This is a genomic window from Helicobacter pylori (assembly GCF_014498195.1).
Lineage (GTDB): Bacteria > Campylobacterota > Campylobacteria > Campylobacterales > Helicobacteraceae > Helicobacter > Helicobacter pylori_DO.
The window spans coordinates 57,672-153,336 of record NZ_JACTGH010000002.1 but is presented as its reverse complement, the minus strand read 5'-3'; the positions used below and the strand labels follow the sequence as shown (position 1 = coordinate 153,336).

95 protein-coding genes and 7 pseudogenes (1 of these 102 running past the window's edge) are annotated in these 95,665 nt (G+C 39.6%); 46 read left to right on the top strand and 56 right to left on the bottom strand.

Going from position 1 to position 95,665, the window contains the following annotated elements:
* Positions 1–355: 355 nt before the first annotated feature.
* Together H7N67_RS01890 and H7N67_RS01885 are read left to right on the top strand one after the other, a co-directional pair.
* A pseudogene (locus H7N67_RS01890) lies at positions 356–1,498 on the top strand (AAA family ATPase); the annotation flags it as partial.
* 77 nt (positions 1,499–1,575) lie between these two features.
* A complete protein-coding gene (locus tag H7N67_RS01885; RefSeq protein WP_187938859.1) occupies positions 1,576–1,959 on the top strand; it encodes a hypothetical protein in 384 nt (127 codons plus the stop codon).
* Between the two features lie 521 nt (positions 1,960–2,480).
* Here the strand turns inward: H7N67_RS01885 and H7N67_RS01880 are convergent.
* The 10 genes from H7N67_RS01880 to H7N67_RS01835 form a co-directional block, all read right to left on the bottom strand.
* Positions 2,481–2,783 carry a hypothetical protein gene (locus H7N67_RS01880; RefSeq protein ID WP_187895849.1) on the bottom strand — a complete coding sequence of 101 codons (303 nt, stop codon included), beginning with the start codon at positions 2,781–2,783 and terminating at the stop codon, positions 2,481–2,483.
* A gap of 23 nt (positions 2,784–2,806) precedes the next feature.
* The gene (gene fabH, locus H7N67_RS01875; protein ID WP_187938858.1) at positions 2,807–3,802 is read right to left on the bottom strand and encodes a ketoacyl-ACP synthase III; all 996 of its coding nucleotides are present in this window, start codon (positions 3,800–3,802) and stop codon (positions 2,807–2,809) included.
* A 24-nt stretch (positions 3,803–3,826) separates the two neighbouring features.
* A complete protein-coding gene (gene plsX, locus H7N67_RS01870; RefSeq protein ID WP_001865043.1) occupies positions 3,827–4,846 on the bottom strand; it encodes a phosphate acyltransferase PlsX in 1,020 nt (339 codons plus the stop codon).
* A gap of 66 nt (positions 4,847–4,912) precedes the next feature.
* Complete coding sequence (rpmF, locus tag H7N67_RS01865; protein ID WP_000290431.1) at positions 4,913–5,059, bottom strand: 50S ribosomal protein L32; 147 nt, start codon at positions 5,057–5,059, stop codon at positions 4,913–4,915.
* A gap of 15 nt (positions 5,060–5,074) precedes the next feature.
* Positions 5,075–5,431, bottom strand: coding sequence for a DUF177 domain-containing protein (locus H7N67_RS01860; RefSeq protein ID WP_187938857.1), 357 nt, complete (start codon positions 5,429–5,431; stop codon positions 5,075–5,077).
* A 24-nt stretch (positions 5,432–5,455) separates the two neighbouring features.
* Positions 5,456–5,869 carry a nucleoside-diphosphate kinase gene (ndk, locus tag H7N67_RS01855; RefSeq protein ID WP_000813730.1) on the bottom strand — a complete coding sequence of 138 codons (414 nt, stop codon included), beginning with the start codon at positions 5,867–5,869 and terminating at the stop codon, positions 5,456–5,458.
* 65 nt (positions 5,870–5,934) lie between these two features.
* Positions 5,935–7,092, bottom strand: a complete 1,158-nt coding sequence (gene metK / locus H7N67_RS01850; RefSeq protein ID WP_000655158.1) for a methionine adenosyltransferase — start codon at positions 7,090–7,092, stop codon at positions 5,935–5,937.
* 64 nt (positions 7,093–7,156) lie between these two features.
* Entirely contained in the window at positions 7,157–8,167 is a 1,011-nt protein-coding gene (gene lpxD / locus H7N67_RS01845) for a UDP-3-O-(3-hydroxymyristoyl)glucosamine N-acyltransferase (protein WP_127993760.1), read from the bottom strand.
* Between the two features lie 9 nt (positions 8,168–8,176).
* Positions 8,177–9,004, bottom strand: a complete 828-nt coding sequence (gene fabI, locus H7N67_RS01840; RefSeq protein ID WP_079341006.1) for an enoyl-ACP reductase FabI — start codon at positions 9,002–9,004, stop codon at positions 8,177–8,179.
* Between the two features lie 9 nt (positions 9,005–9,013).
* The gene (locus H7N67_RS01835; protein WP_187938856.1) at positions 9,014–9,718 is read right to left on the bottom strand and encodes a triose-phosphate isomerase; all 705 of its coding nucleotides are present in this window, start codon (positions 9,716–9,718) and stop codon (positions 9,014–9,016) included.
* A gap of 214 nt (positions 9,719–9,932) precedes the next feature.
* On the opposite strand from H7N67_RS01835, the gene H7N67_RS01830 reads away from it, so the two are divergent.
* The 4 genes from H7N67_RS01830 to clsC are packed head-to-tail and all read left to right on the top strand — an operon-like array spanning position 9,933 to position 15,114.
* Positions 9,933–10,700 carry a fumarate reductase cytochrome b subunit gene (locus H7N67_RS01830; RefSeq protein ID WP_001183639.1) on the top strand — a complete coding sequence of 256 codons (768 nt, stop codon included), beginning with the start codon at positions 9,933–9,935 and terminating at the stop codon, positions 10,698–10,700.
* Between the two features lie 9 nt (positions 10,701–10,709).
* Positions 10,710–12,854 (top strand): fumarate reductase flavoprotein subunit, encoded by a 2,145-nt coding sequence (locus H7N67_RS01825; protein WP_000705958.1) that lies wholly within the window; start codon positions 10,710–10,712, stop codon positions 12,852–12,854.
* The gene (locus H7N67_RS01820) at positions 12,847–13,584 is read left to right on the top strand and encodes a fumarate reductase iron-sulfur subunit (protein WP_001282405.1); all 738 of its coding nucleotides are present in this window, start codon (positions 12,847–12,849) and stop codon (positions 13,582–13,584) included. Before H7N67_RS01825 ends, H7N67_RS01820 begins: the two co-directional genes overlap by 8 nt.
* A 21-nt stretch (positions 13,585–13,605) precedes the next feature.
* A complete protein-coding gene (gene clsC, locus H7N67_RS01815) occupies positions 13,606–15,114 on the top strand; it encodes a cardiolipin synthase ClsC (protein WP_108529129.1) in 1,509 nt (502 codons plus the stop codon).
* 5 nt (positions 15,115–15,119) lie between these two features.
* On the opposite strand, the gene H7N67_RS01810 is transcribed toward clsC, so the two are convergent.
* The 6 genes from H7N67_RS01810 to H7N67_RS01785 form a co-directional block, all read right to left on the bottom strand.
* The gene (locus tag H7N67_RS01810; RefSeq protein WP_000890445.1) at positions 15,120–15,653 is read right to left on the bottom strand and encodes a TIGR00645 family protein; all 534 of its coding nucleotides are present in this window, start codon (positions 15,651–15,653) and stop codon (positions 15,120–15,122) included.
* A gap of 510 nt (positions 15,654–16,163) precedes the next feature.
* Complete coding sequence (locus H7N67_RS01805) at positions 16,164–16,967, bottom strand: SPOR domain-containing protein (protein WP_187938855.1); 804 nt, start codon at positions 16,965–16,967, stop codon at positions 16,164–16,166.
* Between the two features lie 21 nt (positions 16,968–16,988).
* Positions 16,989–17,531 (bottom strand): DUF1882 domain-containing protein, encoded by a 543-nt coding sequence (locus H7N67_RS01800; RefSeq protein WP_000138102.1) that lies wholly within the window; start codon positions 17,529–17,531, stop codon positions 16,989–16,991.
* 10 nt (positions 17,532–17,541) lie between these two features.
* Positions 17,542–18,792 (bottom strand): serine hydroxymethyltransferase, encoded by a 1,251-nt coding sequence (locus tag H7N67_RS01795; RefSeq protein WP_187938854.1) that lies wholly within the window; start codon positions 18,790–18,792, stop codon positions 17,542–17,544.
* Entirely contained in the window at positions 18,792–20,297 is a 1,506-nt protein-coding gene (lysS, locus tag H7N67_RS01790; RefSeq protein WP_187938853.1) for a lysine--tRNA ligase, read from the bottom strand. Before lysS ends, H7N67_RS01795 begins: the two co-directional genes overlap by 1 nt.
* A gap of 10 nt (positions 20,298–20,307) precedes the next feature.
* Positions 20,308–21,009, bottom strand: a complete 702-nt coding sequence (locus H7N67_RS01785; protein WP_187938852.1) for a CvpA family protein — start codon at positions 21,007–21,009, stop codon at positions 20,308–20,310.
* 235 nt (positions 21,010–21,244) lie between these two features.
* On the opposite strand from H7N67_RS01785, the gene H7N67_RS01780 reads away from it, so the two are divergent.
* From H7N67_RS01780 to pseI, 3 genes are read left to right on the top strand one after another with little or no spacing between them, the layout of a single operon-like run.
* Entirely contained in the window at positions 21,245–22,519 is a 1,275-nt protein-coding gene (locus tag H7N67_RS01780; protein WP_187938851.1) for an apolipoprotein N-acyltransferase, read from the top strand.
* A complete protein-coding gene (locus tag H7N67_RS01775) occupies positions 22,519–23,160 on the top strand; it encodes an ABC transporter ATP-binding protein (protein ID WP_187938850.1) in 642 nt (213 codons plus the stop codon). The genes H7N67_RS01780 and H7N67_RS01775 overlap by 1 nt, the downstream gene beginning before the upstream one ends.
* A 3-nt stretch (positions 23,161–23,163) precedes the next feature.
* Positions 23,164–24,186 (top strand): pseudaminic acid synthase, encoded by a 1,023-nt coding sequence (gene pseI, locus H7N67_RS01770; protein WP_187938849.1) that lies wholly within the window; start codon positions 23,164–23,166, stop codon positions 24,184–24,186.
* Between the two features lie 76 nt (positions 24,187–24,262).
* Here pseI and H7N67_RS01765 read toward each other — a convergent pair.
* The 4 genes and pseudogenes from H7N67_RS01765 to H7N67_RS01750 form a co-directional block, all read right to left on the bottom strand.
* Positions 24,263–24,403 (bottom strand): annotated as a pseudogene (locus H7N67_RS01765) (LlaJI family restriction endonuclease); the annotation flags it as partial.
* Positions 24,385–24,480 (bottom strand): annotated as a pseudogene (locus tag H7N67_RS08120) (DNA cytosine methyltransferase); the annotation flags it as partial. The pseudogenes H7N67_RS01765 and H7N67_RS08120, both read right to left, overlap by 19 nt.
* Before the next feature lie 56 nt (positions 24,481–24,536).
* Positions 24,537–24,806, bottom strand: coding sequence for a type II toxin-antitoxin system YafQ family toxin (locus H7N67_RS01755; RefSeq protein WP_042635990.1), 270 nt, complete (start codon positions 24,804–24,806; stop codon positions 24,537–24,539).
* A gap of 8 nt (positions 24,807–24,814) precedes the next feature.
* Positions 24,815–25,096 (bottom strand): jhp0828 family protein, encoded by a 282-nt coding sequence (locus tag H7N67_RS01750; protein WP_000917071.1) that lies wholly within the window; start codon positions 25,094–25,096, stop codon positions 24,815–24,817.
* Between the two features lie 143 nt (positions 25,097–25,239).
* Here H7N67_RS01750 and H7N67_RS07945 point away from each other — a divergent pair.
* Positions 25,240–25,407 (top strand): annotated as a pseudogene (locus tag H7N67_RS07945) (plasmid mobilization protein); the annotation flags it as partial.
* On the opposite strand, the pseudogene H7N67_RS01745 reads toward H7N67_RS07945, so the two are convergent.
* The 4 genes and pseudogenes from H7N67_RS01745 to cbf2 all read right to left on the bottom strand — a co-directional run.
* Positions 25,390–25,650 (bottom strand): annotated as a pseudogene (locus H7N67_RS01745) (DNA cytosine methyltransferase); the annotation flags it as partial. The pseudogenes H7N67_RS07945 and H7N67_RS01745 sit on opposite strands and share 18 nt — an antisense overlap.
* A 516-nt stretch (positions 25,651–26,166) precedes the next feature.
* The gene (gene efp / locus H7N67_RS01740) at positions 26,167–26,730 is read right to left on the bottom strand and encodes an elongation factor P (protein WP_000974265.1); all 564 of its coding nucleotides are present in this window, start codon (positions 26,728–26,730) and stop codon (positions 26,167–26,169) included.
* 21 nt (positions 26,731–26,751) lie between these two features.
* Entirely contained in the window at positions 26,752–27,675 is a 924-nt protein-coding gene (locus H7N67_RS01735; protein ID WP_000960444.1) for a class II fructose-bisphosphate aldolase, read from the bottom strand.
* A 13-nt stretch (positions 27,676–27,688) separates the two neighbouring features.
* Positions 27,689–28,588 (bottom strand): peptidylprolyl isomerase CBF2, encoded by a 900-nt coding sequence (gene cbf2, locus H7N67_RS01730; protein WP_000739411.1) that lies wholly within the window; start codon positions 28,586–28,588, stop codon positions 27,689–27,691.
* Between the two features lie 148 nt (positions 28,589–28,736).
* Between cbf2 and H7N67_RS07935 the strand changes: the two genes are divergently transcribed.
* The 13 genes from H7N67_RS07935 to H7N67_RS01670 all read left to right on the top strand — a co-directional run bounded on the left by H7N67_RS07935 (position 28,737) and on the right by H7N67_RS01670 (position 39,909).
* Positions 28,737–28,955 carry a hypothetical protein gene (locus H7N67_RS07935; protein ID WP_232262990.1) on the top strand — a complete coding sequence of 73 codons (219 nt, stop codon included), beginning with the start codon at positions 28,737–28,739 and terminating at the stop codon, positions 28,953–28,955.
* A gap of 105 nt (positions 28,956–29,060) precedes the next feature.
* On the top strand, positions 29,061–29,789 hold the full coding sequence (locus H7N67_RS01725; RefSeq protein WP_187938847.1) for an EI24 domain-containing protein: 729 nt from the start codon (positions 29,061–29,063) through the stop codon (positions 29,787–29,789).
* Entirely contained in the window at positions 29,783–30,550 is a 768-nt protein-coding gene (gene fliR / locus H7N67_RS01720) for a flagellar biosynthetic protein FliR (RefSeq protein ID WP_187938846.1), read from the top strand. The genes H7N67_RS01725 and fliR overlap by 7 nt, the downstream gene beginning before the upstream one ends.
* 9 nt (positions 30,551–30,559) lie before the next feature.
* On the top strand, positions 30,560–31,735 hold the full coding sequence (locus H7N67_RS01715) for a molybdopterin molybdotransferase MoeA (protein WP_187938845.1): 1,176 nt from the start codon (positions 30,560–30,562) through the stop codon (positions 31,733–31,735).
* A gap of 60 nt (positions 31,736–31,795) precedes the next feature.
* Positions 31,796–32,887 carry a peptide chain release factor 2 gene (gene prfB / locus H7N67_RS01710; protein ID WP_000371122.1) on the top strand — a complete coding sequence of 364 codons (1,092 nt, stop codon included), beginning with the start codon at positions 31,796–31,798 and terminating at the stop codon, positions 32,885–32,887.
* Between the two features lie 69 nt (positions 32,888–32,956).
* Positions 32,957–33,688, top strand: coding sequence for a protein phosphatase CheZ (gene cheZ / locus H7N67_RS01705; RefSeq protein WP_128011190.1), 732 nt, complete (start codon positions 32,957–32,959; stop codon positions 33,686–33,688).
* Positions 33,689–33,690: 2 nt separating this feature from the next.
* Positions 33,691–34,971: a peptidase U32 family protein gene (locus tag H7N67_RS01700; protein WP_187938844.1), complete on the top strand. Its 1,281-nt coding sequence runs from the start codon at positions 33,691–33,693 to the stop codon at positions 34,969–34,971.
* Positions 34,972–35,004: 33 nt separating this feature from the next.
* On the top strand, positions 35,005–35,268 hold the full coding sequence (locus tag H7N67_RS01695; RefSeq protein WP_187938843.1) for a hypothetical protein: 264 nt from the start codon (positions 35,005–35,007) through the stop codon (positions 35,266–35,268).
* A complete protein-coding gene (locus H7N67_RS01690) occupies positions 35,259–35,753 on the top strand; it encodes a CiaD-like domain-containing protein (RefSeq protein ID WP_187938866.1) in 495 nt (164 codons plus the stop codon). The genes H7N67_RS01695 and H7N67_RS01690 overlap by 10 nt, the downstream gene beginning before the upstream one ends.
* A gap of 406 nt (positions 35,754–36,159) precedes the next feature.
* Entirely contained in the window at positions 36,160–36,837 is a 678-nt protein-coding gene (arsR, locus tag H7N67_RS01685) for an acid response regulator transcription factor ArsR (protein WP_000573699.1), read from the top strand.
* A 23-nt stretch (positions 36,838–36,860) separates the two neighbouring features.
* Complete coding sequence (arsS, locus tag H7N67_RS01680; RefSeq protein ID WP_187938842.1) at positions 36,861–38,192, top strand: acid-sensing histidine kinase ArsS; 1,332 nt, start codon at positions 36,861–36,863, stop codon at positions 38,190–38,192.
* Positions 38,193–38,214: 22 nt separating this feature from the next.
* Complete coding sequence (hemB, locus tag H7N67_RS01675; RefSeq protein ID WP_187938841.1) at positions 38,215–39,186, top strand: porphobilinogen synthase; 972 nt, start codon at positions 38,215–38,217, stop codon at positions 39,184–39,186.
* Entirely contained in the window at positions 39,187–39,909 is a 723-nt protein-coding gene (locus H7N67_RS01670; protein WP_000532111.1) for a YebC/PmpR family DNA-binding transcriptional regulator, read from the top strand.
* Positions 39,910–40,688: 779 nt separating this feature from the next.
* Here the strand turns inward: H7N67_RS01670 and hcpD are convergent.
* Complete coding sequence (hcpD, locus tag H7N67_RS01665; RefSeq protein WP_187938840.1) at positions 40,689–41,585, bottom strand: Sel1-like repeat protein HcpD; 897 nt, start codon at positions 41,583–41,585, stop codon at positions 40,689–40,691.
* 153 nt (positions 41,586–41,738) lie between these two features.
* On the opposite strand from hcpD, the gene rfaJ reads away from it, so the two are divergent.
* Complete coding sequence (gene rfaJ / locus H7N67_RS01660; RefSeq protein ID WP_187938839.1) at positions 41,739–42,842, top strand: HP0159 family lipopolysaccharide 1,6-glucosyltransferase; 1,104 nt, start codon at positions 41,739–41,741, stop codon at positions 42,840–42,842.
* Here rfaJ and H7N67_RS01655 read toward each other — a convergent pair.
* Genes H7N67_RS01655 through recA form a run of 6 tightly spaced genes read right to left on the bottom strand, consistent with a single transcriptional unit; the run spans position 42,839 to position 47,527 of the window.
* Positions 42,839–43,795 (bottom strand): PDC sensor domain-containing protein, encoded by a 957-nt coding sequence (locus H7N67_RS01655; RefSeq protein ID WP_000952270.1) that lies wholly within the window; start codon positions 43,793–43,795, stop codon positions 42,839–42,841. The two genes, rfaJ and H7N67_RS01655, sit on opposite strands and share 4 nt — an antisense overlap.
* A 21-nt stretch (positions 43,796–43,816) precedes the next feature.
* Positions 43,817–44,305, bottom strand: a complete 489-nt coding sequence (locus H7N67_RS01650) for a shikimate kinase (protein WP_187938838.1) — start codon at positions 44,303–44,305, stop codon at positions 43,817–43,819.
* Positions 44,306–44,309: 4 nt separating this feature from the next.
* A complete protein-coding gene (locus tag H7N67_RS01645) occupies positions 44,310–44,906 on the bottom strand; it encodes an AMIN domain-containing protein (RefSeq protein ID WP_187938865.1) in 597 nt (198 codons plus the stop codon).
* Between the two features lie 16 nt (positions 44,907–44,922).
* Positions 44,923–45,198 carry a hypothetical protein gene (locus H7N67_RS01640; protein ID WP_187938864.1) on the bottom strand — a complete coding sequence of 92 codons (276 nt, stop codon included), beginning with the start codon at positions 45,196–45,198 and terminating at the stop codon, positions 44,923–44,925.
* Entirely contained in the window at positions 45,191–46,471 is a 1,281-nt protein-coding gene (gene eno / locus H7N67_RS01635; RefSeq protein ID WP_187938837.1) for a phosphopyruvate hydratase, read from the bottom strand. The genes H7N67_RS01640 and eno overlap by 8 nt, the downstream gene beginning before the upstream one ends.
* A 12-nt stretch (positions 46,472–46,483) precedes the next feature.
* Positions 46,484–47,527, bottom strand: a complete 1,044-nt coding sequence (recA, locus tag H7N67_RS01630; protein WP_000952111.1) for a recombinase RecA — start codon at positions 47,525–47,527, stop codon at positions 46,484–46,486.
* Positions 47,528–47,625: 98 nt separating this feature from the next.
* Here recA and H7N67_RS01625 point away from each other — a divergent pair, with 98 nt between their 5' ends.
* Positions 47,626–48,489 carry a menaquinone biosynthesis family protein gene (locus H7N67_RS01625; protein WP_187938836.1) on the top strand — a complete coding sequence of 288 codons (864 nt, stop codon included), beginning with the start codon at positions 47,626–47,628 and terminating at the stop codon, positions 48,487–48,489.
* Here H7N67_RS01625 and H7N67_RS01620 read toward each other — a convergent pair.
* From H7N67_RS01620 to ccoN, 8 genes are all read right to left on the bottom strand, one after another.
* Positions 48,486–49,253, bottom strand: coding sequence for a hypothetical protein (locus H7N67_RS01620; RefSeq protein WP_187938835.1), 768 nt, complete (start codon positions 49,251–49,253; stop codon positions 48,486–48,488). The genes H7N67_RS01625 and H7N67_RS01620 overlap by 4 nt on opposite strands.
* An 89-nt stretch (positions 49,254–49,342) precedes the next feature.
* The gene (locus tag H7N67_RS01615; RefSeq protein ID WP_097683457.1) at positions 49,343–49,924 is read right to left on the bottom strand and encodes a hypothetical protein; all 582 of its coding nucleotides are present in this window, start codon (positions 49,922–49,924) and stop codon (positions 49,343–49,345) included.
* 12 nt (positions 49,925–49,936) lie between these two features.
* The gene (locus H7N67_RS01610) at positions 49,937–50,524 is read right to left on the bottom strand and encodes a hypothetical protein (protein WP_187938834.1); all 588 of its coding nucleotides are present in this window, start codon (positions 50,522–50,524) and stop codon (positions 49,937–49,939) included.
* Positions 50,525–50,624: 100 nt separating this feature from the next.
* Positions 50,625–50,831, bottom strand: a complete 207-nt coding sequence (locus H7N67_RS01605) for a DUF4006 family protein (protein ID WP_079353113.1) — start codon at positions 50,829–50,831, stop codon at positions 50,625–50,627.
* A 10-nt stretch (positions 50,832–50,841) separates the two neighbouring features.
* Complete coding sequence (gene ccoP / locus H7N67_RS01600; protein ID WP_000346888.1) at positions 50,842–51,720, bottom strand: cytochrome-c oxidase, cbb3-type subunit III; 879 nt, start codon at positions 51,718–51,720, stop codon at positions 50,842–50,844.
* A gap of 1 nt (position 51,721) precedes the next feature.
* Positions 51,722–51,940, bottom strand: a complete 219-nt coding sequence (locus H7N67_RS01595) for a cytochrome c oxidase, cbb3-type, CcoQ subunit (RefSeq protein ID WP_001879413.1) — start codon at positions 51,938–51,940, stop codon at positions 51,722–51,724.
* A 10-nt stretch (positions 51,941–51,950) separates the two neighbouring features.
* A complete protein-coding gene (gene ccoO / locus H7N67_RS01590) occupies positions 51,951–52,649 on the bottom strand; it encodes a cytochrome-c oxidase, cbb3-type subunit II (protein WP_108347590.1) in 699 nt (232 codons plus the stop codon).
* Positions 52,650–52,661: 12 nt separating this feature from the next.
* Positions 52,662–54,128, bottom strand: a complete 1,467-nt coding sequence (ccoN, locus tag H7N67_RS01585) for a cytochrome-c oxidase, cbb3-type subunit I (protein ID WP_108507233.1) — start codon at positions 54,126–54,128, stop codon at positions 52,662–52,664.
* A gap of 169 nt (positions 54,129–54,297) precedes the next feature.
* On the opposite strand from ccoN, the gene H7N67_RS01580 reads away from it, so the two are divergent.
* Together H7N67_RS01580 and H7N67_RS01575 are read left to right on the top strand one after the other, a co-directional pair.
* Entirely contained in the window at positions 54,298–55,746 is a 1,449-nt protein-coding gene (locus tag H7N67_RS01580; RefSeq protein WP_187938833.1) for a DASS family sodium-coupled anion symporter, read from the top strand.
* The gene (locus H7N67_RS01575) at positions 55,747–56,733 is read left to right on the top strand and encodes an adenine-specific DNA glycosylase (protein WP_187938863.1); all 987 of its coding nucleotides are present in this window, start codon (positions 55,747–55,749) and stop codon (positions 56,731–56,733) included.
* A 23-nt stretch (positions 56,734–56,756) separates the two neighbouring features.
* Here H7N67_RS01575 and H7N67_RS01570 read toward each other — a convergent pair whose 3' ends face one another.
* Positions 56,757–58,412 carry an L-lactate permease gene (locus H7N67_RS01570; RefSeq protein ID WP_187938832.1) on the bottom strand — a complete coding sequence of 552 codons (1,656 nt, stop codon included), beginning with the start codon at positions 58,410–58,412 and terminating at the stop codon, positions 56,757–56,759.
* Positions 58,413–58,469: 57 nt separating this feature from the next.
* Positions 58,470–60,119: an L-lactate permease gene (locus H7N67_RS01565; protein ID WP_187938831.1), complete on the bottom strand. Its 1,650-nt coding sequence runs from the start codon at positions 60,117–60,119 to the stop codon at positions 58,470–58,472.
* 230 nt (positions 60,120–60,349) lie between these two features.
* On the opposite strand from H7N67_RS01565, the gene H7N67_RS01560 reads away from it, so the two are divergent.
* The 4 genes from H7N67_RS01560 to H7N67_RS01545 are packed head-to-tail and all read left to right on the top strand — an operon-like array spanning position 60,350 to position 63,648.
* A complete protein-coding gene (locus H7N67_RS01560; protein WP_000867258.1) occupies positions 60,350–61,078 on the top strand; it encodes a (Fe-S)-binding protein in 729 nt (242 codons plus the stop codon).
* Positions 61,079–61,106: 28 nt separating this feature from the next.
* Entirely contained in the window at positions 61,107–62,552 is a 1,446-nt protein-coding gene (locus H7N67_RS01555; protein ID WP_187938830.1) for a LutB/LldF family L-lactate oxidation iron-sulfur protein, read from the top strand.
* Positions 62,545–63,180, top strand: a complete 636-nt coding sequence (locus H7N67_RS01550; protein WP_187938829.1) for a LutC/YkgG family protein — start codon at positions 62,545–62,547, stop codon at positions 63,178–63,180. Before H7N67_RS01555 ends, H7N67_RS01550 begins: the two co-directional genes overlap by 8 nt.
* 9 nt (positions 63,181–63,189) lie before the next feature.
* Entirely contained in the window at positions 63,190–63,648 is a 459-nt protein-coding gene (locus H7N67_RS01545; protein WP_000412952.1) for a peroxiredoxin, read from the top strand.
* A 233-nt stretch (positions 63,649–63,881) separates the two neighbouring features.
* Here the strand turns inward: H7N67_RS01545 and H7N67_RS08075 are convergent, their stop codons facing one another.
* Together H7N67_RS08075 and H7N67_RS01540 are read right to left on the bottom strand one after the other, a co-directional pair.
* Complete coding sequence (locus H7N67_RS08075; RefSeq protein ID WP_001222899.1) at positions 63,882–64,016, bottom strand: HP0135 family lipoprotein; 135 nt, start codon at positions 64,014–64,016, stop codon at positions 63,882–63,884.
* A 289-nt stretch (positions 64,017–64,305) separates the two neighbouring features.
* A complete protein-coding gene (locus H7N67_RS01540; RefSeq protein WP_187938828.1) occupies positions 64,306–65,655 on the bottom strand; it encodes a class II 3-deoxy-7-phosphoheptulonate synthase in 1,350 nt (449 codons plus the stop codon).
* Between the two features lie 181 nt (positions 65,656–65,836).
* On the opposite strand from H7N67_RS01540, the gene H7N67_RS01535 reads away from it, so the two are divergent.
* The 3 genes from H7N67_RS01535 to H7N67_RS01525 all read left to right on the top strand — a co-directional run bounded on the left by H7N67_RS01535 (position 65,837) and on the right by H7N67_RS01525 (position 68,990).
* On the top strand, positions 65,837–67,078 hold the full coding sequence (locus tag H7N67_RS01535; RefSeq protein ID WP_187938827.1) for a serine/threonine transporter: 1,242 nt from the start codon (positions 65,837–65,839) through the stop codon (positions 67,076–67,078).
* On the top strand, positions 67,078–68,445 hold the full coding sequence (locus H7N67_RS01530) for an L-serine ammonia-lyase (protein ID WP_187938826.1): 1,368 nt from the start codon (positions 67,078–67,080) through the stop codon (positions 68,443–68,445). Before H7N67_RS01535 ends, H7N67_RS01530 begins: the two co-directional genes overlap by 1 nt.
* A 245-nt stretch (positions 68,446–68,690) precedes the next feature.
* Positions 68,691–68,990 (top strand): hypothetical protein, encoded by a 300-nt coding sequence (locus H7N67_RS01525; protein ID WP_187938867.1) that lies wholly within the window; start codon positions 68,691–68,693, stop codon positions 68,988–68,990.
* Positions 68,991–69,065: 75 nt separating this feature from the next.
* On the opposite strand, the gene H7N67_RS01520 is transcribed toward H7N67_RS01525, so the two are convergent.
* Positions 69,066–69,917, bottom strand: coding sequence for a hypothetical protein (locus H7N67_RS01520; RefSeq protein WP_187938825.1), 852 nt, complete (start codon positions 69,915–69,917; stop codon positions 69,066–69,068).
* Here H7N67_RS01520 and H7N67_RS08115 point away from each other — a divergent pair.
* Positions 69,841–70,031, top strand: a pseudogene (locus H7N67_RS08115) (hypothetical protein). The gene H7N67_RS01520 and the pseudogene H7N67_RS08115 overlap by 77 nt on opposite strands.
* 293 nt (positions 70,032–70,324) lie before the next feature.
* Here the strand turns inward: H7N67_RS08115 and H7N67_RS01515 are convergent.
* The 7 genes from H7N67_RS01515 to thrS form a co-directional block, all read right to left on the bottom strand.
* Positions 70,325–70,756, bottom strand: coding sequence for a DUF1104 domain-containing protein (locus H7N67_RS01515; protein ID WP_000731668.1), 432 nt, complete (start codon positions 70,754–70,756; stop codon positions 70,325–70,327).
* 101 nt (positions 70,757–70,857) lie between these two features.
* The gene (locus H7N67_RS01510) at positions 70,858–71,085 is read right to left on the bottom strand and encodes a hypothetical protein (protein ID WP_232262988.1); all 228 of its coding nucleotides are present in this window, start codon (positions 71,083–71,085) and stop codon (positions 70,858–70,860) included.
* A 19-nt stretch (positions 71,086–71,104) separates the two neighbouring features.
* Complete coding sequence (locus tag H7N67_RS01505) at positions 71,105–71,965, bottom strand: outer membrane protein (protein WP_187938824.1); 861 nt, start codon at positions 71,963–71,965, stop codon at positions 71,105–71,107.
* A 199-nt stretch (positions 71,966–72,164) separates the two neighbouring features.
* Positions 72,165–72,515, bottom strand: a complete 351-nt coding sequence (gene rplT / locus H7N67_RS01500) for a 50S ribosomal protein L20 (protein WP_001264161.1) — start codon at positions 72,513–72,515, stop codon at positions 72,165–72,167.
* A gap of 94 nt (positions 72,516–72,609) precedes the next feature.
* Positions 72,610–72,804, bottom strand: a complete 195-nt coding sequence (gene rpmI, locus H7N67_RS01495; protein WP_001125542.1) for a 50S ribosomal protein L35 — start codon at positions 72,802–72,804, stop codon at positions 72,610–72,612.
* The gene (gene infC / locus H7N67_RS01490; protein WP_187883383.1) at positions 72,785–73,396 is read right to left on the bottom strand and encodes a translation initiation factor IF-3; all 612 of its coding nucleotides are present in this window, start codon (positions 73,394–73,396) and stop codon (positions 72,785–72,787) included. The genes rpmI and infC overlap by 20 nt, the downstream gene beginning before the upstream one ends.
* Entirely contained in the window at positions 73,393–75,231 is a 1,839-nt protein-coding gene (gene thrS, locus H7N67_RS01485; protein WP_187938823.1) for a threonine--tRNA ligase, read from the bottom strand. The genes infC and thrS overlap by 4 nt, the downstream gene beginning before the upstream one ends.
* Before the next feature lie 356 nt (positions 75,232–75,587).
* Between thrS and ppsA the strand changes: the two genes are divergently transcribed.
* Positions 75,588–78,026, top strand: a complete 2,439-nt coding sequence (ppsA, locus tag H7N67_RS01480; protein ID WP_001269084.1) for a pyruvate, water dikinase — start codon at positions 75,588–75,590, stop codon at positions 78,024–78,026.
* 96 nt (positions 78,027–78,122) lie between these two features.
* Positions 78,123–79,331: a DUF874 family protein gene (locus tag H7N67_RS01475; RefSeq protein WP_187938822.1), complete on the top strand. Its 1,209-nt coding sequence runs from the start codon at positions 78,123–78,125 to the stop codon at positions 79,329–79,331.
* Between the two features lie 147 nt (positions 79,332–79,478).
* Here the strand turns inward: H7N67_RS01475 and H7N67_RS01470 are convergent, their stop codons facing one another.
* Complete coding sequence (locus tag H7N67_RS01470) at positions 79,479–80,405, bottom strand: radical SAM protein (protein ID WP_187938821.1); 927 nt, start codon at positions 80,403–80,405, stop codon at positions 79,479–79,481.
* Positions 80,398–82,608 carry a type I DNA topoisomerase gene (gene topA / locus H7N67_RS01465; protein WP_187938820.1) on the bottom strand — a complete coding sequence of 737 codons (2,211 nt, stop codon included), beginning with the start codon at positions 82,606–82,608 and terminating at the stop codon, positions 80,398–80,400. The genes H7N67_RS01470 and topA overlap by 8 nt, the downstream gene beginning before the upstream one ends.
* A gap of 166 nt (positions 82,609–82,774) precedes the next feature.
* Here topA and H7N67_RS01460 point away from each other — a divergent pair, with 166 nt between their 5' ends.
* Complete coding sequence (locus tag H7N67_RS01460) at positions 82,775–84,319, top strand: flagellin B (RefSeq protein ID WP_000010021.1); 1,545 nt, start codon at positions 82,775–82,777, stop codon at positions 84,317–84,319.
* 62 nt (positions 84,320–84,381) lie between these two features.
* Positions 84,382–86,265 carry a motility associated factor glycosyltransferase family protein gene (locus H7N67_RS01455; protein WP_187938819.1) on the top strand — a complete coding sequence of 628 codons (1,884 nt, stop codon included), beginning with the start codon at positions 84,382–84,384 and terminating at the stop codon, positions 86,263–86,265.
* Positions 86,266–86,274: 9 nt separating this feature from the next.
* Here H7N67_RS01455 and H7N67_RS01450 read toward each other — a convergent pair whose 3' ends face one another.
* Positions 86,275–86,571: a hypothetical protein gene (locus tag H7N67_RS01450; RefSeq protein WP_187938818.1), complete on the bottom strand. Its 297-nt coding sequence runs from the start codon at positions 86,569–86,571 to the stop codon at positions 86,275–86,277.
* A 20-nt stretch (positions 86,572–86,591) separates the two neighbouring features.
* Positions 86,592–87,230 carry a class II aldolase and adducin N-terminal domain-containing protein gene (locus H7N67_RS01445; RefSeq protein ID WP_025446198.1) on the bottom strand — a complete coding sequence of 213 codons (639 nt, stop codon included), beginning with the start codon at positions 87,228–87,230 and terminating at the stop codon, positions 86,592–86,594.
* A gap of 210 nt (positions 87,231–87,440) precedes the next feature.
* On the opposite strand from H7N67_RS01445, the gene H7N67_RS01440 reads away from it, so the two are divergent.
* The 3 genes from H7N67_RS01440 to dnaK are packed head-to-tail and all read left to right on the top strand — an operon-like array spanning position 87,441 to position 90,736.
* Entirely contained in the window at positions 87,441–88,271 is an 831-nt protein-coding gene (locus tag H7N67_RS01440) for an HrcA family transcriptional regulator (RefSeq protein ID WP_187938817.1), read from the top strand.
* Positions 88,271–88,843, top strand: coding sequence for a nucleotide exchange factor GrpE (gene grpE / locus H7N67_RS01435; RefSeq protein WP_187938816.1), 573 nt, complete (start codon positions 88,271–88,273; stop codon positions 88,841–88,843). The genes H7N67_RS01440 and grpE overlap by 1 nt, the downstream gene beginning before the upstream one ends.
* Positions 88,844–88,873: 30 nt before the next feature.
* On the top strand, positions 88,874–90,736 hold the full coding sequence (dnaK, locus tag H7N67_RS01430; RefSeq protein ID WP_187938815.1) for a molecular chaperone DnaK: 1,863 nt from the start codon (positions 88,874–88,876) through the stop codon (positions 90,734–90,736).
* Between the two features lie 239 nt (positions 90,737–90,975).
* Here dnaK and H7N67_RS01425 read toward each other — a convergent pair.
* A pseudogene (locus H7N67_RS01425) lies at positions 90,976–91,557 on the bottom strand (hypothetical protein).
* 113 nt (positions 91,558–91,670) lie between these two features.
* Between H7N67_RS01425 and H7N67_RS01420 the strand changes: the two are divergent.
* The 4 genes from H7N67_RS01420 to H7N67_RS01405 form a co-directional block, all read left to right on the top strand.
* Positions 91,671–92,588: an O-acetylserine-dependent cystathionine beta-synthase gene (locus H7N67_RS01420; protein ID WP_187938814.1), complete on the top strand. Its 918-nt coding sequence runs from the start codon at positions 91,671–91,673 to the stop codon at positions 92,586–92,588.
* A 20-nt stretch (positions 92,589–92,608) separates the two neighbouring features.
* Positions 92,609–93,751: a cystathionine gamma-synthase gene (locus H7N67_RS01415; RefSeq protein ID WP_187938813.1), complete on the top strand. Its 1,143-nt coding sequence runs from the start codon at positions 92,609–92,611 to the stop codon at positions 93,749–93,751.
* A 37-nt stretch (positions 93,752–93,788) separates the two neighbouring features.
* Positions 93,789–94,247, top strand: a complete 459-nt coding sequence (locus tag H7N67_RS01410) for an S-ribosylhomocysteine lyase (protein WP_187938812.1) — start codon at positions 93,789–93,791, stop codon at positions 94,245–94,247.
* Between the two features lie 152 nt (positions 94,248–94,399).
* Positions 94,400–95,665, top strand: partial view of a bifunctional metallophosphatase/5'-nucleotidase gene (locus H7N67_RS01405; protein ID WP_187938811.1) — the 5' portion only. Its footprint extends 480 nt past the window's final position; 1,266 of the gene's 1,746 nt are visible here — the first part of the coding sequence; the start codon lies at positions 94,400–94,402; its stop codon lies beyond the right edge, outside the window.

The window sequence follows — 95,665 nt, the reverse complement described above, 5'->3', positions numbered from 1 at the left end:
AACTTTGATTTTTAATAGAATGCACTAAAAAGCGAATGGATCTAGGTGAAACGATATTCAAATACCTAACAGATATGCACTTACATCTCCGCCCTAAAGGACGGAGTTTTTCGTGCTAGTGGGATAAAAACTAACATTCTAGTAAGAATTGAACTTAAAATTGATGAGAATAAAAAAATATTATTAATAATTATTGATAAGATAAATTGTCTAGAGATAGATTTGCAAGAAACTTCTAGCAATGAGTTTATTGCTTCAGAAAATGATAAATATATTAAATATAACAACCCATATGCATCTAAATAAACCAAAAGTCACAATGTTTCTAAATGAAAAATATGATGTTGTTTTCAATTTCTATAGTCATTCTGAAAAATTTCTCTTCTGTAAAAAAACGAATCTTCTTGAAGAATTGGAAAAAGAATTAAAGAAAATGGGTGAAAAAATCAACAAAAAGTTTAACGAAAGTTTTTGTATTAACCCAGATGATGAACACAGATATGTTTTTGAATTCTGTTTGCAAGAACAGCATTTTTTGCACATAAAAATCAAAAGAGACAATGAGTATTTAGAGCTCGCAAAACAAAGCACTGGATTCCAATGGTTTTTTAACTTGTTTTTTAATTTTTTATATAAATACCATCATAATTACGAAGGAGTTCCTGCTAATTATGGTGAGTGCATTGTGGTTATGGACGAGCCAGCCACTCATTTGAGCGTGCCAGCCAGAAAGGAATTCAGGAGATTTTTAAAAGAATACGCTCATAAAAATCATGTTACTTTTGTTGTAGCCACCCATGACCCCTTTTTGGTGGATACGGATCATTTAGATGAAATAAGGATTGTAGAAAAAGAAACAGAAGGTTCTGCGATTAAGAATAGCTTTAACTACCCCCTAAATAATGCGAGCAAAGACTCCGATGCCTTGTATCAAATCAAGCGTTCTTTAGGGGTGGGTCAGCATGTTTTTCACAACCCCCAAAAACACCGAATCATCTTTGTGGAAGGCATCACCGATTATTGCTATTTGAGTGCTTTCAAATTGTATTTCAATAAGCGAGAATTCAAAGACAACCCCATTGTTTTCACTTTCTTACCCATTTCAGGGCTTAAAAACAATCCAAACGACATGGAAGAAACCATTCAAAAACTCTGCGAGTTAGACAACAACCCCATTGTTTTGACAGATGATGACAGAAAATGCGTTTTTAACCAACAAGCAACGAGCGAACGATTTAAAAGGGCTAATGAAGAAATGCATGATCCCATCACCATCTTACAACTCTCAGACTGCGATAGGCATTTCAAACAAATTGAAGATTGTTTCAGCGCAAACGATAGAAAAAAATACGCTAAAAATAAGCAAATGGAATTGGCCATGGCGTTCAAAACAAGGCTTTTGTATGGCGGAGAAGATGCGGTAGAAAAACAAACAAAAAGAAATTTTTTAAAATTATTCAAATGGGTTGCATGGGCTACAAACTTGATCAAAAACTAAACGCAACAAACGATTAAAAAAGAATATATCAAATTTGATTATAATACCCCACAAATACTATTATTGAAAGGATTTTGATGTTTAAAAAAATGTGTTTGAGCTTGCTGATGATAAGCGGTGTTTATGTGGGGGCAAAGGATTTGGATTTCAAGCTGGATTATCGCGCAACTGGGGGGAAACTCATGGGGAAAATGACGGACTCTAGTCTTTTAAGCATCACTTCTATGAACGATGAACCGGTGGTGATTAAAAATCTTATTGTCAATAGGGGAAATTCATGCGAAGCGACTAAAAAAGTGGAACCCAAATTGGGCGATAAGTTTAAAAAAGAAAAACTCTTTGATCATGAATTAAAATACTCGCAACAGATATTTTACCGCCTGAATTGCAAGCCTAACCAATTGTTAGAAGTTAAAATCATCACGGACAAGGGCGAGTATTACCACAAGTTTTCTCGATAAAAAGGGTTTTTAATCTCTGTTCTATAATGGGGTGTTGGTCATAAAATTCAAAAATGCTAAAGGCTTTTTTAATATCAAAAAGCTTCTTTAGCAAGCGGTAACTTCTTAAAAAACAGACTAAAAAAATATTAATTTATCTATACTTGGTTCTTGATGGGTTGTTGGTTGAGTTTTTAGTTGAGAAGCTACTGATCATTACTGAATAAAACAATTAAGAGTAAGACTATACCGGCTATGTAAGGGAAAAATATGAGTATAAAAAACACGCAATAGAAAAAATATTCTATAAATTTATCCCATATTCTACTAAAAAACCATCATTAACATCATTGTCATCATCTCTACCTTTAAATATTTATACACCACTTCTGACAAGCCACTAATACAAACCCAATAGCCATAATAGGTAGTAAAATAACTACTATATCTCTTACTAATATAAACACGATTTTGTCTTTTGCTTTAAAAATAATTTCTGCTATAAGTCTGCTATAAGAAATAAAATCCCTAAAGAAACCCTTTTATGGAGTTCCTTTTTGAGCTTGCTCTAAAGCCATTTGCGCATGCTTGCAATCCTTTTTAAAAGACTTCGTAATAAAATTAACCTTAAGCGTCGAGTCAAAGGCTTCATGGCATTTTTTAAGCTTGTGATCGCGCTCTTGCGGATCTTGCAAATAATATTTCACTGAATGCACAAAACTGAAATGAAACCCCATAGGAGGGATACGGCTATCTGGCGTGCCTTCACAATGATCACTACAATAATCACTTTGCGCTTCTAAACCCCCTAGCATGACTAACAATAAAAAAACAACCTTTTTCATCAAAATATTCCTTCAATCTTTTCTTAACTTCCTCCAAAATACACCAACGCTGAACCCCAAGTCAATCCCCCACCAAAAGCGTCTAAAAGCATTAAATCGCCCTTTTTCAAACGCCCCTCTTCATAAGCTTCACACATGGCCATAGGGATACTGGCTGCTGAAGTGTTGCCGTATTTATGCACGGTTAAAACCACTTGCTCATCTTTAAAATCCAAATGCTCTCGCACCGCTTGAATGATCCTAAAATTAGCTTGATGCGGGATAAACAGACGCACATCTTCAGGTTTGAGAGCGTTTTTTTCTAAGATCATTTCCACATCTTTTAAAAGCGTTTTCACCGCTAGTTTAAACACTTCATTGCCTTTCATGCGCAAAAAAGGCTCTAAAGCTTCTTCTTTAGCGTTAAAGGGCGTGGGTTTTAGAGTCCTTGGCGTATAGAGATAATTAGAAAAATTCCCGTTCGCTGAAATTTGCACATCTAAAATGCTTTCTTTTAAACGCTTGGTTCTGCCTATCACGCACGCTCCAGCCCCATCGCCAAATAAAATACAAGTCCCCCTATCCTTAAAATCCAACACGCTACTCGTTTTTTCTGCCCCCACAATCAGCACATTTTCATACATCCCGCTCTCAACATAAGCTTTAGCCACCGATAAGAGGTAAATAAAACCCGTGCAAGCGGCTGAAATATCAAAAGCCGGCTTGTTTTCAATGCCTAATTTCGCACTCAGCACGCAAGCGGTTGAAGGCATGGCTAAAAAATCAGGGCTTAAAGTGGCCACAACCACTAAATCAATGTCTTTTGGAGTCAAACGCGCTCTCTCTATGGCCTGTTTAGCCGCTATTACCCCTAAATCGCTGCTTTTTTCTTCATTGCTAGCGAAACGGCGTTCTTTGATACCGGTCCTTTTTTCTATCCATTCATCGCTGGTATCCAAAAATTGCTGGAACTCTGCATTTTTCACACGCTCGCTTGGAACATGCATCGCAATGGATTTAAGAGAGGCGTAAAATTCCATTCAATCCCCTTAACATAGTCATCTTTAAGCGTCTTGCTGATCACTTTGAGGCACAGAAACGCTAGGCTTCAAGCTCTCAAACGCTTGAGTAATCCTCAAACAAACCTGACTTTCAACAGCGCTAATAGCCTGATAAATCGCGCATTCAACCGCTCTAGCGTTGCTCTTGCCATGGCTAATGATCACGCTTTTATTCACGCCCAAAAGCGGTGCTCCCCCATATTCAGCGTAATCGGTTTTTTGTTTTAAAATACCAAACGCATTCTTAAGCATCAAAGCCCCCATTTTAGATTTAAAAGAGCTTTTAATTTCATCTTTAAAAATAGAGCCTATCGCGCTAGCGACCCCTTCTGTTGTCTTTAAGACCACATTCCCCATAAAGCCATCGCAAACCACCACATCCACAACCCCTTTGAAAATATCGCTCCCCTCCACATTGCCATAAAAGAAGTCATAAGCTTTCAGCATTTTATGCGTTTCTTTAACGAGCATGTTCCCTTTAATATCTTCTTCGCCATTACTCAAAAGACCCACCTTAGGGCTATCATAATGCAACACGCTTTTAGCGTATTCATACCCCATAAGAGCAAAATCAATCAAATATTCAGGCTTGCAATCCGTGTTCGCTCCTGCGTCTAATAGCACGCTAGGGCGTTTACCAACGCTAGGCATCAAAGTGCAAATAGCGGGCCTTTCAACCCCCTTGATACGCCCTAAACGCAAGGTCGCTAAACCCATAGTCGCTCCGCTATGCCCCGCTGAAATCAAAGCGTCAGCCCCATTTTTCAAAATATCCATACCCAAGTAAATGGAAGATTCCTTACGCTTAATCGCCTCAGTGGCGGCTTCTTCCATTTTAATATAATCTTGCGTGTGGATCATTTCCACTTTGCTGGCTAACTCTTTAGAAATAAAAGGGGTCGCTTTGTCTTTATCCCCCACTAAAACCGCACTAAAACTCTTATTCTCTAAAGCCCTTGAGACTCCCTCAATAATGGGTAAAACCCCATGGTCAGCCCCCATTAAGTCTATTACAATTTTCATCATGCGTCCTTAAAAGGCTTGTTGCAATCCTTTAAATACTTTCTATCACTAAAGATAGCTTTTATATTAGTATTCTTTAGTAAATTTGTTAATATGGTGGGGAAGCTTCCAAGTGCCATCTTTGGCTTTCACAGGTTTAGCCAACTTAACGCTATAATGCGTGCGCCTTTTTGCCGCTCTTGTCTTACTCACTCTTCTATCAGGTACTGCCATAAATTCTCCTTCATTTCAATCTGCATAATGGTAGTCTAATTTAATAGACTCCACTTCAGAGCGTAAAATTTCGCTCAAATCAATAAAACCATTGAAAGATTCAATAACATCTAAATTATCAAAATCCAAACTTTGGCTTTGCGTATCCCACAACCCGTCTGAAATATGCAAAACCAACGACTCATCAAGGCTTTTTTTAAACTCTTTACCGCTTGTATCGCAAATAAGCATCAATTCACCCTTAAGGCGCGCTTTCAAGCGAAACAATTTCGCCCCCACTCGCACGATTTCACCCTCTAAAACCACTCCCTCATGCTCTAAAGAAAAGACTTTAGGCACATTAAAAGCGATTTTACGCATTTCAAATTGCATGCTTATTTAAAACGCCCTTAAATCTTAAAGATCTCTAGCGGCAAAAAAGAAAGCGATTTCATTGTGCGCGTTTTCCAAGCTATCGCTCCCATGCACCGCATTAGCGTCAATGCTTTCAGCAAAATCCGCTCTGATAGTGCCTTTTTGAGCGAGTTTGGGATCAGTCGCTCCCATAAGATCTCTGTTTTTAGCCACGGCATCCTTGCCCTCTAAAACCATAACCACCACCGGACCACTGACCATAAATTCTATTAAATCTTTAAAAAAGGGTCTCTCTCTGTGGATCGCATAAAAGTTTTCAGCGTCTTTAACGCTCAAATGCAAGCGTTTCATAGCAATCACTTCCAAGCCGTTACTCTCAAAGCGATCAATGATCTTACCTACCACTTTTTTCTTAAGTGCATCAGGCTTAATAATAGACAGCGTTCTTTGTTTCAATTTAAACTCCTTGTGAATTGTTGATTATACAAAAATTTTTTAAAATATTACCCTTAAAATATTTTTTAACGCTTAAAGAACGCTTTAATCTCCTCAGCTTTGTTGGTTTTTTCCCAAGTGAATTCCTCTAATTCGCGCCCAAAATGCCCATAAGCTGAAGTGAGCGAATAAATGGGTCTTAACAAATCCAAGCTTTCAATAATGCCTTTTGGGGTGAGTTTGAAAACCGATTTCACGCATTTTTCCAACTCCGCGCTTGAATACTTGCTCGTGTTATGCGTGTTCACATAAATAGACACAGGCTCTATCACCCCAATCGCGTAAGCAAGCTGCACGGTCGCTTTATCGCAAACCCCGCTCGCTACCAAATTTTTAGCCACATAGCGGGCCGCATAAGCCGCGCTCCTATCCACCTTGCTAGGGTCTTTCCCGCTAAACGCTCCCCCGCCATGCGGGCAACTCCCCCCATAAGTATCCACGATGATTTTTCTGCCCGTCAAACCCGCATCGCCTTGCGGCCCACCGATAACGAATTTTCCTGTAGGATTGACAAAAAACTTGATATTGTCATGCAAATATTCTTTGGGTAAAACCTTATAGACAATCTCTTCAATCACGGCCTCTTTTAAATGTTTTTGTGAAACTTCTGGGGAATGTTGGGTGGAAATAACGATCGTATCAATGCTTACAGGCTTGTTGTTTTCATAACGCACGCTCACTTGAGACTTGCCATCAGGCCTTAAAAAAGGCAGAGTGTTGTCTTTTCTTTTTTGAGCCAGAGCGAAAGTGAGCTGGTGCGCTAAATGAATGGGTAAGGGCATGAGCGTTTCAGTCTCCTTGCACGCATAACCAAACATAAGCCCTTGATCCCCTGCCCCAATCTCGCCATCTTCTCTATCCACGCCTTGATTAATATCAGGGCTTTGCTCGCCAACGCCATTCAAAACCGCCGCGCTCCTGTAATCAAAGCCATAAAGAGCGTCTGTATAGCCAATCTTTTTAACCACTTCTCTTGCAATCTCTTGCATAGGGGCATAAACAGAAGTTTTTAACTCGCCAGTGATCATGCAAAAACCATTAGAAACTAAAGTCTCGCATGCGACTTTGGCTTTTTGATCGCGCTCAATAATGTAATCTAAAACCGCATCGCTGATTTGATCAGCCATTTTGTCAGGATGCCCCTCGGTTACTGATTCAGAAGTGAAAAGAAAACTATCTTTCATTGATTGTCCTTATTAAAATAATCATTCGTATTCAAAATGGGCTTATTATAGCTTATTTCATTCTTTAAGACTTGAAAAACCCTTTAGCTTTTTGCAACAAACTCGTTTTTTGCTGTTTCCTGAAATTCGTTCGTAAATGAGCCAGGAAATGGTGCCATTCATGGATTTCCATAGCAGGGATCGCTCCGGCAAAATTAGTGTTAGGGGGCAAGTCTTTACCCACCGCGCTTTTACCCCCAATTTGAGTGAATTCACCCACATGCAAATGCCCCCCAATACCCACTTGCCCGCCAAAAACCACATTACGGCCAGTGGTTGTAGAGCCGCTCAAGCCCACTTGAGAGACGACGATGCTGTGTTCACCTAAAACGCAATTATGCCCGATTTGAACCAGGTTATCAATCTTAACGCCCTCTTTAATCAAAGTCTCGCCAAACACCGCCCTATCAATCGCCGTGTTAGCGCCAATTTCTACATTTTTTTGAATCCTAACAATCCCCACATGCTCAATTTTGACATGCTCTCCTAAAGCGGTGTGCGCATAACCAAAGCCATCGCCTCCGATCACACTGCCTGCATGGATAGTAACATTGTCTTCTAAAATCGTGTTTTGATACAAAATAACACGAGGATACAAAACGCAATTTTTACCGATTTTGACCCCATCAGCGATCACCACACCCGGATAAATCAAAGAGTTTTCGCCAATTTCTACGCCCTCTCCAATCACAACATTAGGCATGATCGTTACTTTTTCAAAATGTTTAGGCTCAATCACGCTTTCTGGGTTTTTAAAAAAAGGGATTTTAAAGGCATGCGAAGCTTTAGCAAAGGCTAGATGCGGGTTATCCACGATTAAAGCTTGCATGTGTTTTGGCACTTTAGAAGATTCTTTTTTACGGATAAATACCGCCCCGGCTTTTGAATCTTTTAAAAGTTTAAGGTAACGCACTTGGTCAATATAGCTAATATCATTAGGCGTAGCCTTATCCAATTCCGCTAAGGCATGCACTTCAAAATCGTTTGAAAATTCCGTTTCAATAGAATAGGCGCTTAACAATTCGCTTAATTTCATCAATACCCCTTATGGTTCTTTATGCAAATCCCACAATAGCGTAGCTTTATTATCTTTTTCTTCCACAGCCCCCATGCCCATCACATGGTAGCCAGCATCCACAAAATGTACTTCCCCACTCACCCCATTAGACAAGCTAGAGAGCAAATACATCCCGGCATTGCCCACTTCCTCTAAACTCACATTTTTTCTTAAAGGGGCGTTGATTTCATTCCATTTTAAAATCATCCTAAAATCAGCGATCCCGCTAGAAGCGAGCGTTCTGATAGGCCCGGCCGATAGGGCATTCACTCTAATATTATGTTTGCCTAAATCCACCGCTAAATAACGCACTGCGCTCTCTAGGGCCGCTTTAGCCAACCCCATCACGTTGTAATGCGCCATGTATTTGGTGCTGCCCAAATAGCTTAAAGTCAAAACAGACGCCCCGTTATTCAATAAAGGTTTTAGAGTGTTTGTCAGCTCTATTAAAGAATAAACAGAAATTTCCATAGCGGTATTAAACGCGCTTTTAGAAGTTTCTAACAAGCTCCCTTCTAAAGCCTCTTTAGGGGCAAAGGCCACGCTATGAACGATAAAATCCAATGAGCCTAAATCCTTTTTAACGCTATTGTATAGCGACTTGAAATGCTCTTCTTTGCTCACATCCAATTCATACACATAGGGGCTATTCAATTCCTGCGCGATAGGCCTCACGCGCTTTTCTAAGCTATCATTCAAATAAGTGAAAGCCAAAGTAGCTCCTTGATTGAAGCAAGATTGAGCGATCCCATAAGCGATGGATTTATTGTTTGCCACCCCTACAATAAGCCCTTTTTTACCTTTTAAAAATCCCATGATTTTCCTTTATAAAAATGAAATGATTGTTTTAAAATTTTCTAATTCCAAAGACGCGCTCCCGATCAACAAGCCATCCACGCTATCAATCCCTAAAATTTCTTTAGCGTTTTGCACATTCACGCTCCCCCCATACAATAAGGGCGTTTTTTGATTTAAGATTTGCTTTAAAAAACCATGCGTGAGGTAAATATCTTCTAAAGACGCGCTTTTTTTGGTGCCAATCGCCCAAATAGGCTCATACGCCACAATTAAATTGGAATAATTAAGATCAATATTTTCTAATTGCTCATTTAAAAATTCCTTTACAGCCTTAAAGCCCTTTTCTCTGGTCGTTAAATCTTCGCCAATACAATAGACAATTTTAAAATTTTTATCTTTAAAAAAATCAAACTTTTCTTTCAAAAAGCTAGGGCTTTCCTTTAAAAGCGCTCGCCTCTCGCTATGCCCTATTAAAAGCGTGTGGATTTTTAATTCTTCTAAATGCTTGGAAGTGATTTCACCGGTAAAAGCCCCACAATCTCTAGGGTAAGCGTTTTGCGCTCCTAAAGTGAAATGCAAAAACGCATTAGGCAATAACCCCAAAAAATCAGGGAATACAAACACCCTATCAAAATGCTGCGGTTTTAAAGTTTTTTCTAATTCTTTTAAATACGCATGGCTTTTAAAAATAGGCATAGCGGATTTAAAATTAGCCATGGCAATTTTTGTCATTGAACGATCCTTATTTTATAGGTGGTAACTATCCCTTATTATATCTAATAGCGTTTAAAAAATGTAAATTTTAAACAATAGACCCCTTGAATTGAATTTTTTCTCAATTTAGGTTTTGTTTATAAGAAAAATTATTTCAAATGTAGTAAAATTAAGGCAGTGTTTTTGCGTCAAGCGATTTTAGGTTAATTTTGAGTTTTTAGGAGCAGTTTTTATGCAACAAGAAGAGATTATAGAGGGTTATTATGGTGCTAGCAAAGGGCTTAAAAAGAGCGGTATTTACGCTAAGCTAGATTTTTTACAGAGTGCTACGGGCTTGATTTTAGCGCTCTTTATGATAGCGCACATGTTTTTAGTCTCAAGTATCTTGATTAGCGATGAAGCCATGTATAAAGTGGCGAAATTTTTTGAAGGGAGCCTGTTTTTGAAAGCAGGCGAGCCGGCTATTGTGAGCGTGGTTGCAGCAGGGGTTATTCTTATTTTGGTCGCGCATGCTTTCTTGGCGTTAAGGAAATTCCCTATCAATTACAGGCAATACAAGGTTTTTAAAACCCATAAGCATTTGATGAAGCATGGCGATACGAGTTTATGGTTTATCCAAGCCTTAACCGGGTTTGCGATGTTTTTCTTAGCGAGTATCCACTTATTTGTCATGCTCACAGAGCCTGAAAGCATCGGGCCTCATGGCTCAAGCTATCGTTTTGTCACGCAAAACTTTTGGCTTTTGTATATTTTCTTATTGTTTGCCGTAGAATTGCATGGCTCTATCGGGTTGTATCGCTTAGCGATCAAATGGGGGTGGTTTAAGAATGCGAGCATTCAAGGCTTGAGAAAAGTCAAATGGGCGATGAGCGTGTTTTTTATTGTTTTAGGGCTTTGCACCTATGGGGCTTACATTAAAAAAGGTTTAGAAAATAAGGACAATGGCATTAAAACCATGCAAGAAGCCATAGAAGCTGATGGGAAATTCCACAAAGAATAAGGGTAGAAAATGAAAATAACATATTGTGATGCGCTAATTATTGGAGGCGGACTGGCCGGGTTAAGGGCCAGTATCGCATGCAAACAAAAGGGGTTAAACACCATCGTTTTAAGCCTAGTGCCTGTTAGGCGTTCGCACTCTGCAGCCGCTCAAGGGGGCATGCAAGCGAGTCTTGCGAACGCTAAAAAAAGCGAGGGCGATAATGAAGATTTGCACTTTTTAGACACGGTTAAGGGGAGTGATTGGGGGTGCGATCAGCAAGTGGCTAGGATGTTTGTAACCACTGCTCCTAAAGCCATTAGGGAATTGGCCAGTTGGGGGGTGCCTTGGACTAGGATTAAAAAGGGCGATAGGCCTGCGGTCGTCAATGGTGAGCATGTTATCATTACCGAAAGAGACGACAGGCATGGTTATATCTTAAGCCGTGATTTTGGCGGCACTAAAAAATGGCGCACATGCTTTACGGCTGATGCCACAGGGCATACCATGCTTTATGCGGTCGCTAACGAAGCCTTACACCACAAGGTGGATATTCAAGACAGAAAGGACATGCTCGCTTTCATTCATCATGACAATAAATGCTACGGGGCGGTGGTAAGGGATTTAATCACAGGCGAAATTTCAGCGTATGTTTCTAAAGGCACGCTTTTAGCTACTGGAGGTTATGGGCGCGTGTATAAACACACCACTAACGCCGTGATTTGCGACGGAGCTGGGGCCGCAAGCGCTTTAGAAACCGGCGTGGCTAAATTAGGCAACATGGAAGCGGTGCAATTCCACCCTACCGCTTTAGTGCCAAGCGGGATTTTAATGACTGAAGGTTGTAGGGGCGATGGCGGCGTTTTAAGAGACAAGTTTGGCAGACGCTTCATGCCCGCTTATGAGCCGGAGAAAAAAGAGCTTGCGAGTAGGGATGTGGTCTCAAGGCGGATTTTAGAGCATATCCAAAAAGGCTATGGAGCCAAATCGCCTTATGGGGATCATGTGTGGCTGGATATTGCTATTTTAGGGCGTAACCATGTGGAAAAAAACTTGAGGGATGTGCGCGATATTGCCATGACTTTTGCGGGCATTGATCCGGCCGATAGCGAAGAGCAAACCAAAGACAACATGCAAGGAATGCCCACAAATGAGCCTGAATACGGGCAAGCGATGGCTAAGCAAAAAGGCTGGATCCCCATAAAGCCCATGCAACACTATTCTATGGGTGGGGTTAGGACAAACCCTAAAGGCGAAACCCATTTAAAAGGCTTGTTTTGCGCGGGCGAAGCGGCGTGCTGGGATTTGCATGGGTTTAACCGCTTGGGGGGAAATTCTGTGAGTGAAGCGGTGGTCGCTGGCATGATCATAGGGGATTATTTCGCGTCGCATTGTTTGGAAGCGCAAATTGAAATCAACACGCAAAAGGTTGAAGCCTTCATTAAAGAAAGCCAGGATTATATGCATTTTTTATTGCATAATGAAGGCAAAGAAGACGTGTATGAAATTAGAGAACGCATGAAAGAAGTCATGGATGAAAAAGTGGGCGTTTTTAGGGAAGGCAAAAAATTAGAAGAAGCCCTTAAAGAATTGCAAGAGCTTTATGCACGCTCCAAAAACATTTGCGTGAAAAACAAGGTTTTACACAATAACCCTGAATTAGAAGACGCTTACCGCACCAAAAAAATGCTCAAACTCGCGCTTTGCATCACCCAAGGGGCGTTACTGCGCACTGAAAGCAGAGGGGCTCACACAAGGATTGACTACCCTAAAAGAGACGATGAAAAATGGCTTAATCGGACTCTAGCGAGCTGGCCTAGCGCTGAGCAAGACATGCCCACGATTGAATACGAAGAATTAGATGTGATGAAAATGGAAATCAGCCCTGATTTTAGGGGCTATGGCAAAAAGGGCAATTTCATTCCCCACCCCAAAAAAGAAGAGCGCGACGCTGAGATTTTGAAAACGATTTTGGAATTAGAAAAGCTCGGGAAAGACAGGGTAGAAGTCCAACACGCACTCATGCCTTTTGAATTGCAAGAAAAATACAAAGCCAGGAACATGCGTTTAGAAGATGAAGAAGTCAGGGCTAGGGGGGAACATTTGTATTCTTTCAATGTCCATGATTTATTAGACCAACACAACGCTAATTTAAAAGGAGAACACCATGAGTGATAATGAACGAACGATTGTAATTAGAGTGCTAAAATTTGACCCTCAAAGCGCGGTGAGTAAGCCGCATTTTAAAGAGTATCAATTGAAAGAAACGCCATCCATGACGCTCTTTATCGCTTTAAATCTCATTAGAGAGCATCAAGATCCGGATTTGAGCTTTGATTTTGTGTGCCGCGCTGGGATTTGCGGCTCTTGCGCGATGATGGTTAATGGGAGACCGAGATTGGCTTGCAAAACCCTAACTTCTAGCTTTGAAAGCGGGGTGATTACGCTCATGCCCATGCCCAGTTTTACGCTCATTAAAGATTTGAGCGTGAATACCGGCGATTGGTTTTTGGATATGACTAAAAGGGTGGAGAGTTGGGCGCATTCTAAAGAAGAGGTGGATATTACTAAGCCGGAAAAAAGGGTTGAGCCTGATGAAGCTCAAGAAGTCTTTGAACTAGACAGGTGTATTGAATGCGGGTGCTGTATCGCTTCTTGTGGGACTAAACTCATGCGCCCTAATTTCATTGGGGCTGCTGGCATGAACAGAGCCATGCGCTTTATGATTGACAGCCACGATGAAAGAAGCGATGATGATTTTTATGAGTTAGTGGGCGATGATGATGGTGTTTTTGGGTGCATGAGCTTGATTGCTTGCCATGACACTTGCCCTAAAGAATTACCCTTGCAAAGCAGTATCGCCACTTTGCGCAACCGAATGTTGAAAGTGGGTAAAAGCCGCTAATTTCTTTTTAGTAGGTCGTTTTTGAAAATCTTTTTAGTCCTTTTAAGCGTCTTTTTTTTTAATGGGTGTTTTGGGTTAGTCTATAAGACTCCCATTTCAAGCCCCCCTATCTCTTATGATCCCTACACTACCACCATTGGGAGCTTATACGCTAAAAATTTGAAAGAAAACCCTAACCATAGTGCGGCCATTCTTTTAGAAGACGGCTTTGACGCTTTATTGCACAGAGTGGGTCTTATTAGAATGAGCCAAAAAAGCATTGACATGCAAACTTATATTTATAAGAACGATCTTTCCTCTCAAGTGATCGCTAAAGAACTTTTAAATGCGGCCAATCGTGGGGTAAAAGTGCGCATCCTTTTAGATGATAACGGGGTGTATTCGGATTTTTCAGATATTATGCTCTTAAATTTCCATAAAAACATTGAAGTGAAAATTTTTAACCCCTACTATATCCGCAATAAAGGCTTGCGCTATTTTGAAATGCTTGCGGATTATGAGCGCATTAAAAAACGCATGCACAACAAGCTTTTCATCGTGGATAATTTCGCTGTCATTATAGGAGGGCGCAATATTGGGGACAATTATTTTGATAACGATTTAGACACGAATTTTTTAGATTTAGACGCTTTGTTTTTTGGGGGGGTTGCTTCAAAGGCCAAAGAAAGCTTTGAACGCTATTGGAGGTTCCACCGCTCTATCCCTGTTTCATTATTAAGAACCCATAAAAGACTCAAAAACAACGCTAAAGAAATCGCTAAGCTCCATGAAAAAATCCCTATCAGCGCTGAAGACAAAAACCAGTTTGAAAAAAAAGTCAATGATTTTATAGAACGCTTCCAAAAATACCAATACCCCATTTATTATGGGAATGCCATTTTTTTAGCCGATTCACCCAAAAAAATTGACACGCCCTTGTATTCACCTATCAAAATCGCTTTTGAGAAAGCCCTTAAAAACGCTAAAGACTCCGTTTTTATCGCTTCATCGTATTTTATTCCAGGCAAAAAGATGATGAAAATCTTTAAAAATCAAATTTCTAAGGGGATTGAATTGAACATCCTTACCAATTCCCTTTCATCTACTGATGCGATAGTGGTCTATGGGGCGTGGGAAAGGTATCGCAACCAATTAGTGCGAATGGGCGCGAATGTCTATGAAATACGAAACGATTTTTTTAACCGCCAGATTAAAGGGCGCTTTAGCACCAAACATTCCTTGCACGGCAAGACGATTGTTTTTGATGACAATTTAACGCTTCTAGGGAGTTTCAATATTGATCCGCGCTCTGCATACATCAACACTGAAAGCGCGGTTTTGTTTGACAACCCGTCTTTTGCTAAAAGGGTGCGTTTGTCGCTTAAAGATCATGCCCAACAATCATGGCATTTGGTGGTGTATCGGCATAGAGTGATTTGGGAAGCGGTGGAAGAAGGCATTTTAATCCATGAAAAAACTTCGCCTGACACTTCCTTCTTTTTGCGCTTGATTAAAGAATGGTCTAAAGTCCTTCCTGAAAGAGAGCTTTAAAACTTTTAATGCCCTTTATTTTGCGAAAAAGCGATGTTATTGGTAACAGCGGCTAACAGCGCTGAACACACAAACACCAAATGGATCACCACTTGCCAAAAAATAGGGTTATGTGATAGGGGCGTGTCCTTAGGGATACTGGATAGAACGTCTTCTAAACTCATGTAGCGTTTGAGCAAGAAAATCGCCGAAATCGCTACAATGGAGAGTGAAACCTTTAACTTTAAAGCGTTAAAATCCGTGTGCTTTAGCCAGGTGATTTCACTGGCATCCACCTTGTCTAATTTGGAAACAAAGCTTTCATAACTGGCGAGCAGCACCATTAAAACAAGCCCGGCCATAAACAACAAATCCACTAATCCTAAGGCTGATAAAACCAAATCCGTTTCACTAATGGTGTCTAAATGGCTGAGCATGTGCCACAATTCTTTCATGAACACATAGCCTAAAACCACCAACACTAACGACATGGCAATGCACAAAGGGGCTAGCAACCAACGAGTGGCAAACAACACTCTTTCAATCAGTTTTTCCAACATCTCAACTCTTTTAATCATGGCTTTTTGAAGCCTTGATTATAGCTAATTTTAAAAAACCTATTAAAATGACTGATGCTTTCTTTTTGGTAAAATCATATGGATTGATAGTCTTAAAAGCTGTTTTAATCTTTTTTATATTACAATTCTTTCATGCGGTCTGGGTTTGTTACTTCTCCTTGACTGCTAGTAGTGGGTATGAATGTTTTATCTAAAACGCATGTTTTTCCATTTTTTACCTCTTACCCCTACTTTACTAAATGCTATTACTTTGTTTTAGCTGTCTTATATTTTGCTCGCTATTAAAAAGCCGTCATATTCTTTGCTATCCATTAAATTCATAACGCTCTTTATTTTTTAAATGGGATTACTTTATTTTAGTTTTATACAAAACTCTTAAGAAAATAGGGGTATTTTGCAAACTCTCCCCCATAAATCCCTCTAACCCCTAAGAGTGCATCACAAGAAATTATCGCTTGACTAACGCTAAACTCTTTTAAGTTTGTAAAATCTTTAACGAATCTCTATGACAACCGGTTTAGTCATCTTTTTGCTGACTTCATCAGCATGCATTAAGGCTTCTTGCTTGCTCTTATAAGGGCCTATGAGGTAGCGTTTAGTAGCCCCCCTATCTTCAATCTTATGGGGGAATTGGTTAAACGCTTGTAAAAAGGCTTTATTGGGCGTGTGTGCAAAAACCCCCACTTGCAAATAATGCCCTTTAATAAGAGTGGTTTTAGAATTGGCTTTTTTAGGAACTTCTTTATGAGCTTCTTTTTTGACTTTTAGCTCTTTAACCGCATGCTTATCTTTATCTTTATGAGCTTCCTTATCTTTAGGGGTTGCTTTAGGCTTTTTATGGAAGGTTTCTTTTTTAGCCACAGCTTGAGATTCTTTTTGAGTGCTAGTGTGCTCAACAGCTTTTAATTCTTTTTTAGCTTCTTGCGTTTCTTCTGTTGTTTTCATCTCCGTTTGAGTTTGATCGGTTTGAGTGGGCATGTTAAACGCATCATTTTCTTGTTTTTTAACATTATCCGCCACTTTGTCTAGCTTGTCTTCTTGTTTGGAAGGATCCAAATTCAAGCTTTCAAACTCATCGTCTTTTTTCTCATCTTTAGTGTTGCCTATTTTTTGCATCCCGCTATCGGTTTGCAAAAAAGTCTCTTTAGGAGCGACTCTCGTGCTTTTCCAAAACACCATTAAAAGCACCGCTAAAATGATAATGGCTATAGCCACGATCAAAAACACCTTTTTAGTGCCGCCCCCATTATTCTCTTCTTCTAAGATCACTTCATTCAGTCTTTCTTTTTCTGACATCAAAAATCCTTTCAAAAATGGTTATAAATGCTTCGCCCAAGAGCTCCCTCGCTCTTTTGCAAACACTTCATAAGGTAAAGCTAAAATATTAAATTCCTTAGGCCATTCATTGCTAGGGAAGACCTTCCATTCTTTAGGCAACCCTTGCGCTAATTTCATGGACAAAGTTTTAACCAACCTTTCACCCTCGCCTAACTCCGTATGCCCCTTATGCACATACAAATGCAAATGCCCTGGCGTTTTGGTGTTATAAGCGGTAAAATTCATAAAACCTTCCTCACGAAGCAATAACTGCGCCTTATGGTAAAAACGCTCCGGGTTCCTCCCATTATAATCAAACACAATGTTTTCCACCTTATCGTTACGCAAGATGAGGTTGTGCGCGATTTCTATCTCCCTTTTCAAATGCTTTTGAATGAGCGAGCTTGTGAGCATGGCATTCACTCTTTGGAATTTATTATAGTAGCAACGCCCCGCATAATCCACCCTCTCCCCCAAGCCTGGTTTTTTTTCAAAATAATGGCTTGTGTCTATCTTAATGAGCTTTAATTCCATTTCTGTCATCTTGACTCCCTTAAAAAATAGGTTGCTGGTACACAGGGAATTGATTAGCCATGGCCTTCAATTCTTCTTTCACATGCAATTGCAAACTAACATTGTTAATATCATTCAAAATATCTGATATTTTATTCCCTATGATTTCAAATTCCTTAGCTCCCATACCCCTTGCGCTCAATGCCGCTGAGCCAATCCTTATCCCACTCGTTACAAAAGGGCTGCGTGTTTCGCCAGGAATGGTGTTTTTATTCACGGTGATTCCGGCATTCCCTAATGCAATATCAGCGTCTTTCCCACTATAAGGCTTATCTAAGAAATCCATTAAAAGCAAATGGTTAGAAGTGCCACCACTCACTAACTTATGGTTTTTTTCTTTTAACGTTTTAGCGAGAACTTGCATGTTAGATTTCACTAATTTTGCATAAGCTTTAAATTCTGGTTTTAGATTCTCTTTAAACCCCACCGCTTTAGCAGCAATCGCATGCATCAAAGGCCCGCCTTGAGTCCCTGGAAAAATCGCTTTGTCAATCTTAGCCGCTATCTCTTCATCATTAGTTAAAATAAGTCCCCCTCTAGGCCCTCTTAAGGTCTTATGAGTGGTACTTGAAACCACATGGCAATGCGGGAAAGGATGGGCATGCTCATTAGTTACCACAAGCCCTGCCACATGGGCTATATCGCCTAATAGTAACGCCCCCACTTCATCAGCGATTTCTCTAAATTTCTTAAAATCAATCTCCCTTGGATAGGCTGAAAACCCGCACACAATGATTTCTGGCTTAACGCTTTGAGCGATCTTTAGCACTTCTTCATAATCAATATAGCCATCCAAATTCACGCCATAAGAAAAACTCTGATAGTGCTTGCCGGTTAAACTCACTTTAGCGCCATGCGTTAAATGCCCTCCACAGCTTAAATCCATGCCTAAAATCTTGTCATAAGGCTTTAAAAGAGCGTGATAGACAGCGTTATTGGCTTGTGAGCCTGAATGCGCTTGCACGTTAGCGAACTGGCAATTAAAAAGCTTTTTAGCCCTTTCTATGGCCAAGCTTTCTATTTTATCCACCACTTCACAGCCTCCATAATAGCGCTTGTTAGGATAGCCTTCAGCGTATTTGTTGGTTAAAATGCTTCCCATAGCTTCCATAACACTAGGAAAAGTGTAATTTTCGCTCGCTATCATTTCTAAATGCTCATTTTGCCGCTTATATTCTTCAAAGATCAATTCAAAAATTTCACTATCCGTTTGTTCTAAAAAATACGCCATTATTCTCCACTCTCAATATTAAAATCGTTTTTAACAGGACGCATCGCTGGGAATAAAATCACATCTTTAATGCTTTTAGCTCCAGTGAGTAACATCACTAACCTGTCAATGCCTATGCCTTGCCCTGCAGTGGGGGGCATTCCATGGGCTAATGCCCACACGTAATCTTCATCCATGTATTGGGCTTCTTCATCGCCTTTTTCTTTCTCAGCCACTTGATTTTTAAAGCGCTCTAGTTGATCTAAAGGATCGTTCAACTCGCTAAAGCCGTTAGCGATTTCTTTTCCTGCAATGAACAATTCAAACCTGTCAGCAATATTAGGGTTACTATCGTTGCGTCTGGCTAAGGGGCTAATCTCAATAGGGTATTGGGTTACAAAAGTGGGGTTAATGAGTTGGTATTCTACAAAATGATCAAACGCTTCAGCGAGCAATTTACCATAAGTGAGGTTTGGTTCTACTTTGATGCCTTGCTCTAACAAATAAGCCAAAAGCCTGTCTTTTTTTTCTAAAATATCCCTACTAATGCCCCCTATTGTTTCTAAAGCGTCCAAATAGGAAATCACGCTCGTTTGGTTGAAATCCACTTCCATATCGTTATAGATAATTTTTGAATCCAAATTTAAAGTCTTTAGCAAGTAGTCAAATAGTCTCTTACTGAGTTCAATCAAATCTTCATAAGTGTGATACGCCCAATAAAATTCAATCATCGTAAATTCGGGGTTATGGCTGTGATCCATGCCCTCATTCCTGAAATTACGATTGATTTCAAACACCGCTTCAAACCCCCCCACAATCAAGCGTTTGAGGTATAATTCTGGGGCGATTCTTAAATACCTCTCCACCTCCAAAGCGTTATGATAAGTGATAAAAGGCCTTGCGTTCGCCCCGCCAGGAATGGGGTGCATCATAGGGGTTTCCACTTCTAAAAACCCTTCCATTTCAAAAAATTTCCGCACGCTAGAGACAATCAAACTGCGTTTTTTAAACACATCTTTAACGCTAGGATTGACGATCAAATCCAAATAGCGCTGGCGGTAACGCAATTCTATATCGCTTAGTCCGTGAAACTTTTCAGGTAAAGGCACAATGGTTTTGCTTAAAATATGAAATTCTAGGGCATGAACGCTTAATTCACCGGTTTTGGTAGCAAAAGGGAAACCTTTCACCAACACAATATCGCCCACTTCCAAATGCTTTTTCAAGCTTTTAAATTCATCGTTCAATTCATTTTGCGAAACATAAGCTTGCAAAATCGCGCTTTCATCTTCAACTTTAATAAAACATGCCTTACCCATTAAACGCAAAAGCTTGACCCTCCCTACAATACTTTCGCATTTTTCTTTGTCTTTAGGCTCTTCTAAATCCTTAACATAAGCGTATTTTTCTAAAAAAGCGGCGTTTGTAAGGCTTCGTTTCAAGCCATTTTGATAAGGGTTTTTCCCTTCTTCTCTCAAGCTATTGGCTTTATGGATGCGTTGTTGGATGTATTGGTTAGAAAACATGTGATGCCTTTTATAGGGGTTCTTTATTAGATGGGGTGGGGTTTGGTGGAGTTTGATTAGCTTTTGGATCTAACATGTTTTTAGGCAAGTCTTTAGCCTTTTCTTTTAAAGATTCCACGCCCTTATCCATCGCTTTATCAAAAGATTGTTTATTTTTATTAAAAGATTCTTTATTTTTGACTTCATCGCTCATTTCTTCAAGGTTGTCTTTAAGGTTTTGCTCCACATGTTTGACGCCATCAAGGCGCATGATCTTACTAGCAACGCTTTTCATGGTAGAAAAAAAAGCACTTTTTTCTTGCAAGTAGGCGTTAGCGTCTTTCATCACTTCCATTTTAGAGAGCGCATAAAGGATGAAAGAAAGCACTAAAAAAGTCTTCAAGCATGAAAAAATAAACCCTAACGCTTTGTCTATAATGCCTAGACCGCTAAAGACTAACATCTTGCCTAGCAACACTCCAAGAGCTAAAAAAAACACCCAAATGGACGCTAACACCAGTAAAAAACCAATGAGATTGGTCATGGTCTCATTTCTTAAATCATACAAATGCTCTGAAAATAAATTCCCAACAGCCACAGAATAGCGAGACGCCAAATACACGCCAAGCACAATCCCTAAAGTCCCCGCCACTTCACTCACGAAGCCATGATAAAACCCCCTAATCCCAAAGGCTACCACCACCACAAGTAACGCCAAATCAATATAGTTCAAACCCTAAACCCAAACCTTTCTCTCATTATCTCTATCTCATATAAGGATAGTCGTAGCGTTTTAAAACAAACACCCATCATTCTTAAATCATGCCAATTCACGCTCTTTAGGCTTGAAATTTGAAAATAATAACACAACTTAAAAAAAACTACCCTTAAAAAAATCAATCTAAAATTCTTAAATTAAAATATAGCTATAATACACTAAAACAATCTCAAGGTTTCAAAATCTAGCCATGCGTCTTATTCTGTTCAATCAAAACGCTTTTTTATTGGCATGCATGTTTGTTTCAAGCGTGTATGCGAACGCTGTTTTAGACGCTTATGCGATTGAAAACCCCTATATCACTATCACACTCACAAGCCTATTAGCCCCTTTAAGCATGCTAGCGTTTTTAAAAACCCCCAGAAATAGTGCTTTTGCTTTGGGGTTTTTCGTGGGGGCGTTATTGTTTTATTGGTGCGCTTTAAGCTTTCGCTACTCGGATTTCACTTATTTATTGCCCTTAATCATTGTTTTAATAGCGTTAGTTTATGGGTTTTTATTTTATTTGTTGCTCTATTTTGAAAACCCCTATTTCAGGCTTTTGAGTTTTTTAGGCTCTAGTTTTATCCACCCTTTTGGATTTGATTGGTTAGTCCCGGATAGCTTTTTTTCTTATAGCGTGTTTAGGGTGGATAAATTATCGCTAGGGCTTGTTTTTTTGGCTTGCATTTTTTTGAGCGCTAAACCATTGAAAAAATACAGGATCATAGCGGTTTTATTGTTACTGGGCGCGTTGGATTTTAATGGTTTTAAAGCGAGCGATTTAAAAAAGGTTGGAAATATTGAATTGGTTTCTACAAAAACGCCCCAAGATTTGAAATTTGACTCAAACTACCTTAATAATATTGAAAACAACATCCTTAAAGAAATCAAGCTCGCTCAAAACAAGCAAAAAACCTTGATTGTTTTTCCAGAAACCGCCTACCCCATCGCTTTAGAAAACTCCCCTTTTAAAGCTAAGCTAGAAGATTTGAGCGATAATATTGCTATTTTAATAGGGACATTACGCACCCAAGGCTATAGCCTTTATAACAGCTCGTTTTTATTTTCTAAAGAGGGCGTTCAGATCGCTGATAAAGTGATCCTAGCCCCCTTTGGCGAGACCATGCCTTTACCCAAGTTTCTTCAAAAACCCCTTGAAAAGCTCTTTTTTGGCGAGAGCGCTTATTTATACCGCAACGCTCCTCATTTCAGCGATTTTACATTAGACGATTTTACTTTTCGCCCCCTGATTTGTTATGAAGGCACTTCCAAAGCCGCTTATTCAAACAGCCCTTCAAAAATTTTTATCGTAATGAGCAATAACGCATGGTTTAGCCCAAGCATTGAACCCACCTTGCAAAGAACGCTTTTAAAATACTATGCAAGGCGTTATGATAAAATCATCTTGCACAGCGCGAATTTTTCAACTTCTTACATTCTAAACCCTAGTTTATTAGGCGATATTCTTTTTAGGAAACGATAATGATTGAAGCGATTAATATTTCTCATGCTTTTGAAAAGCCTCTTTATAATGGCGTGAATTTGCACATTAAACCCAAAGAAAGCCTAGCGATTTTAGGCGTGAGCGGGAGCGGTAAAAGCACGCTTTTAAGCCATCTAGCCACCATGCTAAAACCGGATAGCGGAATAGTCAGTTTGTTAGAACACCAAAATATTTATGCCTTAAACTCCAAAAAACTTTTGGAATTACGGCGCTTAAAAGTGGGCATCGTTTTTCAATCGCATTACCTTTTTAAGGGTTTTAGCGCTTTAGAAAACTTGCAAGTCGCTTCAATCCTAGCCAAGCAAGAAATAAATCATTCCCTTTTAGAACAATTAGGCATAGCCCACACCCTAAAACAAGGCGTGGGTGAATTGAGCGGCGGCCAGCAACAACGCTTAAGCATCGCCAGAGTGCTTTCTAAAAAACCTAAAATCATTATCGCTGATGAACCCACCGGGAATTTAGACACCACTAGCGCTAATCAAGTCATCAGCATGCTGCAAAATTACATTACAGAAAAAGAAGGGGCGTTAGTTTTAGCCACGCATGATGAGCATTTGGCTTTCACTTGCTCTCAAGTCTATCGCTTAGAAAAAGAAGTTTTGATTAAGGAAAAATAAGAAATGTTACAACGCCCTAAAATTGTCGCTGAATTGAGCGCTAATCATAACCAGGATTTAAACCTAGCTAAAGAAAGCCTTCATGCCATTAAGGAAAGTGGCGCGGATTTTGTCAAGCTCCAAACCTACACGCCAAGCTGCATGACTTTAAACTCTAAAGAAGATCCTTTCATCATTCAAGGCACTTTATGGGATAAAGAAAATTTGTATGAATTGTATCAAAAGGCTTCTACCCCCCTAGAGTGGCATGCGGAATTGTTTGAATTGGCTAGAAAGCTTGATTTAGGCATTTTTAGCTCGCCTTTTAGCTCAAAAGCTTTAGAGCTTTTAGAGAGCCTAAATTGCCCCATGTATAAAATCGCTAGTTTTGAAATCGTTGATTTAGACTTGATTGAAAAAGCCGCTCGCACACAAAAGCCCATTATCCTTTCTAGCGGTATCGCTACAAGCATTGAATTGCAAGACGCTATTTCTTTGTGCAAAGGCGTGAATAATTTTGACATCACCCTTTTAAAATGCGTGAGCGCTTATCCCAGTAAAATAGAAGACGCTAACTTATTGAGCATGGTTAAATTAGGCGAAACCTTTGGCGTTAAATTTGGCTTAAGCGATCACACGATTGGCTCTCTTTGCCCCATTTTAGCCACCACTTTAGGAGCGAGCATGATAGAAAAGCATTTCATTTTAAACAAATCCTTACAAACCCCAGACAGCGCTTTTAGCATGGATTTTAACGAATTTAAAAGCATGGTTGAAGCGATCAAACAAAGCGTTTTAGCCTTAGGCGAAGAAGAGCCTAAAATCAATCCAAAGACTTTAGAGGAGCGAAGATTTTTTGCGCGTTCTTTATTTGTCATTAAGGATATTCAAAAAGGCGAAGCATTGACTGAAAACAATATCAAAGCCTTACGCCCCAACCTTGGCTTACACCCTAAATTTTATAAAGAAATTTTAGGCCAAAAGGCATCAAAATTCTTAAAAGCCAACACCCCTTTAAACGCTGATGATATAGAACACTCATTGTAGGTTCGTTTTGATTAAAAAATGGGGTTTTTAATTTTGTTTTGTGGTTTTAGATTTGATTTTTGATTAAAATTTAAAATCATATTTTAGTTTCTTCCACATTTTTTGCTAGTAATTTTAAAAGATCATTGGATTTCTTGTTATAATTTTGCATTAAAAATTTAGTGTCCATTAAAATTCCTTGTATATTTTCATATTGCTTTAGATTGCCTCTCCACTCATTTTAAAACAAGCCGCTTGCGATCCGATAAATTCAAAATCATTAGGGAAAGTCTGTAAAATCGCTGCTTCTCTTATGATAAAGGTGAGGAAATTTTTTGAAGCAATTTTGAATTTTTCACACGATCCGAACCTTAAAACAACTCGCTATGACTGCCAAGCCTAACCAAAGTTAAAATATTGCCTTTCACTCTATACACAAGCAAAACATCAGGCTTAATGTGGCACTCTCTACAGCCGTTGTATGTTCCAACTAAAGCGTGGTCTTTAAATCTTTTGTCCAATGGGATTTGATTTCTTAAATTTTCAACCACTAAGTCAAAAACTTCTAACTCAATTTTTTGATTTAAAATATGTTTTTTTAAATCCTTAGTGAATTTCTTTTTTAACTCAATTTCTAGCATTCAAGCCCCTAAGAGTTAAGAGCGAATTGCCAAATTTCACTAGCATTTTTAGGTTTAAAGTTTTCAGTCGTATTAGGATTATCAATATCTAGTAAATCTTTTTTTAGTTCATCATTAGGAATATATTTACTAGCTAAATTTTCATCTTTCTTAGCTTGAGAATATCGCTTTTTAATCTCTTTCATTTGTGTTTTAATTTCTAAAACTTTACTTTGATATTTAGCTAATTGTTTTTCTAATTTGCCAAGCTCTTTATAAAAATTAGCCCCCATTTCTACATTTTTTAACATCTTATCTCCTTAACTTAATCAATCATAATAACCCCATTATATCCAAATTAACCAAATCCATGCTAAAATAAAAATAGTGGGGTAATACAAAATTACAAAATAGCTTGCAATGGGGCAATCCCCCTTGACCCCCTAAAAATCAAATGAGAAAACAAGTGGATACAAACAAACAAATCATTAAAAGTCTCAGGCTATCTAAAAAACAATGGCAAATTATCCAAACTCAAATGCAAGAAAAAAATTTAAACTTTTCTCAATTGGTTTTAAACTCTCTTTTAATTCAAAACTCACAAACTCATATAAATTTTAAGAGTTTCACCACTCCAAGAGCCATTTATTAATTCATCAGTTTTTTGAATATCAAATGTGATAATTCTTTTTTTTGTTTCTTCTTCACTAAGCTTGAAGCGTTTGATTAAAGCGTTTCTCAGTGTAGTAACCATAGGTTTTTCCCACTCAATGTGGGCTAAAATATTAAATCTATTTGTATTCGCAAAACCCAATGATAAACCACCAGCCCCACTAAATAAATCTATACAATTATATTTGTTCATTCAAACTCTCAACGCCATCATGGTATCATAAAGCCTGTTTGATAATTTATTTTTTGTTTCATTTTACCCACCAACCATATTATTCTGCTTTAAAAGCGGTTGCAACCAAATAAAAAAGCTCAAGATAAATCAAGCGTATTTTTTCGTATCCATTTCAATAAAACTTGGTGCAAGTTCTTCTTATACCCAAACTCACACTCTTTCAAATGGGGTAAAATTCTCTCTCTTTTAATCCCCCTAACCCCCAATCAAATTCCATAACCCCCAAAGAATGCTTTTTTAAGAGGTTATCCGCTTGATTATATCAATCTTTTATATCAATCTCTTATGTTTAATCTTAAAAAATGCCTTTGAATATTTTATATTGACACTCAATAAAAAAAGTCCATCAATTCTAAATAATTTTTAATCACAGATTTCACACGCATTTTAAACAAAGCCCAAATAAGGGGCTGATAACACCCCTTATGACAAAAAGGCTGTGTCTAAAAGCGCTAACTCAATAAAAAGATAGCCTCATTTCACCTTTTCAAGATACTCTTCTGTTTCCGTATTGACTTTAATGATCTCACCCTCTAAAACATGGAAAGGCACTTGCACGACCGCACCGGTTTCTAAAGTCGCTGGTTTTTTGCTCGCGCTTGAAGTATCGCCCTTAAAATTAGGGGCTGTTTCTACAATCTTTAGAGCCACAACTTGCGGCACATCCACTGAAATCGCCTTGTCATTATGCAATAAAACCTGCACTTGCATGCCGTCTAGCATCCATTTAGAAGCCTCACCCACTTGAGAGTCGTTCAAAGCGATTTGCTCATAGCTCTCTATGTCCATGAATTGGTATGTATCGCCATCATGATAGAGATATTGCATCGTTTTTTCAACCAAATTAGGCTCTTCGCACTTATCCCCCGCATGGAAAGTCTTCTCAATCACCTTACCATCTAAAAACGACTTGATTTTCGCGCGTACAAAAGCCGCACCCTTACCGGGCTTGACATGCTGGTATTCTACGATCCTATAAGGCACACCGCCCAATTCAATTTTCAAGCCCTTTTTGAGCTCGCTCATCCCAATTGCCATGTTATATTCTTTCCTTGTTGATTAAATTTTATTAGCGCTACCCAAAAGTTTCATGCGCTCTTTGACCACATTTTTAAGCGCTAATTGGGCCGGAGAAAAAAACTTCCTCAAATCAAATTGGCTCTTATCTTCATTGGCCACCTTGCGCACTTCTGCGATGAAAGCGATCCTTAAGTCCGTGTCGGTATTGACCTTATTGATCCCCCCTTTCACGGATTCTTGTAAAAATTCAAAAGGCACGCCCTTAGAGCCTTTCAAATCGCCTCCAGCGTCCAAATAAGATTTCCTCACATCATCTGGTATCGCACTCGCTCCATGCAAAACTAAAGGGATATTAGTGAGCCTTTTGACTTCTTGCAAGCGTTCAAAATCCAATTTTGGCTCACCCTTAAACTTAAACGCTCCATGGCTTGTCCCAATGGCTGGAGCTAAGTAATCCACTTGAGATTCTTTGACAAACTGCTCCGCTTCTTTAGGATTCACTAACACCGCGTCCTTTTCATCCACTGAAATATTGTCTTCAATCCCCATTAAACGCCCCAACTCCGCTTCCACGCTCACTCCAGCGTTATGCGCCATTTTGACCACTTTAGAAGTCAATTCCAAATTTTCTTCAAAAGCATGATGAGACGCATCAATCATCACAGAAGTGAAACCCGCTTTCACGGCTTTTTCGCAGCTTTCAAAAGTCGTGCCATGATCTAGGTGTAAGGCTACAGGAATGTGGGGGTAGCGTTCGCACATGATTTTCACCATGCCCACCGCCATATCAATCCCCATGTATTTGATCGCTCCTTCACTCGCTTGAATGAAAAGCGGAGAATTTTCCTCATTTCCTGCTTCAAAAATAGCGTTTAGCATTTCAAAATTCACGAAATTAAACGCCCCTACCCCATAACCTTCTTTATGGGCTTTCAATAAGATTTCATTGCCTTTAACTAACATGATAACACCTCATCTACTTGTTGATAACAATTTTAGCGTGCTTCCTTAATTCCTCGATTCGTTGATTCATGCGTTCTTGGAAAAGCTTTTCTTGTAACATCCCCTTAATGGTGGGTTTAGCTTGCTCATAAGTATAAGTTACAGGGCTGTCTTTTGAAATCAAATAAATAATATGATAACCAAACTCCGTTTTAACAGGGGTTTTAGTGTAATCCCCAGGAGTTAGAGCGAAAGCGGCTTTAGAAAAATCCGGAGCCATTTGGTTTTTCTGGAATTTCCCCAAATCACCGCCATTTTGCGCGTTCTTGCTGTTAGGATCAATCGTATCCCGATTGGCTAACTCAATGAACTTGGCTTCTTTTTTAGCCTTTGGCTGTTTGTCAATCTCAGAAATAATCCGTTTAGCCTCATCTTCGGTTTTCACTAAAATATGCCTAGCATGGGCTTCTTGCTTGACAAAAAGCTGATCTTTATTAGCGTTGTAAAAATCCTGCATTTCTTTTTCTGGGATTTGGACTTTTTTCACTTCTTCAGCCTGTTTTTTAGCCCAAAATTCCACTAAAGCCTGTTTTTTAACCGCTTCCATCATCGCTTTAAATTCTGGAGTCTGATTAAGCTTTTCTGCCTTAGCCTCATTTTCTACAAGCGCGGTGCGGATAGCTTGCTCAATCAAGGCTTCTTTTTCTTTCTCTTTAAGCTTGTCAAAATCAAAATTAGGATTTCGTTGCTTAATCATATCAAAATCGCTTTTGGTGATAGGCCTGCCATCCACTGTCGCTAACACGCCTGCTGAAGCATCAGTCGTTTTTTTCGTGTTATGTGTAGCGTTATTCGCATTATGAGCCGGCTTAGCCATCAAAAACGACGCGCTCAACGCACCCACTAACGCTAAATTTAAGATATTTTTTTTCATTGTGTGTTCTCCACTCTAAACTAAATTTTCATAATTAAATCTACATTATAGCAAATTTAAAACAAAATCAGCTATCATGATTATAGAAAACTCACATTGAGAGGTAAGAAATGCTTAAAGTTATTCATTCCATTCAAAGTGGGTAAAAATGTTCGCCTCAGATGTTGTAATAATATTTATTATCTTTTTTGGTGTTAGTTTTATTCTTTTTGGAAAGAAAAAGAATATTAAAAAGGATTCAAAAATTCTCGATGCAATTATGAATATTATATTCGTAATTATTGTTGTATGTATTCTCTTTCCTTGGTTACCAGGGTTATTATTCTTTATATTTGGTCTTTTAGCATTACATGTTATTCCATATTAAGTAATTTCTATACCTTTAGTCAATCTCATATTGATAAGCTTACTATATAAGATTAAGGGACTTTGCGCTTAAATACCCCTTAAGAAGTGAGTTTAAAAAAGGCTTATGGTTTTGTTTCTATCCATTTTTAAAAAAAGTTTTAATGATTTTTTAAGCGCTAGAATGATTTTAATCAATCTTGGCCCTATCCTTTTGAGTTTGGCGTTTTTTGGAGCTATCTTTTATTACAATGGCGGGAGTATTGTGGGTTATTGCCAAACTTTATTACCGCAATCTTTGAATGATTATTCCCATTCTCAAGGCTTTTTTGCTGGTGTGTTCACATGGGTTTTTAAAGCGTTAGTGTATTTTCTTATTTTTTGGATCGTGATTCTTTTGAGTTTAGTCATCAATATTTTTGCGTCTATTTTTTACACCCCTTTAGTGGTTTCTTATTTGCACCAAAAATATTATCCCCATGTCGTTTTAGAAGAATTTGGCTCTATCCTTTTTTCTGTTAAATATTTTTTAAAATCGCTCATTTTTATGCTTTTATTCTTAGCGGTTTTAACGCCCTTTTATTTCATTCCCTTTATAGGGGTCTTTGGGGTCTTTCTTTCTATAATCGCGCATTTCCTTTTTTTCAAAAACACCATGAGTTTGGATATAGCCAGCATGATTTTTAATTATCAAAGCTATCAAAACCTATTTAAACAGCACCGGTTAAAACATTATCGTTTCTCGTTTTTTTGCTATCTTTTTTCCTTGATTCCTTTTTTTAATTTTTTTGTCACCTTATTGCAAACCCTAATGCTAGCGCACTACTTTTTTATCCTTAAAGAAAAAGAATGTTAGATTTTCTCCAAGAGCTTAGCACCCCCCATGTTAGGGATTTTTTCTTGTTGTTTTTAAGGGTTAGCGGCGTGTTATCTTTTTTCCCTTTTTTTGAAAACCATTTAGTGCCTTTGTCGGTGCGTGGGGCTTTGAGCTTGTATGTGAGCGCGATTTTTTACCCCACTTTAGAGTTTTCAAACGCCGCTTACACGCCAGAGGGTTTTATCATCGCTTGTTTATGCGAGCTGTTTTTAGGGGTGTGCGCGTCTGTCTTTTTACAAATCGTTTTTGCGAGCTTAGTGTTTGCAACCGATAGCATCAGCTTTTCTATGGGGCTTACCATGGCGAGCGCTTATGATCCCATTTCAGGATCACAAAAACCCATTGTGGGACAAGCCCTTTTATTGTTAGCGATTTTAATTTTATTGGATTTATCGTTCCACCATCAAATCATTTTGTTTGTGGATCACAGCTTAAAAGCCGTCCCTTTAGGGCAATTTGTCTTTGAGCCAGCGTTGGCTAAAAACATTGTTAAAGCCTTTTCGCACTTGTTTGTCATAGGGTTTTCTATGGCGTTCCCTATTTTATGCTTGGTGTTATTGAGCGATATTATTTTTGGCATGATCATGAAAACCCACCCTCAATTCAACCTGCTCGCTATCGGGTTTCCGGTTAAAATTGCGATCGGGTTTGTGGGCATTATTTTAATCACTTCGGCTATCATGGGGCGTTTTAAAGAAGAAATCAGCCTGGCCTTTAGCGCCATTAGCAAAATCTTTTAAAGGATCAATATGATTAGTTTTAAAGAAGCTCTAAAAATCCATTCTAGCATTCCCCTAAAACCCTTAGAAATAGAGGTTATCTCTTTGTTTGAAAGCATAGGGCGCGTTTTGGCAGAAGATATTATTTGCACTCACGCCCTGCCTAAATTCAATCAAAGCGCAATGGATGGCTATGGGTTTAAAATGCAGGATTTAGGCCAAAAAACTCAAGTCATTCAGCACATTTTTGCCGGGGATGATGTGAGCGCTTTAGAAGTTAGAGAAAATGGATGCGTTAAAATCATGACTGGAGCGATGGTACCAAAAGGAATAGAAACGATTGTCCCTATAGAGTGCATGCTAGAAAGCCATAAAAATTCCGCCCTAGCTCCCAAAGATTTTAAAATAAACGCCAATATCCGTCAAAAGGGCGAAAACGCTTCTTTAAACAGCGTTTTAGTCCCTAAAAATACCCGTTTGAATTACGGGCATATCGCACTCATTGCCTCTCAAGGGTTAAAAGAAATCAAAGCGTTTAGGAAATTAAAAATCGCTCTCTTTAGCAGCGGCGATGAATTAGTGCCTTTAGGGCAAAACGCCCTAGAATGCCAGGTTTATGATGTTAATTCAGTGGGTATTCTTAACATGCTTAAAAACTACAACACGCATTTTCTAGGGGTTTTAAAAGACGATAAAAATTTACAGCTTAAAATACTTGAATTGCAAGGCTATGATGTCATCCTTTCAAGCGCGGGGGTGAGCGTGGGGGATAAAGACTTTTTTAAAGACGCCTTGAAAGAAAAAAACGTCCTTTTTTATTACGAAAAAGTCAATCTCAAACCGGGAAAACCGGTAACTTTAGCCCGACTCAATCAAAGTATTATTATAGGCTTACCGGGTAATCCTTTGAGTTGCTTACTGGTTTTACGAGTTTTGATTCTACCCTTATTGGAGCGCTTATCCTTAAATAAAGATTTTAAACTAAATCTCTTTAAAGCTCAAATCAATGCCCCCTTAAAGCTTAAAGACAAACGCACGCATTTGATTTTAGGCAATTATTCAAACCACCAATTCATTCCTTACAACAACAACCGCTATGAATCAGGAGCGATTCAAGCCCTTGCACAAGTGGATTCTATCGCCTTGATTGATGAAGGAGTGGAATGGGTTCAGGGCGAAATTGAAATTTTAAGGTTTGAGAATTAAAATGGCCTCTAACAATGCTATAATGGCAAGTTCAAAACCCCACTCATAAAGGTTCTGTTTGTGGATAACTACACCTATAGCGAATTGTTAAAAAGCTTGCAAAACAAATGCGATAATATCGCTTTAATCATCAAGCCTGAAAAGATCAAACAAGAATTAGAACGCATTGAAAAAGAGCAAGAAGACCCTAATTTTTGGCAAGATGTCTTAAAAGCTAGAGACACCAATAAAGAGAAAGTGCGCTTAAACCGCTTGCTAGAAACCTATCAAAAAACGAAAAATTCTTTAGATGAAAGCGTGGAATTGTTTGAACTCGCTCAAAACGATAACGATGAGGTTACTTTATCCTTGCTCTATGAAGAGGCTCCCATTTTAGAACACAGCGTCCAAAAAGTGGAAATTGAAATCATGTTAAGCGGTGAAAATGACGCCTCAAACGCTATTATCACCATTCAGCCTGGAGCGGGGGGGACGGAAAGCCAGGATTGGGCGAGTATTTTGTATCGCATGTATTTGAGATGGGCGGAAAGAAGGGGCTTTAAAAGCGAGATTTTAGATTATCAAGATGGCGAAGAAGCGGGCATTAAAGGGGTCGCCTTTATCATTAAGGGCGAAAACGCTTATGGCTATTTGAAAAATGAAAACGGGGTGCATAGGCTTGTAAGGATTTCGCCCTTTGATGCGAACGCCAAACGGCACACGAGTTTTGCGAGCGTGCAAATTAGCCCTGAATTAGATGATGATATTGATATAGAAATTGATGAAAAAGATGTCCGTTATGATTATTACAGAGCCAGTGGGGCAGGCGGTCAGCATGTCAATAAAACAGAAAGCGCGGTTAGGATCACGCATTTCCCTACCGGTATTGTGGTGCAATGCCAAAACGACAGGAGCCAGCATAAAAACAAAGCGAGTGCGTTAAAAATGCTTAAATCCAAGCTCTATGAATTGGAATTAGAAAAGCAGCAAAGCAGCGCCAAAAATGAAGAAAAAAGCGAGATCGGCTGGGGGCATCAAATAAGAAGCTATGTCCTAGCCCCCTACCAGCAAGTCAAAGACGCGCGCTCCAACACCGCTTATAGCAATGTGGAAGCGATACTAGATGGCGATATTGATGCAATTTTAGAGGGCGTTTTGATTGCTAAAGCTTAAGTGCGCTAAAATGACAGCTGGGAATTATGGTTAAAAACGCTTTTTAAAACCAATTGGCAAGGAACAACAATGACACAAGAAGAATTAGACGCTTTGATGAATGGTGGCGATTTAGAAAATTTGGAAGCCTTAGAGGCTAAAGAAGAGGCTAAAGAGCCAACTAAAGAGAAAGAAGAAACTAAAGAATCCAAAGAAAGTTCTAGTGAAAAAATGACCGTCAAAAAAGAGGACGCTGAAAAATACGGCAAGATTAGCCCTAATGAATGGCCTCCCCCTCCCCCCACTGAAGAGCATAAGGTCGTGCATCAATTAGACGATGTTACAAGAGATTCTGAAGTGAAAGCCACGCAAATTTTTGATCAATTGGATTTGATCGGAGCTAGCGCTGAAAAAATCGCTAAAATGGTTAAAAAGATCCAAGAACCTTTGCAAAAACACCAAGAAATTTTTGACAATTTGCATGTGCATTTCCCCCATGTGGAATCTTTTAAAACCGCGCTCAACGAGCAACAAGAAATCCTAAACGCCCTTAAAAGCATTGAAGAAGAAGCCGCTAATTGCTCTGATAGCTCCATGCAAGCGATGGATATTATGCAGTTTCAAGATATCCATCGCCAAAAAATTGAACGAGTGGTCAATGTCATGCGAGCGCTCAGCCAATACATGAATTCGCTTTTTGAAGGCAAAATTGATGATTCTAAGCGCGTGAGTTCAGCGACTTTTATCACCGGCGATGACGATAAAGATTTAGCCAGCGCTGATGATATTGAAGCCTTGATCGCTTCTTTTGGAGCCAAGTAGTTTTGAACCAAGTTGAATTACTCTCTCCAGCCGGTAATTTAAAAAAACTTAAAATCGCTCTCAACTATGGGGCTGATGCGGTTTATGGGGGAGTGAGCCATTTTTCTTTACGCAATCGTGCGAGTAAGGAATTTACTTTAGAGACCTTTAAAGAAGGGATTGACTACGCCCATGCGTTGGATAGAAAAGTCTATGCCACGATCAATGGTTTCCCTTTCAATTCACAGCTCAAACTTTTAGAAGAACATATTTATAAAATGGCAGAATTAGAGCCAGACGCTTTTATTATCGCTGCGCCTGGTGTGGTGAAACTCGCTTTAAAAATCGCCCCGCATATTCCTATCCATTTATCCACGCAAGCGAATGTCTTAAATTTGCTAGACGCGCAAGTGTTTTATGATTTAGGGGTTAAACGCATCGTGTGCGCTAGGGAATTGAGCCTGAATGATGCGATTGAAATTAAAAAAGCCCTACCTGATTTAGAATTAGAAATCTTTGTGCATGGGAGCATGTGCTTTGCCTTTTCAGGGCGTTGCTTGATTTCGGCTTTACAAAAGGGGCGCGTGCCTAATAGAGGGAGTTGCGCGAATGATTGCCGGTTTGATTATGAATATTATGTGAAAAACCCTGATAACGGCGTGATGATGCGATTAGTTGAAGAAGAGGGCGTAGGCACGCATATTTTTAACGCTAAAGATTTGAACCTCTCTGGCCATATCGCTGAAATTTTAAGTTCCAACGCCATTAGCGCGCTCAAGATTGAAGGGCGCACCAAGTCCAGTTACTACGCCGCGCAAACCACGCGAATCTATCGTTTGGCGGTTGATGATTTTTACCATAACACCTTAAAGCCGAGTTTTTATGCTAACGAATTGAACACGCTTAAAAACAGGGGTTTTACCGACGGCTATTTGATGCGAAGGCCTTTTGAAAGGTTGGATACTCAAAACCACCAAACAGCCATTAGCGAAGGGGATTTTCAAGTCAATGGCGAAATAACTGAAGACGGGCGTTTTTTTGCATGCAAATTCACCACGACCACTAACATGGCTTATGAAATCATCGCCCCCAAAAATGCAGCTATCACGCCCATAGTCAATGAAATTGGCAAGATTTATACCTTTGACAAACGCTCTTATTTAGTGCTGTATAAAATCCTTTTAGAAAATAACACCGAATTAGAAACTATCCATAGCGGGAACGTGAATTTAGTGCGATTGCCTGCACCCTTACCGGCTTTTAGTTTTTTACGCACCCAGGTAGAGTCTAAAAATGGCGTTTAGAGATTAGGTATTACAAACGATTAAGAGAAACGCATGCCCTTAGAAACGATCACGCTCGCTAGTATTTATGAAGAACAAGGGTTTTTTGAAGAAGCGTTGCAAATTTATATTAATATTTTAAAAAAAACCCCTGACCATGCAGAGGCGTTAAAGCAAATAGAACGCTTGGAAAAAATCCAAAAAAATTGCGCTCCTTTCAAACACGATGCATTGTTAGAGCGGCACTATTTAAATTTTATCAAAGGGGATCGTTTGAGCGTTGAGAATTTAGAAAAATGGCTGGTAGAATGGAATTGAAAAACATTATTTCAGAAACCCTTAATGAAATTGAAAAAATGGCTAAAACGATTGATAATGGCTTTGATGTGGTGCAAAAAACGCCCTCTTTTTTCAAAACGCCCCCTTATTTGCAAAACACCCCAAACCCTCAAAACACCCCTTTAGAGCCAAAAAACGCTACTAAAATAGAAACCCAAGAAAAAATCACAGAAAAAATCACAGAAAAAATCACAGAAGAAAATACAGAAGAAAAAGAAGAAGAAACAAAAGGAATCATTATAGAAGAAATCACGCTAGAAAACCCTAAGCAAGCGCCAATTTCAAGCGAGCGGGTTTTTTTAAAAAACTTACTAGAAAGAACTTTAGTGTTATTGAAGGGCATGCAGGCTTTAGAAGAAAAAGAAGCGCTGAAGCGTTTGGATTTAGTGGCGCGTTTCTTGCAATACCAATTGAGCGTGCTTGAAAAACGATTGGAATCTTTGGAGCTAGAAAACACAAAGTAGCATGCAAAAATAAAGTTTTGTTTTAATTAAATACTGACGCTGAAATTTTATTTTAATTTTAAAAAATGGGGGTTTAGTTACTTTATTTTAAGCTCATTTCCTTAAGGGAATAGGGGTATTTTGAAATCATTCTCCCCCTTTTAACCCCCCCTAAAATAAGAAATTGTCGCTTGCTTATGCAGGCTCTTTTGAGGGTAAAAAACACTCAAAGCGCTTTTTAATTTTCAATATTCCATGAAAACAAAGCCTTAATTCCATTAATAACTATGATAATGTTTTGAATTTTTATTTTTAAGATATTTTCAAGGTATCTTTAATAATAAAATGCTAGAATTAGTCCCTTAAAACACTAACAAAGTTAATCGTTTTTAAAGTTGCAAAAATCATTGAAGGAGTTAATTGAAGTATGATAGAAGTTTTAATGATAGAAGATGATATAGAATTAGCCGAGTTTTTGAGCGAGTTTTTGCTCCAACATGGCATTCATGTAACCAATTACGATGAGCCATATACCGGCATTAGTGCGGCTAACACACAAAATTATGATTTGTTGTTATTGGATTTAACTTTGCCCAATTTAGACGGGCTTGAAGTGTGTAAGCGCATCTCCAAACAAAAACATATCCCTATTATTATTTCTTCAGCAAGAAGCGATGTGGAAGATAAGATTAAAGCGCTAGATTATGGGGCTGATGATTACCTCCCTAAACCCTATGATCCTAAGGAATTATTGGCTCGTATCCAATCCTTACTCAGGCGTTCCCATAAAAAAGAAGAAGTGAGTGAGCCAGGCGATGCGAATATCTTTAGGGTGGATAAGGATAGCCGAGAAGTGTATATGCATGAAAAAAAGCTAGACTTAACTAGGGCTGAATATGAAATCCTTTCGCTTCTCATTAGCAAAAAAGGTTATGTGTTTAGCCGTGAAAGCATTGCGATTGAGAGCGAGAGCATCAACCCTGAAAGCTCTAATAAAAGCATTGATGTGATCATTGGCCGTTTGCGATCCAAGATTGAAAAAAATCCTAAGCAACCGCAATACATCATCTCTGTTAGAGGGATTGGTTATAAATTAGAATACTGATTCTAATAAGGAGTTAAGGGGTTTTGCGTTTCTCTATCTTTTTTAAAGTTGTCGCTTTATTTATGATAACGCTCTTTAGTTTTGGAGCGTTCGCTTACTATTTCGTGTCTTCTCAAATCAGTCACGAAAACTATCAAAACGAAATGCGCCATTATCAGTTTGTTACCACTATCAATGAAATTTTAAATAACTACTCTGATTATAGAGCCATAGAAGATTACCTCTATAAAATTGGTTTTAGAGAAACCACGATAGAAAATTTAGAAAAGGTTTTAGCCAAAAGACGCCACCAGTTGCACCACAGAAATATTGGGTATGCTGAAGTGTTTAAATTCAGCGACATGGTTTTCATCCTTTTAAAAAAAGATGAGCATTTTGTGCTTTATAAAGATTTGCATTCGGTTTCTTACAGGAACTATTTCTTAGCCATTACGGTGGGTTTATTGTTGATTTTATTCCTCTTTTTATTTGTTTTGCAGAGTTTATTGCCCTTAAGAGAGTTAAGATCCCAAGTGAAACGCTTCGCTCAAGGGGATAAAAGCGTGAGTTGTAAAAGCAAGCAAAAAGATGAAATAGGGGATTTGGCTAACGAATTTGACAATTGCATCCAAAAAATCAATGCGATGAATGAATCTCGGGTTTTATTTTTGCGCTCTATCATGCATGAATTACGCACCCCTATCACTAAGGGCAAGATACTAAGCTCTATGCTCAAAGAAGAATTGCCACAAAAACGCTTCATTTCCATTTTTGATCACCTAAACACGCTGATTGAGCAATTTGCCCGCATTGAGCAGCTCGCTTCCAAAAATTATGGGAGCAATAAAGAAAAATTTTTAATGAGCGATTTGATAGATAAGATTGAAAAAATGCTTTTAATTGATGAGGATAAAAAAAGCCCTATCCATGTATCCTCTTCAAATTACATTATTGAAGCGGATTTTGAATTGTTTTCTATAGCGTTAAAAAACATGGTAGATAATGCGATCAAATACAGCGATGACAAACAGGTGTTTTTGGATTTCATAGGAAATAATTTGGTGGTGTCCAATAAAAGCGAACCTTTAAAAGAGGATTTTGAAAAGTATTTGCAACCTTACTTTAAATCTTCTAACCCCAGCCAAGCCCATGGTTTTGGGCTAGGCATGTATATCATTAAAAACGCTTTAGAGACTATGGGATTGAATTTGAGCTATCATTACAGCAATGGAAGAGTTTGTTTCACTATCCATGATTGCGTTTTTAATAGTTTTTACGATTTAGAAGAAGATGATGAAGAGCTACCCCCCCCCCCCCGAAAATTTGAAAGAGGTGAGCGCAATGATGGGGATAGAAAAAGCCAATTGTGGGGTTAAAGAAAAACAATAAAGAGAGAACATGTTCAAACGATTGAGAAGATTACGAAGCAGCGAAAACTTAAGGGCAATGATAAGAGAAACGCGCCTAAATATTGATGATTTCATCGCTCCCTTATTTGTCATAGAAAGCGATAGTTATATTAAAAATGAAATCAGTTCCATGCCTGGCGTGTATCAAATGAGTATCGAGCCTCTTTTAAAAGAATGCGAAGAATTAGTGGATCTTGGTATAAAAGCCGTTTTATTGTTTGGCATTCCTAAACATAAGGACGCTACAGGAAGCCATGCGTTAAATAAGGATCACATTGTCGCAAAAGCCACCAAAGAGGTTAAAAAACGATTTAAGGATTTAATCGTTATAGCGGATTTGTGTTTTTGTGAATACACCGACCATGGGCATTGCGGGATTTTAGAAAACGATTCTGTGTCTAACGATAAAACGCTAGAGATTTTAAATCTTCAAGGGCTTATTTTAGCTGAAAGCGGCGTGGATATTCTAGCCCCAAGCAACATGATGGATGGGAATGTTTTAAGCTTGAGAAAAGCGCTAGATAAGGCCGGGTATTTTCATACGCCCATCATGAGCTATTCCACTAAATTTGCGAGCAGCTATTATGGGCCTTTTAGAGATGTAGCCAATTCTGCACCGAGTTTTGGCGATCGCAAAAGCTATCAAATGGATTACGCTAACCAAAAAGAAGCGCTTTTAGAAAGCTTGGAAGATGAAAAGCAGGGCGCAGATATTTTAATGGTGAAACCGGCTTTAGCGTATTTGGATATTGTTAAAGAAATTAGAGATCACACTTTGCTCCCTTTAGCGCTCTATAACGTGAGTGGGGAATACGCCATGCTCAAACTCGCGCAAAAACACAACCTGATCAACTATGAAAGCGTTCTGTTAGAAACGATGACTTGTTTTAAAAGAGCGGGAGCGGATATGATTATTAGCTATCATGCTAAAGAAGTGGCTAACTTATTACAAAGGAATTGAATGGGAAGAGCGTTTGAATACAGAAGAGCGGCTAAAGAAAAACGATGGGATAAGATGAGTAAGGTTTTCCCCAAGCTCGCTAAAGCGATCACTCTAGCGGCAAAAGATGGCGGGAGCGAGCCGGACACGAACGCCAAACTGCGAACAGCGATTTTAAACGCTAAAGCGCAAAACATGCCTAAAGACAACATTGATGCAGCGATTAAAAGAGCGAGCAGTAAAGAGGGGAATTTGAGCGAAATCACTTATGAGGGTAAGGCGAATTTTGGCGTGCTAATCATCATGGAATGCATGACTGATAACCCCACTAGAACCATTGCCAACCTTAAAAGCTATTTCAATAAAACGCAAGGGGCGAGCATCGTGCCTAATGGCTCTTTAGAGTTTATGTTTAATAGAAAAAGCGTGTTTGAATGCTTGAAAAGTGAAGTGGAAAATTTAAAACTCAGCCTAGAAGATTTAGAGTTCGCCCTCATTGATTATGGCTTGGAAGAATTAGAAGAAGTAGGAGACAAGATCATTATTAGAGGGGATTATAACAGCTTCAAGCTCTTAAATGAGGGGTTTGAAAGCTTGAAATTACCCATTTTAAAAGCGGGTTTGCAACGCATCGCCACAACGCCCATTGAATTGAATGACGAACAAATGGAGCTTACCGAAAAGTTACTGGACAGGATTGAAGACGATGATGATGTGGTCGCGCTTTATACGAATATTGAGTGAAATACAAAAAGGCTCAAAGTATTTTTTAAAACCACCCAAGCAAGAAATCCTAAACATCTTTAGCGTTTGGGATGAATGCCGCTAATTTGTTATAACACCCCCATGCATTCGTATCTAGCGCAGGAAGCGCTCAAAGTTACGCCTTTATAAGATATGATGCGTGAAAGCTGTAGGGGATGCGTTGGAGATCAAACTCTGTAAAATCCATTAGGGACACAGAGCGAGAAACTCTCCCCCAACACTAGGAAGCCCAATCGTCTTTAGCGTTTGAACACTTCACCAATGAAAACCGACAAAAAATTTTGTTGCTATAAGCTTGTAAAATCCTATAAAGAGTTATAAAACTCCTTTTTATTGGATTTTAACCTTATTTTGATTGAATAAAGGTTTTTGTTTTGTTCAAATATGAAAGCTTTATTCAATATTCTTTTTTAAAAACTTGTTTTTTAAGCTTTTTTTATGGTTAATTCTTATTTTGTGGTAAAGTTATTTTTTAAAGCGGATAGGGGGATTTTGAAGTAACGCCCCCTTTAACCCCATTAAACCCCCTAAAGAAGCGCTTTAAAAAATTATCGCTTGTGTCTTGTGTGAGCTTTTTTATATTTGTTTTAAAATGCCTTTGAGTGTTTTTATTATCAATATGAGAACAAATCCAAACCCTATTTGCAGATTTTTAGTCTCAATACCCATCAATAGAGAAGATTAATCCCTATTTGATAATAGGAGAGTAGAAAGATTTCTATAAGACGAATCTCAACGATTAGCTCTTAAACTTTAGCTTATTGCGTATCATCTTGCAAATTATCAGACTTCTTGCCAACCACTTCTTCTAACACTTTACAACTACCGCTAAAGCCTAGAGTGCAACCTTTCTTGTAATATGAAATGGCTTTATCTAAATCCTTTGGAGCTCCCTTACCCGTGTAATACATCACAGCCACATTATGACAGCCGCTCCCCCTTTTTAAATAACAACCCTTTTTATAAAGATTCAAGGCTTGCTCTCCATTTTGCTTGACATCCATACCGACTTCATACATGTATCCCAAACTCACACAGCTCGCTCCGTCTTTTAAATGGCACCCTCTTTTAAAATTCGCAAAGGCTTTTTTCAAATCCTTCTGTACGCCTTTGGCGCTCCTATACATATACCCTACAAAGTTACAACTAATGCCATAATTCAAACTGCAAGCGTATTTAGAAAGAGAAAGGGCTTTGGCATAATTTTGCTTAACGCCCGTGCCATTAAAATACATAAAACCTAAACTCCCGCAGCTCACCCCACCCTTTAAGTGGCACCCTCTCCTATAATAATAGATAGCCTTTGGAAGGTTTTTTTGAACGCCATCGCCATCTTCATACATAGAGCCTAGACTCGCGCAAGCGAGATGATTCCTTAAATTACACCCTCTTCTGTAATAAAAAACGGCTTTTGGAATATTCTGATCCACGCCATCGCCATCTTCATACATAGAGCCCAAACTCGTGCAACCAACCCCCACCCTCAAATTACAGCTCCTCTTATAAAAAGCCACCGCTCTATGGTAATCCCCCCTCTTAAGGGCTTGATTAGCCATCTTAAAATATTTCTCACCGGTTGTAGCCACCAAATGACCAAAACAGCTTGCCATTAAAAACAAAATCAAAAACCACTTTTTAGTCCAACTCTTTATCATCTCATTCCTTACAAAACTAAGCCAAAACTCACACAAAGAAAAATCAGTAAAACCCTAATCTAATTGGTTATTATAGTATAATATTGTCAAAAAATAAATTCAACTTTTGGATTAAATTGATTTAAAAAACCTATTTTAGGGAAACAGCTTAAAATGAGTATTATTATTCCTATTGTCATCGCTTTTGACAATCATTATACCATGCCGGCTGGCGTGAGCTTGTATTCCATGCTGGCTTGCGCTAAAACAGAACACCATGATAAAAAACTTTTTTATAAAATCCACTGCCTGGTGGATAACTTGAGCCTTGAAAACCAACGCAAATTGAAAGAAACTCTAGCCCCCTTTAGCGCTTTTGCGAGCGTGGATTTTTTAGACATTTCAACCCCTAATCTTTACACCCCTTCAGTAGAACCTTTTGTGATTGATAAAATCAATGAAGCTTTTTTGCAACTCAATATTTACGCTAAGACTCGCTTTTCTAAAATGGTCATGTGCCGCTTGTTTTTGGCTTCTTTATTCTTGCAATACGACAAAATTATCATGTTTGATGCGGACACTTTGTTTTTGAATGATGTGAGCGAAAGTTTTTTTATCCCGCTAGATGGCTATTATTTTGGAGCGGCTAAAGATTTTTCTTCTCCTAAAAGCCCTAAACATTTTCAAATAGAGCGAGAAAAAGACCCTCGCCAAGCTTTTTCCCTTTATGAGCATTACTTGAATGAAAGCGATATGCAAACCATCTATGAAAGCAATTATAACGCCGGGTTTTTAATCGTGAATTTAAAGCTGTGGCGCGCCGATCGTTTAGAAGAGCGCTTACTCAATTTAACCCGTCAAAAAGGCCAGTGCGTGTTTTATCCTGAACAGGATCTTTTAACGCTCGCATGCTATCAAAAAGTTTTAATCTTGCCTTATATTTATAACACCCACCCTTTCATGGTCAATCAAAAACGCTTCATTCCTGACAAAAAAGAAATTGTCATGCTGCATTTTTATTTTGTAGGAAAACCTTGGATTTCACCCACTGCTTTATATTCTAAAGAATGGCATGAGATTCTTTTAAAAACCCCTTTTTATGCCGAATATTCCGTGAAATTCCTTAAACAAATGACAGAATTTTTAAGCCTTAAAGACAAACAAAAAACCTTTGAATTTCTTGCCCCCCTACTCAATCCAAAAACCCTTTTAGAATATGTCTTTTTTAGATTGAATAGGATTTTCAAACGCTTAAAAGAAAAATTTTTTAACTCTTAGCGTTCTCGTTTGGGCAACACGCTATAAGCGAATTTAACATAAATCGCTAAACTGATCAAAAGCACCGCCACACCAATAGCCAAATACACCGCATAAGTGATTTTATCCGGTTCGCTCACGCTGAATTTAAACACTAACATCAACGCTTCAATGGCTAATGCGATAATGATAGAGCCTAAAAACCTAATCATCGTGCGGTGGATCGCATGGTGGTTGTCCCCGCTATTTTTACCCAACACTTCCTCTTCAAAAATCGCCTTGACCAGATCAAAGGTGGCTAAGGCTAGGGTTAAAAGCACAATGGGGTGGAACACTTCTTTAATATCAAAACTGCTAAAATTGACAATCGCTGTCCAAAAGCTAGAAATGCATTTCACAAATAAAAGCAACGACACTAAAGTGAGCATGATAGAAATCATAAAATACATAACCATGCTCCCTTCGCTAAAGGTCCTGAAATACTTTGAAGGCGAGCTGATTTCAATCGCCACCCTTAAAGGAATCTGCAAGCACACCACAAACGCTAGATCGTTATTTTGATCATACACCGGGTAAGACGCGCTCACTACCAAATGGTTTCCTTTTTTAGAAGGATAGGGGTCCGTTAAAATGCAACGCTTTTCACTCACGGCTTGATAAAAATAATACTTATCGCTAAAGCTGGCATGCGATTCTAATTCAATCCCTTCTGTTAAATCATGCTCTAATATCCCTTCCTTATGCCCTTCCTCTTTAAGTTGGCTTGGCTTAAGAATTAGCATGCCCTTAGCGTCTAACACAAAAAAACTTTTTGCCATTTTGATTTCAGCGTGCATTTTTCTGATCTGTTTGTTTAAATAATCCAAAGTGATTTCAGGGAGGTGGTTGCGGATATTGTGCGAAAACAAATAGGTAAGATAAGCGTATAACTCGGTGCGGATCTTGGAATACTGGACAATGTCTCTACTTAACATCAAAAGGCCTTTAAAAAAAATTTATGCGATGAATTGTAGCACTTGTTTTAAAGAATTGTTTAAACCACCTCTGGCGTCAATGATAAAGGAGGCGTTTTTTTCATAGAGGGCTTGGCGTTTTTCAAAAAGTTCTTTGGCTTGAGTGAGATCATTCAAAAGGGGGCGTTTTTCCCTTTCTTTTTGATTCAAACGCTTAATCAAGGTCTCAAAATCAATCTTGAGATAAAAAGTTGTGCCTAAACCCTTAAGGTTATCATGCATCACAATGCCCCCACCGGTAGAAATGATATGGGGGGTTTTGATCGTTTTTAATTCATCAATCAAATTTTTTTCAAACATCCTGAAATTGTCTTCGCCAAGCTCTTCAAAAATCTCTCTCACGCTCAAGCCCACCCTCTCGCTAATGATCATATCCGTATCCAACACTTCTAATTTCAAAGCCAACCCCAATTCTTGCGCTAAAGAGCTTTTACCGCTCCCCATAAAACCGATTAAAACTAAATGCTGCATGCTTTTATTTCAATTTCAATTCATACGCCCCATTTTTTTCTTCCAAAAGATAGCGGTATTTCCCATCTAAAATGAGCGTGATGCGGTAATAATCTTTGTGCGTGCCGACTTTAATGTGAGAAAAAAACTTCTGGTTTAAATCCATGTTTTGATAAATATCCAAAGGGCCTTTTTGCGTGTCTAGCACGATTCTATAAGGATTGACCAGTACAAAAGAGCGCAAAACTTTATAAGGGGAGCGCAAAATCATCGTGTTGTTTGCCATTAAAAAATCAAAATCTTGGATCTGATAGCGTTTTTCAAAAGGGGTTTGATTAAGGGTATGTTGGGAAAGTTTTAAAGGGTAGTGCCAATCAATGCTTTTATCAATGCCCACGACTTTAGAATGGATAGAGCCATCAATATCCTGGTAAGTGAGCGTGATTTTTTTTAAGATCCTAGCGCTCGTGGGCAAATCCACATGGATTTCTTTGAGGTAGTCATCATAGATCCCGCTAAAGCCCCCTTGCAAATTCTTGGAATTGATTTCAGGCTCAAAAGGGTTATCTCTAGCCAATAAAACGCTTAAAACCGCCACCAAACCTATCATCTTTTTTAACACTACCATTTCCTTAAATCTAATCTCTAGGCCGTAATTCCCTCAATTCAAATAAACGCTTTTGCAAGCGCACATTCTTGCTTTGCAATTCGGTGATTTCTTGTTGCAATCGTTCATGCTTGTCCCTTAAATCCAAATAAACTTCTAAAGAAGAGCCCCCAAAAAGCAACTTCCCTAAATAATGCCCAAACCCAAGCAGTAAAAGGAAAAAGACAATAAGGGAGCTATGGCTATAGAAAAAATCTCGCGCTTTGTTGTCTTTGATTCCATCGTTTTCAAAAAGGCCGCTAGCCATGCTTAAACAACTCTTTGCCAATATAAATCCCCCCTTTTAATTCATGCTCAATCTCTAAAAGGCGGTTGTATTTGGCGATCCTTTCACTCCTTGCGGTGGATCCGGTTTTAATCTCTCCCGTATTCAATGCGACCGCAAAATCAGCGATAAAGCTGTCCTCACTCTCCCCGCTTCTATGGCTCATCACGCATTGATAGGCATGGTGTTTGGCTAATCTTATGGTCTCTAAAGTCTCACTAATGGTGCCGATTTGATTGGGTTTGATTAAAATGGCGTTCGCAATGTTTTTTTCAATGCCTTTTTGCAAGAGACTTGCGTTCGTTACAAACAAATCATCGCCCACTAACTGGATTTGATGCCCTAATTCCTTGCTTAAAAACGCCCAACCCTCCCAATCGTCTTCGCTCAAACCATCTTCAATGGACACGATCGGGTATTTTGCCACCAACCCTTTATAATAAGCCACTAATTCATGCGAATCTAAAATCTTATTTTCACCCTTTAAATGGTAATTGAAATGTTCATCCACCAATTCGCTGCTCGCTACATCTAAAGCGAGTGCTATTTCTTCGCCTAACTTATAGCCGGCTTTTTCAATGGCTTGAGAAATGACTTCAAGAGACTCTACATTGTTGTTAAAATTAGGTGCAAAACCCCCCTCATCGCCCACGCTTGTGAGCTGATTCTTTCCATCTAAAAGTTTTTTAAGCGTGTGATAGACTTCCGCGCTCGCTCTTAAGGCTTCTCTAAAACTTTCAAACCCTAAAGGCATGATCATGTATTCTTGAAAGTCTATGGAATTATTCGCATGCGTTCCGCCGTTGATGATATTGAGCATCGGCACCGGCAAAGTCAGAGCGTTAGCCCCCCCTAAATAGCGGTATAATGGCAGATTTAAAGCCTTCGCGCTAGCTCTTGCTAACGCCATAGAAACGCCCAAAACAGCGTTCGCCCCTAAATTAGCGTAATTAGGCGTGCCGTCTAAAGCCCTTAACCTCTCATCTACAAAGGTTTGATTGATCGCTTCAAGCCCTATTAAATGGTGTTTGATCACGCTATTGACATTCTCGCATGCCCTTAAAACCCCCTTACCCAAAAAACGGGTTTTGTCATTATCCCTTAATTCTAACGCTTCTCTTTTACCGGTGCTCGCCCCGCTAGGTACAATCGCGCTCGCCTTAGTGTTATCGCTTAAAATCACGCTGGCTTGAATGGTAGGATTGCCCCTACTATCCATCACTTCTAAAGCATGAACATCTTTAATAGTCAGCATCAAAATCCTTTTTTATTCCATTTCTTCTAAAGGCTCATCGGGTAAGGGCATGATCTCTTCATTAGAGCCAATACTCTCTTTAATCTTAAGAGTGATTTCATCCGCTAGGGCTTTGTCTTCTTTCAGTAAGGCTTTAGCGTTTTCTCTGCCTTGCCCTAGCTTTTTATCCTGGTAGCTAAGCCATGCCCCACTCTTATCCACGATGTCTAATTTCACGCCATAGTCAATGATTTCGCCCTCTTTAGAAATCCCTTCCCCAAACATGATGTCAAATTCCGCTTCTCTAAAAGGCGGAGCGACTTTATTTTTAACCACTTTGGCTTTAGCCCTGTTACCGATATGCTGTTCGTTTTGTTTGAGAGAGGCAATCCTTCTAATATCAATCCTAACGCTCGCATAGAATTTTAAAGCGTTACCTCCGGTTGTGGTCTCTGGACTCCCATAACCCATCATGCCAATCTTCATCCTGATTTGATTGATAAAGATTAAAGTAGTGTTCATCTTGTGCAAAACACCGGTGATTTTCCTTAACGCATGGCTCATAAGCCTTGCTTGCAAGCCCACATGCTGATCGCCCATATCCCCATCAATCTCTGCTTTAGGCGTAAGGGCCGCCACCGAATCCACCACCACTAAATCAATCCCTCCGCTTCTGGTGATCGTTTCTAAAATCTCTAAGGCTTCTTCGCCCGTGCTTGGTTGGGAAACGAGTAGATTTTCCGTATCCACGCCCAATCTCTTAGCATAATACACGTCTAGGGCATGTTCAGCGTCAATGAACGCGCACACGCCGCCATTTTTTTGGCATTCTGCAATAATATGTAAGCTTAGAGTGGTCTTCCCGCTTGACTCTGGCCCATAAATTTCAATGATCCTGCCCTTTGGAACGCCCCCAATCCCTAAAGCCAGATCCAACCCTAACGAGCCTGTAGAAATAGCGTCAATCTTTTCTACTTGCTTATCCCCAAGGCGCACCAACGCCCCCTTACCAAAAACCTTATCAATTTGTTTGATCGCTAAAGAAATCGCTTTTTGTTTGTCTTCATCTATTGCCATTAAATTACCTTATTGAATTTGATTTGTTTATTCTATCAAATCCTAGCCTAAAATCTATTATAATAAAAGGACTTACCCTATCACAAAAGGATTTTATTTTGATTAGTGTCGCTCATAGCCCTGATGCTGATGATATTTTCATGTATTATGCGATTAAGTTTGGCTGGATAGATTGCCCCATTAAAAACAAAACATTCCATAACATTGCCCTTGATATTGAAACCCTAAACCAAGAAGCTCTAAAAAACACTTATGATGTGAGTGCGATTAGTTTTGGGCTATACCCTAAAATTGCGAACGATTACGCCTTACTCCCCACAGCGACGAGCTTTGGGAATGGCTATGGGCCTAAATTAGTGAAAAAAAAGGGCGTGAAATTGAAAAAAGATTTTAGAGTCGCATTAAGCGGGGAGCACACCACAAACGCCCTCTTGTTTAAGATCTATTACAAACATGCACGCATCGCTTACATGAATTTTTTAGACATTGAAAAAGCGGTTTTGGAAGAAAAAGTGCATGCGGGTGTGCTCATCCATGAAAATATCTTGGATTTTCATAGTGAATTAGAAGTGGAAAAAGAATTGTGGGATGTTTGGAAAGAACTCATTGAAGTGGATTTGCCCCTGCCTTTAGGGGGCATGGCGATTAGGCGCTCTATCCCCTTGTATCGTGCGATTTTGATTAAAAAGGCTTTGATTAAAGCGGTTGAAGCCGCGCTAAAACACCAAAATTTGCTCTCTAGCATGCTGTTAGAGCGTTCGCTCATTCGTGTCAATAAAGAGTGCTTACGAACTTATTTAAGCTTGTATGCGAACGAAACTTCAACGCGCTTAAGCGAGATTCAAATTCTCGCCATAGACAAGCTTTTTGAATTGGGCTATCAGCATGGGTTTTATGCCAGTTTGTTAAAGACTAAAGATTGCTTGCTCACTGATGAATATTTGCAATACCGCTTTTCTTAATCCAATTCCAATTTACGCATAAGCAAGTAACGGATCACCCCATACAATAAAAGGATTTTTAAAAAATCCACCCCCCATAGAAGGTAGTATTTGTTTTCTTGTAATTCTTGTTGTTGCAAGAAATAATAAAACCCCTCATTGATGCTTAAACTAGAGCTCATTAAGGGCAGTAACGAATTGAACGCTAATTCCAAAACAACCCCCACCAAAATAAACAACAACCCCCCAAGTAAAAAACGCGCTTTTTTGATCCTAGTAGCGTTTAAAACGCTCAAAACAAATAAAAATTTCATTAAAACAAGCCCTAAAAACAGCGCGATACCTAGGGTTTTAGTGGGTTTTAACACAAAGGTTTTTAAAGCGGTGTGCAAGATAAACAGCACGCTGGATTGCGCGTTAAAAAGATAATAGCCCAAACGCACGCTCGCCACAAACCAGAACAAACTGAAGATAAAAAACACCATAGGGAGCAAGATTTTAGGGAGCAATAAAGACTCTAAACTAACGGGTAAAGAAAAGCTTAAAACCCCCCTTTTAGAAAAAAGCGCGTTGAGATTTTTGATCGCTCCCACACTGATTGCGACTAGTAAAAACGCCCCCAAGACAAAAAAGAGCGTGTAGCTTAGGGTGAGCATGGTCGTTTCTTCAGTGCCTTGAGAGGAAAAACAAACCGCTAAAATAGTGAGCGTGATTAAAAAATTCCCCACAACAACATTCCCTAATTGCCCCAAAGCATCATGTTTAAAAACTTTTAAAAAACCCATAGCCTTATTATATCCATTTGGATAGAAAATTCAGGCTTTTTTAATGATTGAGTGCCAATAAAAAACGCTAAAGGCATTTTTTAAACGCGCTACTTTAAAAAAGCCAGTTGCTCTAAAATCAATTCTTCTTTATTTTTAAAAATGAATTTAAAAAGGATCTTATAGCGCCCCATTTTATCGCTCTCTAACAAATCAAATTTTAAAGGCTCGCATGCGCTTCTACAATCAAGCGTCCCTAATAATCTGGGCTGTGATGGGCTGGGATAAAACGCTAAATACACTTGAATATTTGGCGAATCTAAAGCGGGTTTGAGCGGTTGCAATTGCGCATAAAGCGTGTTGGATTTTTCCAAAATCAAAGCGTTGCTTAAAAGGGTTTCTTGGAGTTTTTTATCCCCATGCGTGCCTTTAGAAAAATAGGGCAAAATGGGGGTTTTAGAGCCTTCTGCGAGAGGCTTTAAACCCACCAAAAAACGATAATTGGATTTAAAGTTTTCATAGGTTTTAAGCATAGCGTTAAAGTTTAAATCCACTTCGTTATGACCCTTGAAATACACTAAATCGTTTTTAGGCGAATTTTTTAGGGCAAACACCACCAAAAACACCACGATCCCAAGCCCAAAAATAAGCACGCTCATGATCCCTAAAGGCCAAAAGTTTTTTTCTTTCATTAATTTTCCCTCTTAAGATTTTTTAAAAAAATAAAGCCCCAAAAACGCGCCTAAAAGCGTCAATAACAAAATATAAACAGCCACCTTTACAAAAGTTACTCCCTTAGGAGCGTCAAAATTCTGCACGATATTCACATGATATTTTTCCGCTAAAGCATCTACTGCGACCGAATAGCCGTTAATGAGCATGGCTGAAATCCTTTGGGGCGTGTATTCTTTAGCATTTGTGGGGAGTAAGGGAGCGATTTTTTCAAAAAAGATTTTATCAGTGTCTAGCAAATCTTTAGGGTTAGCCACTAATTCTATTTTTTGAGCGTCATGGTAAAAAAAGAATACCACAAAAGGGGGTTTGAGCTGTTTTAAAAAGCCTTCTTGATACTTTTGGCGTTCCTTTTTATCCGCCAAAGCGATAGGATTTTTTTCAAAATCCGTCATATCAATCGCAAAACGCACGCCGGTTTTAAGATAAAGCTCTTTAGAAACGCCCTCCACAAACACAACGCTTTTTTCTACCAAACGCCCTTTAGAATTATTAAAAACATAGGACTCATTAGCCCCCAAACAACAAACAAAAGCTATTACAAGCCATAAGCCTTTCATGTGCTAAACAAAAACAAGTTAGGCACAAAAGAAATAACAATCGTCATTAAAATGGTCGCTACTACCATTAAGGCTAAGATTTTTTCTAAAGTCGTGAATTTCATTTTTTACTCCCTTGATTGACTAATTCATAATTAGCGTGGTTTTGGGTGCTTTTTGTCTCTAAAGCGTTAATATCCTTATAGCGGTAATAATTGGTGGCTTGCTCTTTTTGGATATGGATCGCTTTGAGCGTAAAAAAAACGGCCACACACAATAAAATAACCACAATCAGTAAATTCCCTGCTAATCCGTTTAAAAATTTCATCTCTTTTCCTTTAATCTTCTAAGGGTTTTAGCGATTGGATAAATTCGGCTAACGCTTTAACTTGCAAATCGCTAAAGTTTTTATACTTGAATGATGGCATATGCCCTATATTGCCCTTTTTGCCATGCGTTAAGATATTTCTCAAAAAATTCTCTGTGCCGTAAGCGGTCAAATCGGCCGCAAACACTTGATTTTCTTGCAAGCCCTTACCATCATTGCCATGACAGCCTGTGCAACCCATGCTTTCAAACAGCTCCTTGCCCTTATCAATGAGTTGAGGGTTTTTGGTTTTTTTAACGCTAGAAAGTTCTGCCATCACATAGCTTGCAATCGCTTTAGCGTCTTTTTCGTCCAATTCCATAGCGGGCATTTCCCCAGCGAGATAATCCATGCCCTTAGAGCCATGCTTAATGGTGTCCATAATGCCCTCTTCTTTACCCCAGCGCACCAGATTTTGAGCGCTCCCATGCAAGCCCTCAGCGGTGATGCCATGGCATTGCGAACAATGGACTAAAAAGATGCCTTGCCCCATATCCACCAATTCCTTTTGACCCAAATGCTTCCATTTGGCTTCAAATTTTTGGTTGTGCGCTTTAACCTCTTCATTGTATTGCCCGATTTGAGAAAAGCTATTCAGCGGATACCCAAAGAAAAAATACCAAAAAGCCCACACAATCGTGCACATAAAGCTTGCGATCCAGCCTACTGGCACATTATTGGCAAACTCCCCTATCCCATCAATCAAATGCCCATTTTCTACAAGCTCACCCTGAGATTTGCTGTCGCGCATTTCTTTAATGAGCGAACTGGATTCATAGATGGTTAAAACTAAGATCACAAGCGCTGCAATCAAGCCAAAAACATTTATATGGTCGTTTAAAAAATCCATTTCAACTTTCCTTTATGCCCTTATCATGAACTTTTTTATGGCGTGGTTCAATCAACTCATCTTCTAAAGCGTCATTTAACGCTAAATACCCGTATCGCTCATAATCCACGACGCCCTTTTTTTGCTTTCTATACATGCTAAAAATATAAGCGTACAAAAAGAGCGTAAAAAGAATGGTGAAAAACGCATACGCAAAACCTCTCAAACTTTCTAAATCCATCATTCACCCCTTATTTAGCGTTTTGATTGGCGTTGATCCTGGAATTACCCAAGCTATTCAAATAAGCGATCAAAGCCACGATTTCTAACACTTCACCTCTCTCAATCGCTTCTAGAACCCTCTTGTCTTTCATATCAGCTGTGATTTTTTTAGCTTCTTCTAAATAGGCTTTTTTCGCTTCTTCTGCATTCCCTAATTTCACGCCGTTTTCTGTGTCATAAGGCACGCCAAAAACCTTTTTTTGCGTCAAAGCTTCTGCATAAGCGGTGTCAAAGTCGCTCTTTTTGATGAATAAATGCTTGTAAGCTGGCATGATGCTGTGCGGCACAACGCTTTTAGGATCAAACATGTGCTTTTCATGCCAATCGGTTGTGCGATAATCCCCCACCCTGTGCAAATCAGGGCCAATCCTTTTAGATCCCCATAAAAATGGCCTGTCATACGCATATTCCCCGCTCAAACTATACGCACCATATCGATCCACCTCAGCTTGGAAAGGGCGAATAAGCTGGGAATGGCAATGATAACAACCTTCTTGGATATAAATTTGCCTCCCCGCTGTCTCTAAAACCGTATAAGGCCGTAAGCCTTCAATGGGGCGAGCGGATTTAAAAAAGTTGGGCAAAATCTCCACCAAGCCTGCAATCGCAAACACAAAAATAAACGCAAGAGTGAAAAAGAACGGGTTTTTCTCTAAAAAACTAAACATTTCCAACCTCCCCTATCTAGACATAGGCGTGGCGTAATTGGGCTCACGCTCTAATTTTTTGCCTGCCGTGATGGTCATAAAAATATTGTAAGCAAAAATAATAAATCCAATAAAATACATAAGACCCCCAACGCCTCTAATATTGTAATAAGGGATTAGCACCTTAACCGTGTCAATGAACTGGTAAGTGAGATTCCCATACTGATCCACATCCCTCCACATCATCCCTTGCGTGATCCCTGCAATCCACATGGACGAAAAGTAAAGCACAATCCCTAAAGTCATGATCCAGAATTGGAAATCCACAAGCCTGCCTGAATAAATCTCTCTTTTGAAAAGCCTAGGCACCATATGATACATGCTCGCGATTAAAGTGAAGCCTACCCACCCAAGCACGCCGTCATGCACATGCCCTATAATCCAATCGGTGAAATGCGCTAAGGCGTTCACGCTTTTAATGGCTTGAATGGATCCTTCTAGCGTGGAAAGCATGTAGAAAGTTGAAGCTAAAACTAAGAATTTAATCAAAGGGCTTTCCTTGAGCTGGTGCCACTGGCCTCTCATCGTTAAAAGCATGTTAATCGCTGTCCCCCACGAAGGCAAGATTAACACCACTGAAAACACGCTAGAAAGGGTTTGTACCCAATCAGGCACGGTGGAATAAATCAAATGGTGCCCGCCCGCCCAAATATAAACAAACATCAAGCTCCAGAAAGAAAACAAAGTGAGTTTGTAAGAGAAGATAGGTTGGCCGCTCTCTTTAGGCAAGAAATAATAAATCGTGCCAATCACCCCACTCGTAAAAACAAAAGCGACCGCATTATGCCCCCACCACCATTGAATGAGCGCATCATTACTGCCTGAATACATAGAAATAGAATGCCAAACGCTCCCCATATCAGCGATAAAATAAGTAGGGACAGAAAGGTTATTGAAGATATACATCACCGCTATACCCACATAAGTAGCGATGTAATACCATAAAGACACATAAATGGTATTCTCTCTCCTAACGCTCATGCTCCCAAACATATTAACCCCCCATAGCACCCATGCCACAACCACAATAATATCTAAAGGCCACATCAATTCGGCGTATTCTTTAGATTGAGTAAGACCAGCAAACAAGCTAATAACCCCTAGAATTAAAAGAATAATCCAAAGCCAAAAATGCAATAACCCTACAATTTTCAAAAAGGGGTGTTGGTAATAAGTGATTTTAAGCACCCTTTGACCGATATAATACCAACTCGCCCAAATCCCCCCAAGAGTGAAACCATAGATCACCGCATTCGTGTGTAAGGGGCGTAAGCGGCCAAAAACGCCATACTCCCCTGCAATGTAATTCAAGTTAGGGAAAGACAATTCAAAGGCTAACACGATCCCTATTAACATGCCTATTATCCCAAATGCAACCATCGCATAAAGAAACAATTTGCTAATGGAATAATCATAACTCAAAGGCACATTTTCTTGCATGCAATACTCCTATTTGTAGTAAATTCAACAAAGATAAACATAATTATAAAATTTTATCTTTTTCAAAAAGCTTAATTTTTAATCTTTTTCTGTAACATTGTAATAACTTAATCCCATTTGAATGGCATTTTTAAGCCAAATTGCTACTATCTTTGGCTAAAGGTTAAACATGACTAAACAAACTCTCACCATTCTTGCCCCTTTTTTTATCGCAGCACTATTGTATTTTTTAGGCGCACCGGACGGGTTAAACCCTAACGCATGGCTTTATTTTTGTATTTTCATGGGCATGATTATAGGGCTAATTCTAGAGCCGGTGCCAGCAGGTTTGATAGCATTAAGCGCGTTAGTGCTGTGTGTGGCGTTAAGAATTGGGGCGAGCGATGGAGTAGCGAGCGCTAATAAGGCCATTTCGTGGGGTTTGAGCGGGTATGCGAATAAAACGGTGTGGCTTGTGTTTGTCGCTTTTATTTTGGGTTTAGGGTATGAAAAAAGCTTGTTAGGGAAACGGATCGCTCTTTTACTCATTAGGTTTTTAGGGCAAACCCCTTTAGGTTTAGGCTATGCGATCGGTTTGAGCGAATTGTGTCTAGCCCCCTTTATCCCTAGCAATTCGGCTAGAAGTGGGGGTATACTCTATCCCATCGTTTCTTCTATCCCGCCTTTAATGGGTTCTACCCCCAACAATAACCCTGACAAAATCGGCGCGTATTTGATGTGGGTCGCTTTGGCTTCAACTTGCATCACTTCGTCCATGTTTTTAACCGCGCTCGCCCCTAACCCCCTAGCAATGGAGATCGCTACCAAAATGGGGGTGAATGAAATCTCATGGTTTTCGTGGTTTTTAGCGTTCTTGCCTTGTGGGGTGGTTTTGATCTTGCTTGTGCCTTTATTGGCGTATAAAACCTGCAAACCCACCTTAAAAGGCTCAAAAGAAGTGAGTTTGTGGGCCAAAAAAGAATTAGAGGGCATGGGGAGGTTTTCTTTAAAAGAAATTTTAATGCTCAGCCTCACTTTATTGGCTTTATTGGGTTGGATTTTTGGCAAACCTTTAGGCTTGCATGCGAGTGCGACGGCTTTGATTGTCATGGTTTTAATGGTGTTTTGTAAGATTGTAAGCTATGAAGACATCATTAAAAACAAGAGCGCGTTCAACATTTTTTTATTGCTTGGATCGCTACTCACGATGGCTGGCGGGCTTAAAAATGTAGGGTTTTTAAATTTTATCGGCAATGCGGCTCAAAATTTTTTAGAGCATGCTAACTTGGATCCGTTAATAGCGGTATTGTTTATTGTAGCCTTATTCTATCTGTCGCACTATTTTTTCGCTAGCATCACCGCCCATGTGAGCGCGTTATTTGCGCTTTTTGTAGGGATTGGTTCACACATTCAAGGGGTCAATTTGCAAGAATTGAGCTTGTTTTTAATGCTTTCTTTAGGGATTATGGGGATTTTAACGCCCTATGGCACAGGCCCATCCACCATTTATTACGGGAGCGGGTATATTCCAAGCAAGGATTTTTGGAAATTAGGGTTTATTTTTGGCTTTGTGTATTTAGTCGTGTTTTTAAGCGTGTGCACACCTTGGGTCAAATTCATCGCTTACAGGTGGTTGTAGCTGGAAACTTTACACAACGCCCTTTTAAAATGGTATGAAGAATGTGGGCGAAAGGATTTGCCTTTTAGGAATTTAAAGGGCATTAACGCTCCTTATGAAGTCTATATCAGCGAAGTGATGAGCCAACAAACCCAAATCAACACGGTGGTTGAGCGTTTTTATTCCCCTTTTTTAGAAGCTTTCCCCACTTTAAAAGACTTAGCGAACGCTCAATTAGAGGAGGTTTTATTGCTTTGGAGAGGGCTTGGTTATTATTCAAGGGCTAAGAATTTAAAAAAAAGCGCTGAAATTTGCGTTAAAGAACACCACTCACAACTACCCAATGACTATCAGAGCCTGTTAAAACTCCCTGGGATTGGTGCATACACGGCTAATGCGATTTTATGTTTTGGCTTTAGAGAAAAGAGCGCATGCGTGGATGCCAATATCAAACGAGTGCTTTTAAGGCTTTTTGGTTTGGATCCTAATATCACGGCTAAAGATCTGCAAATTAAAGCGAATGACTTTCTCAATCTTAATGAAAGCTTTAATCACAACCAAGCCTTAATTGATCTAGGGGCTTTAATCTGCTCCCCTAAACCCAAATGCGCGATTTGCCCTTTCAATCCTTATTGTTTAGGTAAAAATAACCCAGAAAAACACACGCTTAAGAAAAAACAAGAGATCATTCAAGAAGAGCGTTATTTAGGCGTTGTGATCCAAAATAACCAAATCGCTTTAGAAAAAATAGAGCAAAAACTCTATTTTGGGATGCACCATTTCCCTGACTTAAAAGAAAATTTAGAATGCAAACTCCCCTTTTTAGGCACTATCAAGCACAGCCACACTAAATTCAAGCTCAACTTAAACCTCTACCTTGCCACCACAAAAGATTTAAAAAACCCTATTCGTTTTTATAGCCTTAAAGATTTAGAGACCTTACCCATAAGCTCTATGACGCTTAAAATCTTGAATTTTTTAAAACAAAAAAATTTATTTGGGGGTTAAACCCTGCCAAATCTAAAATGGCTCTACTTTATCGCAGGCACCACTTCAGGGATCAAATACGCGATCGCGCTAATCACAACTCCCATGATCGCTACAAAAATAAGCGAGTATTTAACCGTGAATTTGAATAAATCGCTTTCTTTTCCGGCTAATCCTACTGCTGCGCAAGCGATAGCGATGCTTTGAGGGCTTATCATCTTGCCCAAAGTGCCACCCACGGTATTAGCCGTTAGGGTTAAAACCTCAGGGAGATGCAATCGTTGGGCGGTGAGTTGCTGTAAAGAGCCAAACAAAAGATTGGAACTCGTATCGCTTCCGGTTAAAAACACGCCCACCCACCCGATCAAGGGCGAGAAAAAAGTAAAAGCCAAACCCGTATGCGTGAGCGCTAAGGCTAGAGTGGAAGAAATCCCACTGTAATTAGACACATAAGCAAAGCTTAAGACTAAACCAATGGTTAGAATGGGGTAGCGCATTTCTTTCAAAGTCTCGCCAAAGACGCTCACTGCATCGCTCACTCGCACCCTTAAAACGAGCATGCTAACAAGAGCGGCCAAAAAAATGGAAGTGCCAACCGTGTTGATTAAATAAAATTTAAACACTACCGGAAAACTCACGCTTTGATCGGATTCTACAAAAGGCGGGCTTTTAAAGATGTGGTTACTGATGTTATTGAATTCAAAATAAAAATTAGAAAAAGCTAACAAGCCGTCTTTTTCAAATAAAGCCTTAAAAAAAGGCTGTATCCATAACACAATCACTAAAACCAAAATCACAAAAGGAGACCAAGCGACATAAACCTTACAGATATGATGGTTACTCTTAGTAAATGAAGCCGCTTTGCCATCGCTTCTAAAAATGACTTTAGGCTGCCAAAATTTCAAAAAGAGCGCCGTTGCAACGAGTGAAACAAGGGCTGAAATAATGCCGGGCAATTCTGGCCCTAAATAATTAGAGCTTAAAAATTGCGTGCCAGCGAAAGAAAAAGCCGCAATAAAAACGGCCGGAAAAGTTTCTTTAATCCCCTTAAAGCCATCCATTAAAAACACAATGAAAAACGGCACCAACAAGCTCACAAAAAAGAGGATTTTACCCGTCATGGCTGAAATTAAAATCGCTGGCACCCCTACCGCGCTCGCCATCGCGCTTATAGGGATACCCACCGCGCCAAAAGCCACAGGAGCGGTATTAGCGATTAGGCACAATCCGGCAGAATATAAGGGGCTTAACCCTAATCCCACTAAAATCGCTGCGGTAATGGCAATAGGCCCTCCAAAGCCGATTGCACCTTCTAAAAACGAGCCAAAACAAAAGCCAATCAAAATCACTAAAATCCTGTGATCTAAAGTGATGGACTGAACGCTTTCTTTTAAGATTTCAAAATAGCCGGATTTAACGCTGAGTTTGTATAAAAAAATCGCCGCAATAATAATCCAAGCGATCGGCCATAAGCCATAAAGAAAGCCATAAAGGAAGCTTGAACCCACCATGCTAACAGGCATTTTATACACTAAAACCGCAATAACGGCTGATAAGGCCACGCTCAAAAAGGCCGCTGTATAACCTTTGAGCTTAAAAACCATTAAAGATAAGAAAAATAACAAAATCGGCAATAAGGCCACAAGAGCACTCAGCCAAATATTACCCAAAGGGTCATAAATTTGATGAAATTCTAGCACTAAAAAATCCCTTTTTAAAAATATTCTCTTAGCGCTAGTTCTCTTTAAAAAACCCCCTTATTTAGGAATGATGGGGATAATAAAGGGGAAGACATAAGCAATAAGAGTGAAGACAATCCCCATAATGATTGCCAAAACGATAGAGTATTTTACTGTAAATCTGAACAATTCGCTCTCTTTCCCCACTAACCCCACCGCTGCGCAAGCGATAGCGATACTTTGAGGGCTTATCATTTTACCCACAACGCCCCCTGAAGTGTTGGCCGCTAAGAAAAGCACTTCAGGCAAGCCAAGCTGTGTAGCGATGAGCATTTGCAAAGAGCCAAATAAAAGATTAGAACTTGTATCGCTTCCGGTTAAAAACACCCCAAGCCAGCCTACCACAGGCGAAAAGAAAGTGAAAACATGCCCAGTATCCGCTAACGCTAAAGCGAGCGTGGCGCTCATGCCGCTATAATTAGCCACATACGCGAACGCTAAAACCACGCCAATGGTTAAAATCGGCAAACGCATTTCTTTTAAAGTGGCCCCAAACACCCCTATCGCATCGCTGATTTTCACGCGCAACAAAAACACGCTTAAAAGAGCGGCTAAAAAAATGGAAGTGCCTGTCGTTAAAATCAAAGGGAATTTGAACACGACAGGAAAATTGGTCGCTTCAGTAACAATGGGAACGGTTTTAAAAATCTTTTGACTGATAGAATCAAATTCAAAAGCAAAGCTAGAAAACGCCAAAGCCCCGCCTTCTTTAAAGAGCGCTTTAAACCAGGGTTGCGTCCATATGATGATCGTAATCGTGAGCAACACAAAAGGCATCCACGCCACAACCACCTTGCAAATATGGTGTTTTTCTGTGTTCATCGTTGGCTCTTTGCCATTGCTGGTGAAAATGTGTTTGGGCTGCCAGAATTTTAAAAATAAAGTGGTAGCAATCAATGACACTAAAGCTGAAATAATATCCGGAAGCTGCGGCCCTAGATAGTTAGAGCTTAAAAATTGCGCGATAGCGAAACTAAACCCGGTAACGGCCACTGCAGGAAAAGTCTCTCTAATCCCTCTAAAACCATCCATTAAAAACACGATGAAAAAAGGAATACCAATGGAAAAAATGGGTAACACCCTGCCCACCATTTGAGAAATCTCTAATTCAGGGATACCCACCACGCTAGCCATCGCCGTGATAGGGATACCCACCGCGCCAAAGGCTACAGGAGCGGTGTTAGCGATCAAACACAACCCGGCAGCGTATAAGGGGTTTAGCCCAAGGCCCACTAAAATCGCCGCTGTGATCGCTACCGGGCCTCCAAAACCAATCGCGCCTTCTAAAAACGAGCCAAAACAAAATCCGATCAAAATCACTAAAATGCGGTGATCCGGAGTCAAGCTTAAAATGCTTTCTTTTAAAATCTCAAAATACCCGGACTTCACTGAAAGGTTGTAAAGAAAAATCGCAGCGATCACAATCCATGCGATCGGCCACAAGCCATAAAGAAAGCCATAGAAAAAACTCGCGCTCACCATTTGAACAGGCATTTTATACACAAATAACGCAATAAGGATTGAAAGCGCTAAGCTTAAAAACCCAGCGCTATACCCTTTAAGTTTAAAAACAATAAGAGAGATAAAAAAGAGCGCAATAGGCGATAACGCCACCAAAGCGCTCAGCCAAATATGGCCTAATGGGTCATAGACTTGATAAAATTCCATAAATTTTCCTTGAATAATTAAAAGTATTTTTTTATCTTACTTAAAAGAAAAAACTAATTTTAAGTAGCATTTAATTTAAGTCAAATTTAATGGGCTTGTGGTTTATTTTAGTAACAATGTTTGAGCGAGTGGGTTGATCAACTTGTGGTTACAATCTTACTAATTTCTTACCAATTTTGAGTATTATATTGTGTTTGAAACTCTTAATTTGGAATTTTAAGGAGCCTTCTTTGAAAGTCAATTTCTTTGCTACTTGTCTAGGAGCAGCCATATACAGCAACGCATCGCTTAACGCTATCAAATTACTCCGTAAGGAAAATTTGGAAGTGGTTTTCAAAAAAGACCAGACATGTTGCGGCCAGCCAAGCTACAACTCAGGATACTATGAAGAGACTAAAAAAGTCGTTTTATACAATATCAAACTTTATTCCAATAACGACTACCCTATTATCTTGCCTAGCGGTTCATGCACAGGGATGATGCGGCATGATTATTTGGAATTGTTTGAAGGGCATGCGGAATTTAACATGGTTAAAGATTTTTGCTCTAGGGTGTATGAATTGAGCGAGTTTTTGGATAAAAAATTGCAAGTCAAATACGAAGATAAGGGCGAACCCCTTAAAATCACATGGCATTCTAATTGCCATGCCTTAAGGGTGGCTAAAGTGATTGACTCGGCGAAAAATCTCATCAGACAGCTTAAAAATGTGGAACTCATTGAATTGGAAAAAGAAGAAGAATGCTGCGGGTTTGGGGGGACTTTTTCAGTCAAAGAGCCTGAAATTTCAGCGGTTATGGTCAAAGAAAAGATTAAAGACATAGAAAGCCGTCAGGTGGATGTGATCGTTTCAGCGGATGCGGGGTGTTTGATGAATATCAGCACCGCTATGCAAAAAATGGGCTCTTTGACAAAACCCATGCATTTTTATGACTTTTTAGCCTCAAGGCTTGGGCTTTAACATTAAAGAATTGTTTTAAGGAATAATCATGGAAAAATATCATAGCGACCAAGAATACGAAGAAATCATCACCGACCAGTTAGGCGATACGCAATTAAGGGAAAATTTGCGTTCTGCAATGGATACCTTACGGGCTAATCGTAAGAATTTGATTAAAAATCGTTACAGCGAGTGGGAAAATTTAAGGGAATTGGGCAAGGAAGTCAAGCTTAAGATTTTATCCAGGCTTGATGAATATTTGGAATTGTTTGAAAAAAACGCCACTCAAAACGGCTTTAAAATCCATTACGCTAAAGACGGCGATGAAGCTAATGAAATCATTTACAACCTCGCTAAAGAAAAGAATATCAATCGCATTTTAAAGCAAAAATCCATGGCGAGCGAAGAAATTGGTTTGAACCATTATCTCAAAGAAAAGGGCATTCAAGTGCAAGAAACGGATTTGGGCGAATTGATTATCCAGCTCATCAATGAACACCCTGTGCATATTGTCGTGCCAGCCATCCATAAAAACCGCAAGCAAATCGGTAAGATTTTTGAAAAAAAACTCAACGCCGCTTATGAAGAAGAGCCTGAAAAGCTTAATGCGATCGCCAGAAAGCACATGCGCAAAGAATTTGAAAGCTTTAAAATGGGGATTAGTGGGGTTAATTTCGCTATCGCCAATGAGGGGGCGATCTGGTTAGTGGAAAATGAGGGTAATGGGAGAATGAGCACCACCGCATGCGATGTGCATGTCGCTATTTGCGGGATTGAAAAATTAGTAGAAAGCTTTGATGATGCGGCGATTTTAAACAATTTACTCGCCCCAAGCGCGGTGGGCGTGCCTATCACTTGTTATCAAAACATCATCACAGGCCCCAGAAAAAACGACGATTTAGACGGCCCTAAAGAAGTCCATATCATTTTATTAGACAACAACCGCTCTAATATTTTGGCTGATGAAAAGTATTACCGCGCTCTTTCATGCATCCGTTGCGGGACTTGTTTGAACCACTGCCCTGTGTATGATAAAATCGGTGGGCATGCCTATCTTTCCACTTATCCTGGCCCCATAGGCGTGGTGGTATCCCCCCAACTCTTTGGGCTTAATAATTACGGACATATCCCTAATTTGTGCAGCCTTTGCGGGCGTTGCACTGAAGTATGCCCCGTAGAAATCCCTTTAGCCGAACTCATTAGAGATTTACGAGCCGATAAAGTGGGCGAGGGCAGAGGCGTGGTTAAGGGGGCTAAAAGCACCCAACACAGCGGGATGGAAAAATTCTCTATGAAAATGTTTGCCAAAATGGCAAGCGATGGGGCTAAGTGGCGTTTCCAATTGAAAATGACTCAATTTTTCTCGCCTTTAGGCAAGCTTTTAGCCCCCATACTGCCTTTAGTCAAAGAGTGGGCGAGCGTGAGGACCTTACCCAATATGGACACGAGCTTGCATGCCAAAGTCCAGCACTTAGAAGGGGTGATTTATGAGTAAAGAGCTTATTTTAAAGCGCATTAAAGAAGCCAAAGCCAAGCATGCTATTCAGGGAGCAAACCCTATTTATAGGAATATCATTAAAGTGGAGTTTGAAGACTTGGTGGAAGAATACAAGCATTTCCAGGTGTTGAATAAAGCTGAAGTCATTGAAAGCGCTAAAGAGAATTTAGAGCAAGCCATTTTAAAGGCTTTAGAAAATTTTCAAAGCAAAAAAGTCTTACACTCTACGGATTTAAATTTGAATTTTGAAGCGTTTAAGAATTTCACTTTACAGCCCTATGACAAAGAAATTGAAGCGATGCGTGAAGAGTTGTTTGAGATTGATACGGCTTTATTGCATGGGGTTTGTGGGATTTCAAGCTTGGGCATGATTGGGGCGGTTTCTTCGCATGCAAGCCCACGGTTGCTTTCGCTCATCACCCTTAATTGCATTATCTTATTGAAAAAAGAATCCATTGTGCGCAATTTAAGCGAAGGCGTGCAAGCTTTAAAAAACCAGAGTAAAAACGGCGTATTGCCCACAAACATGCTCCTTATTGGCGGGCCTAGCCGGACAGCCGATATTGAATTAAAAACCGTTTTTGGGGTGCATGGGCCTCAAAAAGTCGCTATCATTCTCTATTAAAGGATAAGAATGGAAAAATTAGAAGTAGGGCAATTAGCCCCTGATTTCAGGTTGAAAAACAGCGATGGCGTAGAAATTTCTTTAAAAGATTTGCTCCATAAAAAAGTGGTGCTGTATTTCTACCCTAAAGACAACACCCCCGGATGCACTCTAGAAGCCAAAGACTTTAGCGCTCTGTTTAGTGAATTTGAAAAGAAAAACGCTGTTGTCGTAGGCGTAAGCCCTGATAACGCTCAATCGCATCAAAAATTTATCAGCCAATGCTCTTTGAATGTGATCTTGCTCTGCGATGAAGATAAAAAAGCCGCCAATCTTTACAAAGCTTATGGCAAACGCATGCTTTATGGGAAGGAGCATTTGGGGATTATCCGCTCCACTTTCATTATCAACACGCAAGGCGTTTTAGAAAAATGCTTCTACAATGTCAAAGCGAAAGGGCATGCTCAAAAGGTTTTAGAGAGTTTGTAGTTTAACTTTCTAACTTTCGCCCGTTTTAATTTGAGATTTTTTAGCCATTCTCTCACTTTTAAAAACTTGTTGTTTTAAATTTTGTTTTAGTTTTATAATAAAACTCATAAGGGATAGGGGGTGTTTTGAAATCATTCCCCCCACAACCCTAAGATCGCTTTACAAAAAACTATCACCCACTAGCTTTTTGATTGTGTTATTTTAAAAACGCTTTTGAGGATTTTTACAATTTTTTATTTTTGTTCAGGTTGCCAGATGGTTTTTTCTGAAGGGGTGCTATCGGCTTCGTTTTGTAAGATTTGTTTTTTAGTTTCGTGGCAAGCCACAAACAATAACGCTAAAATTACAGCTAAAAGAGAAATTCTCATTTCAAGCTCCTTTGAATATTAAAATGCTTACGATAATTATAAAGAAAAAGAGTTAAAGATAGATTAATATTTGGCTCTGTTTTCATCAAATGTCGGCACTCAAAACCTTATTTAACCTTATTATTCTTTAATTTTTAAAACTTTATTTTACACAAAACTCATTCTCTTAAGGGGATAACTGGGGTATTTTGAAATAACTCCCCCCCTACAACCCCCAACTAAATCCCCCTATAGAACGCATTACAAGAAACGATCGCTTGACTAAAGCCTCTTATTATCTTGATTTCAATCAAGCGCGTTGTTTTTTGAGCATGTCAGCGATTAAGAAAGCGAGTTCTAGAGCTTGAGTGGCGTTTAATCTTGGATCGCATTGCGTATAATAATGGCAGCTCAAACCCTCTTCGGTGATCGCTTGCGAGCCACCGATACATTCTGTAACATTCTCACCAGTCATTTCCAAATGAACTCCTGAAGCCAAACTCCCTTCAGCCCTATGGATTTCAAAAAAGCTTTTCACTTCATCTAACACGCTATCAAAAGCCCTTGTTTTAACCCCCAAGTTGGTTTTAACCGTGTTGCCATGCATAGGATCAATGCTCCATAAAATATGGCGTTTTTCTTTCAACACCCCTTGTAAAAGCTTAGGCAAACGCTCTTTAATCATCTTAGAACCCATGCGCACGATCAAATTCAAACGCCCTTTAAGGTTGTGCGGGTTTAAAACATCGCACAATTCTAACACTTCGCTCACGCTCGCATTAGGCCCGATTTTCACGCCAATAGGGTTACAAACCCCCCTTAAAAACTCCACATGCGCGCCCTTAGGATCTCTTGTCCTTTCGCCAATCCACAGCATGTGCGCGGAGCAATCATAAAACTGGTTAGTCAAACTATCCTTACGCACCAAAGGCTCTTCATAATGGAGCAGTAACGCTTCGTGGCTGGTGTAAAACTCCACTTCCCTAAGAATGGGCGTTTTTTCTATCTCCACCCCGCATGCTCGCATAAACCCTAAAGCTTGCGTGATCCGGTCAGCGATTTGCTGGTATTTTTGCCCAAAGTCGTTGTTTTTGACAAAATCCAAATTGAAACGATGCACTTGCTCTAAATTCGCTAACCCGCCTTGTGCAAAGGCTCTGATAAGGTTTAAAGTCGCTACGCTTTGATAATAAGCTTTAAGCATCCTTTCAGGCTTTGGCTCTCTTTCTTTTTTAGAAATCCCATTGATAATATCCCCCCTATAGCTTAGCACTTCTTCATCATCTAGTATTTCAGTCGCATTGGAGCGAGGCTTGGCAAATTGCCCGGCAATGCGCCCCACTTTCACGATCGGTATAGAGCCGGCAAAAGTTAAGACAATCGCCATTTGCATTATCACTTTAAACATGTCTTTAATCCTGTTAGCGCTAAATTGAGAAAACGACTCCGCGCAATCGCCCCCTTGCAACAAAAACGCCTTATTGTCAATGACTTGGGCTAAACGCTCTTGCAAGTTCCTCGCTTCGCCAGCAAACACTAAAGGAGGGTAGGAGTGCAATTCTTTTTTGACCCTTTCTAATTCCTGCTTATCTTTATAAGTGGGGTGTTGCTCTATTTTAAAAGAATGCCATGAAGTGGGCGACCAGGTTGTGTTTGACATTTCTATAATCCTTTATTAATCTTTTTTTAAGCGTTATTATAGCTTGTGCGGGTTAAATCGTGGATTTTAGAAAATAAATGCACGCCCAAAACCATCCCATTAATCTCAAAAAACCCCAATCATAAAAAGCTTTATGCTACAATGAAAGCTCTTTAACACGATAAAAGGGCGGTTTAATAGCATGGCACAAGAAAAAGCAGTTCCAAGAGATCCTAAAAAACTCAATTTGTTTGATTTGCGTTGGATAGCGTCTTTATTTGGCACGGCGGTGGGGGCTGGGATTTTATTTTTGCCTATTAGAGCCGGTGGGCATGGGATATGGGCTATTGTGGCGATGAGCGCGATCATTTTCCCTTTAACTTATCTGGGGCATAGAGCCTTAGCTTATTTCATAGGATCTAAAGATCAAGAAGACATTACCATGGTCGTTCGCTCTCATTTTGGCGCTCAATGGGGTTTTCTTATCACTTTGCTTTATTTCTTGGCGATTTATCCTATCTGTTTGGCTTATGGGGTGGGCATCACTAATGTGTTTGATCATTTTTTCACTAACCAGTTGCATTTAGCGCCTTTTCATCGGGGCTTACTAGCTGTAGCGCTAGTCTCTTTAATGATGTTGGTGATGGTTTTTAACGCTACGATTGTTACGCGCATTTGTAACGCTTTAGTGTATCCTTTATGCTTGATTTTATTGCTTTTTTCTTTGTATCTTATCCCTTATTGGCAAGGCGCTAATCTTTTTGTGGTGCCGAGTTTTAAAGAATTTGTGTTAGCGATTTGGCTAACCTTACCGGTGCTTGTGTTTTCGTTCAACCATAGCCCCATTATTTCAACCTTCACTCAAAATGTGGGAAAAGAATACGGCGCTTTCAAAGAATATAAACTCAATCAAATTGAATTAGGGACATCGCTGATGCTTTTAGGGTTTGTGATGTTTTTTGTGTTTTCGTGCGTCATGTGCTTGAATGCTGATGATTTTGTGAAAGCAAGGGAACAAAATATCCCCATTTTAAGCTATTTTGCTAACACCCTAAACAACCCTTTAATCAACTATGCGGGGCCTGTGGTGGCCTTTTTAGCGATTTTTTCATCTTTTTTTGGGCATTATTATGGGGCTAAGGAAGGTTTAGAAGGCATTATCATTCAAAGTTTAAAGTTGAAAAAAGCTTCTAAAACCTTGAGCGTGAGCGTAACGATTTTTTTATGGCTGACTATCACGCTGGTGGCTTATATTAACCCCAATATCTTGGATTTTATTGAAAATTTAGGCGGCCCCATTATCGCGCTCATTCTGTTTGTGATGCCCATGATAGCTTTTTATAGCGTTTCTAGTTTGAAGCGTTTTAGAAACTTCAAAGTGGATATTTTTGTGTTTGTCTTTGGGAGCTTAACGGCTTTGAGCGTGTTTTTAGGACTATTTTAATGGCTAGTTTTTCTATTTTATCCATTTTTAAAATCGGCGTGGGGCCTAGCTCTTCACACACCATAGGGCCTATGGAAGCGGGGGCGAGATTTTGCGGGTTGTTAAAAGGCATTTTAGAGCAGGTTGAACGCGTTCAAATCACCTTGCATGGCTCATTAGCCTTGACCGGTAAAGGGCATTTGAGCGATGAAGCGGTTTTAATTGGCTTGCATGGTATTTATGCTAACGAATTGGAGGTAACAACCAAAAAAGCCTTATTGCATGAAGCGCTTGAGAACAAAGTTTTAAAACTCGCTAACCAACGCAACATTCAATTTGATTATTCTAAAGATTTGATTTTTGACAATAAACCTTTAGCCAGACACCAAAACGCCCTCATTCTAAAAGCTTTTAACGCTAAGAATGAGGTTTTAAAAGAAGAGACTTATTATTCTGTTGGTGGAGGGTTTGTTTATACTGAAAAAGAATTAGACAACTTATCTAAAGAGGGTGGGAATGAAAGCATTGCCTATGATTTTTCAAGCGCTAAGGAATTGCTAGAATTGTGCCAAAAACACCAAAAAAGCATCGCTGAAATCGTGCGTTTGAGAGAAAACGCTCTCAAAAACCACCCTGATGCAACGATGACTAAAATCTATCATGCGATGCTTGAGTGTTATCATAATGGGGCTAATTCTAAGGAAAGGTATCTGCCTGGTTCTTTGAAAGTAACACGATTAGCCCCAAGCGTTAAAACGCGCCTAGAAAAGCACCCCACAAGCGGGAAAGACCCCTTAGCGTTGATTGATTACATTTCGCTTTACGCTCGCGCCATTGCTGAAGAAAACGCTAGTGGAGGCAAGGTGGTAACCGCCCCCACTAATGGAGCGTGCGCGGTGGTGCCAAGCGTGCTTTTATACGCTAAAAACCATTTGTTTGAAAATTTATCGCAAAAATCTATCAATGATTTTTTACTCACTAGCGCGGCGATTGGCTATCTTTACAAGAAAAACGCTTCCTTGAGCGGCGCAGAAGCGGGGTGTCAGGCTGAAATTGGTGTGGCAAGCTCTATGGCTGCGGGGGGGTTAGCCCATTTGTGCCAAGCGACCACGCAACAGGTTTTAATCGCTAGCGAAATCGCTATGGAGCACCATTTAGGATTGACATGCGATCCGGTGGGGGGCTTGGTGCAAATCCCTTGCATTGAGCGCAATGTTTTAGGAGCGATCAAAGCGATCAGCGCTTCTAAACTGGCCCTAGAAGATGAATACAAGCCTAAAGTGAGCCTGGATGAAGTGATCGCTACGATGTATGCGACCGGAAAAGACATGAATGAAAAATACAAAGAAACTTCGTTAGGGGGGTTAGCCAAAACCTTAAAATGCTAAAGGATAAATCTAAGCTTTAGGGGTTTTAAGTTCCTAAAAAAAGGCTTTGTTTTTATCAAATGCGAACAAGCTTTTCCAACTTTAATATCCTTCAAAAATTTTAATAGGGTTTTAAAGCGTTATTCCATCGTTTTCCATTTTATAGCAAAAAGTTTATTTAAACCCATAAGGGGATAGGAGGCATTTGGAAATATTCCCCTACAACCCCAAAACTAAATCCCCCTAACCCCATAAGAGCGCGTTATATGAGAAAGCTTGTTGGTGCAGGCTCTTTTATTTTGATTGTAAAAACACTCAAAAGGCATCAATTTGATTACCAATACTCCATTAAAAATTTTTACACGCTCTATAAAATGCGTTGGAATGTCTTAGGGTTATGTTTAGCTCTATCAATCGCTATATTTCAAAGATTTTTGCGTAACAAAACCTTAAGCTTACCGCAAAAAAAGCCAAAAAGCTTAAAGTCTAAAGATTTTAAAAAAGCGGTGGTTTTTAAAAAAGATAGTCCTAACACAAGACAGAGCGATAGGGAGCTAAACGCCTAAATATAAAGCCTAAAAAGGAGTGCTTAAGAGATTTATTTTAAGCCCCCTAAAAGGCAAGCTGATTATTTTGCTATATTACTTACTAGAGTCACTAATTTGCCTTTCAAACTCTTGTTGCAAGGCTTGTTGTTGCCTTTCTTTCTTTGAAAGGCGGCGTTTTTTCTTAGACTTTTTCTCTTTTTTGGAAGAAATTTCTGGCTCTTTTGAAGCTGTTTCTTTGAGCGCATTAGCATTAGTCGTAGAATCTAGATCCGGATTAGAAGCATTCTGTGTCCTCTTAGAAGAGCTTATAAATTCAGGGCTATCAGTATGGCTTTCAAGCTCCCCACTGCTCCTCTTTTGAAACGCTGCCTTAGTGTCTTTTTCAGCTTGATCTTCCATTTTTTTAAGAGTGACTGCATCTAGTTTTCTAGCCTTTTCTTTTTGGCTTACTCTAACCATGCTGATCAAATATTTGATATACCCATCATACATATCCCCAAACTGCTCATGCAAAGCCCCAAAATCCGAGCCTTTGTAAAGCCAGTTAAACAAAGGGAGTGAAAGCTCTGTCCCTAAGTCTTTAAGCACATGTTTATAAAACTTCTCCCTGTCATTCACCACAAAAGAAACCTTACCATCTTTATGCTCATAATAACAAACCTTTTGCTCCACACAACTTTCCAAACTCCCCTTAAAGAAAGCTCCAAAAGCGGATAAGTCGCCCTTACTCATCTTGGTTTCAGAATACTGGTTAAAATTCTTCACGCGCTCTTTTTCCAAATTAACCATACTCTTTAAAACCCTTTTGCGGTCTTTTTTCACATTCCCTGTGGAGCTTTCAGAAAACATAACATTGGGATCAATTGTAGTGTTAATAGTGGCAGAATCCGTTTCTGCTCTCAACAAAAAAGTCGTAGCTACTAAAAAAAATAAAATCCGTTTCACACCAAACTCCTAATTAATATATAACCGCAACAAAAATAGATATTGTTCTTCATAAGCTCTCTTTTGAAATTTCTTCTATTGATAAAAAACCACCTAGAATTCAAGCCATTTTAGTCATCTTAAAATACAGGCTTTCAAAGGGTCTTTACTATTGGGTATGATACTATAAATATCCAAAAAATACAAACACTCCAAAAACTTTAACTCTAAAAAACTGGCATGCCCTTCACAGCTAAAGGATTTCAGAATCAATAAAGCCCGCCCACCAAGCAGGTAGCCTCTATTTTAAGTGCCCAAACGCTATGATAGAATTATAACACGAAAACGCCTTATATCCCCATAGCCAAAAGCTAGAAACTTACGGCGTGGTTTTACAAAAATCAAAAAAAGTCAGCGCACCTTAAGCATTAATGCTTATGATGGCTTGGTTGTTTCCCTTTTTTTCCCTTTTTCTCATGATCATGAAAAGGGCCTTCACATGCGCAATCATGCAAATCCAACCCCATTTGGCGGTATTCTTTCATGGTCATTGTTTTCTTTTTGTTAGCAATCGCTTCAAGAATTTCTTTTTTACGCTTGTTGCGATCTTCTTGGCTTAAAGAAGCTAAATTTTTATCCATCGCTTTTTTAAAATCCGCTTTATAACTTTTACGCTCTTCTTCTTTCATCACTGCTAATCGCTTATTGATTTCTGCACGAAACTCTGGAACTTCGCTAGGAGCAACTTTCCCTGCTTGCTCTAATAGTTGCTTATCATCCATGCTCTTAAAATCGCTCGCATTCAAAAAAAGCCCCAAAAAAGTCCCTGTAAATAATAAAGAAAACGCCAATTTTTTCATCAAATGCTCCCAATTCAAAAATAAGAAATAAATTCTATCATCTGATTGATTAAAGATAACTTATAGCGCTTTAATAGCCAATTGATTTTTAGATTTTATGATCAGCACCCCATTAAAACAGCTAACCTAATATCCCTTATTTTTAAAAATAATGAACTCATTTTTGATTTTTCAAAGATTTGTTTGTGGCGGTTGTTGGTGAGTTCAATTGCTTGTAAGGATTGTGCTTTAATTTTTGCCAAGTAGCCGTATTGATTAAACAACGGCTTTGATACAAGAAAGTCATAAAAGGCCATAAAGAGCAAAAGCCCTTTTCTATACCCCCCCATAAATTAACCCTAAAACACCTTAAAAGCTTACAATGTAACGCCAATAAAAGGCATAGGGGCGGTGGAAGGTGAATCTATAAGTAGTCCCTTCAGGCACATTATCCGCGCTAGCGGTATAGTAATTGTTGCGAATGGTTTGGATTTTCAAGCCAATTTCAAAACCTTGGTGTTTAGTGCCTAAGCGAATCCCGCCATTAACTAAGACCTGAAAATTTGATGGGTGGAAACTCCCTCTGTATTCATCAGCTAAGTCCTTAAAATAATAGTTTGTTGGACCCCAAGAGGTGCCACCAATCGCAACGCCAAGAAAAAACCCAAAATGCAAGTTCTCACGATTGAAAATAGCTGGGTTAAACAACACATCTGTGCCAGCCCCATAGCCAAACATGAAACTTTGAGAACCCTTGCGAGTGTCTCTCATGCCATAATCGTTATAAGTGTAATACTTATAATAAGAGCTTGCAAAATCAAAGAATCCGTAATAACGCATTCCAAATTGCGGGGATTTCTTGAAAAAATGCTTATACCCTACAACAAAACCAAAACCATTGATAGCGTATTGTTGGTTGCTTAAGCCCTTATACCCACGAGTCCCTAGAGCGCCATGGGTAAGCCCTCCTGTGGGGTTTGACGCTGTGGGCATGTTGGGCGTGTTAGAGCCATAAGCCCCACTTTGATTACCATTACAATTGCCATTGGAACAATTTTGAGCGGTAGTGCTAAGCATACCCAACTGGTAATCAATCCCTATAAAAGCAGCATTTCTTTCACCTTTTTTCGTAGGGCTAGTCTTAATAGCTTTTTCTTGCTTAGGGGTCTCTGCTGACAATAAGCTTGTCATTGCTAGAGAGATAGCACCTACTATAACAGATTTCTTCATGTATTCCTTCCTTCTACATTTTCTCTACTTGAGTTCTAAATGCTACATTCTACTATAAAATTGCTTTCTTTTTGATTAAATATAGCGATTGAATGAGAATAAATTGAAACAAAAATCAATTTTAGGAACTTTTTAGTAAAAAGTCCTAAATCCTCTCACCTTTTTTAGGCTAAAACTAAAACCTAACAGCCAATAGAGATTAAAGATGCTCTTTCACGCTCTCTAACACGCTCTTAAAGGCTTGCATGTCATTCATCGCCATGTCTGCTAAAACCTTGCGGTCTAATTCAATATTAGCCACTTTTAAGGCATGCATGAAACGCGAATAACTTGTTTCATGCATTCTGCAAGCCGCATTAATCCTTACCACCCACAAACTCCTGAACTCTCTTTTCTTTTGTTTGCGATCCCTAAAGGCGTAATACATGCTCCTTTCAAGCTGTTCTTTAGCCTTTCTAAAATGCTTTCTTCTGCCACTATAAAACCCTCTAGCGAGTTTTAAGACTTTTTTATGGCGTCTTCTGCGCACAACGCCTGTTTTAACTCTCATTTCTTTACCTTTCTTTTTAAAATATTTTTAGGTGCGTTTTTCAAACGACTTTCCCTTAAATAAGGGGATTAACTCCACTTTCTAATGAGCATTCCTAAGCCCTGCAAAGCAACGACATGACAGAATGCGCGTTAGTGTGATGCACATGTTTTGGCGCGTTTAAATTGGCTTTACGCTTAGGGCTTTTTTTAGTCAAAATATGGCTTTTAAAAGCGCTGCCACGCTTAATCAAGTTTTTTTTAACTTTGAAACGCTTAGACGCGCCGCGATTAGTCTTCATTTTTGGCATGATTTTCTCCTTTCATAAGGTTAATACGATTAAAAGGCGGGTTATTTTCTTTAGTTTTCTTTTCGTTTTTGGTGGCTTCTTTAGCCTTAGGCACAAACATCCACGAAACAAAACGCCCCTCGGTTTTTGGCTCTTTTTCAGGATTGGCTAAATCTTGCATCATCGTTTGGATCCTAAAAAGCACATCAAGCCCGGCTTTTGAGTTTTGACTCTCCCTACCCTTTAAAACCACCTTGAATTTGACATGCTTATTGGATTCAATAAATTCTCTCGCATGCTTGACTTTATAGTTAATATCGTTTTGCGCGATTTGAGTGGAAAGCTTGATCTCTTTGATTTCAATTTGCTTTTGCTTTTTCTTGGCTTCCTTGATTTTCTTTTCATTTTGGTAGCGGAATTTATTATAATCCATCACCTTACACACGGGAGGTTTCGCGCTCGCTGAAATCAAAACCAAATCCAAACCTAAATTTTGAGCGATATTGAGCGCTTCTTTGGAAGAAATAATCCCATACACTTCGCCATTATCGCCCACGCAACGCACTTCTTTAAAATTAATGTCTCCGTTTAACAACACTTCGTTCCTACTCAAAAACTAACCTCTTGCATCTTAGATTCAACCATGTTTAAAAACTCCTTTAAGGGCATTTTATATTGAGCTTGTTTTTCTCTGTCTCTAATGGATAAAATTTCGGTCTCCACTTCCTCATTCCCTAACACTAAAATCATAGGGATTTTTTGCTTTTCGGCTAATCGCACCTTTTTATTCAAGCTGTCGTTTTTATCCAACACTTCTACAAAAATATCGCGCTTTTTTAGTGCCTCTTTTAATTTCAAAGCAAAAACATGATGCTCTTCATTAATAGGGATGAGAGCGATTTGAGTGGGCGCGACAAAGAAAGGGAAATTCCCCCCAAAATGTTCGCTCAAAATCGCAATGAACCTTTCAAACGAGCCTAAAATCGCTCTGTGGATCATCACCGGCTGCTCAGCGTGATTATACTCATTAGTGAAAGCGAGCTTGAAGCGTTCAGGCAAATTCATATCCACTTGGATCGTGCCGCACTGCCATTTACGCTTTAAAGCGTCAGTGATTTTAATGTCAATCTTAGGCCCATAGAAAGCCCCTCCCCCTTCATCAATCTTATAATCAATGCGGTGCTCTTTTAGGGCTTCTTTTAAAGCGTTAGTAGCCTTTTCCCAAACTTTATCATCGCCTATGGATTTAGCCGGCCTTGTGGATAATTCCATTTCATAGCTAAAACCAAACGCTTTCATGATTTTATGTGTGAAATCTAAAATCGCGCTCACTTCACTTTGGATCTGTTCAAAAGAACAAAAAATATGCGCATCGTCTTGGGTAAATTCCCTAACCCTTAAAAGCCCATGCAACACGCCGCTTTTTTCATGCCGATGCACCACGCCGTATTCATAAAACCTTAAAGGCAAATCTCTATAGCTGTGTAAAGCACTTTGATAGACTTTAATATGCCCCACGCAGTTCATAGGCTTTATGCCGTATTCTTGCTCATCAATCGTGGTGAAATACATGTTTTCTTTATAGTTGTCATAATGCCCGCTGATTTTCCACACATCGCTCTTTAAAATCTCAGGGCCTTTAACCGGCTCATAGCCTCTTAAAAGTAACGCCTTGCTCAATAAATCTTCAATGCGCTTCCTAAGCCTTGCCCCTTTAGGCAGCCATAAAGGCAAGCCCGCCCCTATCTCATCATCAAAACTAAAAAGCCCTAGCTCCACGCCTAGCTTTCTGTGATCTCGTTTTTTCGCTTCTTCTATTTGGAAAAGATAGTCTTTTAAGCCCTCTTTGGTGGCAAAAGCGATGCCATAGATTCTAATGAGCATTTCATTGTTTTCATCGCCACCCAAATAAGCCCCGGCCAATTTAGTGAGCTTGAAATGGTTTAAAAAACGGGTGTTTGGGAGGTGAGGCCCCTTACACAAATCTTCAAACTCGCCTTGTTTATACACGCCAAACGCATCGCCACTGATTTTACTCATCACCGCATGCTTTAATTCATCGCCCTTAAAACGCTCCAAGGCTTGCTCTCTGGTTAAAGTCTCTTTAGTGATAGCGAGTTTCAACTTCGCAAACTCTTTCATTTTCGCTTCAATTTTAGGCAAATCCTCTTCGCTGATTTTTGAAGCGGTCTTGAAATCGTAATAAAACCCCTCTTCTACCACAGGGCCTACAAAAAATTTCGCGTCCGGATAAAGGGCTTTCAAGCTTTGCGCAAGCAAATGCGCGCATGAATGCCTGATCACCTCTAAAGCCAAAGGCGAATCATCAAAAAATATCGGCTCACTCCCTTTTAACGCTTTGATCCCATCGCTCAGTCCTAAGACTTTCGCGTTCTCTAAATCTATTATTTGCTCGTCTTTATAAACAGCAATCAGTTCCGCACTCATTCTTTAAAACTTATGTTTCCTTTCTTCAAACCTTAAAATTCAGCAATCTTTTGATCCAAACCCGCATTGCACTTGCGAATCCACTTTCTCAGCTTTAGGGTCGCTCATAGGCTTTAAACACGCTTGTAAAAATACCATACAAAACAAATTCAACAATAACCGCCTATACAAAACTACCCTTTCTATTCAAAATACCTAACTAACCGCTCATTATACAATAAAATCATAAACCAAAAAGAATACACTCTCTTATTAAAAAGCTTAGAATACAAACTGGCTAAAACTAAAGCTCTATCATGCTATCATTATTATATTTTATGTTTTAAGAGACTTAATGATCATTTTAAGGGAGTTTTGTGCGATATATCAAGTTTTTCAAAGAGTTGAACAATAAGAATGTGAATCTGGTTGGGGGCAAGAACGCTAGCATTGGCGAGATGTTTCAAGAATTAGTGCCAATTGGTATTAAAGTGCCTGATGGCTTTGCGATCACGAGCGAAGCGTATTGGTATCTTTTAGAGCAAGGGGGGGCTAAACAAAAAATCATAGAGCTTTTAGAAAATGTTGATGCCACCGAAATTGATGTGTTAAAAATCCGCTCCAAACAAATCAGAGAGCTTATTTTTGGCACGCCTTTTCCTAGCGATTTAAGAGATGAGATTTTTCAAGCTTATGAGATTTTAAGCCAGCAATACCACATGAAAGAAGCCGATGTGGCTGTAAGGAGTTCCGCTACTGCAGAAGATTTGCCGGACGCTTCTTTTGCCGGGCAACAAGACACTTATTTAAACATTAAGGGTAAAACAGAATTGATCCACTATATCAAATCCTGTTTAGCGTCGCTTTTTACCGATAGAGCGATTAGTTATAGAGCGAGTCGTGGGTTTGATCATTTAAAAGTCGCCTTGAGTGTGGGGGTGCAAAAAATGGTGCGAGCGGATAAAGGCAGTGCGGGCGTGATGTTTTCTATTGACACTGAAACCGGTTTTAAAGACGCAGTGTTTATCACTTCAGCGTGGGGGTTAGGCGAAAATGTGGTGGGAGGCACGATAAACCCTGATGAATTTTATGTGTTTAAGCCCACTTTAGAACAAAACAAACGCCCCATTATCAAACGCCAACTCGGCAATAAAACGCAAAAAATGGTCTATGCCCCAAGAGGGAGCGAACACCCTACCAGAAACATTAAAACCACCAAAAAAGAATGGCAATCCTTTTCATTGAGCGATGAAGATGTGCTGATTTTAGCCAAATACGCCATTGAAATTGAAAAACATTACTCTAAAGAAGCCAAACAATACCGCCCTATGGATATAGAATGGGCTAAAGATGGCGATAGTGGGGAAATCTTTATCGTTCAAGCGCGCCCAGAAACCGTTCAAAGCCAAAAAAGTAAAGAAGAAAATCAAGTCTTTGAAAAATTCAAATTCAAAAACCCTAACGAAAAGAAAGAGATTATCTTACAAGGCAGAGCGATTGGGAGTAAAATTGGCTCAGGGAAAGTGCGCATCATCAATGATTTGGAACACATGAATTCTTTTAAAGAGGGCGAAATTTTAGTTACGGATAACACCGACCCAGATTGGGAGCCTTGCATGAAAAAAGCGAGCGCGGTTATTACTAATCGTGGAGGGCGCACTTGCCATGCCGCTATTGTGGCTAGAGAAATTGGCGTGCCAGCTATTGTTGGGGTGAGCGGGGCGACTGATAGCCTTTATACCGGCATGGAAATCACGGTTTCTTGCGCTGAGGGTGAAGAGGGCTATGTGTATGCGGGCATTTATGAGCATGAAATTGAAAGGGTGGAGCTTTCCAACATGCAAGAAACTCAAACAAAAATTTACATCAATATTGGAAACCCTGAAAAAGCCTTTAGCTTTTCTCAGCTCCCTAATCACGGCGTAGGGCTAGCTAGAATGGAAATGATTATTTTAAATCAAATCAAAGCCCACCCCTTAGCCTTAGTGGATTTGCACCACAAAAAAAGCGTGAAAGAAAAAAATGAAATTGAAAACCTTATGGCAGGCTATGCTAACCCTAAAGATTTTTTTGTGAAAAAAATCGCTGAAGGCATTGGCATGATCAGCGCGGCGTTTTACCCTAAACCTGTCATTGTAAGGACGAGCGATTTCAAATCCAATGAATACATGCGCATGCTTGGCGGCTCTAGCTATGAGCCTAATGAAGAAAACCCCATGCTTGGCTATAGGGGGGCTAGTCGGTATTATTCAGAGAGCTATAATGAAGCGTTTTCGTGGGAGTGTGAAGCCTTAGCGTTAGTGAGAGAAGAAATGGGCTTAACGAACATGAAAGTGATGATCCCTTTTTTGCGCACCATTGAAGAGGGTAAAAAAGTCCTAGAAATCTTAAGAAAAAACAATTTAGAATCCGGTAAAAACGGGCTTGAAATTTATATCATGTGTGAATTGCCGGTGAATGTCATTTTGGCTGATGATTTCTTAAGCTTGTTTGATGGCTTTTCTATTGGATCAAACGATTTAACCCAGCTCACTTTAGGCGTGGATAGAGACAGCGAGTTAGTCAGCCATGTCTTTGATGAAAGGAATGAAGCGATGCTAAAAATGTTTAAAAAAGCGATTGAAGCTTGTAAAAGGCACAACAAATATTGCGGGATTTGCGGGCAAGCCCCAAGCGATTACCCTGAAGTGACAGAGTTTTTAGTCAAAGAGGGCATCACTTCCATTTCTTTAAACCCTGATAGCGTGATCCCCACTTGGAACGCCGTAGCCAAGTTAGAAAAAGAATTGAAAGACCATGGCTTAACTGCGCATTGATAATAAAGGGGTTGATCTAACTTGAGTGGGTTTTTCGTATTAGTTTCCATGATATAATTTTGAAAAGTGGGATTGTTTTTTGAAAAAAGGTTGGTAATGGAATCAGTAAAAACAGGAAAAACAAATAAGGTTGGCAAGAACACAGAGATGGCTAACACAAAGACAAACAAAGAGACTCATTTTAAACAAGCGAATGCCATTACAAATATAATCAGATCAATTGGTGGGTTTTTTACAAAGATTGCAAAGAAAGTTAGAGAACTTGTAAAAAAACACCCCAAGAAAAGCAATGCGGCATTAGTAGTATTGACCCATGTTGTGTGCAAGAAAGCAAAAGAATTGGACGATAAAGTCCAGGATAAATCCAAACAAGCTGAAAAAGAAAATCAAATCAATTGGTGGAAATATTCAGGATTAACAATAGCGACAAGTTTATTATTGGCCGCTTGTAGTGCTGGTGATGTTAGTGAACAAATAGAACTAGAACAAGAAAAGCAAAAGACAGAACAAGAAAAACAAAAAGCAAATAAGAGTGGGATAGAATTGGAACAAGAAAGACAGAAAACAAACAAGAGTGGGATAGAACTCGCTAATAGTCAAATAAAAGCAGAACAAGAAAGACAAAAGACAGAACAAGAAAAACAAAAAGCAAATAAGAGTGAGATAGAGTTAGAACAGCAAAAACAAAAGACAATTAATACACAAAGAGATTTGATTAAAGAACAGAAAGATTTCATTAAAGAAACAGAACAAAATTGCCAAGAAAAACATGGCCAATTGTTTATTAAAAAAGCAAGAATTAAGACCGGTATTACTACTGGTATTGCTATAGAAATAGAAGCTGAATGCAAAACCCCTAAACCTGCAAAAACCAATCAAACCCCTATCCAGCCAAAACACCTCCCAAACTCTAAACAACCTCGCTCTCAAAGAGGATCAAAAGCGCAAGAGTTTATAGCTTATTTGCAAAAAGAGCTGGAATCTCTGCCCTATTCACAAAAAGCTATCGCTAAACAAGTGGATTTTTATAAACCAAGTTCTATCGCTTATTTAGAACTAGATCCTAGAGATTTTAATGTTACAGAAGAATGGCAAAAAGAAAATTTAAAAATACGCTCTAAAGCTCAAGCTAAAATGCTTGAAATGAGGCATTTAAAAACAGACCCACAAGCCCACCTTTCAACCTCTCAAAGCTTTTCAATCATTCAAAACATCGTTGCTGATATTAATAAAGAAATAGAAGCAGCTGCTAATACCGAGAAAAAAGTAGAAAAAGCGGGTTATGGTTATAGTAAAAGGATGTAGGGATTAAAACATTACGCCAAGTTTTTAATGATCTGTCGGCTTTTGAAAACATTTTTATGGTAGCGTTATCTTGATAATAAAAGAGATCCTTATTTAAAAGCTTAAGCTATCCCCAAAATAAGGTAAAACTACAGGTTACAATGGAGGTTAAAACGCGCAATAAAACTCCAAAGAGCCGACTTTTTTAATCGTAATTTGCTTATGGTTTAATAAAGTTTCTAAATGTTTAAAGGTGTTAGGATCTAAGATTAGGGGGGCTTCTTCTGTGCTTAAAGGGCGTCTGGAAATTAAAGCGAGCAATTCGTCCGCATCGCAAGAAATCAATTTTTTAGCTTGAGTAATGGATCGTTTAGGCAAACTCACGCAAAGCCCTTCAAAAAATAAAGAACATTTTAATAATTCATCTTCGCTTAATTTAGGGGCTTTAAAGCTTGAGGGTCTGTCTATGGTGCTTAAATCCACTCTAGCGATATTGATTTGTTTTAAAAAGGAGGCGATGAGTTTTAAGTTGTTCGCGCTATCATTCACGCCCTTGATTAACAGCACTTCAGCCACTAGTTGCCCCTGATAGATTTGAGAAAAGCGCAAAATCCCCTCTAAAATCTTGTTAATGTCTTTAGAATAAGGCTTATCCACTCTTTCAAAGGCTTTCAAATCAATAGCGTCTAAAGAAAATTTAACAATGTCAAATTCCTTTAAGGCTTGCTGGACTTTTGGCTCATAAAAGAGTGAGCCGTTGCTTAAAATCAAAGTTTTAACGCCCTTTAAAAAAGGCTTGATGCTTTGGATAAGCTCTAATAAATGAGGGTATAGAGTGGGTTCGCCATTAGCGGTAATGGTTAAAACATCAATGGGGGTAGCAAGGTTGTTTAGGGCGTTTTGAATGGCGTTAATCAAGGTTTCTACTTTGATCACTTCTTCCATGCACTCAATTGGCTTGGCTTTACCCAACTCGCAATAAATGCAATTGTAATTGCATTGTTTTTTAGAGGGCGATAAATCCACGCCCAAAGACTTCCCAAAACGCCTGGATAAAACAGGCCCAAAAACGACAGGCGGATTTTCTTTAGCCATTATCTTCCTCTAAAAACACGCGTTCTTTACATTTAATGCATTCATGCGCCTTTTTTTTGCGATAGATTCTTTCACTCATTAAATAATGGCATTTCTCGCAACGCTTGTTGATGGGCTTATGGTTGGATAAAAAATTGCATTTAGGGTAATTGTTACAGCCATAAAACGAGCCTTTCTTACTCCTTTTTAAGGCAATATCCCCTCCGCATTCTGGGCATTTCACGCCTTCTATTGTTTCTTTGGCGTTAGGGGTATTTTTTAACGATTTGGTGTTTTTGCATTCAGGGTAGTTGTTGCAAGCTAAAAACGCCCCATTTCTGCTGAATTTTTGCACCATTTCCCCTCCGCATTTTTCGCACAATTCTTGATTGGCTCCATCGTGAGCGTTTTCAGTCTGTTTGACATATTTGCATTTAGGGTAATTGTTGCAAGCGATAAACTCCCCATAACGGCTATTCTTTTTGACTAATTCCCCCCCACATTTAGGGCATGATTGGCCGGTTTTTTCATGCACTTTTTGAGAGATGATATTCTTTTTCCCGGCTTCAATTTTATCCATAAAAGGGTAGTAAAAGTCCTTTAAAACTTGCTGGTAGTCGGCTTTATTTTGAGCGATATTGTCAAGTTCTTCTTCTAAAGAAGCGCTGAATTTGGAATCCACGATTTCTTCAAAATGCTTTTCTAAAATTTCTATCACTTTAAAAGCGCTCTCTAAAGCGCTGATTTGCTTTTTTTCTACCTTGATGTAGTCTCTGTTTTGTAAAAGGGAAATCGTTGGGGCGTAGGTGCTGGGCCTGCCTATGCCTAAACTTTCTAAAACTTTAATCAAGCTCGCTTCTGAATAGCGCGCTGGAGGTTCTGTAACATGAGCGTTGCTCTCTAGTTTTTCTAATTTAATAGGATCGTTTTCTTTCAAATTGGGGAGCAATTTGTCCTTATCGTCATTGCCTAAAATTTTATAATAGCCATCAAAAAGGAGTTTTCTGCCGCTAGCTTTAAACTCGCCTTTTTCGCAAGCCACAACCACGCTTTGGCTTTCAAAAAGAGCGTCTTGCATTTGAGAAGCTAAAAAGCGTTTGTAAATTAAAGTATAGAGCTTTAATTCTTCAGGCTTAAGGTAGTCTTTTAAAGCGTTTGGCTCTAAAACAATAGAAGTGGGTCTGATCGCTTCATGGGCTTCTTGGGCGTTTTTATTCTTGCTGGAATAGACTTTGGCTTTAGGGGGCAAGTAGTCTTTGCCATAGTCTTTTAAAATCTTAGCTCTCGCTTCTTCTAAAGCCTCTTTAGCGATATTCAAGCTATCAGTTCTCATGTAAGTGATCACCCCCATAACCCCTTGTGGGGTGGCTACGCCTTCATATAATTTTTGAGCGATACTCATGGTTTTTGTGGGCGAAAAGCCTAAAAGACTGGAAGCGCTTTGCTGTAAAGTAGAAGTCATGAAAGGGGGCGGTGTGGGGGATTTTTTAGATTTTTTAACGATACTAGAGATAGTGTAGCTTTCTTTTTCTAATTCGTTTTTAATTTCTTGAGCTTTTTTTCCATCAATCAACTCTTGGGCTTTGAGTTTGTTGCCCTTATAGCTGATGAGTTGCGCTTCTAAATGCGGCTCAAAGTAAGCGTCTAGCGTGAAGTAGGTTAAAGGCTTAAAAGCTTTGATTTCCCTTTCTTTATCAATCACAAGCTTTAAAGCCGCACTTTGCACCCGCCCAGCGCTCAAGCCTTTAGTGATTTTTGATGAAATCAACGAGCTGAGCTTAAAACCCACGATCCGATCTAAAAAACGCCTGGCTTGTTGGGCATTGACCTTAGACATGTCAATTTTTCGTGGGGTTTTTAGAGCGTTTAAAATCGCATTTTGCGTGATCTCATGAAAAACAATCCTAGGATAGCTCTCCAATTTCCCTCCAATCAAACATGCCACATGATAGCCTATCGCTTCCCCTTCTCTGTCTTCATCGGTAGCGATGTAGGTGGTAGATGCCTTTTTAGAAAGCTCTATGATCTGTTTGACAAGCTCTTTATGGTCTTTATCCACGACATAATTAGGAGTGAAGCCTGTTTCATCAATCTTAATGCCTAAAGCGAATTTGGATAAATCCCTAACATGCCCTTTAGAGGCGATGACTTCGTAATTTTTATCCAAAAAATTTTTAATGGTTTTGGCTTTTGCGGGGGATTCTACGATAATAAGGTGCTTCATTGAACGCCTTTAATGGAATGTTTATACCTATTAATGAATGATTGTAGCATAGAATTTTGACTAAACGATTCATTAAACCATAAAATTCTATAACGGCGCTAAAAATCAAAGAGTTGGAACACCCTTTGCTTGACTAACAGCAAATATCTATGCAAAGGATGCAAACATGAGTTTTAGGATAAATACCAATATCGCCGCTTTAACTTCTCATGCGGTAGGGGTTCAAAACAACAGAGACCTTTCAAGCTCGCTTGAAAAGTTAAGCTCAGGGCTTAGGATCAATAAAGCCGCTGACGATTCTAGTGGGATGGCGATCGCTGATAGCTTAAGGAGTCAAAGCGCGAATTTAGGCCAGGCGATTCGCAACGCTAATGACGCTATTGGTATGGTTCAAACCGCAGACAAAGCGATGGATGAGCAAATCAAAATCTTAGACACCATTAAAACCAAAGCCGTTCAAGCCGCTCAAGACGGGCAAACTTTAGAAAGCCGAAGAGCGCTCCAGAGCGATATTCAAAGGTTGTTAGAAGAACTAGACAATATCGCTAACACCACAAGCTTTAACGGCCAACAAATGCTTTCAGGAAGTTTTTCTAACAAAGAATTTCAAATTGGCGCGTATTCTAACACCACGGTTAAGGCGTCTATTGGCTCAACGAGTTCGGATAAAATTGGGCATGTGCGCATGGAAACCTCTTCTTTTAGCGGTGAAGGCATGCTCGCTAGCGCAGCCGCGCAAAACTTGACTGAAGTGGGATTGAATTTCAAACAAGTCAATGGCGTGAATGATTATAAGATTGAAACCGTGCGTATTTCTACAAGTGCTGGCACAGGGATTGGAGCGTTAAGCGAAATCATCAACCGCTTTTCTAACACTTTAGGCGTTAGGGCGTCTTATAATGTCATGGCCACCGGCGGCACTCCCGTGCAATCAGGAACTGTGAGAGAACTCACCATTAATGGCGTAGAAATTGGGACCGTGAATGATGTGCATAAAAACGACGCTGACGGGAGGTTGACTAACGCCATTAACTCCGTCAAAGATCGCACCGGCGTGGAAGCGAGCTTGGATATTCAAGGGCGCATTAATTTGCACTCCATTGACGGGCGCGCGATTTCTGTGCATGCAGCGAGCGCGAGCGGTCAGGTTTTTGGGGGAGGGAATTTTGCAGGGATTTCTGGGACACAGCATGCGGTTATTGGGCGCTTAACCTTGACCAGGACCGACGCTAGAGACATCATCGTGAGCGGTGTGAATTTTAGTCATGTGGGCTTTCATTCCGCTCAAGGGGTGGCAGAATACACCGTGAATTTGAGAGCGGTTAGGGGCATTTTTGATGCGAATGTGGCTTCAGCAGCTGGAGCGAACGCTAATGGCGCGCAAGCTGAAACCAATTCTCAAGGTATAGGGGCTGGGGTAACAAGCCTTAAAGGAGCGATGATTGTGATGGATATGGCGGATTCAGCGCGCACGCAATTAGACAAGATCCGCTCGGATATGGGTTCGGTGCAAATGGAATTGGTTACAACCATTAATAATATTTCTGTAACCCAAGTGAATGTTAAAGCGGCTGAATCTCAAATCAGGGATGTGGATTTTGCTGAAGAGAGCGCGAACTTTTCTAAATACAATATTTTGGCGCAAAGCGGGAGTTTTGCTATGGCGCAAGCGAATGCGGTGCAACAGAATGTCTTAAGGCTTTTACAATAACAGCCCTTTTAATTCAAAGGGGCGTTAGCCCTTTTTATCAGTTATTTTTATAAGTTAGAATGATGGATATTTATCAAAAAAACTTACAAGCTCTTTTCAAAAAAGACCCTCTTTTGTTCGCAAAGCTCAAAGCCATTAAAGAAAACAAAAAATACGAAGTGTTTTTAGGGAATGATAGCGCGAATTTCAACCTCTTAGATAAAGAAACAAACACGCCCTTATTTGAAAAAAGCCCGCTAGATTCAAGCTTAGAGCTATACAAAAATAGCGAAATTCACATGCTTTATCCTTATTTGTATTATTTTGGCTTGGGTAATGGGGTGTTTTATCGCTTGCTTTTAGGCAATGAAAATTTAAAACGCTTGGTGGTCATTGAGCCTGAAATAGAGGTTATTTTCATTGTGTTGAATCTTTTGGATTTTTCCACTGAGATTTTAGAAAATCGTTTGATTTTATTGCATGCGGCTTTTTGCCATTACAACATGATCGCTTCATTGTTTGATATGGATAAAAAATCTCGTTTATACGCAAGAATGTATGATTTAAAACTTTTTAACGCTTATTATGAACGATACTCTCATCAAATGATAGAAATCAACCAGCATTTCACGCGCGCTTTAGAGCATGGCGCTATTAGCGTAGGCAATGACGCTAAAGACGCGCTTATAGGCATCAAACAGCATGCCGCTAATTTGCCTGAAGTCATCAAAAGCCCTAGTTTGGTGGATTTTGTGAGCGCTTTAAAAAACAGAGATACCGCTATTATTGTTTCAACCGGGCCCAGTTTGAACAAACAACTCCCCCTTTTAAAAGAAATCGCTCCTTACGCCACGCTTTTTTGCATAGACGCTTCTTTCCCTATTTTAGCTAAAGCCGGTATCAAGCCTGATATTGTGCTGTCTTTAGAAAGGGTGGATTTAACGGCGAAATTTTACGAAGAAACCCCCTTAGATTTTCAAGAAGGCGTTATTTTTGCTCTGACTTCCATTGTGCATAAACGATTGATTCAAGCGATTAAAAAAGGGGTTAAACAATTCAGTTTCCGCCCCTTTGGTTATACCAACCTTTTTGATTTGCACCAGTATGGTTATGTGGGCATAGGCATGAGCGCAGCGAACATGGCGTATGAATTAGTAGTGCATTCTCGTTTCAAAAGATGCGTGTTTATCGGGCAAGATTTGAGCTTTTCACAAAGCGGTAACAGCCATGCTAGTGGGGCGATTTATGGCGATAGAGAGATCAAGCCTAAAAAAGATAAAGACAAGATCTTTATAGAAAAATACGGGGGTAATGGGGAAGTAGAAACCACTTTAGTGTGGAAACTTTTCTTAGAATTTTTTGAAAAAGATATTTTCAACACGCCCTATAAACTAGAAGTCATTAACGCTACTGAAGGGGGGGCTAGGATTAAAGGGACTAAAGAAATGCCTTTTAAAGAAGTGTGCGAAAAAATAGATAAGTCCAAGCCAAAGCCTCCTATCAATCTTATTTATCCTACCCAATCAGAGCAAGATAAAAATTTAAAGATCGCCAAGCAAAAATGCGAAGAGATCATCAAATACGCCAATGAGAAAAAAACGCAAGTTGAAGAAGCGTTTTTAAAGGTGGCAGAATTTTTAGAAAAAGTGGAAAAGCTTCATGAAGAAAAAAAATTAGAAGAGTTGGATTTTGAAGAATTAGAAAATTTGAGCGCTGAAATTGATAATGTTAAAGAGCTTTTTGATGACAAGCGATTCAGTTCGTATTTTATGGATGCGATACAATCTTACATCTTCCACCAGGAATTGCATATCGCTGAAATCGTGTGTAAAAAAACGAGTAATGAAGACGGATTAAGGGCTAAGCAATTAGAATATATTTACGCGCACAAATACTGGCTTTTTAGTTTAGCGGGCGGGATGGATTGCGTGATAGAAGCGATCAAAATGGCTTTAAAAGAATGGTAAAACCCCTTTTTAAGCGTATGTGTCTAGGTTGGAATAAATTTCAGGGGTATTTTCGCCATCAACAAGGCTTTTCTCAACTTGGGATCTGTCTTTGATTATGCCGTCATTATTGATAGCGTTTAAAGCTTGTAGTCGGTCAAAATCAGGGGCGTTTTGCGTATTATCTTGGCTGAAACCATCTTGAATACTGCTTTGTTGTAAATCCTGCTCTGCTTGATTCCTGTCCTTTATGGTTGCGTCATTATTGATATTGTTCAAGGTTTGGAGCTGTGTGAAATTAGGGGTGTAACGGGTGTTGATGGTCATGTTTTATCCTTTTTAGCTTTTTACACGCTCAATCGTGGATCATCATTATAGCAATAATCCATTAAATCGCCCAATCGTAAAACCTTGCATGAGTTTTCAATCAAATCAAAAACTTCCATGAGTTTAGAAAGCTCCCTATGGTAGGCAAAAATCCCACACCCCTTAATGAAAACAAAATATTTCTTACTCTCTTGCAATTGGCGTAAAATTTCTGTATCCGCTCTTTCTTGCCAGCTGTCATAGTCTTTGGGGTTAAAAATAACGATTTCTTCGCCCAAAGAACGATACCCTAAATAATCCCTAGGGAGCAATCGGTTATGGCGCAAGGAATACGCTAGGCTATAAGGAGGGCGTGCGTAAGCGATGAATTTAGCGTCCAAAAACTCCCGATACACGCTCGCATGAATGGGCGAATCCAGGCTCGCTTCTTTCCAGCGGTAATCTATCTTGTCATGCAAGACCAGTAAGGTGTTTTCATTCAATTGATCAAAAACAGCGTTTCTTTTATTGATCACAAATTGATTAGCACCAATGCGCGCCGAAATGGAGCCTTGATAAAGCCCAAAAAAACCCTTTCTAAACATGGATAATGAAATGCTTTGGAGCGAATGGATCAGCCCGCTGTCAATGCCTCTTGTGTGTGTGTTCATGTTTAACATGATAACAAGTTTTTTTAATAAAAGGTATTAGTTGCCCAATAGATCTAAATTAAATTAATTCTATAAAAAATCCTAATTTAATTCTAGTAAATAAATTTAGTGATACAGACTAAACTTTAAAGAAAAATCAGGTAATTTTTATCACTTTTTCAAAACAAGTGATAGATTATTAACTTTTTGCGCTATAATGCGAGAGTTCTTTCATCAAGAATGGTGATTGACGAGATTTTTCAAATAATGATGTTAAGAAGAATTAAAGTAGGTTCTGATTTGAATAAAAAAGAGAGTTTGTTAGATGCGTTTGTTAAAACCTATCTGCAGATTTTAGAACCCATTAGCTCTAAACGCTTGAAAGAGTTGGCAAACTTGAAAATATCTTGTGCGACGATCAGGAATTATTTTCAAATCCTTTCTAAAGAAGGCATGCTCCATCAAGCCCATTCTAGCGGCGCTAGATTGCCTACTTTTAAGGCGTTTGAAAACTATTGGCACAAGTCGTTGCACTTTGAAGTTTTAAAGGTGAATGAAAAACGCTTAAAAAGTGCAAGTGAAAATTTTGGGCTTTTTACGCTGTTAAAAAAACCCAGTTTGGAGCGTTTAGAAAGAGTCATTGAGTGCGAAAAACGCTTTTTGATTTTGGATTTTTTGGCGTTTTCTTGCGTGCTGGGTTACAGCGTTAAAATGGAGAAGTTTTTATTAGAACTTGTGGGCAGGAGCGTTAAAGAAGTGCGCTTAATCGCTGCTTCTGTCAATGCGTTGAGTTTGGCCAGACAATTAGAGCGTTTGGAGTATTCCAACACACAAATCACACGCTTTAATCTGATGGGGTTAAAAACGCTTTTAAACAGCCCTTTATTTTTTGACATTTTAGGGGGTAAGGTTTTGGAGCGTTTCAAAAAGGGTTTGCATTTTATAGAGCCTGATTGCATGCTAGTAACACGCCCCATAGAATTTCAAAACAAACGAATGCAACTACTTTGCGTGGGGAAATTGGAATGCGATTATGAAGGGTTTTTTCAAACGATTTCTGAGGAGGAATAATGAAAGATGAACACAACCAAGAACACGATTTAAGCCCAAAAGAGCCAGAATTTTATCAAAAGGCTTGCGCTTGCAAAGGACAACAAGGTGAAGAAAAACAAGAAGCGAGCGAAAAAGAAGGCGAGATCAAGGAAGATTTTGAGCTTAAGTATAAAGAAATGCACGAAAAATACTTGAGAGTGCATGCGGATTTTGAAAACGTGAAAAAGCGCTTAGAAAGAGACAAGAGCATGGCGTTAGAGTATGCGTATGAAAAGATCGCATTGGATCTATTGCCAGTGATTGATGCACTTCTTGGGGCTCATAAGAGTGCTGTAGAAGTGGATAAAGAGAGCGCTTTAACCAAAGGCTTGGAGCTTACGATGGAAAAATTGCATGAAGTTTTGGCAAGGCATGGCATTGAGGGGATTGAATGCTTAGAAGAATTTGATCCTAATTTCCACAATGCAATCATGCAAGTCAAAAGCGAAGAAAAAGAAAACGGGAAAATCGTGCAGGTTTTGCAACAGGGTTACAAGTATAAGGGTAGGGTTTTGAGGCCGGCAATGGTGAGCATTGCTAAAAACGATTAAAAACATTTATTTTAAAAGAAAGGATAACGCATGGGAAAAGTTATTGGAATTGATTTAGGGACAACCAACTCCGCAATGGCGGTGTATGAAGGCAATGAAGCAAAGATTATTGCAAATAAAGAGGGTAAAAACACCACTCCTTCTATTGTGGCTTTTACGGATAAGGGCGAGATTTTAGTGGGCGAGAGCGCCAAAAGACAAGCGGTTACTAACCCAGAAAAAACCATTTATTCTATTAAAAGAATCATGGGCTTGATGTTTAATGAAGATAAGGCTAAAGAAGCCGAAAAACGCTTGCCTTATAAAATTGTGGATAGGAATGGGGCTTGCGCGATTGAGATTTCGGGTAAAGTTTATACCCCTCAAGAGATTTCAGCCAAAATTTTAATGAAGCTCAAAGAAGACGCTGAAAGTTATTTGGGCGAGAGCGTTACGGAAGCGGTGATCACGGTTCCGGCTTATTTTAACGACAGCCAAAGAAAAGCGACTAAAGAAGCCGGCACGATTGCAGGGCTTAATGTTTTAAGGATCATCAATGAGCCTACCAGCGCGGCGTTAGCCTATGGCTTGGATAAAAAAGAGAGCGAAAAAATCATGGTTTATGATTTGGGTGGGGGGACTTTTGACGTTACCGTTTTAGAAACAGGCGATAATGTCGTGGAAGTTTTAGCCACAGGGGGCGATGCGTTTTTAGGGGGCGATGATTTTGACAATCGTGTGATTGATTTCTTAGCGGCTGAGTTTAAAAGCGAAACGGGCATTGAAATCAAAAACGATGTGATGGCGTTGCAACGCTTGAAAGAAGCGGCTGAAAACGCTAAAAAAGAATTGAGCTCTGCGATGGAGACTGAAATCAATTTGCCCTTTATCACCGCAGACGCTACCGGGCCTAAACACTTGGTTAAAAAACTCACTAGGGCTAAATTTGAAAGCTTGACAGAAGATCTCATGGAAGAAACGATTTCTAAAATTGAAAGCGTGATCAAAGACGCGGGGCTAACCAAAAATGAGATTTCAGAAGTGGTGATGGTGGGCGGCTCCACTCGTATCCCTAAAGTCCAAGAAAGGGTGAAAGCCTTTATCCACAAAGAGTTGAATAAAAGCGTCAATCCTGATGAAGTTGTAGCGGTGGGCGCGAGCATTCAAGGGGGCGTGTTAAAAGGCGATGTGAAAGATGTGCTTTTATTAGACGTTACGCCTTTAAGCCTTGGGATTGAAACTTTAGGGGGCGTGATGACTAAAGTGATTGATAGAGGCACGACTATTCCTGCGAAAAAATCTCAAGTGTTCTCAACCGCTGAAGACAACCAGCCCGCTGTGTCCATTATGGTTTTACAGGGCGAAAGGGAATTGGCAAGGGATAATAAATCTTTGGGTAAATTTGATTTGCAAGGCATCGCGCCAGCTCCAAGAGGCGTGCCGCAAATTGAAGTAACCTTTGATATTGACGCTAACGGGATTTTAACCGTGTCAGCGCAAGATAAAAATACCGGCAAAAGCCAAGAGATTAAAATTTCTGGATCTAGTGGGTTGTCTGATAGCGAGATTGAAAAAATGGTTAAAGACGCTGAATTGCACAAAGAAGAAGACGCTAGGAAAAAAGAAGTGATTGAAGCGAGAAACCATGCCGATAGTTTGGCGCACCAAACCCAAAAGAGCCTTGATGAGCATAAAACGAATTTGAATGAAAACGACGCTAACGAGATCCAAAACGCCATTAACACTCTTAAAGATTGCATCAAAAACGATAACGCTACTAAAGCGGAGCTTGAAGACAAAACGAAATTATTAGCACAAGCGGCTCAAAAACTAGGCGAAGCCATGGCGAATAAAAACAACGCCGAGCAGCCCAAGAAAAAAGACGATGATGTGATTGATGCGGAAGTGGAGTAAAAACGCTTTTAAAACTTCTTTCAAGCGGGCGGTTTTAATCAAAATCCGCTTGCTTTTCTCATTTTTATCAATGGGATACCGATTGCAAAATCTAACAAACACTCAAAGCGTTTTTTAATCCAAATATCAAAACTTGATTGTAACCAAACGATAGCTTTTTTAAGGTTTAGCTTAAAAGCGTTGGTGGGATTTTAGGAAAATCCCTTATGAGAGAGTTCTTTTTGGTATGGGGGGGTGTTTTAATGGCTTGCGCTAGATGGCTCTAATTCAAGATACGCAGTAGGCATTTGATTAAATTCGTTAGCAAAGCGTAAAAAATCGTTGGTAATGTTTTCAAGATCGGCTTCTAAATCGTCATAGCTCTCTCGATAATGGGCGCCTCCATTAGGTTTAACGATCTTGTCATACGCTTGGCATTTTTAAAGCTCTTTTTCCTCATCTTGCTCTGTGGATCGACCTATGCGAAGATAAAACCTTTTTGCATCCTTCTTGCGCCAACAGTAAGCAAACCAAATATAAAAACCTTTTTTGGGGGTTGGTTTCTCACCATTGACAAACCCTTCCCCTAAAATATCCTGACAGCAAAAGGCGATGGATGGCTCATGGGATAAATTCCCAGAGCCAAGACTGATTTTACACGCATAACCCCATGGCTCTAAAAACTTGTTCAGCCCGTTTTGGCATGAAGCATACTTTGGTATTTTTGGAGTTCTGCCTGTTTGTTTTTCCTCTTGCATTTTAGCGTCAATTGACGCTACAAATTCTCTTAACAAGTCCTGAAACGCTTTTCTTTGCTCCTCATTCCATTCTATTTTTTTCATATCAACTTCTCAATCCATCTTAATAAGCCAACATTTTATCCTAAATTTATTCCATTTAACGAGTTTAGGCATAATCGCAAAATTGAATTTTATTGTTTGTTATAGGAGGAATGATGATTATCACCACAATGCAAGACGCCATAGGCCGCACTCCCGTTTTTAAATTCACTAACAAGGATTACCCCATTCCCGTAAAGTCCGCTATTTACGCCAAACTGGAGCATTTAAACCCGGGAGGGAGCGTTAAAGATCGCTTAGGCCAATACCTTATAGAAGAAGGGTTTAGAACAGGCAAAATCACTTCTAAAACAACCATCATTGAGCCTACCGCAGGCAATACCGGCATCGCTCTAGCCCTAGTTGCGCTCAAGCACCATCTCAAAACCATCTTTGTTGTCCCGGAAAAATTCAGCACAGAAAAACAACAAATCATGAGAGCTTTGGGGGCTTTAGTAATCAACACGCCTACTAGCGAGGGGATTTCTGGCGCCATTAAAAAAAGTAAAGAGTTAGCCGAAAGTATCCCTGATAGCTATTTGCCCTTGCAATTTGAAAACCCTGACAATCCCGCCGCTTACTACCACACCCTAGCCCCTGAGATTGTCCAAGAATTAGGCACAAATTTTACGAGCTTTGTAGCCGGGATAGGGAGTGGAGGCACTTTTGCTGGCACGGCCAGGTATTTGAAAGAACGCATCCCTAATATCCGCTTGATTGGGGTGGAGCCGGAGGGTTCTATTTTGAATGGAGGAGAGCCTGGGCCTCATGAGATTGAGGGCATTGGCGTGGAGTTCATTCCTCCTTTTTTCGCAAACTTGGATATTGATCGTTTTGAAACGATTTCAGATGAAGAGGGTTTTAACTACACTAGGAAGTTAGCCAAGAAAAACGGCTTATTAGTGGGGAGCTCTAGCGGTGCCGCTTTTGCGGCAGCCTTGAAAGAAGTGCAACGCCTCCCCAAAGGCAGCCAGGTTTTAACCATTTTCCCGGATGTTGCCGATCGTTATCTTTCTAAAGGTATCTATTCATAAATTCATCAAAAGGAAAAACCATGCGCATGCAAACCAAATTAATCCATGGGGGCATTAGTGAAGACACGACAACGGGGGCAGTGAGCGTGCCTATTTATCAGACTTCCACCTACCGCCAAGACGCCATAGGCCGCCACAAGGGCTATGAGTACTCTCGCTCAGGCAACCCCACGCGCTTTGCTTTAGAAGAACTCATTGCCGATTTAGAAGGGGGGGTTAAGGGGTTTGCTTTTGCCTCTGGTTTAGCCGGGATTCACGCCGTTTTTTCCCTCTTGCAATCAGGCGATCATGTGTTATTGGGCGATGATGTTTATGGGGGGACTTTCCGCTTGTTTAATAAGGTGCTTGTCAAAAACGGGCTTTCTTGCACCATTATAGACACTAGCGATATATCCCAAATCAAAAAGGCTATCAAACCCAACACCAAAGCCCTTTATTTAGAAACCCCTAGTAACCCCTTGCTTAAAATCACGGATTTAGCGCAATGCGCTAGTGCCGCTAAAGATCATGGTTTGCTCACTATCGTGGATAACACCTTTGCCACCCCCTATTGCCAAAACCCGCTTCTTTTAGGAGCGGACATCGTGGTGCATAGCGGCACAAAATATTTAGGCGGGCATAGCGATGTAGTCGCTGGGCTTGTAACCACCAATAATGAAGCGCTAGCCCAAGAGATCGCTTTTTTCCAAAACGCTATCGGTGGGGTTTTAGGCCCTCAAGACAGCTGGCTGTTGCAAAGAGGGATTAAAACGCTAGGATTACGCATGGAAGCCCATCAAAAAAACGCCCTTTGCGTGGCTGAATTTTTAGAAAAACACCCTAAAGTAGAGAGGGTTTATTACCCGGGTTTGCCCACCCACCCTAATTACGAGCTAGCCAAAACCCAAATGCGTGGTTTTAGCGGGATGCTCTCTTTCACCCTCAAAAATGACAGCGAGGCAACTGCTTTTGTAGAAAGCCTTAAATTATTCATTTTAGGCGAGAGTTTGGGCGGGGTGGAAAGCTTGGTTGGGATTCCAGCGCTAATGACTCATGCGTGTATCCCTAAAGCACAACGAGAAGCTGCCGGGATCAGAGATGGTCTGGTGCGCTTGTCTGTGGGGATTGAGCATGAACAGGATTTGTTAGAAGATTTAGAGCAAGCGTTCGCTAAAATAAGCTAAAGTTTCATTACAATTTATGAATAAAGGAGTTAAAAACATGAAAATGAATGTAGAGAGTTTCAATTTGGATCACACCAAAGTCAAAGCCCCTTATGTGCGCATCGCTGATCGCAAAAAGGGCGTTAATGGGGATTTGATTGTCAAATACGATGTGCGCTTCAAGCAGCCCAACCAAGATCACATGGACATGCCAAGCTTACACTCTTTAGAGCATTTAGTCGCTGAAATTATCCGTAACCATGCCAGTTATGTCGTGGATTGGTCGCCTATGGGTTGCCAAACAGGGTTTTATCTCACGGTGTTAAACCATGACAATTACACAGAGATTTTAGAGGTTTTAGAAAAGACGATGCAAGACGTGTTGAAGGCTAAAGAAGTGCCTGCCAGCAATGAAAAGCAATGCGGTTGGGCGGCTAACCACACTTTAGAGGGCGCACAAAATTTAGCACGCGCTTTTTTAGACAAACGCACTGAATGGTCTGAAGTGGGGATTTGATGAATGGGGGAATGATCTTTACTCCCCTATCCCCTTACCCGTTTTACCCATTTACCCCCTTATCCGTTTTAGGCGTTGCATGCCAATCAAAATATCAGCGTTAATTTTATGTAAAAATAATGTTATGAAGATTTTTTTATGGAAGGATTTCAATGAGGAAGTTAATTTTATTCATCTTTTTAACGCTAACACTTTCAGTATCTGCAAAAGAAGTCAAAATCGTGTTTTTAGAAACTTCAGACATTCATGGGCGGCTTTTTTCGTATGATTATGCGGTGGGGGAGCAAAAACCCAATAACGGCTTGACAAGGATTGCGACTTTAATCAAAAAGCAAAGGGCTGAGAATAAAAACGTGGTTTTGATTGACAGCGGGGATTTGTTGCAAGGCAATAGCGCGGAGTTGTTTAATGATGAGCCTATCCACCCGCTAGTTAGAGCCGAAAACGATTTGAAATTTGATATTCGTGTGCTTGGCAATCATGAGTTTAACTTCAGTAAAGATTTTTTAGAAAAGAATATTAAGGGGTTTAATGGCGGTGTCGTGAATGCGAATATCATTAAGACTGCGGACAATAAGCCGTTTGTGAAGCCTTATGTGATTAAAAAAATTGATGGCGTGAGGGTGGCGGTTGTGGGGTTTTTGGTGCCGCATGTCCCAACTTGGGAGGCTTCTACGCCTGAACATTTTGCAGGGTTGGAGTTTTTGGACGCTGAAGAAGCGTTGAAAAAGACCTTGAAAGAGTTAAAAGGGAAGTATGATATTTTGATTGGCGCTTTTCATTTGGGGCGAGAAGATGAGAAAGGTGGCGATGGGATACCGGATTTGGCGAAAAAATTCCCGCAATTTGACATCATTTTTGCCGGGCATGAGCATGCGGTTTATAACACCAAAGTGGGAAAGGTGCATACCATTGAGCCTGGAGCGTATGGGGCTTATCTGGCAAAGGGCGTGGTGGTGTTTGACACTAAGACGAAGAAAAAAATCGTAACGACTGAAAATTTACCCACAAAAGATGTTCCAGAAGATGAAGAATTAGCGAAAAAATATGAATATGTGGATAAAAAATCAAAAGAATACGCTAATGAAGTGGTCGGCGAAGTGACAAAAACCTTTATTGACAGGCCTGATTTTATCACAGGAGAAGAAAAAATCACCACAATGCCAACCGCCGCCTTGCAAGAAACACCGGTGATAGAGCTAATCAACAAAGTGCAAAAATATTACGCAAAAGCCGATGTTTCAGCGGCAGCCTTATTCAATTTTGGGGCGAATTTGAAAAAAGGGCCTTTCAAAAGGAAAGATGTCGCCTACATTTACAAGTTCGCTAATACGCTCATTGGGGTGAATATCACGGGTGAAAACCTGTTGAAATACATGGAATGGTCATATAAATTTTACAACCAGTTGCAACCGGGC

What these genes read in the sequence shown, in the direction of transcription:
- H7N67_RS01580 (WP_187938833.1), top strand. Translation starts at nt 54,298, where the DNA reads ATGACTAAACAAACTCTCACCATTCTTGCCCCTTTTTTTATCGCAGCA.
- ccoP (WP_000346888.1), bottom strand. Translation starts at nt 51,720, where the DNA reads ATGGATTTTTTAAACGACCATATAAATGTTTTTGGCTTGATTGCAGCG.
- rpmI (WP_001125542.1), bottom strand. Translation starts at nt 72,804, where the DNA reads ATGCCAAAAATGAAGACTAATCGCGGCGCGTCTAAGCGTTTCAAAGTT.
- H7N67_RS01830 (WP_001183639.1), top strand. Translation starts at nt 9,933, where the DNA reads ATGCAACAAGAAGAGATTATAGAGGGTTATTATGGTGCTAGCAAAGGG.
- H7N67_RS01885 (WP_187938859.1), top strand. Translation starts at nt 1,576, where the DNA reads ATGTTTAAAAAAATGTGTTTGAGCTTGCTGATGATAAGCGGTGTTTAT.
- eno (WP_187938837.1), bottom strand. Translation starts at nt 46,471, where the DNA reads ATGCTGACTATTAAAGATGTTCATGCTTTAGAAGTGATGGATAGTAGG.
- H7N67_RS01540 (WP_187938828.1), bottom strand. Translation starts at nt 65,655, where the DNA reads ATGTCAAACACAACCTGGTCGCCCACTTCATGGCATTCTTTTAAAATA.
- ccoO (WP_108347590.1), bottom strand. Translation starts at nt 52,649, where the DNA reads ATGTTTAGTTTTTTAGAGAAAAACCCGTTCTTTTTCACTCTTGCGTTT.
- H7N67_RS08075 (WP_001222899.1), bottom strand. Translation starts at nt 64,016, where the DNA reads ATGAGAATTTCTCTTTTAGCTGTAATTTTAGCGTTATTGTTTGTGGCT.
- H7N67_RS01535 (WP_187938827.1), top strand. Translation starts at nt 65,837, where the DNA reads ATGGCACAAGAAAAAGCAGTTCCAAGAGATCCTAAAAAACTCAATTTG.
- efp (WP_000974265.1), bottom strand. Translation starts at nt 26,730, where the DNA reads ATGGCAATTGGGATGAGCGAGCTCAAAAAGGGCTTGAAAATTGAATTG.
- H7N67_RS01695 (WP_187938843.1), top strand. Translation starts at nt 35,005, where the DNA reads ATGCCCTTAGAAACGATCACGCTCGCTAGTATTTATGAAGAACAAGGG.
- H7N67_RS01455 (WP_187938819.1), top strand. Translation starts at nt 84,382, where the DNA reads ATGGATATTTATCAAAAAAACTTACAAGCTCTTTTCAAAAAAGACCCT.
- lpxD (WP_127993760.1), bottom strand. Translation starts at nt 8,167, where the DNA reads ATGAAATTAAGCGAATTGTTAAGCGCCTATTCTATTGAAACGGAATTT.
- arsR (WP_000573699.1), top strand. Translation starts at nt 36,160, where the DNA reads ATGATAGAAGTTTTAATGATAGAAGATGATATAGAATTAGCCGAGTTT.
- H7N67_RS01860 (WP_187938857.1), bottom strand. Translation starts at nt 5,431, where the DNA reads ATGCAATTTGAAATGCGTAAAATCGCTTTTAATGTGCCTAAAGTCTTT.
- topA (WP_187938820.1), bottom strand. Translation starts at nt 82,608, where the DNA reads ATGAAGCACCTTATTATCGTAGAATCCCCCGCAAAAGCCAAAACCATT.
- H7N67_RS01475 (WP_187938822.1), top strand. Translation starts at nt 78,123, where the DNA reads ATGGAATCAGTAAAAACAGGAAAAACAAATAAGGTTGGCAAGAACACA.
- H7N67_RS01780 (WP_187938851.1), top strand. Translation starts at nt 21,245, where the DNA reads ATGCGTCTTATTCTGTTCAATCAAAACGCTTTTTTATTGGCATGCATG.
- hemB (WP_187938841.1), top strand. Translation starts at nt 38,215, where the DNA reads ATGTTCAAACGATTGAGAAGATTACGAAGCAGCGAAAACTTAAGGGCA.
- metK (WP_000655158.1), bottom strand. Translation starts at nt 7,092, where the DNA reads ATGAAAGATAGTTTTCTTTTCACTTCTGAATCAGTAACCGAGGGGCAT.
- H7N67_RS01415 (WP_187938813.1), top strand. Translation starts at nt 92,609, where the DNA reads ATGCGCATGCAAACCAAATTAATCCATGGGGGCATTAGTGAAGACACG.
- grpE (WP_187938816.1), top strand. Translation starts at nt 88,271, where the DNA reads ATGAAAGATGAACACAACCAAGAACACGATTTAAGCCCAAAAGAGCCA.
- H7N67_RS01795 (WP_187938854.1), bottom strand. Translation starts at nt 18,792, where the DNA reads ATGGCGTATTTTTTAGAACAAACGGATAGTGAAATTTTTGAATTGATC.
- H7N67_RS01620 (WP_187938835.1), bottom strand. Translation starts at nt 49,253, where the DNA reads ATGGGTTTTTTAAAAGTTTTTAAACATGATGCTTTGGGGCAATTAGGG.
- fliR (WP_187938846.1), top strand. Translation starts at nt 29,783, where the DNA reads ATGTTAGATTTTCTCCAAGAGCTTAGCACCCCCCATGTTAGGGATTTT.
- H7N67_RS01825 (WP_000705958.1), top strand. Translation starts at nt 10,710, where the DNA reads ATGAAAATAACATATTGTGATGCGCTAATTATTGGAGGCGGACTGGCC.
- H7N67_RS01670 (WP_000532111.1), top strand. Translation starts at nt 39,187, where the DNA reads ATGGGAAGAGCGTTTGAATACAGAAGAGCGGCTAAAGAAAAACGATGG.
- ccoN (WP_108507233.1), bottom strand. Translation starts at nt 54,128, where the DNA reads ATGCAAGAAAATGTGCCTTTGAGTTATGATTATTCCATTAGCAAATTG.
- H7N67_RS01750 (WP_000917071.1), bottom strand. Translation starts at nt 25,096, where the DNA reads ATGTTAAAAAATGTAGAAATGGGGGCTAATTTTTATAAAGAGCTTGGC.
- pseI (WP_187938849.1), top strand. Translation starts at nt 23,164, where the DNA reads ATGTTACAACGCCCTAAAATTGTCGCTGAATTGAGCGCTAATCATAAC.
- fabH (WP_187938858.1), bottom strand. Translation starts at nt 3,802, where the DNA reads ATGGAATTTTACGCCTCTCTTAAATCCATTGCGATGCATGTTCCAAGC.
- hcpD (WP_187938840.1), bottom strand. Translation starts at nt 41,585, where the DNA reads ATGATAAAGAGTTGGACTAAAAAGTGGTTTTTGATTTTGTTTTTAATG.
- H7N67_RS01510 (WP_232262988.1), bottom strand. Translation starts at nt 71,085, where the DNA reads ATGGGGGGGTATAGAAAAGGGCTTTTGCTCTTTATGGCCTTTTATGAC.
- H7N67_RS01555 (WP_187938830.1), top strand. Translation starts at nt 61,107, where the DNA reads ATGGAAAAATATCATAGCGACCAAGAATACGAAGAAATCATCACCGAC.
- plsX (WP_001865043.1), bottom strand. Translation starts at nt 4,846, where the DNA reads ATGAAAATTGTAATAGACTTAATGGGGGCTGACCATGGGGTTTTACCC.
- H7N67_RS01655 (WP_000952270.1), bottom strand. Translation starts at nt 43,795, where the DNA reads ATGTTAAGTAGAGACATTGTCCAGTATTCCAAGATCCGCACCGAGTTA.
- H7N67_RS01445 (WP_025446198.1), bottom strand. Translation starts at nt 87,230, where the DNA reads ATGTTAAACATGAACACACACACAAGAGGCATTGACAGCGGGCTGATC.
- H7N67_RS01690 (WP_187938866.1), top strand. Translation starts at nt 35,259, where the DNA reads ATGGAATTGAAAAACATTATTTCAGAAACCCTTAATGAAATTGAAAAA.
- H7N67_RS07935 (WP_232262990.1), top strand. Translation starts at nt 28,737, where the DNA reads ATGTTCGCCTCAGATGTTGTAATAATATTTATTATCTTTTTTGGTGTT.
- H7N67_RS01505 (WP_187938824.1), bottom strand. Translation starts at nt 71,965, where the DNA reads ATGAAGAAATCTGTTATAGTAGGTGCTATCTCTCTAGCAATGACAAGC.
- rfaJ (WP_187938839.1), top strand. Translation starts at nt 41,739, where the DNA reads ATGAGTATTATTATTCCTATTGTCATCGCTTTTGACAATCATTATACC.
- H7N67_RS01530 (WP_187938826.1), top strand. Translation starts at nt 67,078, where the DNA reads ATGGCTAGTTTTTCTATTTTATCCATTTTTAAAATCGGCGTGGGGCCT.
- cbf2 (WP_000739411.1), bottom strand. Translation starts at nt 28,588, where the DNA reads ATGAAAAAAAATATCTTAAATTTAGCGTTAGTGGGTGCGTTGAGCGCG.
- H7N67_RS01725 (WP_187938847.1), top strand. Translation starts at nt 29,061, where the DNA reads ATGGTTTTGTTTCTATCCATTTTTAAAAAAAGTTTTAATGATTTTTTA.
- H7N67_RS01755 (WP_042635990.1), bottom strand. Translation starts at nt 24,806, where the DNA reads ATGCTAGAAATTGAGTTAAAAAAGAAATTCACTAAGGATTTAAAAAAA.
- H7N67_RS01800 (WP_000138102.1), bottom strand. Translation starts at nt 17,531, where the DNA reads ATGACAGAAATGGAATTAAAGCTCATTAAGATAGACACAAGCCATTAT.
- lysS (WP_187938853.1), bottom strand. Translation starts at nt 20,297, where the DNA reads ATGTTTTCTAACCAATACATCCAACAACGCATCCATAAAGCCAATAGC.
- H7N67_RS01880 (WP_187895849.1), bottom strand. Translation starts at nt 2,783, where the DNA reads ATGAAAAAGGTTGTTTTTTTATTGTTAGTCATGCTAGGGGGTTTAGAA.
- H7N67_RS01515 (WP_000731668.1), bottom strand. Translation starts at nt 70,756, where the DNA reads ATGAAAAAATTGGCGTTTTCTTTATTATTTACAGGGACTTTTTTGGGG.
- H7N67_RS01550 (WP_187938829.1), top strand. Translation starts at nt 62,545, where the DNA reads ATGAGTAAAGAGCTTATTTTAAAGCGCATTAAAGAAGCCAAAGCCAAG.
- H7N67_RS01410 (WP_187938812.1), top strand. Translation starts at nt 93,789, where the DNA reads ATGAAAATGAATGTAGAGAGTTTCAATTTGGATCACACCAAAGTCAAA.
- cheZ (WP_128011190.1), top strand. Translation starts at nt 32,957, where the DNA reads ATGACACAAGAAGAATTAGACGCTTTGATGAATGGTGGCGATTTAGAA.
- H7N67_RS01610 (WP_187938834.1), bottom strand. Translation starts at nt 50,524, where the DNA reads ATGAAAGGCTTATGGCTTGTAATAGCTTTTGTTTGTTGTTTGGGGGCT.
- H7N67_RS01595 (WP_001879413.1), bottom strand. Translation starts at nt 51,940, where the DNA reads ATGGATTTAGAAAGTTTGAGAGGTTTTGCGTATGCGTTTTTCACCATT.
- H7N67_RS01715 (WP_187938845.1), top strand. Translation starts at nt 30,560, where the DNA reads ATGATTAGTTTTAAAGAAGCTCTAAAAATCCATTCTAGCATTCCCCTA.
- rplT (WP_001264161.1), bottom strand. Translation starts at nt 72,515, where the DNA reads ATGAGAGTTAAAACAGGCGTTGTGCGCAGAAGACGCCATAAAAAAGTC.
- H7N67_RS01775 (WP_187938850.1), top strand. Translation starts at nt 22,519, where the DNA reads ATGATTGAAGCGATTAATATTTCTCATGCTTTTGAAAAGCCTCTTTAT.
- rpmF (WP_000290431.1), bottom strand. Translation starts at nt 5,059, where the DNA reads ATGGCAGTACCTGATAGAAGAGTGAGTAAGACAAGAGCGGCAAAAAGG.
- H7N67_RS01650 (WP_187938838.1), bottom strand. Translation starts at nt 44,305, where the DNA reads ATGCAGCATTTAGTTTTAATCGGTTTTATGGGGAGCGGTAAAAGCTCT.
- H7N67_RS01450 (WP_187938818.1), bottom strand. Translation starts at nt 86,571, where the DNA reads ATGACCATCAACACCCGTTACACCCCTAATTTCACACAGCTCCAAACC.
- thrS (WP_187938823.1), bottom strand. Translation starts at nt 75,231, where the DNA reads ATGAGTGCGGAACTGATTGCTGTTTATAAAGACGAGCAAATAATAGAT.
- H7N67_RS01810 (WP_000890445.1), bottom strand. Translation starts at nt 15,653, where the DNA reads ATGTTGGAAAAACTGATTGAAAGAGTGTTGTTTGCCACTCGTTGGTTG.
- H7N67_RS01735 (WP_000960444.1), bottom strand. Translation starts at nt 27,675, where the DNA reads ATGTTAGTTAAAGGCAATGAAATCTTATTGAAAGCCCATAAAGAAGGT.
- H7N67_RS01835 (WP_187938856.1), bottom strand. Translation starts at nt 9,718, where the DNA reads ATGACAAAAATTGCCATGGCTAATTTTAAATCCGCTATGCCTATTTTT.
- recA (WP_000952111.1), bottom strand. Translation starts at nt 47,527, where the DNA reads ATGGCAATAGATGAAGACAAACAAAAAGCGATTTCTTTAGCGATCAAA.
- H7N67_RS01545 (WP_000412952.1), top strand. Translation starts at nt 63,190, where the DNA reads ATGGAAAAATTAGAAGTAGGGCAATTAGCCCCTGATTTCAGGTTGAAA.
- H7N67_RS01805 (WP_187938855.1), bottom strand. Translation starts at nt 16,967, where the DNA reads ATGTCAGAAAAAGAAAGACTGAATGAAGTGATCTTAGAAGAAGAGAAT.
- dnaK (WP_187938815.1), top strand. Translation starts at nt 88,874, where the DNA reads ATGGGAAAAGTTATTGGAATTGATTTAGGGACAACCAACTCCGCAATG.
- H7N67_RS01420 (WP_187938814.1), top strand. Translation starts at nt 91,671, where the DNA reads ATGATTATCACCACAATGCAAGACGCCATAGGCCGCACTCCCGTTTTT.
- H7N67_RS01615 (WP_097683457.1), bottom strand. Translation starts at nt 49,924, where the DNA reads ATGAAAGAAAAAAACTTTTGGCCTTTAGGGATCATGAGCGTGCTTATT.
- H7N67_RS01640 (WP_187938864.1), bottom strand. Translation starts at nt 45,198, where the DNA reads ATGGCTAGCGGCCTTTTTGAAAACGATGGAATCAAAGACAACAAAGCG.
- H7N67_RS01565 (WP_187938831.1), bottom strand. Translation starts at nt 60,119, where the DNA reads ATGGAATTTTATCAAGTCTATGACCCATTAGGCCATATTTGGCTGAGC.
- H7N67_RS01605 (WP_079353113.1), bottom strand. Translation starts at nt 50,831, where the DNA reads ATGAAATTTTTAAACGGATTAGCAGGGAATTTACTGATTGTGGTTATT.
- fabI (WP_079341006.1), bottom strand. Translation starts at nt 9,004, where the DNA reads ATGGGATTTTTAAAAGGTAAAAAAGGGCTTATTGTAGGGGTGGCAAAC.
- H7N67_RS01820 (WP_001282405.1), top strand. Translation starts at nt 12,847, where the DNA reads ATGAGTGATAATGAACGAACGATTGTAATTAGAGTGCTAAAATTTGAC.
- H7N67_RS01460 (WP_000010021.1), top strand. Translation starts at nt 82,775, where the DNA reads ATGAGTTTTAGGATAAATACCAATATCGCCGCTTTAACTTCTCATGCG.
- H7N67_RS01525 (WP_187938867.1), top strand. Translation starts at nt 68,691, where the DNA reads ATGAGAAAGCTTGTTGGTGCAGGCTCTTTTATTTTGATTGTAAAAACA.
- H7N67_RS01440 (WP_187938817.1), top strand. Translation starts at nt 87,441, where the DNA reads ATGGTGATTGACGAGATTTTTCAAATAATGATGTTAAGAAGAATTAAA.
- H7N67_RS01470 (WP_187938821.1), bottom strand. Translation starts at nt 80,405, where the DNA reads ATGGCTAAAGAAAATCCGCCTGTCGTTTTTGGGCCTGTTTTATCCAGG.